Source organism: Methylosinus sp. is20ea (assembly GCF_059718135.1).
The window spans coordinates 1,746,625-1,861,967 of sequence record NZ_AP046088.1 but is presented as its reverse complement, the minus strand read 5'-3'; the positions used below and the strand labels follow the sequence as shown (position 1 = coordinate 1,861,967).

The 115,343-nt window shown below is 62.7% G+C and carries 95 protein-coding genes, 2 tRNA genes and 2 pseudogenes (1 of these 99 running past the window's edge); 41 read left to right on the top strand and 58 right to left on the bottom strand.

The window, feature by feature from the left end; genetic code table 11:
- Window positions 1-233, top strand: partial view of a GlcG/HbpS family heme-binding protein gene (locus tag AC6IY7_RS08485; RefSeq protein ID WP_497782612.1) — the final stretch only. It extends 262 nt beyond the left edge of the window; the window shows 233 of its 495 coding nt (coding positions 263-495); its start codon lies off the left edge, out of view; its stop codon occupies window positions 231-233.
- Window positions 234-321: 88 nt separating this feature from the next.
- Here AC6IY7_RS08485 and AC6IY7_RS08480 read toward each other — a convergent pair whose 3' ends face one another.
- On the bottom strand, window positions 322-1,302 hold the full coding sequence (locus tag AC6IY7_RS08480; protein ID WP_497782611.1) for an LLM class flavin-dependent oxidoreductase: 981 nt from the start codon (window positions 1,300-1,302) through the stop codon (window positions 322-324).
- A gap of 308 nt (window positions 1,303-1,610) precedes the next feature.
- Between AC6IY7_RS08480 and AC6IY7_RS08475 the strand changes: the two genes are divergently transcribed.
- From AC6IY7_RS08475 to AC6IY7_RS08450, 6 genes are all read left to right on the top strand, one after another.
- A complete protein-coding gene (locus AC6IY7_RS08475; protein ID WP_497782610.1) occupies window positions 1,611-3,086 on the top strand; it encodes an amino acid permease in 1,476 nt (491 codons plus the stop codon).
- 4 nt (window positions 3,087-3,090) lie between these two features.
- On the top strand, window positions 3,091-4,539 hold the full coding sequence (locus AC6IY7_RS08470) for a cryptochrome/photolyase family protein (protein ID WP_497782609.1): 1,449 nt from the start codon (window positions 3,091-3,093) through the stop codon (window positions 4,537-4,539).
- Window positions 4,540-4,638: 99 nt separating this feature from the next.
- Window positions 4,639-5,745, top strand: coding sequence for a c-type cytochrome biogenesis protein CcmI (gene ccmI / locus AC6IY7_RS08465; RefSeq protein WP_497782608.1), 1,107 nt, complete (start codon window positions 4,639-4,641; stop codon window positions 5,743-5,745).
- A gap of 4 nt (window positions 5,746-5,749) precedes the next feature.
- Window positions 5,750-6,202, top strand: coding sequence for a cytochrome c maturation protein CcmE (ccmE, locus tag AC6IY7_RS08460; RefSeq protein WP_497782607.1), 453 nt, complete (start codon window positions 5,750-5,752; stop codon window positions 6,200-6,202).
- A gap of 118 nt (window positions 6,203-6,320) precedes the next feature.
- On the top strand, window positions 6,321-8,282 hold the full coding sequence (locus AC6IY7_RS08455) for a heme lyase CcmF/NrfE family subunit (protein ID WP_497782606.1): 1,962 nt from the start codon (window positions 6,321-6,323) through the stop codon (window positions 8,280-8,282).
- 260 nt (window positions 8,283-8,542) lie between these two features.
- A complete protein-coding gene (locus AC6IY7_RS08450; protein WP_497782605.1) occupies window positions 8,543-8,941 on the top strand; it encodes a cytochrome c-type biogenesis protein in 399 nt (132 codons plus the stop codon).
- 62 nt (window positions 8,942-9,003) lie between these two features.
- Here the strand turns inward: AC6IY7_RS08450 and AC6IY7_RS08445 are convergent, their stop codons facing one another.
- From AC6IY7_RS08445 to AC6IY7_RS08435, 3 genes are all read right to left on the bottom strand, one after another.
- A complete protein-coding gene (locus AC6IY7_RS08445; RefSeq protein ID WP_497782604.1) occupies window positions 9,004-10,785 on the bottom strand; it encodes an ABC transporter ATP-binding protein in 1,782 nt (593 codons plus the stop codon).
- Window positions 10,786-11,147: 362 nt separating this feature from the next.
- Window positions 11,148-11,999 carry a DUF6456 domain-containing protein gene (locus AC6IY7_RS08440; protein ID WP_497782603.1) on the bottom strand — a complete coding sequence of 284 codons (852 nt, stop codon included), beginning with the start codon at window positions 11,997-11,999 and terminating at the stop codon, window positions 11,148-11,150.
- Window positions 11,996-12,367, bottom strand: a complete 372-nt coding sequence (locus AC6IY7_RS08435; RefSeq protein ID WP_497782602.1) for a helix-turn-helix domain-containing protein — start codon at window positions 12,365-12,367, stop codon at window positions 11,996-11,998. Before AC6IY7_RS08435 ends, AC6IY7_RS08440 begins: the two co-directional genes overlap by 4 nt.
- Window positions 12,368-12,507: 140 nt before the next feature.
- Here AC6IY7_RS08435 and AC6IY7_RS08430 point away from each other — a divergent pair, with 140 nt between their 5' ends.
- Both AC6IY7_RS08430 and AC6IY7_RS08425 read left to right on the top strand, forming a co-directional pair.
- Window positions 12,508-12,879, top strand: coding sequence for a hypothetical protein (locus tag AC6IY7_RS08430; protein ID WP_497782601.1), 372 nt, complete (start codon window positions 12,508-12,510; stop codon window positions 12,877-12,879).
- Window positions 12,880-12,984: 105 nt separating this feature from the next.
- Window positions 12,985-13,821 (top strand): hypothetical protein, encoded by an 837-nt coding sequence (locus tag AC6IY7_RS08425; protein WP_497782600.1) that lies wholly within the window; start codon window positions 12,985-12,987, stop codon window positions 13,819-13,821.
- Here AC6IY7_RS08425 and yidD read toward each other — a convergent pair.
- The gene (gene yidD / locus AC6IY7_RS08420; RefSeq protein WP_497782599.1) at window positions 13,785-14,135 is read right to left on the bottom strand and encodes a membrane protein insertion efficiency factor YidD; all 351 of its coding nucleotides are present in this window, start codon (window positions 14,133-14,135) and stop codon (window positions 13,785-13,787) included. The two genes, AC6IY7_RS08425 and yidD, sit on opposite strands and share 37 nt — an antisense overlap.
- Before the next feature lie 404 nt (window positions 14,136-14,539).
- Here yidD and AC6IY7_RS08415 point away from each other — a divergent pair.
- A tRNA-Met gene (locus AC6IY7_RS08415) sits at window positions 14,540-14,616 on the top strand.
- On the opposite strand, the gene AC6IY7_RS08410 is transcribed toward AC6IY7_RS08415, so the two are convergent.
- Complete coding sequence (locus AC6IY7_RS08410) at window positions 14,611-16,041, bottom strand: recombinase family protein (RefSeq protein ID WP_497782598.1); 1,431 nt, start codon at window positions 16,039-16,041, stop codon at window positions 14,611-14,613. The genes AC6IY7_RS08415 and AC6IY7_RS08410 overlap by 6 nt on opposite strands.
- Window positions 16,042-16,115: 74 nt before the next feature.
- Here AC6IY7_RS08410 and AC6IY7_RS08405 point away from each other — a divergent pair.
- Together AC6IY7_RS08405 and AC6IY7_RS08400 are read left to right on the top strand one after the other, a co-directional pair.
- A protein-coding gene (locus AC6IY7_RS08405; protein ID WP_497781456.1) for an IS3 family transposase occupies window positions 16,116-17,301 on the top strand; the annotation gives its coding sequence in 2 pieces (ribosomal slippage) (window positions 16,116-16,378 and window positions 16,377-17,301; 1,188 coding nt in all).
- The gene (locus AC6IY7_RS08400) at window positions 17,243-17,482 is read left to right on the top strand and encodes a serine hydrolase (RefSeq protein ID WP_497782597.1); all 240 of its coding nucleotides are present in this window, start codon (window positions 17,243-17,245) and stop codon (window positions 17,480-17,482) included. Before AC6IY7_RS08405 ends, AC6IY7_RS08400 begins: the two co-directional genes overlap by 59 nt.
- Window positions 17,483-17,846: 364 nt before the next feature.
- On the opposite strand, the gene AC6IY7_RS08395 is transcribed toward AC6IY7_RS08400, so the two are convergent.
- The gene (locus AC6IY7_RS08395; protein WP_497782811.1) at window positions 17,847-20,144 is read right to left on the bottom strand and encodes a TonB-dependent receptor; all 2,298 of its coding nucleotides are present in this window, start codon (window positions 20,142-20,144) and stop codon (window positions 17,847-17,849) included.
- A 364-nt stretch (window positions 20,145-20,508) separates the two neighbouring features.
- Between AC6IY7_RS08395 and AC6IY7_RS08390 the strand changes: the two genes are divergently transcribed.
- Complete coding sequence (locus AC6IY7_RS08390) at window positions 20,509-21,174, top strand: response regulator transcription factor (protein ID WP_497782596.1); 666 nt, start codon at window positions 20,509-20,511, stop codon at window positions 21,172-21,174.
- Entirely contained in the window at window positions 21,171-22,463 is a 1,293-nt protein-coding gene (locus AC6IY7_RS08385) for an ATP-binding protein (protein WP_497782595.1), read from the top strand. The genes AC6IY7_RS08390 and AC6IY7_RS08385 overlap by 4 nt, the downstream gene beginning before the upstream one ends.
- 135 nt (window positions 22,464-22,598) lie before the next feature.
- Here AC6IY7_RS08385 and AC6IY7_RS08380 read toward each other — a convergent pair whose 3' ends face one another.
- The 12 genes from AC6IY7_RS08380 to AC6IY7_RS08325 form a co-directional block, all read right to left on the bottom strand.
- The gene (locus tag AC6IY7_RS08380) at window positions 22,599-24,665 is read right to left on the bottom strand and encodes an efflux RND transporter permease subunit (RefSeq protein WP_497782810.1); all 2,067 of its coding nucleotides are present in this window, start codon (window positions 24,663-24,665) and stop codon (window positions 22,599-22,601) included.
- A gap of 14 nt (window positions 24,666-24,679) precedes the next feature.
- Window positions 24,680-24,877 carry a hypothetical protein gene (locus AC6IY7_RS08375; protein ID WP_497782893.1) on the bottom strand — a complete coding sequence of 66 codons (198 nt, stop codon included), beginning with the start codon at window positions 24,875-24,877 and terminating at the stop codon, window positions 24,680-24,682.
- A gap of 247 nt (window positions 24,878-25,124) precedes the next feature.
- Window positions 25,125-26,144 (bottom strand): radical SAM family protein, encoded by a 1,020-nt coding sequence (locus AC6IY7_RS08370; protein ID WP_497782594.1) that lies wholly within the window; start codon window positions 26,142-26,144, stop codon window positions 25,125-25,127.
- Between the two features lie 3 nt (window positions 26,145-26,147).
- Window positions 26,148-26,375 carry a hypothetical protein gene (locus AC6IY7_RS08365; protein ID WP_497782593.1) on the bottom strand — a complete coding sequence of 76 codons (228 nt, stop codon included), beginning with the start codon at window positions 26,373-26,375 and terminating at the stop codon, window positions 26,148-26,150.
- Window positions 26,376-26,540: 165 nt separating this feature from the next.
- Entirely contained in the window at window positions 26,541-28,718 is a 2,178-nt protein-coding gene (locus AC6IY7_RS08360) for a TonB-dependent receptor (RefSeq protein ID WP_497782592.1), read from the bottom strand.
- A 207-nt stretch (window positions 28,719-28,925) separates the two neighbouring features.
- Complete coding sequence (locus tag AC6IY7_RS08355) at window positions 28,926-30,116, bottom strand: nitrogenase component 1 (RefSeq protein ID WP_497782591.1); 1,191 nt, start codon at window positions 30,114-30,116, stop codon at window positions 28,926-28,928.
- 629 nt (window positions 30,117-30,745) lie between these two features.
- The gene (locus tag AC6IY7_RS08350) at window positions 30,746-30,928 is read right to left on the bottom strand and encodes a hypothetical protein (protein ID WP_497782590.1); all 183 of its coding nucleotides are present in this window, start codon (window positions 30,926-30,928) and stop codon (window positions 30,746-30,748) included.
- A 492-nt stretch (window positions 30,929-31,420) separates the two neighbouring features.
- Window positions 31,421-32,512: a FecCD family ABC transporter permease gene (locus AC6IY7_RS08345; RefSeq protein ID WP_497782589.1), complete on the bottom strand. Its 1,092-nt coding sequence runs from the start codon at window positions 32,510-32,512 to the stop codon at window positions 31,421-31,423.
- Window positions 32,513-32,531: 19 nt separating this feature from the next.
- Entirely contained in the window at window positions 32,532-33,563 is a 1,032-nt protein-coding gene (locus tag AC6IY7_RS08340; protein ID WP_497782588.1) for an ABC transporter substrate-binding protein, read from the bottom strand.
- A gap of 14 nt (window positions 33,564-33,577) precedes the next feature.
- A complete protein-coding gene (locus AC6IY7_RS08335; protein WP_497782587.1) occupies window positions 33,578-35,647 on the bottom strand; it encodes a TonB-dependent receptor in 2,070 nt (689 codons plus the stop codon).
- A 213-nt stretch (window positions 35,648-35,860) separates the two neighbouring features.
- Window positions 35,861-36,922 carry a hypothetical protein gene (locus AC6IY7_RS08330; RefSeq protein ID WP_497782586.1) on the bottom strand — a complete coding sequence of 354 codons (1,062 nt, stop codon included), beginning with the start codon at window positions 36,920-36,922 and terminating at the stop codon, window positions 35,861-35,863.
- A 98-nt stretch (window positions 36,923-37,020) separates the two neighbouring features.
- On the bottom strand, window positions 37,021-37,359 hold the full coding sequence (locus tag AC6IY7_RS08325; protein ID WP_497782585.1) for a hypothetical protein: 339 nt from the start codon (window positions 37,357-37,359) through the stop codon (window positions 37,021-37,023).
- Between the two features lie 256 nt (window positions 37,360-37,615).
- On the opposite strand from AC6IY7_RS08325, the gene AC6IY7_RS08320 reads away from it, so the two are divergent.
- Window positions 37,616-38,182, top strand: coding sequence for a recombinase family protein (locus tag AC6IY7_RS08320; RefSeq protein WP_497782584.1), 567 nt, complete (start codon window positions 37,616-37,618; stop codon window positions 38,180-38,182).
- Window positions 38,183-38,354: 172 nt separating this feature from the next.
- Window positions 38,355-38,645 (top strand): hypothetical protein, encoded by a 291-nt coding sequence (locus AC6IY7_RS08315; protein WP_497782583.1) that lies wholly within the window; start codon window positions 38,355-38,357, stop codon window positions 38,643-38,645.
- 108 nt (window positions 38,646-38,753) lie between these two features.
- Here the strand turns inward: AC6IY7_RS08315 and AC6IY7_RS08310 are convergent.
- Window positions 38,754-39,939 (bottom strand): IS3 family transposase gene (locus AC6IY7_RS08310; protein ID WP_497782582.1). Its coding sequence is split into 2 segments (ribosomal slippage): window positions 38,754-39,675 and window positions 39,674-39,939, totalling 1,188 coding nucleotides; the frame shifts between segments, so codons are not numbered across the junction.
- A 548-nt stretch (window positions 39,940-40,487) separates the two neighbouring features.
- Between AC6IY7_RS08310 and AC6IY7_RS08305 the strand changes: the two genes are divergently transcribed.
- From AC6IY7_RS08305 to AC6IY7_RS08295, 3 genes are all read left to right on the top strand, one after another.
- Window positions 40,488-41,171: a nucleotide-binding protein gene (locus AC6IY7_RS08305; protein ID WP_497782581.1), complete on the top strand. Its 684-nt coding sequence runs from the start codon at window positions 40,488-40,490 to the stop codon at window positions 41,169-41,171.
- Window positions 41,172-41,229: 58 nt separating this feature from the next.
- Window positions 41,230-41,508, top strand: coding sequence for a hypothetical protein (locus AC6IY7_RS08300; protein ID WP_497782580.1), 279 nt, complete (start codon window positions 41,230-41,232; stop codon window positions 41,506-41,508).
- Between the two features lie 357 nt (window positions 41,509-41,865).
- Window positions 41,866-42,975: a class I SAM-dependent methyltransferase gene (locus AC6IY7_RS08295; protein ID WP_497782579.1), complete on the top strand. Its 1,110-nt coding sequence runs from the start codon at window positions 41,866-41,868 to the stop codon at window positions 42,973-42,975.
- Window positions 42,976-42,998: 23 nt separating this feature from the next.
- On the opposite strand, the gene AC6IY7_RS08290 is transcribed toward AC6IY7_RS08295, so the two are convergent.
- Window positions 42,999-44,936: a DNA phosphorothioation-associated putative methyltransferase gene (locus AC6IY7_RS08290; protein ID WP_497782578.1), complete on the bottom strand. Its 1,938-nt coding sequence runs from the start codon at window positions 44,934-44,936 to the stop codon at window positions 42,999-43,001.
- Window positions 44,937-45,242: 306 nt separating this feature from the next.
- On the opposite strand from AC6IY7_RS08290, the gene AC6IY7_RS08285 reads away from it, so the two are divergent.
- From AC6IY7_RS08285 to AC6IY7_RS08275, 3 genes are read left to right on the top strand one after another with little or no spacing between them, the layout of a single operon-like run.
- Window positions 45,243-46,877: a DEAD/DEAH box helicase gene (locus AC6IY7_RS08285; RefSeq protein ID WP_497782577.1), complete on the top strand. Its 1,635-nt coding sequence runs from the start codon at window positions 45,243-45,245 to the stop codon at window positions 46,875-46,877.
- Window positions 46,861-48,675, top strand: a complete 1,815-nt coding sequence (locus AC6IY7_RS08280; RefSeq protein ID WP_497782576.1) for an ATP-binding protein — start codon at window positions 46,861-46,863, stop codon at window positions 48,673-48,675. The genes AC6IY7_RS08285 and AC6IY7_RS08280 overlap by 17 nt, the downstream gene beginning before the upstream one ends.
- On the top strand, window positions 48,672-49,598 hold the full coding sequence (locus AC6IY7_RS08275; protein WP_497782575.1) for a phospholipase D family protein: 927 nt from the start codon (window positions 48,672-48,674) through the stop codon (window positions 49,596-49,598). The genes AC6IY7_RS08280 and AC6IY7_RS08275 overlap by 4 nt, the downstream gene beginning before the upstream one ends.
- 49 nt (window positions 49,599-49,647) lie before the next feature.
- Here AC6IY7_RS08275 and AC6IY7_RS08270 read toward each other — a convergent pair whose 3' ends face one another.
- The 3 genes from AC6IY7_RS08270 to AC6IY7_RS08260 are packed head-to-tail and all read right to left on the bottom strand — an operon-like array spanning window position 49,648 to window position 54,847.
- On the bottom strand, window positions 49,648-50,478 hold the full coding sequence (locus AC6IY7_RS08270; protein WP_497782574.1) for a phosphoadenosine phosphosulfate reductase domain-containing protein: 831 nt from the start codon (window positions 50,476-50,478) through the stop codon (window positions 49,648-49,650).
- Window positions 50,475-53,858: an ATP-binding protein gene (locus tag AC6IY7_RS08265; RefSeq protein WP_497782573.1), complete on the bottom strand. Its 3,384-nt coding sequence runs from the start codon at window positions 53,856-53,858 to the stop codon at window positions 50,475-50,477. The genes AC6IY7_RS08270 and AC6IY7_RS08265 overlap by 4 nt, the downstream gene beginning before the upstream one ends.
- On the bottom strand, window positions 53,858-54,847 hold the full coding sequence (locus AC6IY7_RS08260; RefSeq protein WP_497782572.1) for a DUF4007 family protein: 990 nt from the start codon (window positions 54,845-54,847) through the stop codon (window positions 53,858-53,860). Before AC6IY7_RS08260 ends, AC6IY7_RS08265 begins: the two co-directional genes overlap by 1 nt.
- A gap of 123 nt (window positions 54,848-54,970) precedes the next feature.
- Here AC6IY7_RS08260 and AC6IY7_RS08255 point away from each other — a divergent pair, with 123 nt between their 5' ends.
- Window positions 54,971-56,140, top strand: coding sequence for a cysteine desulfurase family protein (locus tag AC6IY7_RS08255; protein WP_497782571.1), 1,170 nt, complete (start codon window positions 54,971-54,973; stop codon window positions 56,138-56,140).
- Window positions 56,141-56,617: 477 nt separating this feature from the next.
- On the opposite strand, the gene AC6IY7_RS08250 is transcribed toward AC6IY7_RS08255, so the two are convergent.
- The gene (locus AC6IY7_RS08250) at window positions 56,618-57,829 is read right to left on the bottom strand and encodes an IS256 family transposase (RefSeq protein ID WP_497782809.1); all 1,212 of its coding nucleotides are present in this window, start codon (window positions 57,827-57,829) and stop codon (window positions 56,618-56,620) included.
- 777 nt (window positions 57,830-58,606) lie between these two features.
- On the opposite strand from AC6IY7_RS08250, the gene AC6IY7_RS08245 reads away from it, so the two are divergent.
- A complete protein-coding gene (locus AC6IY7_RS08245; protein WP_497782570.1) occupies window positions 58,607-59,635 on the top strand; it encodes an IS110 family RNA-guided transposase in 1,029 nt (342 codons plus the stop codon).
- Between the two features lie 302 nt (window positions 59,636-59,937).
- Here the strand turns inward: AC6IY7_RS08245 and AC6IY7_RS08240 are convergent.
- A pseudogene (locus tag AC6IY7_RS08240) lies at window positions 59,938-60,213 on the bottom strand (ATP-binding protein); the annotation flags it as partial.
- Between the two features lie 20 nt (window positions 60,214-60,233).
- Here AC6IY7_RS08240 and AC6IY7_RS08235 point away from each other — a divergent pair.
- Window positions 60,234-60,521, top strand: a pseudogene (locus AC6IY7_RS08235) (ATP-binding protein); the annotation flags it as partial.
- A gap of 279 nt (window positions 60,522-60,800) precedes the next feature.
- Here AC6IY7_RS08235 and AC6IY7_RS08230 read toward each other — a convergent pair.
- Together AC6IY7_RS08230 and AC6IY7_RS08225 are read right to left on the bottom strand one after the other, a co-directional pair.
- Entirely contained in the window at window positions 60,801-61,721 is a 921-nt protein-coding gene (locus tag AC6IY7_RS08230) for a plasmid recombination protein (RefSeq protein WP_497782569.1), read from the bottom strand.
- A gap of 324 nt (window positions 61,722-62,045) precedes the next feature.
- Window positions 62,046-63,107, bottom strand: coding sequence for a DUF4357 domain-containing protein (locus AC6IY7_RS08225; protein WP_497782568.1), 1,062 nt, complete (start codon window positions 63,105-63,107; stop codon window positions 62,046-62,048).
- 41 nt (window positions 63,108-63,148) lie between these two features.
- On the opposite strand from AC6IY7_RS08225, the gene AC6IY7_RS08220 reads away from it, so the two are divergent.
- On the top strand, window positions 63,149-63,409 hold the full coding sequence (locus tag AC6IY7_RS08220; RefSeq protein WP_497782567.1) for a helix-turn-helix domain-containing protein: 261 nt from the start codon (window positions 63,149-63,151) through the stop codon (window positions 63,407-63,409).
- 888 nt (window positions 63,410-64,297) lie between these two features.
- Here AC6IY7_RS08220 and AC6IY7_RS08215 read toward each other — a convergent pair.
- Window positions 64,298-66,010: a site-specific integrase gene (locus AC6IY7_RS08215; RefSeq protein WP_497782566.1), complete on the bottom strand. Its 1,713-nt coding sequence runs from the start codon at window positions 66,008-66,010 to the stop codon at window positions 64,298-64,300.
- A gap of 70 nt (window positions 66,011-66,080) precedes the next feature.
- A tRNA-Ser gene (locus AC6IY7_RS08210) sits at window positions 66,081-66,170 on the bottom strand.
- A gap of 188 nt (window positions 66,171-66,358) precedes the next feature.
- Here AC6IY7_RS08210 and AC6IY7_RS08205 point away from each other — a divergent pair.
- A complete protein-coding gene (locus AC6IY7_RS08205; RefSeq protein WP_497782565.1) occupies window positions 66,359-66,676 on the top strand; it encodes a hypothetical protein in 318 nt (105 codons plus the stop codon).
- A 200-nt stretch (window positions 66,677-66,876) separates the two neighbouring features.
- On the top strand, window positions 66,877-67,470 hold the full coding sequence (gene msrA, locus AC6IY7_RS08200; protein ID WP_497782564.1) for a peptide-methionine (S)-S-oxide reductase MsrA: 594 nt from the start codon (window positions 66,877-66,879) through the stop codon (window positions 67,468-67,470).
- 11 nt (window positions 67,471-67,481) lie between these two features.
- On the opposite strand, the gene mepA is transcribed toward msrA, so the two are convergent.
- Window positions 67,482-68,396, bottom strand: a complete 915-nt coding sequence (gene mepA / locus AC6IY7_RS08195) for a penicillin-insensitive murein endopeptidase (protein WP_497782563.1) — start codon at window positions 68,394-68,396, stop codon at window positions 67,482-67,484.
- A gap of 239 nt (window positions 68,397-68,635) precedes the next feature.
- Here mepA and AC6IY7_RS08190 point away from each other — a divergent pair, with 239 nt between their 5' ends.
- Window positions 68,636-69,217: a L,D-transpeptidase gene (locus AC6IY7_RS08190; protein ID WP_497782562.1), complete on the top strand. Its 582-nt coding sequence runs from the start codon at window positions 68,636-68,638 to the stop codon at window positions 69,215-69,217.
- Window positions 69,218-69,278: 61 nt separating this feature from the next.
- On the opposite strand, the gene AC6IY7_RS08185 is transcribed toward AC6IY7_RS08190, so the two are convergent.
- The 4 genes from AC6IY7_RS08185 to AC6IY7_RS08170 form a co-directional block, all read right to left on the bottom strand.
- Entirely contained in the window at window positions 69,279-70,193 is a 915-nt protein-coding gene (locus AC6IY7_RS08185) for a LysR substrate-binding domain-containing protein (RefSeq protein WP_497782561.1), read from the bottom strand.
- Window positions 70,194-70,489: 296 nt separating this feature from the next.
- Window positions 70,490-73,219, bottom strand: coding sequence for an aconitate hydratase AcnA (gene acnA / locus AC6IY7_RS08180; protein ID WP_497782560.1), 2,730 nt, complete (start codon window positions 73,217-73,219; stop codon window positions 70,490-70,492).
- Window positions 73,220-73,453: 234 nt separating this feature from the next.
- Window positions 73,454-75,022: a 2-isopropylmalate synthase gene (locus AC6IY7_RS08175; protein WP_497782559.1), complete on the bottom strand. Its 1,569-nt coding sequence runs from the start codon at window positions 75,020-75,022 to the stop codon at window positions 73,454-73,456.
- A gap of 304 nt (window positions 75,023-75,326) precedes the next feature.
- Window positions 75,327-75,644 (bottom strand): hypothetical protein, encoded by a 318-nt coding sequence (locus AC6IY7_RS08170; RefSeq protein WP_497782558.1) that lies wholly within the window; start codon window positions 75,642-75,644, stop codon window positions 75,327-75,329.
- Window positions 75,645-75,870: 226 nt separating this feature from the next.
- On the opposite strand from AC6IY7_RS08170, the gene AC6IY7_RS08165 reads away from it, so the two are divergent.
- Together AC6IY7_RS08165 and AC6IY7_RS08160 are read left to right on the top strand one after the other, a co-directional pair.
- Window positions 75,871-77,481: a SagB/ThcOx family dehydrogenase gene (locus tag AC6IY7_RS08165; RefSeq protein ID WP_497782557.1), complete on the top strand. Its 1,611-nt coding sequence runs from the start codon at window positions 75,871-75,873 to the stop codon at window positions 77,479-77,481.
- Window positions 77,478-79,196, top strand: coding sequence for an AAA family ATPase (locus AC6IY7_RS08160; RefSeq protein ID WP_497782556.1), 1,719 nt, complete (start codon window positions 77,478-77,480; stop codon window positions 79,194-79,196). The genes AC6IY7_RS08165 and AC6IY7_RS08160 overlap by 4 nt, the downstream gene beginning before the upstream one ends.
- A 318-nt stretch (window positions 79,197-79,514) precedes the next feature.
- Here the strand turns inward: AC6IY7_RS08160 and rpsA are convergent, their stop codons facing one another.
- Window positions 79,515-81,242, bottom strand: a complete 1,728-nt coding sequence (gene rpsA, locus AC6IY7_RS08155; protein WP_497782555.1) for a 30S ribosomal protein S1 — start codon at window positions 81,240-81,242, stop codon at window positions 79,515-79,517.
- 253 nt (window positions 81,243-81,495) lie between these two features.
- A complete protein-coding gene (locus AC6IY7_RS08150) occupies window positions 81,496-82,149 on the bottom strand; it encodes an outer membrane protein (protein ID WP_497782554.1) in 654 nt (217 codons plus the stop codon).
- A gap of 208 nt (window positions 82,150-82,357) precedes the next feature.
- Here AC6IY7_RS08150 and AC6IY7_RS08145 point away from each other — a divergent pair, with 208 nt between their 5' ends.
- Complete coding sequence (locus AC6IY7_RS08145) at window positions 82,358-82,792, top strand: hypothetical protein (RefSeq protein WP_497782553.1); 435 nt, start codon at window positions 82,358-82,360, stop codon at window positions 82,790-82,792.
- A 13-nt stretch (window positions 82,793-82,805) separates the two neighbouring features.
- Here the strand turns inward: AC6IY7_RS08145 and AC6IY7_RS08140 are convergent, their stop codons facing one another.
- Window positions 82,806-83,603: a DUF1217 domain-containing protein gene (locus AC6IY7_RS08140; protein WP_497782552.1), complete on the bottom strand. Its 798-nt coding sequence runs from the start codon at window positions 83,601-83,603 to the stop codon at window positions 82,806-82,808.
- 62 nt (window positions 83,604-83,665) lie between these two features.
- Window positions 83,666-84,973 carry a TIGR03808 family TAT-translocated repetitive protein gene (locus AC6IY7_RS08135; protein ID WP_497782551.1) on the bottom strand — a complete coding sequence of 436 codons (1,308 nt, stop codon included), beginning with the start codon at window positions 84,971-84,973 and terminating at the stop codon, window positions 83,666-83,668.
- 451 nt (window positions 84,974-85,424) lie between these two features.
- Here AC6IY7_RS08135 and AC6IY7_RS08130 point away from each other — a divergent pair, with 451 nt between their 5' ends.
- Genes AC6IY7_RS08130 through hisS form a run of 3 tightly spaced genes read left to right on the top strand, consistent with a single transcriptional unit; the run spans window position 85,425 to window position 87,961 of the window.
- Window positions 85,425-85,973 (top strand): DUF4274 domain-containing protein, encoded by a 549-nt coding sequence (locus tag AC6IY7_RS08130; RefSeq protein WP_497782550.1) that lies wholly within the window; start codon window positions 85,425-85,427, stop codon window positions 85,971-85,973.
- 4 nt (window positions 85,974-85,977) lie between these two features.
- Window positions 85,978-86,430 carry a GIY-YIG nuclease family protein gene (locus tag AC6IY7_RS08125; protein WP_497782549.1) on the top strand — a complete coding sequence of 151 codons (453 nt, stop codon included), beginning with the start codon at window positions 85,978-85,980 and terminating at the stop codon, window positions 86,428-86,430.
- 40 nt (window positions 86,431-86,470) lie between these two features.
- Window positions 86,471-87,961, top strand: coding sequence for a histidine--tRNA ligase (gene hisS, locus AC6IY7_RS08120; RefSeq protein ID WP_497782548.1), 1,491 nt, complete (start codon window positions 86,471-86,473; stop codon window positions 87,959-87,961).
- 191 nt (window positions 87,962-88,152) lie between these two features.
- Here the strand turns inward: hisS and AC6IY7_RS08115 are convergent, their stop codons facing one another.
- The 18 genes from AC6IY7_RS08115 to msrB form a co-directional block, all read right to left on the bottom strand.
- Window positions 88,153-89,265, bottom strand: coding sequence for a CobW family GTP-binding protein (locus AC6IY7_RS08115; RefSeq protein ID WP_497782547.1), 1,113 nt, complete (start codon window positions 89,263-89,265; stop codon window positions 88,153-88,155).
- 10 nt (window positions 89,266-89,275) lie between these two features.
- Complete coding sequence (locus AC6IY7_RS08110) at window positions 89,276-89,827, bottom strand: DUF3617 domain-containing protein (RefSeq protein ID WP_497782546.1); 552 nt, start codon at window positions 89,825-89,827, stop codon at window positions 89,276-89,278.
- An 86-nt stretch (window positions 89,828-89,913) separates the two neighbouring features.
- Complete coding sequence (locus tag AC6IY7_RS08105; protein WP_497782545.1) at window positions 89,914-90,834, bottom strand: metal ABC transporter substrate-binding protein; 921 nt, start codon at window positions 90,832-90,834, stop codon at window positions 89,914-89,916.
- 3 nt (window positions 90,835-90,837) lie between these two features.
- Window positions 90,838-91,707 (bottom strand): metal ABC transporter permease, encoded by an 870-nt coding sequence (locus AC6IY7_RS08100; RefSeq protein WP_497782544.1) that lies wholly within the window; start codon window positions 91,705-91,707, stop codon window positions 90,838-90,840.
- A complete protein-coding gene (locus tag AC6IY7_RS08095; protein WP_497782543.1) occupies window positions 91,697-92,455 on the bottom strand; it encodes a metal ABC transporter ATP-binding protein in 759 nt (252 codons plus the stop codon). The genes AC6IY7_RS08100 and AC6IY7_RS08095 overlap by 11 nt, the downstream gene beginning before the upstream one ends.
- 10 nt (window positions 92,456-92,465) lie before the next feature.
- On the bottom strand, window positions 92,466-92,639 hold the full coding sequence (locus AC6IY7_RS08090) for a hypothetical protein (RefSeq protein ID WP_497782542.1): 174 nt from the start codon (window positions 92,637-92,639) through the stop codon (window positions 92,466-92,468).
- 49 nt (window positions 92,640-92,688) lie between these two features.
- On the bottom strand, window positions 92,689-93,966 hold the full coding sequence (locus AC6IY7_RS08085; protein ID WP_497782541.1) for a glycerate kinase type-2 family protein: 1,278 nt from the start codon (window positions 93,964-93,966) through the stop codon (window positions 92,689-92,691).
- 147 nt (window positions 93,967-94,113) lie between these two features.
- Window positions 94,114-94,560 carry an endonuclease domain-containing protein gene (locus AC6IY7_RS08080; protein WP_497782808.1) on the bottom strand — a complete coding sequence of 149 codons (447 nt, stop codon included), beginning with the start codon at window positions 94,558-94,560 and terminating at the stop codon, window positions 94,114-94,116.
- A gap of 239 nt (window positions 94,561-94,799) precedes the next feature.
- Window positions 94,800-95,774: an HpcH/HpaI aldolase/citrate lyase family protein gene (locus AC6IY7_RS08075; RefSeq protein WP_497782540.1), complete on the bottom strand. Its 975-nt coding sequence runs from the start codon at window positions 95,772-95,774 to the stop codon at window positions 94,800-94,802.
- A 29-nt stretch (window positions 95,775-95,803) separates the two neighbouring features.
- Window positions 95,804-98,554 carry a phosphoenolpyruvate carboxylase gene (locus AC6IY7_RS08070; RefSeq protein WP_497782539.1) on the bottom strand — a complete coding sequence of 917 codons (2,751 nt, stop codon included), beginning with the start codon at window positions 98,552-98,554 and terminating at the stop codon, window positions 95,804-95,806.
- A gap of 188 nt (window positions 98,555-98,742) precedes the next feature.
- Window positions 98,743-99,630, bottom strand: coding sequence for a succinate--CoA ligase subunit alpha (sucD, locus tag AC6IY7_RS08065; protein WP_497782538.1), 888 nt, complete (start codon window positions 99,628-99,630; stop codon window positions 98,743-98,745).
- 22 nt (window positions 99,631-99,652) lie between these two features.
- The gene (locus AC6IY7_RS08060; RefSeq protein ID WP_497782537.1) at window positions 99,653-100,822 is read right to left on the bottom strand and encodes a malate--CoA ligase subunit beta; all 1,170 of its coding nucleotides are present in this window, start codon (window positions 100,820-100,822) and stop codon (window positions 99,653-99,655) included.
- Between the two features lie 49 nt (window positions 100,823-100,871).
- Window positions 100,872-101,501 carry a methenyltetrahydrofolate cyclohydrolase gene (gene fchA, locus AC6IY7_RS08055; RefSeq protein WP_497782536.1) on the bottom strand — a complete coding sequence of 210 codons (630 nt, stop codon included), beginning with the start codon at window positions 101,499-101,501 and terminating at the stop codon, window positions 100,872-100,874.
- Window positions 101,502-101,522: 21 nt separating this feature from the next.
- The gene (locus tag AC6IY7_RS08050) at window positions 101,523-102,383 is read right to left on the bottom strand and encodes an NADP-dependent methylenetetrahydromethanopterin/methylenetetrahydrofolate dehydrogenase (protein WP_331936352.1); all 861 of its coding nucleotides are present in this window, start codon (window positions 102,381-102,383) and stop codon (window positions 101,523-101,525) included.
- A gap of 103 nt (window positions 102,384-102,486) precedes the next feature.
- Window positions 102,487-103,428 (bottom strand): D-2-hydroxyacid dehydrogenase, encoded by a 942-nt coding sequence (locus AC6IY7_RS08045; RefSeq protein ID WP_497782535.1) that lies wholly within the window; start codon window positions 103,426-103,428, stop codon window positions 102,487-102,489.
- Window positions 103,429-103,528: 100 nt separating this feature from the next.
- Complete coding sequence (locus tag AC6IY7_RS08040) at window positions 103,529-104,722, bottom strand: aminotransferase class V-fold PLP-dependent enzyme (RefSeq protein WP_497782534.1); 1,194 nt, start codon at window positions 104,720-104,722, stop codon at window positions 103,529-103,531.
- Between the two features lie 188 nt (window positions 104,723-104,910).
- Window positions 104,911-106,635: a formate--tetrahydrofolate ligase gene (locus AC6IY7_RS08035; protein ID WP_497782533.1), complete on the bottom strand. Its 1,725-nt coding sequence runs from the start codon at window positions 106,633-106,635 to the stop codon at window positions 104,911-104,913.
- Between the two features lie 679 nt (window positions 106,636-107,314).
- Window positions 107,315-107,731, bottom strand: a complete 417-nt coding sequence (gene msrB / locus AC6IY7_RS08030) for a peptide-methionine (R)-S-oxide reductase MsrB (RefSeq protein WP_497782532.1) — start codon at window positions 107,729-107,731, stop codon at window positions 107,315-107,317.
- 243 nt (window positions 107,732-107,974) lie between these two features.
- On the opposite strand from msrB, the gene AC6IY7_RS08025 reads away from it, so the two are divergent.
- The 6 genes from AC6IY7_RS08025 (at window position 107,975) to AC6IY7_RS08000 (ending at window position 114,829) form a co-directional block, all read left to right on the top strand.
- Window positions 107,975-108,673, top strand: a complete 699-nt coding sequence (locus tag AC6IY7_RS08025; protein ID WP_497782531.1) for a PI-PLC domain-containing protein — start codon at window positions 107,975-107,977, stop codon at window positions 108,671-108,673.
- Between the two features lie 45 nt (window positions 108,674-108,718).
- Window positions 108,719-109,363, top strand: a complete 645-nt coding sequence (locus tag AC6IY7_RS08020; RefSeq protein WP_497782530.1) for an HAD family hydrolase — start codon at window positions 108,719-108,721, stop codon at window positions 109,361-109,363.
- Between the two features lie 46 nt (window positions 109,364-109,409).
- Window positions 109,410-110,906: a glycosyltransferase family 2 protein gene (locus tag AC6IY7_RS08015; protein ID WP_497782529.1), complete on the top strand. Its 1,497-nt coding sequence runs from the start codon at window positions 109,410-109,412 to the stop codon at window positions 110,904-110,906.
- On the top strand, window positions 110,906-111,619 hold the full coding sequence (locus AC6IY7_RS08010; RefSeq protein ID WP_497782528.1) for a glycosyltransferase family protein: 714 nt from the start codon (window positions 110,906-110,908) through the stop codon (window positions 111,617-111,619). Before AC6IY7_RS08015 ends, AC6IY7_RS08010 begins: the two co-directional genes overlap by 1 nt.
- 139 nt (window positions 111,620-111,758) lie before the next feature.
- Window positions 111,759-113,180, top strand: a complete 1,422-nt coding sequence (locus tag AC6IY7_RS08005) for a hypothetical protein (protein ID WP_497782527.1) — start codon at window positions 111,759-111,761, stop codon at window positions 113,178-113,180.
- Window positions 113,181-113,260: 80 nt separating this feature from the next.
- Window positions 113,261-114,829 (top strand): phytoene desaturase family protein, encoded by a 1,569-nt coding sequence (locus AC6IY7_RS08000; RefSeq protein WP_497782526.1) that lies wholly within the window; start codon window positions 113,261-113,263, stop codon window positions 114,827-114,829.
- On the opposite strand, the gene AC6IY7_RS07995 is transcribed toward AC6IY7_RS08000, so the two are convergent.
- Window positions 114,823-115,131, bottom strand: coding sequence for a YdhR family protein (locus AC6IY7_RS07995; protein WP_497782525.1), 309 nt, complete (start codon window positions 115,129-115,131; stop codon window positions 114,823-114,825). The two genes, AC6IY7_RS08000 and AC6IY7_RS07995, sit on opposite strands and share 7 nt — an antisense overlap.
- Window positions 115,132-115,343: the final 212 nt, after the last annotated feature.

Genomic DNA, 115,343 nt, shown 5'->3' with positions numbered 1-115,343 from the left:
ACACCTCGCGCACCTTCCGCACGCCGTCGGGCGAATTCGCGCAGCGCGTGAAGGACAATCCGACGCTCAGCGCCGTGCATCTCGCCAATGTGATCGCGGCGCAGGGCGCTCTGCCGATCAAGGTCGGCGATGTGGTCGTCGGCGGCGTCGGCGTCTCCGGCGCGCCGGGCGGCGACAAGGACGAAGCCTGCGCCAAGGCCGGCATCGAAAAGGTCGCCGACCAACTCAAATAATACGACAGACCGGAGAGCCGCTCGTCCGAGCGGCTCGTCGTCCTCAGTGAGACGAAAAGAGAGCCGCTCGGACGAGCGGCTCTCCTGCTCAATCCACGGGCAGGCGCAGCCTTATCTCGTCGACGAAAGCCGCGAGGCAGCGCTTCACCGTGTCGAATTGCGCGGTGGTGGGAGCCATCGCTATGCCATGCACGCCGAACTCCTCGTTCAGGCTGTTCACCCGGTCCGCGACCTCCTTGAAGCTGCCGATCAGCGACATGGACAAAAGCGCCTGCGGATCGAGCGTTTCGCCTGCGCCGCCGCTTTCTGCATTGTTGGCGTTGGCCTTGGCGCAATAGTCCTCGAGATAGGGCGTCGCGATCGCCACGGCCTCGTCGCGTTCCTGTGTCGCAAAACCAAATCGCGCCAGCACCAGACGCGGATCGGCGCCCGGAACCTCATCGCGATAAATGCCGAGGATGCGATGCAGCTCGTCATTCGTGCAGGTCGCCGACGCCATGAGCCCATAGCCCTTGCGTGCGGCGAGGCGGATCGTGCTCTCTTCCGTCGTCGCGATCCAGGTCGGAATTTTCTGCTCCGGCCGTGGCGAGAGGGTCAGCTTCTCGACCTGGAAATATTTGCCCTTATGCGTGACCTCGCTCTCCAGCAGCAGGCGCTCGATGAGCTCCAGCGCCTCCAGGCCACGCTCGTTGGCGTCTTCCGGGGCGACGCCGAAATTGACCGTCTGCTTGGGAAAATCGGCGCCGCTGGCGACGCCGAAGCTGAACCGGCCCTTGGTCAACAAATCGATGCTGGCGACATCTTCGGCGAGCTGGATCGGATCGCGCAGCGCCGGCAGAAAGGACGCCGAGCCGATGCGCGCCCGCATGGTGACGCCGGCCGCATAGCCGAGCATGACAGAGTTGGCGCCGCGCGGAAAATGATCGTCGAAATGACGTTCGGCGAACCAGATGTCTTCGAAGCGCATGCGCTCGGCTTCGCGCACCAATATGAGCTGGCGCGTCAATGCGCGACCCGCCTCCGAGGTCGGATTGTCGAACAGGCACAGGTAACCAAAACGCGGATTCATTGCGCCGCTCCAGCTGGCCCGGCCAGACGCCGGGGAGATCGAGCGAAGACGTGCAACAACCGAGCCGCCCGTGCGAGAACCCCGATTTTTCTGCGCTGAACGGCGGGATTCCGCCTTTGAGGCGGTTTTGCCCGCGCTTTCGACGCGAGGTCCGCGTCGGAAATGCGACAACGCCGGGACGACGCCCACGATGACGCCCGCTCGAGGTCGCGCCTCTTGTATCCTATTCGCGGCGCAACCATAATCGCGCCCCGATCAGGGGCTGCGCGCTTTCGCGCGAAGGCCGTTCGCTGAGAAGGGGTCTCCTCGTGGTGCAAGACACGACGACCGGCGCATCCGCGCCGACGCGCAATTTTTTCGCCCGCAAGAGCGTAGACGAAATTCTCGCCGAAAATCATCTCGGGGAAGGCGGCAATTTCGCGCGCGCACTCGGGCCCGTCTCGCTCACCGCGCTCGGCATAGGCGGCATCATCGGCGCCGGCATTTTCGTGCTCACCGGCACGGTGGCGGCGAAATTCGCCGGGCCGGGCGTCGTCATCTCCTTCGCGCTCGCCGGACTCGCCTGCGCCTTCGTCGCGCTCTGCTATTCCGAACTCGCGGCGCTCATCCCCGTGTCGGGCAGCGCCTACACCTACACCTACGCCACGCTCGGCGAGATTTTCGCCTGGATCATCGGCTGGGATCTGGTGCTGGAATATGGCCTCGGCGCCGCCACTGTGGCGGTCGGCTGGGCGGGCTATTTCAACCGCGTTCTGCATGGAATAGGGCTCGATCTGCCGCCACAATGGACGACGGCCTATTTCGCCGATCCGAGCCATGCGGGCGCGGCGGCCGGCCACGGCTTCTTCAACGTGCCGGCGGCGCTGGTGATATTGGCGCTCTCGTTTCTGCTCGCGCGCGGCACGCGCGAATCCTCGCTGTTCAATAATGTCATCGTTTTCGTGAAGCTCGGCGTCGTGCTGATCGTGATCGTCTTCGGCGTCTCCTATATCGACACCGCGCATTGGACGCCCTTCGTGCCCGAGAACACAGGCGAGTTCGGCCATTTCGGCTGGAGCGGCGTGCTGCGCGGCGCCTCTGTCGTGTTCTTCTCCTATATCGGCTTCGACGCCGTCTCGACGGCGGCGCAGGAGGCCAAGCTGCCGCAGCGCGATGTGCCGATCGGCATTATCGCCTCGCTGGCCATCTGCACGATTTTGTTCATCGGCGTCGCCGGCGTGGCGACGGGCGTCGTCTCCTACACGGCGCTGAATGTGCCGGACCCGATCGCCGTGGCGATGGACGCGACCGGCGCCGGCTGGATGGCCTGGGTGGTCAAGTTCGGCGCGCTGGCCGGCCTCACCACCGTCATTCTGGCGCTGCTGTTCGGCCAGACGCGCGTCTTCTACTCCATGGCGCATGACGGAATGCTGCCGTCCGTCTTCGCGCGGCTGCACCCGGTCTGGAAGACGCCGGCGATCAGCCAGATGGTCGTCGGCGTGCTGGTGGCGATCACCGCCGGCCTCTTCCCCATCGAGATCCTCGACGAGATGGTGTCGATCGGCACGCTCTCGGCCTTCGCGCTGGTCTGCGGCGCGGTTCTCTATCTGCGCCGCCACAATCCCGAGCTGCATCGGCCGTTCCGCGCGCCGGGCATTCCATGGGTGCCGATCTGCGGCATTTTCTCCTGTCTCGCGCTGATGGCGGCGCTGCCGATCGAGACCTGGATCCGGCTTTTCGTCTGGATGGCGGCCGGCCTGGCGCTCTATTATTTCTACGGCAGCCTGCGCACGCGCCGCAGGTGATCGCGTGATCGCGCCGGCCATACTCTGGTTTCGGCGCGATCTGCGGCTCGCCGACAATCCCGCCCTGAGCGCGGCCGTCGCCTCCGGCGCGCCGCTGATCCCCTTGTTCATTCTCGATACGGCCGAGGGCGGCGATTGGCGGCTCGGCGGCGCCTCGCGCTGGTGGCTGCGCGAGAGCCTCGCCGCGCTCTCGGGCGAGCTGAAGCGCCTCGGCGCGCCGCTGACGCTGCGGCGCGGGGAGGCCGCATCCGAACTCCTGCGCCTCATCGAGGAAACGGGCGCCTCCGCGGTCTATTGGAGCCGCGTCTACGAGCCCTGGGCCATGGCGCGCGACGCGCGGATCGAGACGGCGCTGCGCGAACGGGGCGTCTCGGCGCAGAGCGGCGCCGGCGCATTACTCGCCGAGCCGGGTTCGGTCCGCAACGCCGAGGGGCGACCCTTCCGCGTCTTCACGCCCTTCTGGCGCGCGCTCACGGAAAGGCTGCAGCCTGCCCCGGCCCTGCCCGCGCCCAAACGCCTGCCCGCGCCCAAACGCCTGCGCGCCGGCTCCGCTCCGGCGAGCGAGCGGCTCGAGGATTGGCGCCTCCAGCCGAAGAGGCCCGATTGGGCCGCGGGTCTGCGCGAGAGCTGGCGACCGGGCGAAGCGGCGGCGCAGCGGCGGCTCGACGATTTCCTGGCGGATGGGATCGACGCCTACGCCCGCCTGCGGGATTTTCCCGCCGAGGACGGCGCCTCACGCCTGTCGCCATATCTCCACTGGGGCGAGATTTCGCCACTGCAAATCTGGCGCGCGGCCGCCGCCGCGCCCGAGGAGGGGCGCCGGGCCTTTCTACGCGAGCTCGGCTGGCGGGAATTCTGCCACCATTTGCTCGCCGCCAATCCCGAAATGCCGGACGCGCCGCTCGATCCCGCCTTCGCGCGCTTTCCCTGGGCGAGCGACGCGCGCGCTCTCGCCGCCTGGCAAAAGGGCGAGACGGGCTATCCGCTGGTCGACGCCGCCATGCGGCAGCTCTGGCGCACGGGCTTCATGCATAATCGCCTGCGCATGGTCGCGGCCTCTTTTCTGGTGAAGCATCTTCTGCTCCCCTGGCGGGAGGGCGAGCGCTGGTTCTGGGACACGCTCGTCGACGCCGATCTCGCGAATAATTCCGGCAATTGGCAGTGGGTCGCCGGCTGCGGCGCCGACGCCGCGCCTTATTTCCGCATTTTCAATCCTGTGCTGCAGGGCGAGAAATTCGACGCCGAGGGGGCCTTCGTGCGCCGCTTCGTCCCGGCGCTCGCGCGCCTCGACGCCAAATATATTCACAAGCCCTGGGCCGCGCCTGAACGCGCGCTCCGCGACGCGGGCGTCGTGCTCGGCGAGACCTATCCGCGCCCGATCGTCGATCACGCGGCGGCGCGCCAGCGCGCGCTCGCGGCTTACGCGACGATCCGCGTCCGCCCCCCGCTCTAGGACCGTCGCATTCAGAGAAGAAGCGACGCGCCCTCTCGCGCAGCCGGGAATTTCTATCTCCCTTCCCTCTTGGTCGGATTCCCTCTAAACAGCCGGGCCATGATCTGGCTCCTCTTCGCTCTCCTGACCGGCGCCGCAGTGATGAGCGTGTTGTGGCCGCTCGCGCGCAAAAGCGACGCCGCCGACGCCGCGGCCTCCGACATCGCCTTTTTCGAGCAGCAGATCGCCGAGATCGACCGCGAGAGCGCCGAGGGGCGCCTCGCCGCCGCCGACGCCGAAACCGCGCGGACCGAGGCCGCCCGCCGCTTATTGCGCGCCCGCGGCATGGGCGTCGGCGCGGCCTCTTCCTCCCGCCGCAATGCGCTGGTCGCGGCGGCCGGCGCGATCCTGCTGATCCCCGCCTTCGCGCTGCTGCTCTATGGCAAGCTCGGCCATCCGAACCTGCCGGACGCCGCGCTCGAGGCGCGGCTCGAGGCCAAGCCCGGCCATAGCGACATAGCGAGCGCAGTGGCGCGCATAGAGGCGCATCTCGCCGAGCATCCGGAGGATGGGCGCGGCTATGAGGTGATCGCGCCCTTCTATCTGCGCAACGGCCGCGCCGCCGAGGCCGCCGCCGCCTATGAGAAGGCGCTGCGCCTGCTGGGGCCGACGCCGCATCGCTACAATGCGCTGGGCGAAGCGCGCGTGCTCGCCTCCGAAGGCCGCGTGACGCCGGAAGCCATACAGGCATTCGAGGCGGCGCTGGCGCTCGACCCGAAATCCGCCATGGCCCGCTTCTATATCGGACTCGAGGCGGCGCAGAACGGCGAGCGCGAGAAGGCCGAGAATGTCTGGTCCGAGTTGCTCGCCGACGGGCCGGCCGACGCCCCCTGGCGTCCGCGCGTCGAGGCGCTGCTCGCGCAATTGCGCGGCGCGCCGGCGGCCGAGGCGCCGCAGGCGAGCGAGGAAGGCGCGAAGATCGCCGCAATGCCCGAGGGCCAGCGGCTGGACGCCATTCGCTCCATGGTCGAGCGGCTGCGCGGCAAGCTCGAGCAGGATGGCGCGGATGTCGACGGCTGGCTGCGGCTCATCCGCGCCTATAGCGTGCTGGCCGAGACCGAAAAAGCGAAGACCGCGCTGGGCGGCGCCCGCAAGGCGCTGGAGCAGGACAAGGACGGGCTCGCCCGCGTCGACGCTCTGGCGCGCGAATTGGGCGTGGGAGGATGACGGAATGACTCGCAAGGGCAAGAGGCTCGCGCTCATCTCCGGCGCGCTCGCGGTTCTGGCGGCGGCCGTCGGCCTCGTACTGTTCGCGCTGCGCGACAATATCGTGTTTTTCTATTCGCCCGCCGAGCTCGCGCAAAAGCATGTCTCGCCGGGAACGCGGCTGCGCATCGGCGGCCTGGTGAAAGAAGGCACGGTCGCGCGCAGCGAGGATCGCAATGTCGCCTTCACCGTCACCGACAAAACCGCCGATTTGCGCGTGAGCTATAAGGGCCTGCTGCCCGATCTCTTCCGCGAGGGTCAGGGCGTCGTCGTCGACGGAACGCTCGGCGCCGACGGCGGCTTCCGCGCCGACAGCGTGCTGGCCAAGCACGATGAACGCTACATGCCGCGCGAGGTCGCCGATGCGCTGAAGAAGCAAGGCGTGTGGCAGGGCGCGGGAGGAGAGGCCAAGAAATGATACGGCTTCCGGGCGATCGCCGCCGATGCGGGCCTGAAGGCTCGCGGTCCAGAGACCGCGGATCGCGAGCCTTCAGGTTCGCTCTCATTCACCTGCGAACCGATCGCGCGGAGGCGAAATGATCGTCGAGACCGGCCATTTCGCGCTCGTCCTGGCTCTGGCCCTGGCGCTCGCGCAGGCGATTCTTCCCTTCGCCGGCGCGCGTCTGCGCGATGTTTCGCTGATGCGCGTCGCCCGCCCCGTGGCGGTGGCGCAATTCCTTCTCGTCGCCTTCGCCTATGGCGCGCTCACTTACGCGCATGTCGTCTCGGATTTCTCGCTCGTCAATGTGATCGAGAATTCGCATTCGCTGAAGCCGATGATCTACAAAATCTCCGGCGTCTGGGGCAATCACGAAGGCTCCATGCTGCTGTGGGTGCTGGTGCTCGCCGCCTGCGGCGCGGCCATCGCCCTGCTCTCGCGCGCCATGCCGGATTTGCTGCGCGCCGACACGCTGGCCGTGCAGGGGCTGATCGGCGCGGCCTTTCTCGCCTTCATCCTGCTGACGTCGAATCCCTTCGCGCGCGTCGCCGATCCGCCGTGGCAGGGCCGCGACCTCAATCCCATCCTTCAGGACCCCGGCCTCGCCATTCATCCGCCGCTGCTCTATCTCGGCTATGTCGGCTTCTCCATCGTCTTCTCCTTCGCCGCCGCGGCGCTGATCGGCGGACGCATAGACGCGGCCTGGGCGCGCTTCGTGCGACCCTGGACACTCGCCGCCTGGATCTTCCTCACGCTCGGCATCGCAATGGGCTCCTACTGGGCCTATTACACGCTCGGCTGGGGCGGCTTCTGGTTCTGGGACCCGGTCGAGAACGCCTCGCTCATGCCCTGGCTCGCCGGCACGGCGCTGCTGCATTGCGCCGCCGTGATGGAGAAGCGCGAGGCGCTGAAGGTCTGGACGATCTTCCTGTCCATTCTCGCCTTCTCGCTATCGCTGCTCGGCACTTTCCTCGTGCGCTCGGGCGTGCTCACGTCGGTTCACGCCTTCGCCAGCGATCCCGAGCGCGGCGTGTTCATCCTCGCCATTCTCGTGCTCTTCATCGGCGGCGCGCTGGCGCTCTTCGCCTTGCGCGCGAGCGCATTGCCGACAGGCGGCCTCTTCGCGCCGATCTCGCGCGAGGGCGCGCTGGTCGTCAATAATCTGCTGCTGACCACTGCCTGCGCGACCGTCGTCATCGGCACGCTCTATCCGCTCGCGCTGGAGGCGCTGACCGGCGACAAAATCTCGGTCGGCGCGCCTTTCTTCGATACGGTGATGATCCCGATCGCTTTGCCGCTCATTCTGCTGATGCCGATCGGACAAATGCTCGCCTGGAAGCGCGGCGATCTGAAAGCGGCGCTGCAGCGCCTGCGCGCGGCTTTCGCGGCCGGCGTCGTCGCGCTGGCGGCTTTCGGCGCGCTCTATGGCGCGCCCGTCCTCTCGGTGGTCTCGGCCGGTCTCGCCGTCTATCTCATCGTCGGCGCCTTTACCGATATCGCGCAGCGCGCGACGCTCGGCAATGCGCTCGCGCGTTTGCGCGGCCTGCCGCTTTCGGCCTGGGGAACCGCCGTCGCCCATGCCGGCATGGGGCTCACCCTGCTCGGCCTCGCCGCGACGGGCTGGGGCGTCGAGCAGATCGTCGCCATGAAGCCCGGCGTCGCCTATGAGGTCGGGCCTTACCAGATCGCGATCGAGGACATCGCCTCGCGCGCCGGCCCCAATTACGCGGAGACCTATGCGGTGATGGCGCTGCGCAAGGGCTCGGAGACGATCGCGCGCCTGGAGCCGGCGAAGCGCTTCTATCAGGCGCGGCGCATGGCGCGCACGGAAGCGGGCATTGTCACGCTCGGCTTCGGACAGGTCTATGCGGCGCTCGGCGAGCAGCATGAGGACGGAACGCTGGATGCGCGGATCTATTACAAGCCGCTGGTGCTGTTGATCTGGCTCGGCGCCGTGGTGATGGCGCTCGGCGGCGGGCTCTCGCTGGCGGATCGGCGTCTGCGCATCGGCGTCGCCTCCCGCGTCCGCACGGCCGCGCAACCGCAGGCGGCGGAATGATGGCGATGTTGCGGAAACTTTCGGCTCTCCCTTCTCCCGCGCACGGGAGAAGGTGGTCCCGCCATAGGGCGTCCGAAAGGACGCCCGTCGCGAGCGCCGGGCTAATGGCGGGGTCGGATGAGGGTCCCGCAGGCCCTCACCCGACTCGACTTCGTCGAGCCACCCTCTCCCGCAGGCGGGAGAGGGGCGCGCCCTTTCTTTTTTCGCTCGCGCTCGGCGTCGCGCTGCTATCTCCCGCCTTCGCCGTCGAGCCCTCCGAAATGCTCGCCGACCCCAAGCTCGAAGCGCGCGCGCGCGCCATCGCCAGCGAATTGCGCTGTCTCGTTTGCCAAAATCAATCGATCGACGATTCCGACGCGCCGCTCGCCAAGGATTTGCGCGTCATCGTGCGCGAGAGGCTGAAAGACGGCGCCAGCGACGCGCAGGTGCGCGACTATGTCGTCGCGCGCTATGGCGATTTCGTGCTGCTGCGCCCGCCCGTCAAGCCGGAGACGCTGCTGCTCTGGGCCGCGCCCGGACTGGCGCTGCTCGGCGGCGTCTGGGCGATCTACGCCGCCGTGCGGCGCGGACGGCGGCGCAGCGACGCCGCCGGCCTGACGCAGGAAGAGCGCGCGCAATTGCAGGCGCTCGGCGTCTCCACAGAGCGCAAAGAGCCGTAAGCCCTTCGTCGAACGCCGCGATCAGTTATCGAAAGCATATGCTGCCCGAAGGGGCGGGGCTCTCACCCCGCCCGCTCGATCGCCTCTTCCAGCGTGTCGCCCGCGCCGACCTGCGTCTCGAACAGCCGCCGATAGACGCCGCCGGGCAGGCGCAGCAACTCGTCATGCGCGCCGTCCTCGACGATGCGGCCATGGTCGAACACCAATATGCGGTCGAGCCGCCGCACCGTCGACAGACGATGCGCGACGACGATCGTCGTGCGTCCCGCCGATAATTGCTCGATCGCCGCCCGAATATGAAATTCGGACACGGAATCGAGCGAGGAGGTCGCCTCGTCCAGCACCAATATCGGCGTCGCCGCGAGGATCGCCCGCGCGATCGCCACACGCTGGCGCTCGCCGCCCGAGAGCTTCACGCCGCGCTCGCCCACCAAAGTCCCATAGGCGTCGGGCAGGCCCTCGATGAAGATATCGGCATGGGCGAGGCGCGCGGCTTCCGCGATCTCGTAGCTCGCCGCCCCGGGCCGGCCATAGGCGATATTCTCGCCGAGCGGTCGGTGGAACAGGATCGGCTCCTGCGCGACAATGCCGATCGCCTGGCGCAGCGAGGCCTGCGTCGCCGTGGCGATGTCGCGCCCGTCGATGAGAATGCGGCCCGCATCGAGATCGAACTGGCGCTGCAAAAGCTTGACGAAGGTCGTCTTGCCGGCGCCCGAGGCGCCGACGAGGCCGACGCGCTCGCCGGGCGGGATCGTCAGAGAGAAATTCTGATAGAGCGGCTTGCGCGCGTTCGGATAGCCGAAGGTCACATTCTCGAAGACGATCTCGCCGCGCGACACGACGAGCGGCGTCGCGTCCGGCGCGTCTACGACATCGGGCTCCTGCGCGGCGAATTCGACGACATCCTCCATCTCGTTGACGGCGCGCTGCAGATTGCGCACATGCTCGCCAATGTCGCGCAAATAGCCGTTGATGAGCCCCTGTATGCCGATGAGGCTCACCACATCGCCCGTCGTCATGCCGCCCTGCGACCACAGCATCAGCCCGCAGCCGAGCAGCGTCGCCTGCATGGCGATCATCACGATCGCCTGCAGCAGCCCGACCGTGGAGCCGCGATACCAGGAGACGAGCGTGCGTCTGCGCCATTCGGCGACGAGCGCGCCGAAGCTCTCGTCCTCGCGCGCTTCGGCGGCGAAGCCTTTGACGATCTGATTGCCGGTGATCGAATCGGCGAGCCGCGCGCTCATCGTGGAGTCGAGCGCCTGCGAGATCTGCGCGGCGGGACTGATCCAGCCGAGCGACAGGCCGACTCCCAGCGCCAGAAACAGCGCTATGCCGATCGCCACGACGAGGCCGAGCAGCGGCCAGCGCCAGGACAAGAGGCAGGTGATCGCGACGATGACCGTGGCCGCCGGCAACATGCCGAAGATGAGCGTGTCGCTCAGCGAGTCGAAAGCCCAGACGCCGCGGGTGATCTTGCGCACCGTCGCGCCGGCGAAGGCGTTGGCGTGCCAATCGGCGGAGAAGCGCTGCACGCGCGCAAAAGCGTCGCGCACCAGCGCCGCCATCGCATGCGCCGCGACATGGCACACGGAGAAGGCGACGAAATTGCGCAGGCAATGAAACAGCAGCACCGTGCCGAGAAACACGGCGAGCGCGGCGAGCGCGGGAGCGAGCTCGCGGCTCTCGCCGGCGACGACATCGGCGAGATGGCCGGAGGCCACCGGAACGAAGACGTCGACGACATTGGAGACGAGGCGGGCGACGAGCATCGCCGCGAGTAGTCGCGGCGAGAGTAGCCAATAGCGGAGCGCGAAGCGCAGCGTGGTCAAATAGGCGGACATGGATCGCACGGGACGCGGAAACGTCCCGATCCCTCAATTGCGTGAATGGACGGAATGCGACGCGGGCTGGCGGCCCCGTCGCGGCTCGTTCCGGAAAGTCTTTCGTGAGAAAACCGTCAGGGCCGACAGGATCGGCCGTAAGACGCGCGCGAGAGAACAGCCCGGAAGTGTAGAACCGGGCTCACTGCCTGAACTCTCTAGGCGCGGCCCGGGGAACGACGAGACATGATGAATGTCATCATAGCGACTCCCCGATAGAGTGACGACCGCATCGCCTGTGCGATGCGACATATTGCAATGCAATATATCGCGATTCATGCGCCGAAAGCGCGGCTCTGTCAACCGCGCCGCCGGAGCTGGTCCTAGGACAAATTAGGACGATAATCCTCTGTTCCCCAATGCAGCAGATGGCCCGCGCGCGCGGGCCCCTGCGCCTCGCTCGCCAGCCCATAGTGCAGAGCGAGGCGCTCCAGCGCGATTTTGAGCACCACTTTGGCGGAGCGCTGCGGCCAGCCGCGCTCGCTCTCGACGAGCTCGAGACCCTTCAGATAGCCGCAGACGTCGGTGAGCAATCCGCCGAGCTCCGGACCCACGGCGTCGAAGGCGCGGGCGAGGCGCCGGCGCGCGTCGATCGCCACATCGGCGATATTGGCGCCGGCGCCGCCGCCACGCGCGGAGCCGAGCGCGGCCTCCCAATCGGCGGTGACGCGCTGGAGAATAGCGGCCTGCGTCACATCGCGACGAAAGCGCTCGCCGGCTTCGATCTGCTCCGGCGCGAGGAAAGGGCGACCATCGCGATTCTTGCGCCGGGCGAGCCAGGCGAGCGGACTCTCCCCTTCATTGACCAGCGTCGGGCTCGCGCCTTCGTCCATGACGCGCGGCGCGAGGACGCTATGCTGGGCGCGAAACGGATCGACCTGCGCGGGCGCGGCGAGACGCCTCAGATGAGCGCGGCCCTCATCGGTCAGGCGCAGACGGCGCGCCTCGCCGGCGCCCTCCCATCGCGCCAGCCCCTGCGCGGCCGCCGCATCGGCGATGGTCTCCGAAATGCGGGCGCGCGCGACAGTGACGCCCTTGCGCGGCGCGGCGACGACGATCGCGCGCGCGCCGAGCGGGTCCGGCATGGCCTCGGCGCCCGGCTCGCTCATCGCCTCCAGCAGGCGTCGAAGCGCGCGCGCATTATTCTCGTCCCTTTGCCGCTGGCTCATGCTCATGAATCGTCTCCGGTCGGATGCTGGGTGAAGGATAGAGCGAGGGCTTCGAGCAGCCGCTTCTGCGCGCCGAGCGCATGTTCCAGCGCGGCGACGGCGCGATCGAAATCGCCGTCGTCACGGCGATCCTCCATGCGCGCGCAGGCGTGGCGAACGCTGGCCCGGTCCCGCGCGATGGCGCGGCCGCAGGCCGAGAGGCTCGCGCCGAAAGCGACATGATCGAGATAGAGGGCGAGATGCCGCGCATCGGCGACAGGGGCGCGGCCGCGGCGCGGCGCGCGCAGCTCGCCGGGGTCGACGCCGCAGGCCGCCGCGGCGGCGGCGGCGCAGAGCGCGAAAGAGCGCAAGGGGGCGGTTGGCGGTCGGCGCATCCTCTCTCGCCTCTACGTGCATCGCGTCTCGCAGCCGAGACCCTCGCCGAGGCTAACATGAATTTAATCCTATACAACGGATAAAAAACTTATCCTCGGCTCTCCCTCCTCGCCGATGCTCGGGCTCTGGAGGACCCGCCATGCCGAGCCAGACATCATCCGATCGCGACCGTCTCACAGCCCCCGCCCATTTGCGTTCCGCCGCGCGAGACAGCTTGCAGATCGCGCTACGCCAGAAGGCGAGCGCCTATCGCCGCGAGGAGTTCCTGCGCTCGTTTCATCGCCTGTCGCTCGGCGCCATCGCCGCCGAGACGGCAGAGGCCGCCGCCGCCGTGCTGAAGGAGCTCGAGCGCGCCCTGCGGGCCGAGCGCGCCCGCGCCGGCCATTGGACCTATGATCTCTCGCGCCACATCGCCCTTCTCGTGGCCCATCGCGCCGAGCAGGAGCGCGCGGCGCGTCTCGCCCGCGCGGCGCGGCGCGGGCGTGTGGAGGACGCCCGCCTGCGCGAGTGAAGCGGCCTTTGTCGGCCGGCGGGATTGCGCTAAAAAAGCCGTTCCATTCGTAGATGCGTTCGAAGGCTCCATTCCTCGTCCGGCGGGCATATCGAGAGACCGACCATGTTTTTGGAAAGGCTGCTCGCTCTGGCGACCGGCGCGATTGTCGCGATTTGTCTGGGCCTCGGACTGGTGATGATGGCGCTCGGGCCGGGCAGGAAGACCACCGAGTCTGCGCATGAGGCGCCGCGCATCGAAGCGGCGACGGCGCCCGAGCCCGCGGATCCGCAGACGTCGGCGCGCGCCCGCATCGAGCAGGCGATCGCGGCGACGGAAGAATATCGGGCGTTCTTTCAGCGCCTGCGTCAGGCGTTTCCGGCCGATTACGCCGCCGCCATCGACGCTTTCGCGGAGGAGCGCCCGGCCGGCGGCATGGAGGCGACGAGCGTCGACTTCTACCTCGCCGAGTCGGTGCGCCGGCTGCGTCAGGCGCGCGGCGTGCTGGCGGCCAAAGCGGAGCCCGTCGTCCTGGCCCGCGTCTTCGATCTGCAGCTCGATGTGCTGCGCGCCATCTCGGCCGAGAACAAGAAGCTCTGCGCGGCGTTTCTCTATGGCGGCGTCGATCAGGATTTTCACAGTTTCGCGGCGCGGCGGCGCGCTCTGGTCGCGGAGATGGCGGTGGTCGGCCTCGAGGCGATCGCCAGCGGCCAGGCCCGACAGCTCGAGCGCTCGGCGCCGAGCGAGGAGGATTTTCGCGCATTGGAGAAGGCGCTGGCCTCGCGCGGCCTGCGCAAGCCGGAGATCGCCTCGCTTCTCGACGGCAAGACGCCCGATCCGCCCTTCGACGACAAGAAGACCTGCACGCTGGGCCAGACCTATCTCGAGGCGCTGCGCGCGCTGCCCGAGCCGATCCGCCTGCGCATCTACGGCCTCGCCGTGGAGCTGATGGCGCGGTCCTGATCATCGCGCTCGACGGGCTCGCAGACGAGCGGCCGCCGCCACGCGCCATATCGCCAGGGCGCGCGCGGATGGGCCGCCACCGGCGTCGTTTGCGGAACCGGATCATATCCGTCGCCGCCGCCCGGCCGGCAGCGGCACAGGCGCGCGAATCCCATCCAGCCGCCGGCCCAGAGGCCATGACGACGGATCGCCTCATCGGCATATTCGGAGCAGCTCGGCAAATAGCGGCAATCGCGGCCGATCAGCGCCGAAAGGCTGAGGCGATAGAGGAGGATGAGCGCGCGGGCGGCGCGGGCGGGGATGGACGGGAGCATAGCCTTCGGCTTCTCATCTCGCTTTCGACGATCGGTCCACACAGGCTGAGCGTCGAAAGGAGGTTCTGTCAACAGCGGCGGCTCGTTTCCGCGGGACCGCGGGCGGAGCGGCGAGCGAGCGATTTCCATCCGCGCCGAGGGGCGTCATGGGAGGGATTTTTCGTCTCGAAGAGCCGCGAGGCGGGCGGTCGAGGTCGAGCTAGCGCTCGTCGGTCGTCGGCGGGCGAGGACATCCCAGTCTCGGTCTCGGGTCCCATGTCGCTCCCGACACGGCCACGAAATTCCTCACGAATCGCGCCATTGCTCGGGATTGTCCGAGAGGCCCAGGAATCCCGAGACGGCGGCTTGACACTTCTGATCGGGGTTGACTATATCCGCCGACGCGCGACCAGACGTGTCGTCGTGGCGGAGTAGCTCAGTCGGCTAGAGCAGAGGAATCATAATCCTTGTGTCGGGGGTTCGAGTCCCTCCTCCGCTACCACCGATCCCCCCGACGCCGCGATCCGCATGTTGGGGTAGACGTTGGGCGCGCCATCAGCAAAGCTAGGCGACCCTGAAGCTCTATCTTGAGCCCCTCTTCGGACGGCCTGACGATCACCTTCGCCACCAGTTCGCGGATTTTTTCTGCCGCCTCCTCGTTGTCCGGGGTCACGCCACGGCCGAAAACGTCGCCCAGCTGCCCGACCAGCTCCTCGTAATGCCGTAGCGCGGCCGGGTGCAGGCCGACGATCTTTTCCGGCTCCGGCTGGGTCTCGAGCTCGGCGATCAGCGACAGCTTTTGCGCCTGGGCCTCCTTCATCCTGGGCCCGAGGACATCGACCGGCACGCGCTCGGTCTCATAGTCCGACCACATCCTGTCGAGAGAGCGCTGAACCTCGGCCAGTCTGCTCTCCAACTTGCCGCGCTGCCGGACTTTGTCCGCCGCCAGCCGCTCCCGCTCTTCCTGGTAGGTGCGCACGAACTCCTTCAAGAGCTTCGGCGCCTTGAGATGCTGTTGAAGACCGGCAAGAACGGCCTTCTCGATTTCGTCGAGATAGAAAATCTTTCGGTTCGTGCAGGTTCCGGCCTCTCGCATCGTCGAACAATGGACCCGGACCCAACCATGATCGCGATCCTTCATCGATAGGCCGCCGCCACAGAACCCGCACTTCAGAAGACCGGATAGCAGAAACTTCGCCTTTCGCTGCTTTTGAGGCGCCTCGAAGGTCCGCTCGGCCTTTCGCTGCTGCGCCGCCTCGAACACGTCCTTGGCGATGATCGCCAAGTGCGGCGCATCCGACCGCTTCCATTCGTCCGGCGGATTCGAGCGTGAAACGCGTCGACCCGTATCCGGATCCTTGATCATTCGGACGCGGTTCCACACGACGACGCCGGCATAGAGCTCGTTGAGGATGATGCCGTGATGTCGCTTCTTGTTCCCGTTGATCGTCGACGGCGTCCAATTGACCCCGCGAGGCGGTTTCGTGCCTTCCTTGTTCAGCGCGTGAGCGATTTCCCGCGGCGTCTTACCGCGCACATAATCCTGGAAAATACCACGAATGACCGCGGCTTCGGATTCGATGATCTCCAATTCGCCCGGCTTGCCGGCCACAGGCCGATAGCCGTAGGCTCGACCGCCGGCGTGGCGCCCGTCTCTCACGACGCCCTGCATTCCGCGTCGAACCTTATGAGCCAAGTCTGTCAGAAAGAGCGACCCGAGAAGTCCGCGCACGCCGATCTGAATCTGATCCGCGACTCCTTCATGAACCGCGCGCAGCTCGACTCCCAGGAAATTGAGCCGTTTCCAAATTCCTGCAAGATCTTCCTGGTCTCGCGAAATACGATCCAGCGCTTCGATCAGTATGACATCGAACGCGCCGTCGCGGGCCGTATCGAGAAGACGCATCAATCCATCGCGGCCATACATCGAAGCGCCGTGACGTGCCCCTGAAAAATCCCACCAGCATCGATTAGAGTCCGACCGATTGCAGGACGGACACGATGAAGAAGAAACGGTTCACGGAAGAGCAGATCATCGGGATTTTGCGGGAGCAGGAAGCCGGCGCGAAGGCGGCGGACCTCGCTCGCAAATACGCGGTTTCGGAGACGACGCTCTACAATTGGAAGGCCAAATTCGGCGGGATGGACGTTTCCGAGGCCAAGCGGCTGAAGGCGCTGGAGGAGGAAAATGCCCGTCTGAAGAAACTCTTGGCCGATCAGATGCTCGACGCGGCGGCGCTTCGGGAGCTCTTGTCAAAAAAATGGTAGGGCCCGGCTCGAGCGCGAAGCCGTCGCGCACCTTCGGGCCGTCATGGGCCTGTCGGAACGTCGGGCCTGCCGGATTGTCGCCATCGATCGCAAGACGGCGCGCTACACGTCGACGCGCCCGGCCGACGCCGAGCTTCGAGCCGAGCTGCGCGATCTCGCCAACGCGCGTCGGCGCTTCGGCTACCGGCGACTGTTCGTCTTGCTCCGGCAGCAGGGCGAGCGTTCGGGCAAGAACCGCATCTATCGGCTCTACCGCGAGGAAGGGCTGACGGTGAGGAAGCGCCGCGCGCGCCGCCGCGCCGTGGGAACACGGGCGCCGATTCTCGTCGAGGCGAAGCCGAATGCCCGATGGTCTCTCGACTTCGTGCACGACCAGTTCGCCAGCGGCCGACGATTCCGCATCCTCAACATCGTCGACGATGTGACGCGCGAATGCCTGGCGGCGATCCCGGACACGTCGATCTCCGGCAAGCGGGTGGCGCGTGAGCTGTCCGCGCTGATCGAAAGGCGCGGCAAACCCGGCATGATCGTTTCCGACAATGGGACGGAGTTCACCTCGAACGCCGTCCTGTCCTGGTCGGAGGAGAACAAGGTGGAGTGGCATTTCATCATGCCGGGCAAGCCGATGCAGAACGGCTTCTGTGAGAGCTTCAACGGCCGCATGCGGGACGAGCTGCTCAACGAGACGCTGTTCTTCGGGCTCGACCACGCGAGAGAGAAGATCCGCTCTTGGATTCACGATTATAACCACCGGCGCCCGCACTCTTCCCTCGGCTATGCGACGCCGGCGGACTATGCGGCCGCGCTCACCGCAACAGGCGATCGGCTGCGCAACCCGGACCAGCTCCGCCGATCGCCTGTTGCTCACCCTACGCCCGCGGGCGTATCTACCGCCGGGACTCAACTCGCCGCTGGATGAAACTTCGGGGGCACGTCACCAGCAGGGCTCCTTCGGACACCCCGGAGCCGGCGGCTCCTTTGGTTTCGCCGATCCGCGAGCCGGAATTGGATACGCCTATGTCACCAATCGCATGGGCGTGTCCTTGCCGTTCGATCCACGAGATGCGGCGCTTAGAACGGCGTTGCCCTCACTCGGCTGAAATTAATCGCGACTCCGCGCTAGCATGCGGAGTTTTCGTTCCAACCGCTCGACGTCGCGGCGATGTGAGATTCCCCGATGAAGTCGGAGCCGAGGTCCTGCCGCGCCGTGTCGGAGTCGAGAGCGTTATCTCGGGGGGGGGGGGCTGTCGGGCGCCGTCGGGTGAAGAGCCTGCAGCGGCAACCGCTCGACGCGGGCGGGCCTCTACCGTCAGAGCGGCGCGATTCCCCGACGATCGCTCCGCGTTTGCCGTTTACATAGCGATCTACCCGATCGGCGTCTGGCGCTGAATCGATTCGAAATTCTGCGCGCCGCAAAGCCAACGAGAATGGATCGGGCGGCGTTTGACAACCGCCCGACCGGGATCAGAAGTTTGCTGTCACGGAAAAACGGAAGGTTCGCGGAGCTCCGGGTGTAATATTATTGTTGCCGTCCGCAGTGGCGATATAACGGTGATCGAGCAGGTTTTCGACGTTGAGCTGCGCCCTCCACTGCTCGTTCAGCTTGAAGTAGACTGCGGCGTCGACCCGCGCGAACCCTGGAATGTTCACCATGTCGTCAGACGACGCAAAATAATCAGTATAGTGGATCACTCCGACGCCAGCCCCCCACATTGGGGTGAACTGGTAGCGGTTCCACAGCGAGAATGTGTTGTAAGGGACGAGCCCCACGCGGTTACCCGCGACAATCGACGCCGACGTATTGCTCTTGATCTTGGCCTCGGTGTGCGCATAGCCGCCCGAGATCTGCCAATCGTCGGTGACGTATCCGGTAAGGCCGACCTCGACCCCCCGCGTTTTCGTCGCGCCGCTGAGAATGAAAAATCCCGCATTGTTGGGGTCGGGCAAACGCTGGTTCGTGCGGTCCAGATCGTAGAACGCCGTCGTGAACTGCAGCTTCGGCAGTATGTCCCACTTCAGGCCGACTTCCTTATTTTCAAATTTCTCGGGCGCGGCGACCACGAGACCCGGGGTCAGCGTGCTGAACTGGTCGCCCGCGCTGGGCAGGTAGGACACGCTATAGCTTCCGTAAATCGATAGGTTCTCTACTGGCTTCACGACGATTCCCCCGCGCGGCGAGACGAGATCGTCCACTCTCGCCTGCATGACCCCCGTGCGCCGATCACGGGATTGCAGATCGAAATGATCAAATCGGACGCCGCCGATCAATTGGAGAAACGGGGTGAGCTCCACCTGATCTTGCAGGTAGACGGCCCCGAGGTCGAGCCCATACGTATTATTGGCGCCAGATGCGATATTGCGGAATGTCACAGGCGTGTAGCTCACGGGGCCGAGCGGATATACCGCGAGCGTCGTCTGCGCCGGATTGTAATTGAAGTAGCCATCCTGCCGATAGCTCAAACCATTTTGATGGCCGACTTCGCCGCCCAAAACCATGGTATGCCGCGCTGGGCCGGTCTCGAACTTGTAGGTCAGATCCGTTTGATTGAAGATGTTTTGGCGATCCGTCTCATTATTATAGGCGGTCAGGTTCACTGACGTTCCGGCCACATTCACGGCGCCGCCAGGATAGATGTTCTGATAAAACTTGTCGTAGCTCGCGCACTGCAACGAATTCTTGATCGATAGACCGCCGCCGAAATCGTGCTCGACGACGCCTGTGGCCATATGAACGTCGGCCACCGCATAGTTGAGATCCGGATTACCAAAATAGGTCGATTTCGAAGTCAGATAGGGATACTGCGGAAGCATCCCCCCAGGTCGCTGTTGAGCCGGGATGCCTCGGTCGGTCACTCTCCAGTCGTGAAGGTACTCGTAGCTCAACTTGATCGTCGTGCTATCCGTCGGCGCGAAGGTGACTGTCGGGTTGAAGGCATAGCGTTCCAGACGCACGAAGTCGCGGTAGCTTTCGGTATTCTCATAGAACGCGTTGAATCTCACGGCTACATTTTCATTCACGGCCTGTCCGACATCGACCGATGTCCTGAAACCGGGAAAAGAATTTCCGCCGACTGTCACTTCCCTGACGGTGACGCCATCTGCTTCCTTCAGAGCGCGATTGACGACGCCGCCGCCGCCACCGCGTCCGAAAATCATCGCATTAGGCCCTTTGAGGACCTCCAATCGTTGAAGATTGTAGAAATCACGGAAATATTGCACGTCGTCGCGTATGCCGTTCACATAAAAATCGGCGTTGCTTCGCTGCCCTCTGATAATGAGGTCGTCCCGATGGGACTCGCCCTGATGCGGAACGAGCCCCGGGACGTAGCGAGCCGCTTCCCCGATCGATGTGAAAGCTTGATCCTTGATGAATTGCTTCGTGATCACTGACACCGATTGGGGAACGTCGATGAGGGGCGTGATTGTCTTTGTCGCGGTCGACACGCTTTGTGTGACGTAGCCCTGCTGGCCCGAGCGCGCATCCTGATTGTTCACGACGGGCGGCAGTCGAGCTGGTTCCGAGACTCGTGCTGGCTCCGAGACGCGCGGCGACCGAGAAGAAGTCGCTAGCCGTGGCGATGCGACGCGCTGGGCTCGGCTCACGTGCTTGGCCGGCCTGCCTACCGTGACCGGCGGAGCAACGGTGACTGGCGGCAAGGCGGTCGAGCCATGTCGACTCTCTTGCGCAGCAGCCGAACCGAGGCCATCCGATGTCGACAGGCAGAGGATCGCACTCGAGGAAATCAGAAGCGCTGACCGCATTCGTCGGCTATTGCTCTGGGCCATTTGCGTTGAAGACATCCTGCACCCCATTTTGTTCCGTGCATTGAACACGGCGGCTTCGCGCGCTTTTTGTTACGGAACGCTACGGTGCAGATGGCGGTAGGAAAATTAGGACACAGTTAGGATCAAGTTACAATCATTCTAAATGCTTGCCGGCACGGGCTGATATAACATTCCCATCCGGCGGCGCACACAGCAGTTCGCGCCGCGCATCCGGTCAGCGAACCAGCGCCGACTTATCGAGCTCGGAAGATTGTTTCGGCTTGCTACTCATAGATCGACGGAATGCGAGAGTTACGGCTCCAAGCGGATTCGGCATTCTCGAGAGAACAAAGACGGCGACATGCGCGCGCTCTTGATCGAAGATGATGAAATGTTTGGAAAGGCGTTGGTCCGAGGGCTGCGCGATAACGCCATGACTGTCGATTGGGTACGAAACGGGCGTGATGGATATGCTGCGGTCGAACAGGCCGAACACACGATCGTGCTGCTCGACATCGGACTGCCGGACATTTCGGGATTCGATGTTCTCAGGGCCGCGCGTAAAGCCGGTGGATCCGTGCCCATATTGATCATCACCGCCCGCGACGGAGTGGAGAGCATGGTCGACGGCCTCGATCTCGGAGCGGATGATTATATCGTCAAGCCCTTTTCGTTGTGCGCGTTGCTGGCGAGAATCAGAGCCGTTCTCCGCCGCGTGAATGGGCAAGCGCATTCCTTGCTGGTGAGCAATGAGATCATTCTCGATCCGTCCATGCGCGTTGCGACGTTTCGCGGCGTCAAGAACGTTCTTTCAGCGCGTGAATACTCACTTCTGTATGCGTTGATGACACGGCCGGGCGCCATTTTGTCGCGCAGTCAGATCGAGGAGCGAATCTACGGATGGGGAGAAGAAGTTCAGAGCAACGCCGTCGACGTGCTCATCCATGGCCTTCGTAAGAAATTCGGCAAAGACGTCATACGAAATGTCTACGGCGCAGGATGGATGGTGACGAAGGACGGCCCATGAGCTCTGTTCGTCGAACCCTGATCGTCAGGATGACGTTGCTTCTCACGATCGTCAGTCTCGCCACGGCGTCGACCTCCTATGTTCTGGCCAAGGGCGAGGCGAACAAGTTTTTGGACGTTCAGCTGGCCGAGGTCGCCATGAATGCCGGCCAGGGACTAAAAGAAGAAGTGAGGCGCAGACATGATCACGAACTGGAGGACAGGCTCGTCGTTCAGATATGGGAACGCTCAGGGACGCTGATTTATGCGTCCGGGCCGGACAACGGTATTCCGCGTCAGCCGAGCGAAGGCTACTTCGATGTGATGGCCGACAATGAAGCGTGGCGGACCTACAAAGCGAGCGACGACGAACTCGTCGTGCAGATCTCCCAACGATGGAGCGCACGGGACGAAATCGCCACTCGTGCGGCGATTGGCGCGACATTGCCTTTTGTGCTCGCTATCCCTTTAGCATGGCTTCTGATCGGCTGGTCGGTCAATCAGGTTCTGGAGGGCCTGGGCGGTCTTTCGGCGGAACTCGAAAAGAGAAGCATCGAAGCGAGAGACGTCCTCAGTCCAGATGGCGTTCCAACCGAAATTGCTCCACTGATCGGCGCGATGAACTCTCTGATCACCCGACAACAACACGCTATCGAAGCGCAGCGTCGTTTTATCGCGGACGCAGCTCACCAGCTCAGAACTCCTCTCGCCACGCTTCAGCTTCAGGTGGACAACCTGTTCGGGCATAATCTGGCTAGTCCCTTCGCGGACCTCGTGGCTGACCTACGAGACGGGATCGGGCGTGGAACCAGGCTCGTCGGTCAACTTCTTCGAATGGCCAGGGCGGAATCTCCTTCCACGAGCGAGCAACAATTGATGAGTGTCGGCGACATCGTACGTGCCGTTGTCGGCGATTGTTTCCCGATCCTGGAAGCCAACAATTTAACGATGGCGGTGAATTTGGATGAGGATATCAAAATCAAAGGAGATAGAGCCGATCTGGAGCTCCTTCTGAGAATTCTGATCGAGAACGCCATCTGTTATACTCCTCGAGGCGGGTCAGTCACCATCACGGCCGAGCGGAGCGCACAGCACGCTGTAATCGAGATTATCGATAGCGGCTGCGGAATTCCGGAGAGCGCACTGCCGTTCGTGTTCGACAGATTCTTCCGCGCCGCGCCGCCGGATGTCGAAGGCGCCGGTTTGGGGCTTGCGATTGCGAAAGCGATTGCAGATCGAAATCGATTTGGTCTCTCCATTCGAAATCGTCGAGATGCTGTCGGCGTGATCGCAGTGATCGAGTTTTCGTAGGTTCATGGCTTATGGGCCTGAAAGCCGCAGATGCCTCTCGATGCGCCGCCGCGACGCGATTGCATGTCGAACGACAGCGCCCGTCGTCGATCGGAGCAGGTTGTGCTCGACCACAGAGAGAATATGCTCCCGATGTCATGGAGATGGGACATCCTCGACTTTCGGTCTGGCGTAGCGCGCATACAGCGCCGGAACCAGGAAGAGATTGAGGATTGTCGAGGTGAACAGGCCGCCGAGGATCACCACGGCCATCGGATATTCGATCTCTTGACCCGGGACCAGGCCCTGGAAGACCAGTGGCAACAAGGCCAGAGCGGCGCAGCTCGCCGTCATCAGTATGGGGGCCAGCCGCTCCTCGGCGCCGCGCATCGCGAGCGCGGGTCCAAACGGCATGTTCTGCCGCGATTCGAGACGCCGATAATGGCTCAGCAACAGAATGCCGTTGCGGGCGGCGATCCCCAGCACGGTCACGAAGCCGACCAGCGACCCGAGCGACAGAACGCCGCCGCCGAGCCAGGCCCCGGCGACGCCGCCGATCAGAGCGAAGGGCAGCGTGAGCGCGGTGAGCGCCACCAGCCGAAGCGAACGGAAATCCACATAGAGCAGCAGCAAGACGCCGAGCAGCGAGCCGGCGACGAGCCACGCCAGCCGATCGCGTGCGGCCTGGCGCGCCGCATATTCGCCGATGACTTCGGCATGGTGGCCCGGCGGGAAGCGCAGCGCCCGGACCCGAGCCTCCACCTCCCGCGCGACGGCGCCGAGGTCGGCGCCTGCGGCCACGTCGAGCGTCACATCGAGTCGACGAGAGGCGTTCTCGCGCTTGATCTCGCTGGGCGCGGGGGCGATCTCGAAATCCGCGACGTCGCTCAGCGGCGCGCGCGCTCCCGACGGCGTGTCGATCACTGCCTCGCGCAGCGCTGCGAGGTCGTGACGCACGCGCTCGTCGCCCCAGACGGTCACTTCGACGATCTTCTGGTCCCGATAGATCTCGCCGACCTTGGCTCCCTGCGTCAGGGTCGCCGCCGCCCGCCGGATCTGCCCCGCCGTCAGGCCGAACAGAGCCGCCGCATCGGGCCGGATCCGTATCTGCGCCTGGGGCGTCAGGGACTGCGGCTCCACCTTCAGATTGGCGACGCCGCGCATACCGGCCAGATCGCGAGCGATCTCGTCGCCCTTCTCCCGGAGCGCCGGCAGATCGGGTCCGAAGAGCCTCACCACGATGGCGCCGCTGGCCCCCGTGAGCACTTCCTTGAGACGTTCCCGAAGATAGGTCAGCAGGTCGCGATAGAGGCCGGGATAGCCGTCGACCACCGTCTTGATGCGCGCGACAGTCGCGTCATAGTCCGCTTTCGCGTCGACGCTGATCCAGAGTTCCGTGAAGTTCGGCCCGACGACCTCATCGGCGGCTTGCGCGCGGCCGATATGGGCGCCAAAGCTCTGAACGCCGGGAATGGCCCGCAGCTCCCGGCTGACGCGCTCGGTAATCCGCCGCATGGCCTCGAGCGAGGTTCCGGGCTTCTCCACCCAGTGCATCAGAAAATCAGTCTCCTTGAAGTCCGGCAGGAAGGCCTGGTCGAGCCGAAGCAGCGCGAGCCCGGCGAGCGCGAAAGCGATCAGAAGCGTCCTCACCGCCACGGTGGGACGGTCGATGATCCAGGGCAGCATGGCGCGGTAGCGCCGCTTCAGGAATCGGGTGAGTGGGGCGTCGCCCTCCCGCCGCGGCGCGCCGGGCAGGAGCGTCAGGCATAGGGCGGGGGTGACGGTCAGAGCTACCGCCAGAGAGGCGAGGATCGCCAGAAGATAGGACCAGGCGAGCGGCCGGAAGAATGCGCCGGCGAGGCCGTCGAGGAAGAATACCGGCACGAACACCAGGGCGATGATCAGGCTGGCGAACACGACGGCGCTGCGCACTTCGAGGGAGGCCTGGAGCACCACCCGGAAGGGCGACAAGGGCCGCTCCGCCAGCTCATTCTGCCGCAGCCTGCGCAGCACATTCTCGACGTCGATGACGGCGTCGTCCACGACCTCCCCCACCGCGATGGCGAGCCCGGCCAGGACCATCGTGTCGAGCGCGCCGCCGCGCAGATGAAGCACCGCGGCCGCCGCCAGCAGAGACAAGGGGATGGCGGATATGCTGATGAGCGCGGCGCGCCATTCGAACAGAAAGGCGACCAGGACCATCGCCACCAAAGCGCAGCCAATCGCCAGCGTATGGGTCAGGCGATCGAGCGCTTCCGATAGCCATTCGTCCCGAGAACGATGTCGTGGCCGAAGCCGAATGTGTCGAAATGGCCAAGCGGACCGGCGCGCGGCCCCATGTGGTCGTCGAGACCGATTCCGCCTTCGCGCCCGCATAGCCGACCTTCGAGCTCGCCCGAAGCGGCGCCGGCGCCGGCCGTCGATCCAGTGGCCACCGCGCTTCTCGACCCGGCGCTGCGCGAATATCCGCAGGCTATGCCCCGTTGGTCTCCGCGGAAATCTTCGCTACAAGCACTTTCCCACGAGCGCCACCAAGTCGTCTCGACGAGCTCATCGGGCCGTCACGACCCATTCCATCACACGCTCATCCGCGAGGCGCGATCGACGTTGCAAGTTCCAGATGCTCTCAGCCTCGCATCGCCGCCTCCGCCCGGCGAATACGCGGCAATGGACCCGCCGAACTCACGAAAATTTGGTGGCGCCGATATCGAACCGACAGATGTTGTCCTTCTTGTAACGATCGAACCAAGCTTTTTCCATCTGCTGCACGTTGAAATACAGCCTATCATTGACGATATCGCCATAACCCTCGCATAGCTCCTGGCGAGACGGCGCGGCGAGATGGGCCGCACGCCAGCGAGCTTCGAGCTCCGTGATGATTTGATCGCAGGAACGGGCCTCCGCCCAGTCGAGACTCTGCTCGTCGAGCGAGAGGCCGATGGCCATGGCTTCCGCTTCGTCATTGGGCGACTGGCGGACAAGTTCGATCCACTTTTTTTCCGATCGCCAATTGGGCCTGTCGTCACGAAGACAGTCTTTCAGGCGCGCGGGAAGCGAATCGATCTCCTCCTCGGTGAGACGCTGCTCCTCGAGACCACGCGCCACGCCGGAATAGAAAAGCGGAATAGCCCAGCGCTCGCGGGACGCCGCTGGAATGCGGTCCAGATCGTCCAGCAGTTCGTCCAAGCTCGGAACACTGTCGCGTATCAGCAATATCCGCTGTTGCAGCTTCAGGCCGACCTCCGTCGCCAAATGCAGAGCATCGAGCTGGAATTGGTAATTGCCAGCCATATTGTTCCAATGATCGTGACGAGCGCCGTGGCCGCTGAAGGTCGCGACCACTGTGGCGATCCCGAGATCGCGCCGCTCCAGCAGCCATTGCTTCATCTCTCGTCGCGGTCGATGAGCGACGCCGCCGAGCAGAACGACGTGGTTTTTCCAGCCGAGCTTCTTCTCCAGCTCGCGAAGAGCTTTCGCCGTCGCCAATGAATAATCATGGCTGTTCCCGTACCAGGGCGCGATCTCGAAACCTTCGTGTCCGTGATTGCGCCATTCGATGAAGCGTTCGACCAGAGCAACAAAGCGTTCGACCGGCGCCGATCGCAGCTTATAGGTCTTGAGCTGGCAATAGCGGCAATGATGGAAGCATGGCGCGGCGTTGGCGTGAAGATGGAGGCCGGTGACGATGATTTCTCTCGGCATGGCTCAGCGTCGCTCCGCGTCATTCGAGGCGAGGAAGCGCGCGTGATCCGCCGCGCCCGCGTTCTCTTCGAAAGCCAGGGCTTCGTCGATCGCATCATCAGTGAGGCGAAAGCCATAGACATCCGCATAGGCCTGCCGCAGCTTCATACGAAATCGCCGCCCGGTCCGCTCCGGATAGATGACTTCCGACATCCATTGCAACATGCTCGGCTCCTCGACCAATCCTTCCATGCGCGTTCCCCCATGCGGCTCGCGCTAGACTCTTCGCGATCGAACGGCGGGCAGACACCGTAGCGCCGGATTGTCCAGCAAGCCACGAACCGCGTCGTCTTTCGGATAGCCGGAAATTATGATGACCTCCGGCTCGCGCGTGATCGGCTCGCAACCATCGTCCCTTTAGAATTTTGCGGTCGCCGAAAAAGCGACTGTGCGCGGCGCACCGAGCATTTCAGTCTGCTGCCAATAGGATGCATTGGCGATATTGGTCACATCGAGGCGCCAGATCGTCTCCGTATCGAAGATGCGCGTCTCATAGCGTAGACCGATGTCGCCGGTCACGTAAGAGGGTAGCCATTCGATCGCGCGCACATTCGTCGGCGCAAAAACATTGCCGACCTGCGGGCCGACATAGTTGAAGCCGCCGGTCAATGTCAGCCCCTGCACGAAGGGCAGCCGATATTCGACATAGAGCTTCCCCATGTTTTTCGCCGAGCCAGAGGGAGGCTGACCCAGCAGATAGAATGTGTTGGTCTGGGTGATCTTCGCATCGAGAAGCGTGAAGCCGCCGGTGACGGTCAGATCGTCCAATATCTTGCCCGTCGCCGTCATTTCGAGACCGCGATGAAGCTGCCGCCCGTCATTGGTGAAAGTGTAGCTGCCACCATTCGCTTTGTAATAAGTGTTGGTCTTGTCGATCTGGAACAAAGCGGCGGTGAGCAGAATTTGCGAGACATTGGCTTTCGCGCCGATCTCGGCTTGCTCGCTGGTCGTCGGGCTGAGCGCCTGGCTGGCGTTGGTCACCGGCAATGAGGAGAAGCCGGTCGAGGCCGTCCCGCCATTTTCGAGCGATTGAATATAGGTGCCATAACCGGTCAGCCAAGGCAGCGGCTTATAGATCAATGAGGCGGTCGGCGTGAGCCGGGTCTTGTCGAAATAGCTCGACACCGTTCCATTGGTATTGAAATTCGTCGCCTTGATGTTGGCGAGGCTCGCGCCTGCGAGCAGAGACCATTGCTCGTTGAAGGCTATGTCCTCGCCGATGATCCAATTCGTCTGGTCCAGCTGCTGCTGCCGGAAGTAGGGCTGCGCGCCATTGGTGAAAGTGGGACGCGCGACATAGACGGGATCGGCAGAAACAGGAAAGGAGCCGAGGCCTTTGAAGAGCGTGTTGTCTTGATGCTGGCGTCGTGAGTAGCTCGATCCATAAAGGCCGAATGTCGTCTTGGCTTTTATCGAGAGAAGATCGAGGTCATAATCAGTGAAGGCGTACCATGCCTGATTGCGCTGCACATGCGGCGCATTGTAGAGAGACGCGAGCGAATAGGAGTACGAGCCGTTGCTATAGGCGATATTGTCGCCAGCGTAGAGGTTCTCGCTCTCTATATCGACATATTGATAGGCGGCGCGGAATTTAATGTTACGCGTCACGTCATAGGTAACATTGGCCCCGAGCACGTCCATATCGTTCTTGTTGAACGTCCACGGCTGGCCGTAATTTTTCGCAGGGTCGAGAATGCTCGCGCTGAAATGCGGAAAAGTCCCGTTGAACGATCCCCAATCGGCGAGCGTGCCTTTCTCGTAAATATGCTGATGCGAATAATTGAGCTGAAACAGCAGCTGTTGCAGCGGTCGCCAATCGAGCGCGCCGCTGACGAGCCATCTGTCGACGAAATTATCGTCGACCACCGTTTCGCCACTGCTCTTCACCAAGTTGAGCCTATACCCGAAATCGCTTCCCTTCTCGAACGGGCCGCCGAGATCGACATGCACGAAAGGTTGCGAGCCGCCGTAATTGCCGAAAGTGACGCTCGAGAAAGGCGTCGGCGTCGGCCGCTTGGTGACGAAATTGACGAGTCCGCCGACATGCGCAGGCCCATAGAGGAAGCCGGAGAGGCCGGAGAGAACGTCGACGCGCTCCTTGTCCTCCAAAGGCATGACGAGATCGCTGACGCCCGACATGTTGAGGCCGTCGATCTGGCTGAAGCCGCCCTGCTGCTTGACGCCGCGAATAAAGATCGCCGAGCCATAGCCGCGCCCCTGCCCCATATTGAGCTGGGTGAGCGGATTGACGCGGAAGACTTCGTCCGTCGTCGAGAAGACGCGGTTTTCTATATAGGGAGCGCTCACCGAATAGACCGAATAAGGCGTATCCTGCATCGCCCTTTCGCCCCAAGGGCCAGTCGTCGACGTCGCGCCGAAGCGATAGCCGGCCGCGGCGCCGCCATCCGCGCCAGAGCGTTGGTGATCGTTGGGGGCGCGCGCGGCGGCGACATCGATCGGAGGAAGCGTCGTCGCCTCCTGCGCGTTCGCTCGGCCGAGCGAACCCGCCACGACGACGACCGAAGCGCCGCCCATTAACGCGCGAGCGATCAAGCCAATCGTAGATAGTGTCGTGGTCTTCATCCTTCAGCACCCCCGTGGTTGCCGCTCGGCGGCCAGACTGAGAATCGTGATCCGTGACACGGAACTCATGGACGGGAGCCGCACGGACGCGCGTACCCGCGCCGCGAACATGCGACTTTCGGAGTTCCGATCCCGGTTGAAAATATCGACGCAGAAACGTCACCAAGGCGGCTGGACAAGCCCCCGCCAAGTCGCATTCATCGCGCGGTCGAGAGCGGCCGCGAGACAAGCAAAGCCATCATATCCCCAGAAGGCGTTGCCCTTTCGGTCGAAGAAAGGCGAGAAGGGAAGCGCCACCTGACCACGCTTGCGCCATTCATATTCGCCTCGCGTTTCGCCATTGCCGAAATGAAGCACGAGATCGGGCTTCGCCTCAGATATGTACGAATCGATGGCTCTCTCATCGTGATTGTCGCCATCGCATTTCAGGCGCGGGGCGCGCTGCTTTCCGGTCTTGCCCGTCCAGCCGGATGCGTCACCGATGCGGAGCCCGAGAAGACGATAGGGCTCGAGTTGCGCCTCCGTCATCGGCCGAAAGAACAGGACCAGCTTCCCCTCGAGCCGAGGTCGGTAGCGCTCGATCGTCTGCTGGACGAGCGCCTCACCTTTCGCGATCACGGCATCGGCGCCACGCGCGACACGACGATCGAAGCGCTTCGCGATGGCGCGCAACGACTCCGTCGTCGTGGACGGACTTTCGAAGCAGGTCCAGACGATCGGCGTGGCGAACCATCTCTGCAGCAGATCCGCATAGCCGCCGCGCAACTGCTCGTCAACCACATCGACCTTGCTCGCGAAGCCGATCACCAATTTGCAATCGCTCACGCGGGCAAGATCGATCGCGGATGATTGCGTCATTTCATTAATGGGCTCGAGGCCGATCTCCATGAGCAGCTTGCCGACGATCCAGACGAGGGCCGTCGCCTCGCGGGAATAAGGAAGGACCACGCGCCTGCTGCTGCTCGTCGCGAGCGGATGCAGAAATTCGGCGGAGCGTAGCGCCGCCGCTGTCTCGACCGCCCAGGATCGATAGCCGCAGAGCGGCAGAAACAGTTTTCGCTGCTCCGCCATTTTGGCTTTCGCTATTCCAGCGATGTTGGCGCCCAGCGCCGGCATGGGCTCCTGGCTCGCGATGACGGCGCCGCGCGCCAGCGGAAACAATTCCGCGATTTCGTCGATCGCGCGCGCAAGGCGCCGGTCGCCGGCGTCGCCTATATCTTCGCTTCGAAGATCGGTGCAAGCGTGAAGCGCGCCGAAGCTCTCGACCCCTTGGAAATAGCCGGGCGCGGTCAAGCGCATGGTCTGCCCATAGGCGCCGCAGCCGACAGGACAGTGATCGAGCGGGACCATGTCCAGCGCAGACGCCCAACTCGCGACCGTGTGACCGAGCAGACCGCCCGAGCAGAAGTCGATTTTTCCAGCATTCGGATAGGACGGCGGCGTGCGCGTTTCGATGGTCTCGAAATGACCCGAATCTCGGCGAAGATCACGCGTCGGGCGAGCCTTCGCGGGCGGTTTTGGTTTCCGTCCCCGAGGATCTTTTTTGTAGAGGGCCTCACGGAGCTCTTCGACTTTCGCGAGGGGCGGCGCGGCGGCCATCGAGGGGACGCCTATCGTGCCTTTGAGAGTTCCGATGCGCCATCGGATCGGCTTTTTCTCTGGTTTCGGAAGCAGCGGGTTGCGAGGCACGGCACGCTCGATCGAAGGGACAACGCCATATAGCCAACAGAATAGTCGAAAGCAGTCAATTGCTTTTTATTTGTCTGTAAATAAATAGAAATTTTGTCCGTTATGTAACATAATATATGGACGATTCGACGTTTGAGGTTGGAGGGTTTGCCGCCCCGCCGGTGTGGCGTTCGAGATCGATGGACGTCTGCGATAATCATGAGCGAGTTTCCGCGCAATACGGACTAAATTCCTCTACATGAGCGCATTCCTTGTTCGCAAATCACTGTTAGACAACAATTTTGCCAGCGTCAGTCTCCGACCGCTTTCTCGGTCTCGTATTCGAACACGATCTCGATGGAGCCGTCTTCGGGCAGAACGGCGTTCCCTTCGCCCGAGACTACGTCCCCTTCGCCGAAGCCGATCCAGGTGAAGGCGACGGGTGTCGGACGGTATTCGATATCGACGCAGCGCCTGCATCGCGCCGAACGCAACCTGATCGCTCCCTGCCTCGATCTCCGAACCAGATCGCGGAATTGCAATCGCAGTGGCCCTACGATTCAGCTATTTGCCCGGGTTTCACGCGATTGCCCAAAGAGGCGCCGAAGCGAGGCGCAGGCCCGATATTGCGGCATATCGCAGGCCCCTGCGCTTAAAGAAGCGGCTTTTTCTCGCTAAATAATCAATATAGCGTAATTACATAAACACCGCATACCAAGCGGCCAGGCAGGATCTTATGATGAGGATCGGGTCGGCAATGCTTCGTAAGCCAAGCGCTGACTGCGTTCCCGTCCTTCTCTTGATAGCCATCGCTCTATTGATGCTGTTTTCACTGACGCTGGGGCGCAATCCGGTCCCCTTCGGTCGCCGCGCAAGTCTCCGTCTCCGGCGGCGTCGCCTGGGTCGGGCTCATCGCGCCGCATCGCGCGCGCATGCCGGTCGGGTCCGCGACCAGGAGCGCGGAATGGCGCTTTCCTTTTGGCGCACTAGCCGGAGCGCCATCCCTTGGCGCGATAGCGGCAAAACAAGATCGCGAAGACCGGCGTCCCGACAAAGGCGGTGAGAAGGCCAATGGGAATCTCCTGCGGCGTCAATGTGCGAGCTATGTCGTCCATCGCCAGGAGATAGATGCCGCCCAGCAGCGTGGAGGCGGGCAGCAGCGCCCGGTGGTCGGGCCCGCATATCATGCGAGCGAGATGGGGAATGACGAGCCCGACCCAGCCGACGCCGCCACTGACCGCGACCTGCGCGGCGATGATCATGGCGACAGTCCCGATGATGAGCCAACGCAAGAAGCCGACCTTCAGGCCGAGAGCCGAAGCGTCGTCGTCGCCGAGCGAGAGAAGATTGATTCGCCAGCGGAGGCAAAGAAGCAGCGTCCCGCCGAAAAAGCACGGAAGGACGAGAGTCGAGAACTTCCTCCAATCGGCGGAGGCGAAGCTTCCGAGCAGCCAAAACACGATCGTTGGCAATTGAACGTCGGGATCGGCGATGAATTCGCCGACGCCGACGGCGGCTCCGAAAAAGGCGCCGACGATCATTCCGGCAAGTATGAGCGAGCTCACATTCGCTCCGCCGTCGGCCAGTCGCGCGAGGCCGAAGCATGCCGCGAGCGCAGCGACGCCCCCTGCGAATGCGCCGATGACCACCCCGAAGCCGGAAAGGCCGAATAGGATGGCCATGACGCCGCCGAACGCCGCGCCGTGTGAGACGCCCGCGACCTCGGGGCCGACGAGCGGATTGCGAAACAGGCCTTGCAACGTCGCGCCGCAGAGCGCGAGGCCCATGCCGGAGATCGTTGCGACGAGAACGCGCGGAAGTCTCACATATTCGACGATGACCCATTGCGACTGCGTCCAGGCTCCGCCGCTTCCATCGGCGGTCGGCCGCAACAGAAGATATTCGAGAATGTCGACGACGGTTCCGATCGGAATGGCGAGCCGACCCATTCCGAGCGAGGCGACGACGAGCCCGGCGAGCACGAGGACGAGTCCTGCGTGAAGGGCGGCGATGCGAGCGCGCGCGGTCTCGCGGCGGCGGCTCAGAGCAGGAGGTCGATTGGGCGCGGTCGCTTCCACGGATGGCGATCGCATCGCGCTAATTGCCCAAGATCACGCGCGCATCATCGTCGCTGATGTCCGCGCCGAGAAACTGCCGGTAGAATGTCCGGGTCTCCGAGATCATGTTGACCTTGTAGCGATCCGGGTAGAGAAGAGACGCGATCCATTTGGCGCCGAGGATTCGCATGAAGGAGGGGGGCCGCGTCACCCAATTGAAGGGCGCGCTCGGGATGAGATAGACGCGTCGCTCGCGAACCGCTTTCAATTGCCGCCATTTCGGGCTCTCGGCGCTCTCGCGCAGGAAGACCGAGCTGATGGTGACGATGACGTCCGGGTCATAGGCGACGAGCTCCTCGAAGCTCAGCGTCGCATTCACATAGGCGCTCGCGGCTCGGCATTCGGGGACAACATGGGCGCCCGCGAGCTTCAGCATTTCGCCGTGAGTCGAGTTGTCGCAGCGGCTCGCGAGCCCGTCGTCGCTTTCGGCGAGATAGAGCTTCGGCCGATCTTTGGGAGCGACGCGCTCGACCATTGCGGCAATGTCGCGATAGGAACGGCGCGCATAATCGGCGAGCTCCCGCGCTCTCTCGTCATGGCCGGTCAAGGCTCCCAAGAACAACAGTCCCGCGACGATATCCTCATAGGTCCGGTGCTTGGTGAGCAGGACGGGGATATGAGCGGCGCTCAGCGCCTTGCGGAAATTCTCATTGCCCGAGGTCTCGTTCCAGAGCAGCGCCACATCGGGCTTCAAAGCCGTCACGGCTTCGATATTGACGGTCGAACCGCGGACGAATCCCGTGACGATCGGCAAATTCTGGAACGCCGGATCGAGATAGCGCAGTCCCTCCTGCCGGAAGGACGACGTCCGCGCCGAAATGAGCTTCGGATCGATCGCATAGATGAGCCACTGGTCCGGCGGTCCCGCGCCATAGATGCTCTTGATCTTTTCGGGAACCTCGACCCGATTGCCCTCCATGTCGACGATTTCGCGCGCATGGGCCGGGCGCGAGATCGAGGCCGAAACCGCGAGGAGCAGAAGGGCGATGACGAGACATCGAGGCGTTTTCATACGAGCGCGGTCCTTCAGAAATTGATCTGCATCGCAGCGGCGAATTCTCGCGGAGCGCCGAGAGTCAATTGATAGGAGCCGGAGGCGGCGCCGGTGATGTTCGCGGGGAGGACGGAGGTCCAATAGCGCTTGTCGGCGATATTGTTCACTCCGAAGCGGAAGGTCATTTTCACGCCATCGAGGCTCGCCGTGTAGCGCAGACCGATATCGACGGTCGCATATTCATTGATGAAAACGGTATTGGCGTCGTCCGCTGCGCGTCGGCCCGTGTAGTGAATATTGGTCCCGAGTGTGAGGCCGCGAATTTGCGGCAGATCATATTCGAGAAGCATATTGGCTTGGAGCCGCGGCACGCCGACGACGTCGCGGCCTTCCGTGGAGGGTTTCCCCGTGCTGGAGAGCTTCGGATCGATGAGAGTCACGCCGCCGAAGATCGAAAAATATTCGGCGAATCGTCCCGAGGACAAGAACTCGAATCCTTGGTTGGTTTGGTCGCCGATCACGCGGTAGAGGTTCGTCGCCGAATCGACATTCGCGAAAGGGCGTTTGATGTGGAAGTAGTCGGCGGACAGATCGAGTCCGAATATCGAAGCTTTCGCTCCGACTTCCCACTGGTGGCTCCGATAAGGCCGCAAAGCGGCGCCGGCGTTCGCAGCGGTTGCAGGGGCTGGGTCGCCTTGCTGGAGACTCTGCGCGTAAGTCGCGTAGGTGGTGACGAATTCGACCGGCTTGAAGATCAGGCCCGCGGTCGGGCTGATGCCCGAGTCTTCGTATTTCGCCGTTATCAGCCCCACATTGTTGTGGCTCGTGCTGCGGATCCAGTCATGGCTCGCCGTGAGCATGATCTGCAATTGGCGATTCAATGTGATCGTATCACCGAGGATCAGGCTCTGCTCGATGGGCGTCGACGAATTATAGATCGCTTTGTTGTACGAGATGTTCGGAAACGAATAGGCGATCGGCGCGGCGATGTTCGCCGACCCCAATGTTATGGAGGGCGGCGTGTAGGGCGAATAGAAGGCCGTTTTGAAACCATTCGTGCCGATCACGACGTCGTGCCCGACGCCGAATGTGTCGATATGGCCATTCAGATAAGCGATATTGCTGGTCGTCTTGAGCGTGGTGTTTTGCGGAACGGCCATCACGGTCGTATAGGCGCCGAGGTTGTTCGTCAACGTGTTGGTGATGGCGAGAGGCCATCGCGAAGACAGCTGATAGAGCCCGCCGACGACGAGAGACCAATCCTGATTGAACTTGTGCTTGAGGCGGATGCTGACCGTATCGGTTTCGACGTCGGCGACGGAAAAATTTTGTCCATAGCCGACCTTGGTCGGGTCGAGCGCGCCGGGAATTGTCACTTTCGATTGGCCGAGCGTGGTCTGGCCATAGGCGAAAACCCCGGGATATCCGCGCTGATTGGCGTCGGCATGGGTCAGATTGGCTTCGACCACAGTGTCGTCGAGACCGCTCCAATCGAGCGCGACGCTTTCGAAGTCGCGTCGAAATCGGCTGCCGCCGACATAACCCTCGCCGTTCTGATAGAGCGCCGTGACGCGATAGGCGAGGCCGGTGTCGGGCAGCGAATTGCTGACGTCCCAAATCCCATAGCCGATCCCGTTGCTGTGATAATTCCCGGTGAATTCATAGAGCGGCGCGGCGGTCGGACGCTTCTGGACGAAATTGAACGTTCCCGACGGATTGGCGGCGCCATAGAGCGACCCCGACAATCCGTTGAGCACCTCCATCCGTTCGAACTCCTCCATCGGAAGCGCGGAATTCGCCGCATTCATTCCATCGATGCGCAAATTCGCCGTGACGCTGCTTTGGAAGCCGCGCGTCTGCGGGCGGCCGGTTCCGACGCCGCCGCCGAACTCCATCATTTGCGCCGACGGCAGATATTTCACGATATTGGAAAAGCTCGTCACCTGGACGTTGCGGATGAGATCGGAAGAGACGACGCCGATCGAATAGGGCGTGTCCAACATCTGTTTTTGTCCGAGCGGGCCGAACTCGATTTGTCGGACCTTATAGCCGTCGGCGGCCGAGCCCTGCTGCGTCGGCGCTGCGTCTCGAGGGGGGACCATCGGCGCCGGCTGAGAGCCGACGTCGATTTCCGGAAGGCTCGTGGGCTCTTCGCCATGGCCCGGCCCCGTCGACGCCGACAGGGCGCCACAGACGATGAGAAACGAGATGGGGCGCCGTTTGGCGGCGGTAGGCGGCTTGTCGAACATCGGATTCTACTTTCTGGCGCGAAGGGGAGTGTCTGCCGAGGTCGTTCGGCCTCTGGCAGGGAGAATTCAATGCGCCATGCGCGCGGCCTCGGCGCAGAGCGTTTTCCAGGACGCGAGGTAGTCCGGTGGGCGCCATCGGGCGCCGTCCTGGTCGCCTTTGTGCGAGGCGAGAAGGATCAGATCGAAGCCGCGCTTGCCCGAGAGATAGCCGTCGTGCGGAAAGGCGGGCGTCGGAGCGATATAGCCTTGGCCCGGCTCGATGGTGAGCCGAACGACGGGATAGTCGGAATAGGCCTCCATGAAGGCGTTCGCGATCATTCCCTGGGCGCCTCGCTCCGTCATCGCGGCGGAAAGGGCGCCGTGAAATCGGGGAAGAGTCAGAAGCTCCGGACGCCGCTGGATCATCGTCGCGAGGCGGAGATTGATGAACACGATATGGCGTGTCTCATCGCCGAGATTGAGCACGATACGAGAACCATTATAGGTCTGCCGGAGCTGATCGCCGACGATCGGGCCATAAAGATCGATGTGCAGCCCGAGCCATCCGGATGCGAAGGTGCGACCGGGTAGTCCCGCGCGAATGTTGAACATCGCCCAGCCTTCGTGAGTCAGGATGTTTTCCGCCAACCAGCGGTCGAACATGGCGATCAAATCGCCGAGGCTCTCCGCGCCGATATCCATCAGCCCATCATCGAATTCGTATCGACCTTCGAGCAAATGCAGTTCGCTCAGTCGAGCCGCCAGATCGATGACGTCGGGCGGGGCTTGGAAGAGCTGGATCGTCGAATGCAGGTCCGTCTCACCCGTCACCCCCAAGAGGCGTCGCAGCTCACTTTCTTCGGGGGCTCGCCAATCGCCTTTCAGCGGATATCGACCGCCGACCGCCCGCGCTGCGGTCACGAAGCCGCGCGGACGTCGTCCCGCACGGCGCTCCTGCTCGACGAGTTCGTCCTTGCGGCGAAATGTATCGACGAGCGCACTCCACTTGGCTGGCTCCGCGATTTCGACGCCGGAATTGATCCGAAGCTGAGTCGAGGCGTTCCAATCGGGAATCGTCGAAACGATTTTCACATCGGCTTCCAATGCCGACTTGCCGGCGGCAAGATCATCGAAACGCGCTCGCTCCATCGCATGCCCCTTCGGGGAGAGAATGACATCCGCGCCGGGCGCGCTCAGACCGCCGAACGACGCTATATTGAGATATTACATATCGTTTGCACGGTCCTTCAAGCATCTTGTTTCGTCAATTTGTACATTTTAATCAAATGGTTTGCCCAATCTACGGGCGATTTTCTCTCTCGACGACCGCAATAGTACCCGAGCTCGATCGGATATCTAAAATAGACCGGGGCAGCGGAGCTAGATAACTGTATGGTTTTTCGATCGTTGGCCGAGATGTAACAGCCCGTTTCGAGTATGCAGCTTTCGAAATGGACTGACATTGGATCGTCCATGACCTGATTGACCAGGCGCCACCACGCGAGTTCCTTGTTATTCGGATCGTCCGCCGCTGTTGCCGCAGTGGCGGCAAGCACAGATAGAACTGCGATCGAAGCTCGGATCATGATATCTCCAATGTGAAACGTGCGGCTGTGAATTAGGCTCAGCACACTCGGAGGATGTAACTCAGAAAGCGAGCCCTGTCGCCACAGGGGCGAAAAAATCCTCGATTTCCCAGTCGCTTATGGACTGTTCACTTCGGGTATGCCCGGAGTAGACGTTCACTCGACCTCGAAAACTTGTTCGCTATGGGTTGACTCCGTATTTTATGAACACTATCGAAGGAGGGTCAAAACCCATGGTAAGCACTTCGAGGAACAAATGGCCGCCTACGGATACGCGCGTGTTTCGACCACGGATCAACGCCACGACACACAAATTGAGAAGCTGAGAGCCGCCGGATGCGACGTTGTCCGCGCCGAGAAGATTTCTGGGCGGTCGCGCGACGGTCGCGAGGAACTGGACACGTTGCTTGAGTTCCTCCGCCCCGGCGACTCTCTCGTCGTCGCCAAGTTGGACAGACTCGGCCGCTCGACGCGCGACGTTCTCAACATCGTGCATGAACTCGAGCAAAAGGGCGCGGCATTGCGAGTCCTCGAGCCTGCCATCGATACCGCGGGGCCAATGGGGAAAATGGTTCTCACCGTCCTCGGAATGGTGGCGGAAATGGAACTCGGATTCATCAAAGAGCGTCAGCGTGCAGGCATTGACGCTGCGAAGGCGGCGGGCGTTTACAAGGGCCGGCCCGTCACACTTGACCACGGGAAGATTTTGGAACTGAGAGCGGCCGGAAAGGGCGTGACCGAGATTGCTCGCGAACTTGGGTGCTCGCGCGGCGCCATTTACAAAGCTTTGGGCGCCGCTGAGCCGGAGAGCGTGGCGAACTGAAATGGCGGGGCGCGAGCCGCGCCAGCAAAGATCAGGTTGACGCGCGGCACAGATGCGCATAGCAATCGAGTGTCGCGCATCCAATGCGCACGCTCCCCCGCCTTCAACCACCAGCGGGCCAGCGGATCGATCAACGCAAAGTGGAACAACCCAAACAAGGGAACCCTTTGCCATGCGTGATAGCGACAACTCTCTCCTGCTTGAACACCTCTCCCGCCAAGTCGCGCCGAAAAAGCGCGTGCCGGTACCGCTCCGCGCGGCCCTCGCGCGCATCAATCGAAAGCTGAGACCGTATGCGCGCATGTCGGTTGTGCGCAATTACCGGGGAGATCAGCTAGGATGTTTCCTGCTAGTCGAATCGAATATCGTCAAGAATGGCTGGAAAGATATCGACGGACTCGAATGGTATGCCCACGAATTGGGCGTGCTGACGGAGCATGAGACCATTATCGACCCTGACTGAGGGAACGGGGCGCAATAGCTGATTGGCGCCGAACGCCGGACGTTCTGTTCCGAGCGTTCGCGCGGGAGTCCCATGAATCTTTGTGCGCCATGACGTGCCCCCGAAGTTTCATCCAGCGGCGAGTTGAGTCCCGGCGGTAGATACGCCCGCGGGCGTAGGGTGAGCAACAGGCGATCGGCGGAGCTGGTCCGGGTTGCGCAGCCGATCGCCTGTTGCGGTGAGCGCGGCCGCATAGTCCGCCGGTGTCGCATAGCCGAGGGAAGAGTGCGGGCGCCGGTGGTTATAATCGTGAATCCAAGAGCGGATCTTCTCTCTCGCGTGGTCGAGGCCGAAGAACAGCGTCTCGTTGAGCAGCTCGTCCCGCATGCGGCCGTTGAAGCTCTCACAGAAGCCGTTCTGCATCGGTTTACCCGGCATGATGAAATGCCACTCCACCTTGTTCTCCTCCGACCAGGACAGGACGGCGTTCGAGGTGAACTCCGTCCCATTGTCGGAAACGATCATGCCGGGCTTGCCGCGCCTTTCGATCAGCGCGGACAGCTCACGCGCCACCCGCTTGCCGGAGATCGACGTGTCCGGGATCGCCGCCAGGCATTCGCGCGTTACGTCGTCGACGATGTTGAGGATGCGGAATCGTCGGCCGCTGGCGAACTGGTCGTGCACGAAGTCGAGAGACCATCGGGCATTCGGCTTCGCCTCGACGAGAATCGGCGCCCGTGTTCCCACGGCGCGGCGGCGCGCGCGGCGCTTCCTCACCGTCAGCCCTTCCTCGCGGTAGAGCCGATAGATGCGGTTCTTGCCCGAACGCTCGCCCTGCTGCCGGAGCAAGACGAACAGTCGCCGGTAGCCGAAGCGCCGACGCGCGTTGGCGAGATCGCGCAGCTCGGCTCGAAGCTCGGCGTCGGCCGGGCGCGTCGACGTGTAGCGCGCCGTCTTGCGATCGATGGCGACAATCCGGCAGGCCCGACGTTCCGACAGGCCCATGACGGCCCGAAGGTGCGCGACGGCTTCGCGCTCGAGCCGGGCCCTACCATTTTTTTGACAAGAGCTCCCGAAGCGCCGCCGCGTCGAGCATCTGATCGGCCAAGAGTTTCTTCAGACGGGCATTTTCCTCCTCCAGCGCCTTCAGCCGCTTGGCCTCGGAAACGTCCATCCCGCCGAATTTGGCCTTCCAATTGTAGAGCGTCGTCTCCGAAACCGCGTATTTGCGAGCGAGGTCCGCCGCCTTCGCGCCGGCTTCCTGCTCCCGCAAAATCCCGATGATCTGCTCTTCCGTGAACCGTTTCTTCTTCATCGTGTCCGTCCTGCAATCGGTCGGACTCTAATCGATGCTGGTGGGATTTTTCAGGGGCACGTCACCCACCTTGCGCCGAAGCACATGGAAGAAGTGATGAAGGCATTGGAAAGCGGCGCGCCCGTTCAGGTGTCCTCAGAGACGGCCGAACAGGCGGAAAGAGACGCGGCCCCAGAATGAGCGGGCAACATACGCAACTTTCTGCGGAGCGCGGCAATAAGCGGCCCCAAGATCGTCCTCTGACTCGGCGCGGGCCATGTGGCGGCCATTTTGGGGTATAGCTCTGGGGGAGAGTTGGGGGATAGCGGCCTTAACGCCACCACCTAAACAATTGATTTTACAATGACTATCAGAGCGTGGTTTGACTGGCGGAGGGGGCGGGACACTCCGCCGATTTCGTCAAAATCCCCGGATTTGCGGGCTTCCAACCGGCGCGCGACCGGTGAGGCTGCGCGCAGGATTACATTTTTTCGCGGTCGCCATCAATGGCTCCGCGGACGAATCCCCCGATGCATGCCGACCGGCTTATCTCGAACCGGAGTCCGAGCATGCCGAAAAAACCCACGCTCTCTATTTCCCAAACCCCTACGCTGCCCTTCGTCGTTGCGTTCGCCAACATGAAGGGCGGCTGCGGAAAAACCACGACCGCCGTAAATTTCGCCGTCGCGGCCCAGCAATCTGGACAGAAAGTCATCATCTTCGACTGCGACGTCTCCCAGCGCTCCGCTGTTGCGTGGAGTGACCTACGAAATGGAGCGCCGCCCGTCGCAAGAACCGTGGAGGTGGGTATATTCGACCGAGCGTTCGACTGGGCGTCACGCAAAGGCTACTCGCTGATCGTCGTCGACCTGCCCGGCCGGGATGGAGCCGATGTCACGGACCTGTTGCGACGCGTCGATTTCGCCATTGTCCCAGCGCAACCGACTGTGCTCGACCTACGGGGGTCACTGTCGATACGGCGAGCCCTCAGGGATCTTCGTATTCCTCACAGCGTTCTTATGACCCGGCTGAATTCCGCGACGACTCAGCGCGCCGCCCACTATCGGGAAGCCTATGGCGCTTCCGGCGCTGTTCTCGATGCGGCCATCACCGATCGCGTCGCCCATCCAGACGCGATGGCGCGAGGTCTTTCGGTGTTAGAATATTCTGGGCAGGGCGCTCGGCTCGCCGCCGAGGAGGTGTGGTCCGCCTACGATGCGTTTCTTCAGCTGGCGGAGCGCGCCGATGGATGACCGTAAGTTCGTGTCCCTGGGGCACTCCCTCCCGCCATCCTCCTCGTTGGAGCGAATCTTGTCGAACGCCGACGCTGGCGGCGCCACGCCGCGTGATCAACTCCGACGTTGGACTGTTCGACTGCCGGAAGGCGTTGCTTCGGAACTCGAGGCTATCGCCGAAATCAAAGGGCTGTCGATCAACGCCTTGATAATGACGGCGCTCGATGAGTTGCTGGTGAGGCAGGGCAGACGCAAAATGGTTGAACTGGCGCCATGGTTTCCCGAATATCTCCAACGCGTCGGCGCGGGAAAGCGGAAACGGCGCCTACCCTCGACGGAGACCGACTTTGATTGAGCAACCCTTCGGCGCAATGCCTCGATGTCATGACGTCGCGACGACATGACATCAAAAATCTGTAGCGTCTCCGTTTTTGAACTTCGGCGGTAAACGTCCGCCGTGGGCTCCAGGCGGCGGAAGGCCCGTAAGCCGTTTTGGCTTCTGAACGCTGCTCTCGAAAAGCGCTAAGTGAAAGCGTTCCCGTCGAACGAACACTTGCTCAAACTCAAAGGTCCTGGCCTGATAGGGGCAGCCCGGTACCCGGCTTCACAAAACAGCAAGCGGGAAGCGTCCCGCCAAAATAAGCCGCCGGAATGAAATAGTCGCTTGCCGTGCGTCCAAACGCCCGGGAAGCTTGTGAACGGAGCGATTCTAATGGCTGACGAAGACAAGAGACTCACGTTCGATAAGGACAAGGCGGTTTTCGAGCAGAACTGCGCGCAACTGCGCACGCTTGTGCAGGAAATGCACAAGAAGCCGATCATGTCGGCTACCCTTACCGGCGCCCTGTTAACGGCACTTTCGGTATTCAAGATGGAGCAGCCCGAAACCGTCGGCCTCCTGGCTCTCATCGCGGTCTTGAACGCTTTCGTAGCAGTTACGTGCATTCGACTTCGCGACGTTATCGAATCCTACATCGAGAAGGCGGGACTTTTCAGCGCGGACTTCGGGATGAAGGGCGGTCGGCCTACGAGGTCGATGCTGCCATGGCTCGGCGGCTTCTCAATTGCTTTCGGCTACGCGTTCATGATGGGAACCATCGTTATCGCCGCATGGTCCGCGCCATTTTTCCTGTTCGGCTGGGCGTGGAGCAGCCTTTTCCCGCTGCTGCTCACGATCCTGGGCTTGGGGGCTTGGGCGGGGTTTAGCATCTGGCGCCGCAGGAAGGATGAACGCGACACGACACTCGCCTACTACGACGAGAAGTGGAGCGAGTACGTGGCCAAGACCGAAAATCTCGACATGACCGACGTGCTGGATCGTTTCGCAAACCGGCTGCCGGCCAATGCACGCGTCCTCGACGTTGGCGCCGGCTCTGGGCGCGACTCAAAGTCGTTCTTGTCGCGCGGATATTCCGTCGTAGCCCTCGAACCGTCCACGAAACTAGCCGCATATTTGCGCGGAATTTCGGGGCTCGAAGTTGTGCAGTGCGGTGCCGAGCAGGTCGAGGAGGCCGCCTGCTACGACGGCATCTGGGCCTGTGCGTCCCTCGTCCACCTCGACGAGAAACTTCTCGACGCCGCTATGGAGCGCCTGTCCCACGCCCTCAAGCGCGACGGCTATCTGTACATGAGCTTCAAGGATGGCGCCCGCGTCCGCAAGGCCGCCGATGGACTGCTATTCCATGATATGTCAGCCGATGCGCTCGGACGGCTCGCCAGGGACCACGGCCTCGTCGTGGAGGATGCCTGGCGGTCAAGATCGAAGCTGCAAGGCACCAACGAGGCCGAATGGAACAACGTCATCGTCCGGAAGACGGGGTAACGACGATGGCATCAAGCGAGGATTCACAGGCCTTCGACGATCCCAACCAACAGGGGCCTCACACTCGACCATTCCGGCTCACGGGCGTCGTCGCCGAAAAGTTTCGTCTCCGCCATCGCCGCCTCGACCCTCTTTTGCCTGTCCCGGCCTGGATGATCATAGGGGAGGTATCGCGACTTGAAATAGACCGGCGTCGTCTCTGGATCGCGTCGATCGACCGACACCTTCAACCGACCGAGATCGACCCTGACGCGCTCGGCGACGAAGGGCACGGGCCGCTCGATGTCGTCGCAGACGGTCATGGTGATACGCGGTACCTCAAGATCGACGTCAACGAAATCGCACGCGTCCAATCCGCCTTGGAGGACCTCAGCGCAGCCGACGAGCACCCTCAGCCGGGCCGGCAGGCGTGCAAGAGCGGACGCCAAGAAGCGAAAGTTTCGCTCGCGGCGTATCCCGCCTAAGCCGGCGGCTACCGCCGCTTCTACGTCCGAGCGCACTCCCGCCCGGTCGCCCGCCGCGAAGAGCAAACGGCGAGCCTCTTCCTGCGCGGCGGCGTTCGCTCCGAAGAAGGACTTGATGTCCACCTGGATTGATTGCGGCAGACTTCGGTATTTCGGCGAACCGGGGAACTGCATCAGGGCGAAGTGGACGAGCAGGTCTTCGCGGCGAATCCTGGCGGCGGCGACGAACTCCTCGTCCGCCTCCAAATCTTCGCGCAGGGCGTCCAATGCGTGCGGCCAAGAGACGCGGAGATCGGCCAAGTTGGCGTTCGCCTCGGGCGGCGCCTCATCCGGTTCCGGCAGGCGACCCAATGACACCGCCAGTTCCCGGAGGGATTCGAGCACCGGAGCCAGGCGCTCGCGCAGCCCGGCGCGGGCGACAAAAATCCGCTCGCGCCTCGGCGGACGCGGAATGGCGCGGGCGAGGAACGCGCGCGACCGATGCCGCAGCAGCACCTCCTGCTCCAAGTCCTTGTCCTTGAACACGGCGACGATGCCCTGAGCCACGCTGAGCGGTTGCTGGCCGATCGCCGACCCGACAAAGTCGCGAAGCTCCTGCTGGGTGAAGTACTTCTGGAACGTGCCACGGGAGGTGAGAAAGCCGTCCCGATGCGGCTTCTGCCCCGTCGTTACGGCCCGGCCCTGCACCATAACCGCGATGCATAGCGCCTTCTTCGCGAATCCCCACGCCGCCCTGAGCGTCTCGACCCGCTCTCTCTGGTCCTCGATCACATTGAGGACGAAGCCCAGATTCACGACATCCGCCGGACGGCGTTGCCCCTCGACGGCGTGGTGCGGATCCCAGCCGAACGCCTCATAACCCTTGGCAGTTAGCGCCGCGACGTCCTCGCCCTGGCCGCAGCCGTAATCGAAAACCGAGCGGTCCGTTGCGACCACCCCGAGCCGAAGCATGACCTGCATCGGCTGCGACAGATCGCCGCGCACGATCGCGGTCCGGTGGCGCGAGATGTCGATGTGCTCCTCGCCTGCGGCCAGAAGCCTATGGCCACGCAGGACGAGGCCCGCCTCGGCGATCCTGGCCTCCCAGGCCTTGCGGGTGCCGATCCTGTGCGCGTCGCGGAACAGCCCGTGCTCCTCGGCCGCGGCCGTCAGCGCGCGGAAACGGGGTAGATCTGGGTCGTCAGGCGGCAGCAGCAGTTCCTTGCGATGCAGGATCGGGGGATTGGCGCGCCCACTATAATCGGTTCGCGTTACGGCGCCTGAGCCGAGGTCGACCTTCACTGAAGCGATGAGCGCAGGGAACGCAATAGTGTCGAACGGCTCATAGAGCAGGAACGAGACCGCGTCATTGGCCACCTTGACTACGTTCCAGTCGGCGTCGCCTACAGATGCCTCGGCCTGCGCGAACCCATTCGCGTGTTTTCGCGACAGAAGCCCGACCGCGCTCCTGTGCACGTAGATGGACGCTCTGACGCGCTTGCCAACTCCGTCAGCCATCAGCTAACTCTCGCTTGCCCTCATGCGCCAGACCGAGGCGTGTCATCGCCCAGATTCCGCGCCAACGGTCGACGCCTTTGCTGGTCCTTGACAGAATCCAGTTTCCATGAGTCATTAAGGATAAGTTTATCCATTCTATCCCCTCTTCCATGGAACGGAGATCATTGTGCCTCGCTCGCATCAAGTCGAATGCGACGACCGCCAAGACATTTTCCTACGAGCACCTGACGCCGTCTACCAGTTCGAGGGATTTTCGAACCTGACTATACCCGATCCTAGGTCTACCACCGCGTCGGAGGCACGATAATGGCTCCGCCGATCGGGCCAGGCCTTTCATTCAAGCGCCACTTTTCGGCCATCCCCGACGAGAAGGTCAGATCGCTCTTCGACCCGCAGATTTTGGATCTACTAAAACTCGTCGATCCTCGCATGATGGAAGGCGGTCCCCTCAGGAATCTGGCCGGCCGTCTCCTCGATCCGATCGAGATATTGAAGGCGCCCGACAGCAGGGAAATACTGATCGAATTGCTGCCGGTTGCCAAGCGACAGGAAGTCGCCCGGAGAATGGACCTGCCCGAGAACTCCACTGCGCGAAGCCTTTCCGCGGGCATGCTGACTAAGCCACAAATGGAAGCTTTGCTGGAGTTCTTCGGAATAGAGCCGGAGATTCGGACGGCTCTCGTCGCGCCCCCCTCGGCGACGACAATTATTCCGCGATATGGCCTGTTCAATCACCAAACGCGCTTGGCGAACGAGGCTTGGAAGAAGCTGGAAGCCGCGCCGCACACGGTCGTCCTTCACATGCCGACAGGTGGCGGAAAGACGCGAACCGCGATGCACCTTATCGCGCAACACCTCCACGCCTATGCCCCTTCGGTTGTCGTATGGCTCGCTCAAAGCAGAGAGTTGCTCGAACAGGCGGCGACAGAATTCGAGAAATCATGGTCTCTGCTCGGGAACCGTCCCGCCGGTCTGGCCCGATTTTGGGGCGATTACGACGCGGATCCCCTGAACGTCAAAGACGGGCTCATCGTTGCCGGCCTCCAGAAGCTGCACTTTTTCAAGCAAGCCAGATTCAACGACTTTCTCCGACTTGCCGACCGAGCGCACCTCACCATTATCGACGAAGCGCATGTCGCGACAGCCCCGACGTATCACGATCTTATTTCCAGCCTGTGGTCCAAGAGGCGCGACAATCGTCTGCTCGGATTGACAGCTACGCCGGGGAGAACATGGGCCGACGTCGCTGTTGACCGGGAATTATCCGAGGTTTTCCACGGGCAAAAAGTATCGTTGGAAATCGAGGGATACGCGAACCCCGTGTCGTATCTCATCGACGAGGGGTATCTTGCGCGGCCGATGTTCAAGCTCTTGAACGCCGAGCCCGGACTCACGCTATCGGCGGAAGAACAGAGGGCGCTCGCCGATCGTTTCGAGGTGCCTGAGGCCGTGCTTGATCGTCTGGGCAACGCTCCGGTCAGAAATCTGAAGATCGTCGAGTGCGTCAACGAACTCATTTCGCGACACAAGCGAGTGATTGTATTCGCGCCGTCGGTGGGTTCCGCCAAAGCGATCAGCGCGGTTCTGAACGTCCAGAACCATGTTAGCCTGTGCGTCTCGGCGGAAACCGAATCTTCCGAACGACAACGAGCGATCAACCTGTATAAAAGCGACAGTACAGAGCCAGTGATTCTTTGCAATTATGGCGTCCTCACCGCCGGGTTTGACGCGCCGAGAACAAGCGCCGCAGTGATCGCTCGACCAACCCTCTCGCTCGTGCTTTACAGCCAGATGGTGGGACGGGCGCTTCGGGGACTGAGGGCCGGCGGAAACGCCGAAGCCGAGATCGTTACGGTCGTGGATACTGAGCTGCCCGGCTTCGGCATGATCGAAGAGGCATTTCGAAACTGGGAGGATGTTTGGGATGGGTCGTCCAATTGACAGGGGTGGTCGGATCTTCTCGGAGGATCTTCTGGCCAAGGCGATGCGCGACAGCGGCTACAAGAACACCGCGTACGCGCTTGCAGAGCTCATCGACAACTCCATACAAGCAGAAGCCTCTGAAATAGAGGTGATCGGCATCGAAGAAAGGCAGTTGGTCGAGCAGCGCATTCGGAAGCGCCTTTCCCAAGTCGCCGTGTTCGACAACGGCTGGGGGATGGACGGCGAAGTTCTTCGCGCGGCGCTGATGTTTGGCAACGGAACCCATCTCGACGATCGGTCCGGGATCGGGCGGTTCGGCATGGGTTTGCCCAACGCGTCGTTCTCACAGGCAAGACGTGTCGAAGTGTGGAGCTGGAAGGACGGGGTGACAAATGCCCTGTGGACCTATCTGGATTTGGAGGAGATCGTCGCCGGTACACAAGCAGTCGTCCCGGAACCGATACCGAAACGGATCCCGGTCGAATGGCGGAATCGCGTGAAACATGCACCAGGGGATAGCGGCACTCTCGTCCTATGGTCGTCCCTCGACGACTCTCGTCTGTCTTGGAAACAGGCAAAAGCGACTCTGGCGCATACCGAAGAAGTGGTTGGTCGAATCTATCGGCGCTACATCGCTAGCGGGAAAGCTCAGATCCGAATGCTCGTTTATGAGGACGACGCGTGCGTTTTCGACGAGTACGCGAAGGTCAATGATCCGATGTACCTGCTGGCGCCATCGTCGACACCCGCACCGTTCGACCGCGAACCAATGTTCGAGAAATGGGGCAGCGAGGACGAAGAGTTCACGGTCACATTGAACGAAAACGAAACTCATCCCATTTTTGTGCGCTTTTCCTTCGCGAGACAGGAAACTGTAACCAAGGAAGGTCAGGAGAGAGGAAACACACCCTACGGTCGACATGCGGGAAAGAACATCGGTGTATCCCTGATGCGCGCCGACCGCGAACTTGAGCTGGATAAGAATTGGGCGATCGGATACGATCCGCGCGAGCGCTGGTGGGGCTGCGAAGTCGAATTCTCACCCGAATTGGACGAGTTCTTCGGCGTCACGATCAACAAGCAGGCTGCAACACTGTGGTCTCAGTTCGCCCAACTGCAATGGGTTGCTCTTGCCGATGAAGGCGAGACGACCAGCAGCCAAGTAATCGACCGGCTCCGGTCCGAGCACGATCCTCGCGGCATACTTCTTGACGTCGCCGAATACATTGGGCGTCAACTAAGAAAACTTCGGGAGGCGGTTCAAAACCAGAACAAAGGTCGGCGAGAGAGAGAAAAGCGGCACGAGGCACCGACCGTAGAGGAAGTCGCGACCGAGAAGATAAACGAGCGGGCGAAGGACCACCCGACCCCTCACGATGAGCAAAGTTTCGGGACACCTGAAGCCAAGGAGTTGGAGTTCGATCTCGTAGGCAAGAAAATGTACTCGGAACAGGTCGCAAAAGACATTGTAAAGGCCGTTTGGGAAAGGAAATTGCGGCTCATTTTCCTGACGGCCGATCTGGACGGCCATGCGTTCTTCAAGGTGGAGGAGAAGCCGGGTGGAATCGCAGAGGTCATCATCAACCGAGATCATCCGTTTTATGAAAAGTTGTACGAGACGCTGAACCCCGACGAGATCATTCCTGAAACTACCCCTGAAGAGAGATTGGACATCGCTCTTTCAACGCTTCGCCTGATGTTCGCCGCTTGGGCGAGGTTCGAACAGGAAAGCAACGACAAGGAAAGACGGCGTCTCGACGACGTCCGACAAGACTGGGGTCGCATGGCCCGTTTCTTCCTGTCAGACGAGGATTGATCGCCGTGCGCTTTGGCGAAGAATTGATTACCCTCTGCAAAGGTGCCCAAACGGACGTTATTCTTGTGGCGCCGTTCATCAAAATCGGTGCGCTTAGGCGTCTAGTGGAAGCGATCCCACCGGGCGTGCCGCTCACCGTAGTCGTGCGATTTTTGCCCGTCGATCTGGCTGCCGGGGTGACTGATTTTGAGATAGTCGAGTATGTTTTGGCGCGAGACGGCGCCAAACTGCTGGCACAGCCCGTGTTGCACGCGAAACTGTATCGCGTCGATCAGAGAGCGATGATCGGGTCGGCGAACATTTCCGGTCGTGCACTGGGGTGGAGTTCCAAGCCCAATCTTGAGTTGCTCCTCGAAATGCCGGTCGCACACGAGCGCGTCCATGAGGTCGAATCCGCGATCATGGTAACGTCTTATCCATTGACGATGGAAATCGCGGAAAGCGTCCGGTCAGCGGCAGAATCAATCGCACCTGCGGAACAGGCAACGCAACTTCTTGACGCCGAAACGCAGTCCGCATCCGATCCTTGGATACCGGCATGTTTTCGCCCTGAAATCCTTTGGGACGTACAAGCGAGCGGAGATGTTGCTAGTGTGACGCGAAGCGTAGTCAATGACGCAAGACGCGACCTCGAAATTCTGGCTGTGCCCCGAGGGCTTCCTAGGGACCTGTTCCACAAAATGGTGAAGGGGATATTCATGTCCTCTCCATTCTACGAAAGGCTTGTTGAAGCGCTTCCGGACGATGGCTTCGCCGATTCGGGAGCAGCGGCATGGTTGGCGCAGGAGTATGGCGACTCGCTGCCAAAATCCCCGACCGACACTTGGGCTACAATCAAGAATTGGATGCGATGCTACAACCCAACTGGCACGCACATAATGCCCGAAGCCGAACGAACCAAGCTCGTCCATGTCATCGGGTGAATGAGCGGCAGTCGGCGCTACAATCCAATAATCTCAAGACTCGCATTCGTCATTTGTGGCAGGCGATGCAGACCTTCGCCTGCCCGTAAAGCTCGTCCATGTCCAACATCTCGTTGTCCGACCGAAGCGGGTTTACCTTCCGTCGGTTACGCAACCGCTCCACGCGTTTGTCGTGATCCGCGTGTATCTCGGCGATCCGCTCCGGCGCCGAGAGTTCAATCAAGGATTCGCCCTGCGACCAAGTGAACGGTGAGCCATGCTCCAAGGCGTTCTTCTCGTATGCCTTGGCGTCTTCGAAGGCATCAGGATGCTCCTCCATCAGCCGCACCCATTCGATCTTCTGCTGGTAGAAACAGAAGGTACAGCCGCTACGCGAGCGCCAGCGGTAATAGTCTGGCAGCCCAACCCCTGACGCCTCAAGGATTTCAATGACGCCAGCCTTATCGATGCCGAACTCGCGGAACGGCAGCCGGACTTTCAGGTTAGCGTTCGTCGAGGTGTAGCCTTCGCGGTAATCCTCGTCCGACCGGATGGCGACGTAGCTAGTGATCACGTCGCCCTTGGCCAAGGCCGGACGCACCCATTCTTCGAAGGGCCGAATCTTCAATTGCCGGGTGCACCAGCGCGTCTTCGGCGACGGCAGGAAGCTCTTGTACTGAGTCAGCCAGAAGTCGAAATCGCGATCCGGATTCAGGCGGAGGATCGGCTTGCCGAGAAACCCTTCGAGACGGCCGAGGAAGGTGTATACCTCCGGCAATTCCTTGCCGGTGTCGGTGAAGAAATACTCCGCGTCGATCTCCGGGTGGTTCTGCCGCATGTACACCGCCAGAGCGGCGCTGTCGCGACCGCCCGACAGGCCGAGAACGTGCCGCTCTGTCATACGATCTTCCTTTTCGTCGTCTTCGGCGTCGTCTCCGGTTCGCGGGCCACTACGGCGCCAAGTTCGGCGATGACTGCAAGCGCGACATCCCGTTCGACATTCTCGCGGCGAAACAGGGCCTCGACCTGTTCGACGAGCGCGGCGATCTTGCCGTCGTCCGACGAAGTGACGTCGAACTCCGCTTTCACCGGCGCGTCCTTGCGCCAGTCCGAGGTATAGATAGCCAGATTTACCCGATGGTCTTCCCGTCCCTTGACGTGAGCGAACCCCTCGGCCTTGACGAACTCCTGAGCCAGTGCGGCCAATTCGATCCGCGCATGGTCGACATCCCGGTCCACCCAGTCGCGCGACGGCTTGCCGGCGGCGAGCGAAGCGATTCCCTCAATCCCCTCGATCCGCTCGCGAGCGAATTCATAAGTCGCGAGGCGCGTCGCGAAGGCGTCCAGCCGGTAGTTGCCTGTCAGCCCCTTGATGACACCTGCGCGTTCCCGGAGGTCGTCCAAAGCTTCCTGCGACCGGCCCCTGACCCGAAGCTCCTGAAGCATCACGGTCTCAAGGCCATCCAGCAAAGCCGGATAGGCGGCAAGTAGGGATTCCAGGCCCTCGTTAACGAGCCCAGCGAGCCGCGTGCCGTCGTCGTCCTTCGCGTCACCCATGACGGACGGGAGATCATCGAGCAGGAACTTGTCCGGATCGTTCGCCGTCTTGGCGAGATTGCGAACCTGTGTCGCAGTCACCGCCAGGCTGGTCGTCCGAATTACCCACGTCGGAAGCTCGTTGACTAGCCTTACGAGACCCTTGGCGGTGTCGAGCGCCGTCGGACACGTGACTTCTGGGCCGAAGCCGCCATGCTTCGCGACGATCTCGGTGAGTCTGATGAGCGCCATTCTTTGAACATCCGACAGGTCGTTCCTGCGCAGCCGGACCGACCCGAAGTCCTGCGCCAGCCTATCAATCAGCATCGTCGACAACTTCACCTGGTAGATCCCGTCGAGATAGATCGACAGCTTGCTGAGGTGAGAGAGAATGAACGCCATGCCGAGGACGGGCAGAAGTCCGTCGCGAACTCCATAAGGAGCGGCGCGCCAAGCGTCGAACACGTCGGCCATCGACACCTGCGTCGAACCAGCATTCGCGAAGAGTTCCTCCGCCGATGCCCAAAGTCCATGCAGCCGACTCGGATTAGCTGGATCCGGCGAAACGAAGTGGAATACGCCGGGGCGGCCTGGATCAGGAACATGCAGCCCCGTACGCTCGATTAGAGCCGCATACAGACCGCCCTCAGCCGGGAACCCGACGATCCCGAGCCTAGGCTCCGAGGGACGCTCGACCATGGATCGCAAAAGCAGCTTCTGCGCGGCGTTCGCGTTGCTTGACGGCTTGATTCTGTTGAGAAGTTCGTTCTGGATGTGGGGAATCTTGTGAAAGAAGGCGTCGGCCAATTTGGTGGCCAGCAGATTTAGGGTGACCGATCCGTTCTCGCTAGCGGCGCGGATGGGCTTGTCGTCAGCGTCCTTGACGTTGGCGACCCACGAAGCGTCGGCGAACGCCTCGCGAAGCTTGTCCTCAAGGTCGGCAGCCGACCTCGCAATACGGGCATCGACTTCCCGGCGTGCGACGGCGTCGCCGTTCAGTTCGGACCGACCAGCCCGAACGGCTTCGAGCGCGAGCAACTCGGTTGCCGCCTCGCGGATTGAATAGTTGTCGTGCGATCGTCCCACGGCCGCCGGAAAGTCCTTCGCCGCTTCGGCGGCCATCCCGGCAATCCTACGCGCCGTCTTGTCGTTCTCCCCCTCGGTTCCGACCAACAGGAGGAAAAGGCCCGCCGACCCATTCGCCGGCCTGTAGCCGCGCATCATCTCCACCCCGCTCGAAAGCGGTGCGACGTCGACGTCAAACCAGATGAGGGCGCCGGTCTTGTGATAGAATCTCTTTGCGAGTATGGGCTGCAACATCGCGACCGACTTGAGCCGCGCGAAATCGAGGCCCGTCATTTTCTGGCGGGCTTCGAGTACAGCCGATTCAATATCGAAATCGCTGCCAGCATAGATGGCGAAGGCGCCCAGATGCCTCTTATGGATCACCACTGACCATTCAACTAAGTGCGCAAGCACCTCCTTCATCCGAGCGGGCTTGATCGACGGCAGGCAGACCTTCAGCACATCCTGCGATGCGGACAGGCCAGAGCGCTCCTTGAACAGGTCCATCAGGGCAACTACTTTGACGACGTCGATGTGTTCGGCGTCGCCACCTCGCGCCTCGCACCGTTCCAGCGCGTCCACGGCGAGCGCCCATCGGTGCCCGTCCGGCGATGCGAGGATCGAAGGTTCGAGGTTGGCCCGCAGATAGTCCCAAAGCCTGGGAAGTCCGTAGACGGCGTCGTCACCGATTTTGGCTTCGGCCAGAAACGACTGGAACCCCATCGGTTCAGCCGAGTTGAGGAAGCCGAAGATGCTGCGCTGGCTCTGGCCGAAACGACGGCGGGACAGCGGGCCTAGCAAGCATGCTACGGCAGGATCGAGCGGCCAGCAGTCGCTCAGTTTCAGGGCAAAGGCCTCCGCGTCGGCCCGGTTCATCGCCGTAGCCAACTCTTTGGCTGCGCGCGAGTCAGGCTTGTCACACTTCGCCTCGATCGCTCGCGAGATCAGTTCGATCTGCTCCTCCGCGGCGATGTTCAGCGGGATGTCCGCGAATCGTCCCTGAACCTTCAGCCATTCGTTCCGCGCTTCGCGAGAGAGCCGATGGGCATAGTCATCAAAGGCCTGATGGAGGATGCCTACGACGAGGAGCTTGCCATTCGAACGCGAAGCCTCCTCCGCAAGTTGCTGGAAGAAGTAGACATCGCCGCCGCCATTGGCGACGTTCTCCAAGAACTTGCCCATCTCGTCGATGATGATGAGAAGACCGTCCGGGGAACCATCAGCGATGGCGCCAAGTATTGAAAGCGCAGACCCGTCGCCACGCCGGCGCTTTGCTTTCGCAGGGAGCGCCTCTACGGCTTCGAGGATCACCGCCTCCGGATCGGCGCGACGCCCGATCACAGGGAGGACCAACCGACCGGAACCAAGATGCTTCTGGATGTAATCCGCGTTCTTCGCCCCGACCACCGTGCGGGCGATGCTCCGTCGACGGTCGTCGCTGCCGATCAGCGAGGCAATCACCAGCGCAAGCGACGACTTACCACCGCCGTAGGGGCCGGTCCACGTGAATGCGCCTTGGCCGGTCCCGGAGACCTGCGCGGCCATCTGCCTCAGGATGTGCGTCGCCGACGGAGGACAGACATAGCCTTCCAAGGCACCGATGTCAGACATATCGGCATCGACGCGGATCGCCTTCTGGAAGCGACGGGCAACACGAACCTTGCTGGATAGCGACGTCATTAGGCGGCTCTCTTGTGCAACGCTGCCTTGAACAGATTGCGGACGTGTTGAATCAGATCGATCGACGTCAAATCGTGCGCGTAAATCTGCCGCAGGCCGGTGCTTTCGTCCCATCGGATTGCGCCTTTGGTCAGGTCCGCCATGTTGGCGAGACGTTCGGCGACAGACTCCTCGTCAAGGAGGAAAACCCTGCCGGGCGAGCCGGGATCGTGGGTCAGCGACTCGACGGAGAACTCGCGCCGTGTCGGGTAGAGTTCGCGCCAGAACCCGACGAGCCCGCACAGGAACACCTCGTCCGGCAACGTCGGCTTGGGGCCACGTCGGAACTGGAACCCGCCGCCAATCCCCATCGGCTTGATGAGCGACAATTCGGAGATCGGAGACTCAAGGTTCTCTTCGTGTAGCCCCTTGCCGGTGAGCGACCTGACAAGATAAGTCCTGACGAAGCACTCCACGTCGCGGCGGACCGTCGTCTCGGAAAGCCGAGACTCCTTTAAACGTCCGGATTCGCGGAGCGACACGATGCGCTGCATGAGTCTAGAAACAAGCAGATCGCGGTCAAAGCTCGGCTCGTTCAATTCGTTGAACGCCCAATACCATGTCGTGGCGCGCCCCGGCATCGCCGCGAGATGCCAATGGAGAAGCCAAAGCGACCCGGGATGTTCGAGATAGGGGTCGCCCTGCTCCCCGAAAATGAGTCGTCCCAGCGGGGTGACATCCAAGCGCTGACCACCTGCCGGCAATGGTTCGTAACGAAGAACTCCAGTCGCCAAACCCCAATGGCGAATAGATTGAACCATGTTCTTGCCAACGCCAAACTCTGCGATTGATTTGTCGTCGTAAAAAACAGAATTAGCATCATAGTTCTGAATATAATTTGCTTCGATGACAGCATCAGCTCCCTTCTTTAGCCAACCATAACGCAAAGTAAACGTTTCATGGCCTGCAAATTGAAGTCTTAATTCTTTGATCTCGATGAGGCTTTTCAAATTCCGAATTCCCACTGGCCGGTTTCTCCAGCTCAGGGTAAAGTGCGAATAGGAAAAAATCAACGGGACTGGCGGATATCGCCAGTCTCCAAATTCTCATTTTCTGAATTGGCGGAACCACCGATGACGACCAATTCCATCTATCTCGATCATCAGGCATCAACCCCTACGGACCCGGAAGTCATAGAGGCGATGGCGCGCTATTGGACCGAAGAGTTCGGAAATCCGCATTCTTCGAAACACGCCTATGGTTGGCGGGCCGACGACGCGGTGACGGTGGCACGTCAAAGCCTTGCTGACCTGATCGGCGCGACCGCCGAGGAGATCGTCTTCACGTCGGGGGCAACGGAGGCGAACAATCTCGCGATTCTCGGACTGCTTCAACATGCCGCAGGTGCGAGACGGAACATCGTGGTGAGCGCCATCGAGCACAAATGTGTCCTTGAATCGGCCCGGCAGTTGGAGAGGAACGGATACGAGGTCCGCAAGGCACCCGTACTCCCGTCGGGACACGTCGACCTCGAGGCCATCGCCACGCTCATCGACGGCGAAACCGCACTCGTCTCCGTGATGTTGGTCAACAACGAAATCGGAACCGTTCAGCCCGTGGCGAAAGTCGGCGATCTGTGCAGAGCTGTCGGAGCGGCGCTCCACTGCGACGCCGCGCAGGCTCCGACGGGCGTCCCAATAAACGTCGAGGCGCTTGGCGTCGACATGCTGAGCCTGTCCTCCCACAAAATGTATGGGCCGAAGGGTATCGGAGCCCTGTTCGTCTCCCATTCGATCAGACGCCGACTTCGTCCGATCATCCATGGTGGCGGCCAAGAAGGCGGACTCCGGTCAGGGACCTTACCAACCCCTCTCTGCGTCGGCTTCGGCGAAGCTGCGCGCATCATGCAAAAACGCTTCGATAAGGATGGAGTGCGACTAGCCGAGTGCAGGCTCGCATTCATCGAAGCCATGCGTACAAAGATCGCTGATATCGCGATCAATGGCGAGGAACCGCGTCACCCCGGACACCTCAATATTCGCATCTCGGGTATCGACGCCGATCATCTCACCACCAACATGCAACCGATGCTCGCTATCTCTACCGGAGCGGCATGCTCGTCAGGAATTCCAGAGCCGTCACATGTGCTGAGCGCGCTTGGGTTGAGCGCCAAAGAGTCGTCGGAATGCGTGCGGATCGGATTTGGTCGTTTCAACGATGTGGGCCATGCACGAATTGCTGCGGACATTCTTATAAAAGAGATCATCGGCAACGAATTCACCGGAGAAGACATTTATATATGACGATGGGGGAATATAACGCGATCGTAGATGTTGAACGCGAACTTCTCGGTTCTCGGTCGTCGACCTTGTCGAAGCGGGCGATACGCGGGCGAACCCGCGTCGAAAACACGCCGGTCGAACCAGAGACCTGGACAGCTCTCGCTCAACTATGCGAGGAGATACTCGAACCAGTCAGGGCAGGCTTCGAGGATCCCGTCATCATCTCTACCGGGTCGCGTCCACGGCGTTGATGCGTAAGATACCTCGTTGGATCGACCTCATCATCGACCAAGCTACCGCCCATGAGCGAAGGGCTGACGGCGATCTGCTCGCGGTTGGGACGAGCCAACACCCAGCTCGACAACAGGATGACCATACCGGCGGGCCCTTACCCGAAATAGCGTCAAGCCGAGAGCCTAGCAAGATTTGCCGAGCGGTGCCGTCGTGGATTGTGTTGAAATTGGCTGACGCAGCTCCGAGGCAAACGAGGATATCCGATCAAGCGGCAAGATCAATGGGCTGATCGGAGGGCCGCTCGGTGAGGCTCTGCCAACCGGCGACCTTTCGCATGGTGATCTGACCTGACGCCAGCAGCGCCCAGAACAACATGGCGGCGGTGTCCGCGCTCGGCAGCACGGTCTGCGTCTTGATCCGTCGCTTGAACTCCTCGTGCAATCGCTCGATCGCATTCGAGGTGCGGATCGACTTCCATTGGCTCGGCGGAAAGCGCGTGAAGGTGAGGAGCTTGTCGCCCGCCTCCTCCAGGCTGTCGGCGACGGGCTTGTGCTTCAACCGCCATTTACGAATGAACGCCTTACGCCTCGCTTCGACGTCCTGCTTGCTGTCGGCGTAGATCATATCTTTGTAGTCGTTCGATATTTCCTCATGTAGCCGCTCCGGCGCGTGAGCGAGAAGATTTCGATGCTTGTGCACCGTGCAGCGCCGAACCGCTATATCGGACCACAAGGCCGCCAGCGCCTTCTCGAGGCCGGGCGCGCCGTCGACGATGACCAGCTCCGGCGTCTGCATGCCGCGTTTCACGAGATCGTCGAGCAGCGCCCGCCAAGCGGCCTCGCTCTCCCCGCCCATGTTCTTGATCGCGAGCAACACCTTCTGCCCGTCCTGCCGCACGCCGAGCGCGACCAGAAGCGAGATCGACGTCGCCTTCTTGTCGAGGCGGACGCGCACGACCGTGCCGTCGAGAATGAGCCGGACGATCGGCTCTTCGCCGAGCAAACGCTGGTTCCAGGCCTCCCAATCGCCCTTCACTTTGCGCCAGGCGCGGCTGACCACATCCTTTCCGACCGCCCCGGCGAAAACAGCATTCAACGCGCGGCGCACGCGGCGCGTGTTGGTCCCGGCGAGATAGGCGCCGGCTATCAAGGCGTCGGCGGCTTTGGTGCGGCGGTGATAGGCCCGTAGCGATGCGCTCTTCCACTCGCTGGTCTTGCCGTTCTCGTCCTGGATGCGGGCTCGCGGCACGGCGATCTCCGTCTTTCCGAACGTGCCCGTCAGCGCGCGGTTGCGATGGCCATGCCGGCAGCCGACGATCGGCGTGGAGGCCTCTTCGTCCGGGCTCGCTTTGCGGCGTGCGTAGCGTGGCCGCGACAGCGCGCTCTCCAATTCCTCTTCCAGCATCGTCTCGATGAAGCCGCGCACGCGCTCCCGAACGCCGTCCTCGATCGGGTCGAACCAATTGTCGAAAAGCATGATGTCGGCGGCGACAGCCGCCGTCTTCGTGGTATCCTTCGTCATGGCGTGGTCTCCTTTCCAGCGCTCCAACGCTGGAATCAGTCGGGTTCGGCACCCCGGAGACTACGCCACCCCAATTCCAACCACTCCCGCGACGGCACCTGCCGAGCTGATGAAGCTTTCATCCCTGAAAGGGGAGGGACGTGGGAACAGTGTGACCCTGCCGAAAGCGCCATCTACGGCACGCAGCCGGCGGTTTCGAGCTTCACGTGCGCAGCGACGATTAAGTTGGCCGGTTCTGCGACAATTATCTTGGCCGGTTAGGGCGTCCGCGAGCGCCGCTTGAAAGGAGGGGCGAAGCCCCGACTGCGTGTGCCTGGCATGGGCACTGGATTGGAGGTGAAAGTCCTTTGCGGGGCGAGATGGTAGCAACCGCGAGTCGGAGGCAACTGCATGCAGCATTCTTGTCGCGAGGCGGGGTGCTGGCGCCGTGAGGCCGTGTGGGGAAGAAGCCCGAGGCGAACCGCAGCACCGAACGGAAGTGAACCCCTGTGCAAGCCGAACCGGCCGGGTCAGCGTGTTTGGAAACGCGACGCCCGAAATCCATTCGAGGCCGAGGCGGTATTGGGGGCGGGCGCGGCGGGACATCCAGTGACCTTACCCAGGGTGTCGATTTCCGTCGAGATTTGACCCAGGATTTCCGTTGAGAACTGATGGAGTGGATGCCCCCTCCGACGGCATTGTGATGTGCCAATGTGATGTTTGTTCAAACGTCACAGTAAGGAGATTGCATCCATGACTGAGATTAGCATCATCGGACTTGATCTGGCAAAGCGGGTTTTCCAGCTCCACGGAGCGCGGGCCGACGGCAGTATCGGCTTTCGGAGGAAGGTGACGCGAGGCCAGCTTCTGGCATTTCTGGGCACTGTGCCGCGTTGTATCGTGGCGATGGAAGCCTGTGCGACGGCGCACTATTGGGCGCGCGAGATCGATGCGCTGGGGCACTCGGTTCGACTGATTCCTCCGATCTACGTCAAGCCGTTCGTCAAGCGCCAGAAGAACGACGCTGCCGACGCGGAGGCGATCGCGGAGGCGGCGGTGCGACCGACCATGCGGTTCGTCGCCGCCAAGACCATCCGGCAGCAGGCCGGAGCGATGGTCTTTCGAACGCGCGACCTGTTCGTGCGTCAGCGTACGCAGCTGATCAACGCCCTACGGGCTCATCTGGCCGAGCATGGCGTTATCGCGGCGCAGGGCGTCGCCAACGTCACGGCGCTTGCCGACGTCGTCGAAGACGAGGCGAACGGTCTCGATGTTGTGGTGGTCGAGACGGCGCGGCTTTACCTCGAACAGATAGATCTCCTGTCGGCCAGGATCGGGACCCTGGAAAAGACGTTGAAAAGCGAAGCCGCTCATGCAGCCACGACATCGCGGCTGATGACCATGCCTGGGATCGGGCCGGTGTCTGCGATGGCGATCGAAACCTTCGCTCCGGCGATGACGGCCTTTAAGAGAGGAAGGGACTTTGCCGCCTGGGTGGGCCTCGTGCCGAGGCAGCACTCCAGCGGCGGCAAGCCGGTTCTCGGCGGCATCTCCAAAATGGGCCAGCGCGACATAAGGCGGCTTCTGATCACCGGCGCCATGGCCGTGGTGCGTTGGGCCTGCCGCAAGGGGGGCGCCGAGGGAAGCTGGCTGGCCCGCATGCTGGCGCGCAAGCCACGCAAACTGGTGGCGATCGCGTTGGCCAACAAGATGGCGCGGGCGGTCTGGGCCATGCTGACCAGGAATGAGGATTACAGACAAGCAGACCCCGTTCCGGCCTGATCGGCAACGATCCGGTCCGGGCGCGTCGGCGTGCGAGGAGGTCAGTGAACGGTAAGGGCAAAGCGATCGGTCAGGGCGGGCCTGGAAAAGCATGCGAGTCATCGAGCTTCAAAGCTCGCAGAACTGATCTGCACTAGGTCCGCGCATCTCCATACCGGCCAGCGGTCCGCATCCGGCCGCAAGCAAAGGCCTGATACATGACCGCACCCGATCGCACGCCGGCGCCGATCAAAGACCACTTGCGCGAACGGGGGCATCCATACATGACCCGGGTTGAAGATGGCTTGCGGGTCAGTCGGTCGTCAAGTTTTGGTCTTCTCCTTTGCTGGTTTGTCCGCCTTCGCCGAGCTGTCCTTGAATCGGAAGCTGTCGTTCCCGGTTTCGAGGATATGGCAGCGGTGAGTGAGACGATCGAGCAGAGCCGTCGTCATCTTGGCGTCCCCGAAGACGGCGGCCCATTCGCCGAAGCTGAGATTCGTCGTGATGATGACGCTGGTTCGCTCGTAGAGCTTGCTCGGCAGATGGAACAGCAGCGCCCCGCCGGAGCCGCTGAACGGCAGGTAGCCGAGCTCATCGAGTTATGTTTAGCACCACATAACTCGATGAGCTCGGCTACCTGCCCTTCGCGCAGTCCGGCGGACAATTGCTCTTCCATCTGATCAGCCGGCTCTACGAACGAACCTCGATCATCGTCACCACCAATCTCGCTTTTGGCGAATGGCCCAGCGTGTTCGGCGATGCGAAAATGACCAGCGCTCTGCTCGATCGCCTCACTCACCATTGCGACATCGTCGAGACCGGCAACGAAAGCTGGCGTTTCAAGAACCGCGCCGGCCGCTCCCGAGCCCGCAGAGCTGAAAGCGAGGAACCGCCGCCATCGGCCTGAGCTTGCCATAGAAACACATCACCTCACTCCCGGTAATCGCCGCCCATCGAACCGCCAACGGCAATTACCCTCACCAAAGCCATAAACAGCCAGCGTCAATTAACGTAATTGTCGCTACAATACCCTCTTGCAAAACGACAACTATACAGATAGCGATCCTGATCTCTACTTGACGCAGGGCAGAGATGGTTAGTCTAATTGTCGGTAAGCGGTCTCCATAATTGTCGCTCTGCATTCACGGCCCGCGTCGCGCTGCGCTAAGTTCATTCCCTATTGTCGTCACATCGAAAGATCGAAGCCTCCGATCTCCCCAAGCATCGAGCGCAGGCGCTCATTCTCGTCTTCAGCTCGCTCGGCACGCGCGCGCTCGTGTTCGAGGTCGCGGCGCACCTGATCAAGCGCATTCTGCATCGCCCTCATCTCCTCCCGAACTCTTTCGCGTCCCTGGTAAACGGCGTTCAGCAAGGCCTCGTGTTCCGCGGTCTGGACTTCGTGCAGCATGAGCGCGCGCTCGGCTTCCAACTCGATCTGCGCATGTCTCTCCATTCGAGACACACGGGCGCGCTGGGGGCCAAAACGCTCATGCCCGAAGAAGTCACTGACAGCATTGTAATACGCGTCCTGGAACTGACGCATCGCCTCGCGATAGGCTTGCTCTTGCAATTTCTTGTCCTTGTCCGCCTGCGCAGCGCTCCGCTTGGCGGCGAGGCCAGGATGGGCGCCAGACCAATTCAAAGTGTTGTTTGGAGCGAGCAAGGGCAAGATAATGAAGTGGAGATGCGGCCGAGCCTCGTCCTCGTGTTCGACGACGGAACGCAACGATACGCCGAATGTCGATTTCAGCCACTTTATGGTTTCGGAGCGCCACAGATAATAGGCATCTTTCGCGACAGGATCGATGTGCAGTTCCTCGACGCTCGCCGGATAACTGGCGACGCCGGCGATAAGGACCGCGCCGTCGCATCGAAGCCTCCGTCCCTTCGCGTCGACCGCTGTGCGAGCGAGCCGTTCGGCTTCATCAAGGAGGGATTCCGGCGCGACGCCGTACAGAATCGTCGGCGGCACGGGCGTCGCGATGTGCCCCACCGCGCCCGCCACTCGACCGGCCTCCGACAGGATGCCGCTTATAGTAGCCCATTTGGGCGCATCGACCCGCGGCGATCTTCCATAGGTCTCGATGTGAATGAATTGTCCGGCCATTGCGTTGCTCCTCCGTGTCGACAGGAGCATCGAGCTGAACGTAGAAAGTTTCAAACGGGAGCGCCATACAGCTAAGGCCATGGTCAGCGCCATTGATATGCTACTGACCGACTAGGATGTCCATTGCCCCTCGTCTCGCCGTCGCCGGATTTAGCGGCGGCCGCCTCGCGAATGTAACGAATAAATCCGCTTGTGAAACGGATTTGTCTGCGGACAAAAACGTTTCAGAGAAGGACAAATCCGTTACATCGTGTTCCGTTCACTGGCATAGGACTGGGGCTCGATGGTCTGCCATGGCGCGTAAATGACGAAGCGCGACTTCATTCATTGATGAGAGACGACTGCGCGCGCAGAGATGCTGGCCTCGATGTGGCGCATGATCGTGGAAGGCTCGGACGGCCGCCAAACCCGGCTCGCGGATTTCGTGGAGCCGGTGACGATGCGCGCCGCCTCGGTGAGAGAATTCGCTACACACGGCCGTGCGACGCGCCAACGATCGCGACGATCGGTGGCAGTCGTGAGGACCCCCTGTCGGACCAGCTCCGCGCGCTGCTTCCGAGCCGACAACGCCAGGCAGGGCGCCTCGGAAGGCGAGACCTCCGTTCCCTGTTCGATCAGGAACCCGTCGTCCGTTCGACGCAGGCGCCCGGCAAGCCCCTCGTAATGCAGAGTGAATTGCTCCCCCGCACGACAGAGCGACCCTGCGTCGTCCTGATCGTCATCGTGACGATGATGTTCTCTGTGAGATGACACGTCGAAGTCCGGCGTGGCCTCTACGTCGCTTCGCGACTGCTCCGGAAAAAGAGGAGACACCTTGGACGAGCCTCGGACGGATTCGGCGTCGTTGGTCAACAAATCGATCCCACGCTGCGCGAGCTCCTGTCGAACGACGCCGATCAGAAAATCCATCGCCGCGTCTCTCGCGGAGTCGAGGCGCCGCAATTTCGGCGCGGCGTCTCGATCGACAGTCGCGGATCGATTTCCCTCGATGATCGCGGTGAGCCTATGTTCCAGCACCTCAGCGCAGGTCTTGTCGAATTGTCCATGCTCGCATGTGACGAGAATTGCGAGATCGTAGGTGTCGAGCCAGGACTCTCGCTTTCCGTCCAGGCGACGTGCGACGTTGAGACCCTCGCCAATCCTGACCGTCGGACGCTCCCCGCCTAAGTTCGAAGGACGATTGAAGAACACGTAGGAGCCGGGCCGCTGCAAGAAATCGGCTACGAGCAATGCGTCGATCTGTGAAGGGGCCCCGATCGTGATCGTTGGCACGAAGATCAGCGGACGTACGATCTGCGTCGAAGACAGAAACCCGCCGATCGAGTGCGATTCTGCGGTGTGGAGCACGGTGTTCTTTTGAAGCGGACGCTGCGGATTGTCGAGCAAGTGGGACATTCTGTATTATTGTATGGTAAATAAAAGGGAGCGTGCCTGTGCCCGAACGGCAAATCTCACCGCAACAACTACGTGCAGCCAGGGCCTGGCTAGAAATTTCGCAAGACGACTTGGCGAAATCGGCCGGCGTCGGCCGTCGAGCGATCGCGGACTATGAACGTGGGGCGCGGCTGCCTCACGATCGAACGCTGGCCCAGCTTCGCCAAACGCTCGAAGAGCACGGTGTGAGGTTTTTGTTCGAAAACTCCCGGGCGATCGGCATTGTCGACAGTCGTGGGCTCGAGAACTCATGAGAACTCGTGACGCGCCGATATCGGCGTGCCGCTTTGCCTTGCCTATCCGCGTTGTCGACACGCGCTCGCCGTTTGATAGCCGGTCCAGTGTCGGGCCATCGTCGACGTCACGACATCACGACGTCTCAACAATAAGACGCATGATAGCCGTCCGAGGAACTTAACCGTTCGAGCAGGGGGAAGGCGCAAAGCACACACCGATCTGGCGAGCTATCCGTCCGGGACCTCGACCGCGCCGCCTGTGGTCAACATCGATTGAAGTTTTCTCTCGCAACCACAATAATCGCGCCGGATGATGCGAACTATGTGGATCGACTTGCGCGGCAGGCGTAGGGTCATATGCGATGCGGGGAGCAATTCGTCGAAACGAAAGTTAACGCTAGCTTCGCTTTTTTCGGCGACGCCGAAGCCGCAGCTCAGCACGCAGCAACCGCCCGAAAATGCTTGAGTTGCGCATGTCGAAGACTGCTTTGTCGGAATCGATGTCGTGGCCAGGGGCGGTACACAAACGAGGCCTTTCCGCCACTCGTAATGTCGAGCCGCCTCGCTTCGGTACGTAATGACGTCGTGACATCACGGTGCCATTTCGTCTCTCGCTCGCGCTCTTTGACCCAATGAGAGGGTTCCGCGAAGGGCGGCTTTTCGCGAACGTGGAAGTGAGACGAAGCTTCACAGCCAAGTCGGCGTTATGACCGAGGCAAAGCTGGACGGCTCGGGTCGGACAAAGATCGTCGCGGCGGTGAGCGGCGCCGCCGGAACCACGAAGTTAAGACGAGGACAGAGGCTGTGATCGCGGAGACGCACATGGCTGACGTTGATGCGGCCAAGTCGCGAATTTCATGCATTGCGATGTCATGACATCACGACACCGTCGAACAGCGGGACCGATCATCGCTTCTTGGGCCGTCGCCCAGGTTTGACGCGGTGCTTCCACAGGGCTTCGAAGTCCAAGTCTCTATAGATCGACCAGTCGATGGATTTCGACAGGGGCGCCGACGAGAGGGTGACCAATTCTCGAGGACGCAGTCCTTTCGAGCCGTAATTGTCATGGATATCGAGCAGTTCGTGGCCGACTTGTATGCGAATCGTACGCGCCGGGATTTGCAAGTCCCGGCACTCGTCGATCCGAAGATCGCGCAACGCATGGAATGTCTTGACTCTTTTCCTGTCGATCTCGCCGCGGTCGAACAGAGCCGTCGTCCTCTTTTGAGCGGCGTCGCCGGGGTCCTTGATCCTGCCGCTGTGCAGCTCCTCGAAGATATACCCTTCACCTTTCTGCTTGAGAAAATCGATCAGACCGATTTCCTCCACGAAATTATGCAGCACAAAGTAACTCAAGGACTCGTCGGTTTTCAGCGGCGCATGTTTCCATTCACCATCTTCGAACACGACAGGGCGCGGAATTGCGATCCAGACCCCATAGTATTTCCAGATATCTTCACGCCGGAGATAGGCGAGCAGGGAGAGCCGACGCCCGGTGAGATAACCGAGCAGAGGTAGGAAAGCCCCGACAAAATTTCCCGTTTCGATTCCTGCGCGGAAAAGGCGGTTGAGCATGAGGTCGTCAGGCAGCAGCTTCACCTTCGGGGGCGGCACGTATTTGGGGACCTTGATGCGCGCATCCGAGAGCTCGTATCGAGCTTTGACGCTCACGCAACCCGCTCGAATTATCGTCTTAACCCGGCCGAGATAGTTGTTGACGAGGGTATTGCGTGCGATGCCGACCCCGCCGGTCTCCTTGGCCGCGGCGATATAATCCAAGACCTTGCTGACGTCGTAATCAGCGTCGGTTTTCGAGAAATTGGGCGGCAGTCTGCTGACCTCGTTCACGAAAAACTGAAGGTCGTCTTGCGTGTACTCGGTGACCGGCCTATCGCCACAAAGCCTTATGAATATCTCCGTGCGGTGACGAAGGTATTGAATTTCTTTATCCCCTTCGCCCTTGGCTGCGGCAATGCCAGCGCAATAGGCTTTCGACGCTTCGCTGAACAAAGGGCCGACCTTCGGCGCGATGGATTTCGCGAGATTCTCGAGCAGCGACCTGCTGGCCTGCTGTTCCACGCGCATCTCGGCGAGCTGAGCCTCCAGGGTGCGGTCCGAAGACGGCGGCGGCAGCCCGAGATGGGCGCGGCCGGTCGCCTCGTCGGCGATGACCCGCTGATAATAATTTTCGAGCCGGTCCCCGTCCGCGGCGACCAGAGCGCTGCCGGCGTCCCGGTCGACGCCGAGCGCGAGAAGTCCGCCGAGTCCCGCCTCGACCATCGCCCGCGCGACGTCGAGATCGGCCGTCTCGTTGCAGGCGACTGCGTCCAGGCCGCGCAGCAGAGACGCCATGATGTCGCGCGGAACGAGGCCGTTGGGGGAGACGATCGAATCGAAAAAATCCATTTTACGGCCACGCGAGAGGGCGAACAGAAACTCGGCCGCGCCGGCGAGGCGCCGCGCCCTGCGGCGCGCCTCGCGAATCGGCACGTCCCCGAGTGTGACGCGAATCGGAGCAAGGGACGAATCCGGATAGAGGTCGCGGGGCAGTCGGATCTGGAAGACGAATGATTCGCCGCGCCGGGTGAGACCGCGGTCGCGAATGGGGCGCTGGCGCATGATTACAAACCCGATTACAATCGGGTCGCGCGCCGCGGCGGGATTCCAGCTTTTCCGGGGGATCAGAAACTGGCGGAGGGGGCGGGATTCGAACCCGCGATACGGTTTCCCGTATACACACTTTCCAGGCGTGCGCCTTCAACCACTCGGCCACCCCTCCGCAAACCCTGGCCGGCTCAGATTCGGCGCTGGATCGGCGCGCACTATATTCACAAGCCGCCAGAGTGCAAATCATTCCGTAACGCGTCCACACTCTAGGCGCCGCTCGACGCCCCGTAGCGCCCCGCCGTGGACAGACGGCCCCGCTCATTCTATTCATGAGCCCCCGCATCGGGCTCGAAAACCGTCATGCTGAGATTGCTCATCCGTTTTCTCGGTCTCATCCTCCTGGCCGGTGGATTCGCGGCCCTGATCGTCGATGGCACGCGCTCGCTCGCCGGCGACGGGCTCCATGTCACGCCGCTGAGCGAGGGCGCCGCCGATCTTCTGCCGGCTCAGATGAAGGCCTTTCGTATCGCCATCGAGCAGAAAGCCCCGCAAATCTGGGGCTCGGTTATCTTCACTTTGCTGCTCGCGCCGCTGAGCCTCACGCTCACCGGCCTCGGCGGCCTGCTCATTGCATTGAGCCGCAAGCGCCGCCGGCCGATCGACTATCCCTTGCGCTGACCGCCCCCTTTCGCCGCCGGCGCCCTGGGGCCATATCGGGGGTCTCGGCGCTCGGACCCGTTTGCGATCCAATGAGATCCGAAGCGAGTCCGGCTTTCCATTCGGAGCGAATTCGGATCGCTCCAGAGCGTTTCCGGCCGAAGTGGACACAGGTTCGGCGTTGGAAACGTGTCAAAGACTCTCGCGAAAGGTCGACCGATATGAGCGATCACTTCGTCAATCACCATCCGATCCACGGCCCCTTCCCGCCGGGGCTGGAACAGGCCGTCTTCGGGCTCGGATGTTTCTGGGGCGCGGAGCGGCGCTTCTGGAAGCTCGGCGAGAGCGTCTATACGACCGCTGTCGGCTATGCCGGCGGGACCACGGAAAACCCCACTTACAAGGACGTCTGCACCGGCCGCACCTTCCATGCGGAAGTGGTGCTCGTCGTCTTCGATCCGGCGAAAATCTCCTTCGAGGAGCTGCTTCGCGTCTTCTGGGAGAGCCACGACCCGACCCAGGGCAACCGGCAGGGCAATGATATCGGCACACAATATCGCTCGGCGATCTTCTGCTATTCCGACGAACAGCTGCGGCTCGCCGAGGCTTCCAAGCGCGCCTATGGCGAGGCGCTCGCGGCGCGGGGCTTCGGGCCGATCACGACGCAGATCGCGCCGGCCCCGCACTTCTATTACGCCGAGGACTACCACCAGCAATATCTGGCCAAGAATCCGGACGGCTATTGCGGGCTCGGCGGCACCGGCGTCGCCTGCCCCGTCGGGCTCGGCGTCGATCCGGGCGCGAATCCAGGCTGAATTCAATTCATCTATTTCGCCTTCAACACTTCGCGGCACTCGGCGGGGAGCTTGGACATGGTCATGGGCGGCCAGGTCTTGGTCGATTTCTTCGGATGCAGCGCCTCGTCGGTGAACCACCAGGCCAGGGATGAATCGCAGCCGTCGCCCGGCGGCACGGGGTCCTGATCCTTGCATCCCTCCGCGCCGCGCGGGCAGTAGAGCCTGATGTGAAAATGATAATTGTGCCCGAACATGGGGCGCACCTTGGCGAGCCAGGAGCGGTCGCCCGTCGCCTGCCGGCACAGCGCCCTTTTGATGGCGGCGTTGACGAAGATGCGCTGCACCTCCGGCGCCCGCGCCGCCGTGCGCAGAACCGCGAGATGGCCCTCGGTCCACACGCTCGGATCGATATCGAGCCGATCCTCGCGCACCATATCGGTGGCCGACATCTCCTCCCGCTCGGCGCGGGACAATTCCCGCTGCGGCATCGGCGTGAGCCATATGTCGGCGTCCAGGCCGATCTGATGCGAGGCGTGGCCGGTGAGCATGGGGCCGCCGCGCGGCTGTGAAATATCGCCGATGAGCAGGCCCGGCCAGCCGGAGGCCTGCGACGCCGCAGGCGCGAGGCGCTTTAAAAAGGCGATGAGCGACGGATAGCCCCAGAAGCGATTGCGCGACAACCGCATGATCTGCCAATTCGGCCCGTCGACCGGCAGCGGCTCGGCGCCAGCGAGACAGCCGTGCGAGTAGAAGCCGATCGGATCGGGATCGAGCGGGGCGGGGCTGGTCGCGCGGCCGAAAAGCTCCTTGGCCGGCGTCGACGGATCATCGGGATGGGTGAGCGGCGGCAAGGGCCTGGGGTCCAGCGTCCCCTTGTCCTGCGCGAAAGCCGGGGCGATCGCGGCGAGCCAGAGCGCGAATGCGGCCGATCTCAAAGGGATCATGTCTGCGGCCTTCGTGGCGTTGCGAGTGACGGCGAGCGAGAATCGGACAGATTCTGGTCGCTTTTCGGTCTTTTCGCCAGTCCGCGCGGCAAGGAGAAGAAGAGGTGATTCGATTCGCCTCGTTTTTCCGCTTTCATGTCAACCTTACCGTCGGATATAGATTGCCCCTACGTAGGAGACAGGATTTATGTCGCTCTAACTGTGCGGCGTGTGTCTCGTGTTCGCGGGGAGTGTTTGTGATGCGTTGTTTCAAAGCCCTCGTGCTCGTTCTCGCTGCGATGATCGCATCGATCGGAGCGGCGCAGGCGACCGTGCAAATCCATATCGATCTCTCGACCCAGAGAATGCAGGTCGAGTCCTCCAAGGGCTCCTATAGCTGGCCGGTCTCGACGGCCCGCGCGGGCTATGTGACGCCGCGCGGCACATATTCGCCCACCGGCCTGCAGAAAATGCACTATTCGCGCAAATATCACATGTCGCCCATGCCGCATTCGATCTTCTTCAACGGCGGCTATGCGATCCATGGCACTTATGCGACTGGCGCGCTGGGCCGTCCGGCCTCGCATGGCTGCGTGCGCATCTCGCCGGCCAATGCGGCGACGCTCTACAAGCTGGTGCAGGAAGAGGGCGCGCATATCTCGATCACCGGCTCGTCGCCCACGCGCTATGCGGCGCATAAGTCGCATCGGCCCAATGTCGCCAGCCTGCATGGGTCGCATCGCGCCCATGCGCTCGCCTATGCGCCGGGCCACCGCTATCGCTCCGTCACCAGCGTGAAGAGCTGGCAATCGGCGCCGATGACGAGCCCCTTCGGCAATTGACCGAAGCCGGAACGCACGGCGCGTCTCCGGAGAGTCAATGTCAAGGCGTCCCGCGCTCGCTTCAGCCGGCGGAGACGCTGGACGGCTGGGTCGCGAATTCGGCGATGACCCAGTCCTTCAGCGCGGCGACCGCCGGTCGGTCGTCCGCGCCGAGCGGATGGACGAAGTCATATTGCAACCCGTCGAGCACGGGGCCGAAGGGCTGCACCAGCGCCCCGGCGTCGAGCTCCGCGGCGACGAGCGTCAGGCTCGCCAGCGCCACGCCCTGTCCGGCGATGGCGGCGCGGATGGCGCTCTCCTCATCCGCGGCGATGACGCCGGCCTCCGGGTCGAAGCTCTTGGCGCCGCGCTCATCCGCCCAGCGGCGCCAGCTCGGCAGGCGCGGCCCATTGGCGTGCGGGCCCCATTCGCGATGGATGAGCACCGTTCCGGCGAGATGCTTGGGACGGCGTATGTCGAGGCGCGGGCTGCAGACCGGCGCGTAACGATCGGTGAAGAGCGGCGTCGCCACCTGGCCGGAATAATGGCCGGCGCCGCAACGGATCGCGGCGTCCGCCTCGCCGGCGCGCAGATCGGCGGGGCGGTCGGAGGCGTGCAGCCGCAAGTCCCAGCCGGGATTGCGGCCCCGGAAGGATTCGGCGCGCGGGGCCAGCGCGCGTGAGGTGAAGGCGACCGTGGCGGAGAGCGTCGCAGCCTGCTTGCGATTTGGCGTCCGGCGCAGGCGAGCGATGGACTCCGCCATGGAATCGAATGCGACGCGCAGATCGAGATAGAGCGCCAGCCCGTCCGGCGTCAGCGCGATCTCACGCGCCTTGCGCGTGAACAGCCGCATGCCGACCTCCGTCTCGAGGCTCTTGATCTGATGGCTGATCGCCGTCGGCGTCACGCCGAGCTCGGCCGCTGCGAGCTTGAAGCTCTCCCGCCGTGCGGCCGCCTCGAACGCGCGCAAGGACACAAGCGAGGGCAGAGCCCGCATCGCCGCCTCCTATGGATGAGAATTATTCATCTCATGGAGCCGATCGGGCGGTATGTCAAAAGCTTTGCCGTAAGATGATGAATGAATTCAGCTCATCTATCGGGAAGGGCGCTCCCTTCTCCCGCTCGGCGGGAGAAGGTGGCCCGGCGCAGCCGGGTCGGATGAGGGCCCGTCGCAGCCTTCGCGCCATTCCGGATCGCGCAGCAGTCCTTCGAGCCCTCATCCGACCCTCGCTGACGCGAGGGCTGCCTTCTCCCACGAGTGGGAGAAGGAGAGAACGTCGAGATGCCGCCTTTTCAGCCGGCGAGCTGGCGCAGCACGTAAGGCAAGATGCCGCCATTCTTGAAATATTCGAGCTCGTCGAGCGTGTCGATGCGCGCCAGCAGCGGGACGCTCGTCACCTTGCCGTCCGCATAGACGATCTCGGCGTGCAGCGTCTGGCGCGGCGTCAGCGTGTCGCCGGCGAGGCCGCGAATCGTCACCTTCTCCGCTCCGGTGAGGCCGAGCGAGGCCCAGCTCGTCCCCGCCTCGAAGGTCAAAGGCAGAATGCCCATGCCGACGAGATTGGAGCGGTGGATGCGCTCGAAGCTCTGCGCGATGACGGCGCGCACGCCGAGCAGCATCGTGCCCTTGGCCGCCCAGTCGCGCGAGGAGCCATTGCCATATTCCGCCCCGGCGAAAACGACCAGCGGCGCGCTCTCCTCGGCATATTTGGCGGCGGCGTCATAGATGGAGAGCGTCTCGCCATCGGGGAAATGCTTGGTGGCGCCCCCCTCCGGCGTATTGCCCGCCTCATCACGCAGAATATGGTTCTTGATGCGGATATTGGCGAATGTGCCGCGCATCATCACCTCGTGATTGCCGCGGCGCGTGCCATATTGGTTGAAATCCGCCGGCGCGACCTGACGCTCGGTGAGCCAGCGTCCCGCGGGCGAGGCGGCTTTGATCGAGCCCGCCGGCGAGATGTGGTCGGTGGTGATCTTGTCGCCGAACAGCGCCAGAATGCGCGCGTCGACAATGTCCTGAATGGGCTTGGGCTCTTTGGTCAGCCCCTCGAAATAGGGCGGATTGCGCACATAGGTGGAGCCGCCCGACCATTTGTAGGTCTCGCCCGAGGGGGCGTCGACCTTGCGCCAATGCTTGTCGCCCTCGAACACATCCTCGTAAGTGTCGCGGAACAGCGAGCGCGTGACATTCTTGCGGATATATTTCTGAATGTCGGCGTTGCTCGGCCAGATGTCGCGCAGGAAGACCGGCTCGCCCTTCTTGTCATGGCCGAGCGGCTCCTTGGTCAGATCCTTGGCGACCGAGCCGGCGAGGGCAAAAGCAACGACGAGCGGCGGCGAGGCGAGATAATTCGCCTGCACGTCGGGATTGACGCGGCCCTCGAAATTGCGATTGCCGGACAGCACCGCCGCCGCGACAATGTCATGGTCGTTGATCGCCTTGGAGACGGCGGGCGGCAGCGGGCCGGAATTGCCGATGCAGGTCGTGCAGCCGAAGCCCACGAGATTGAAGCCGAGCTTGTCCAAGTCCTTCTGCAAGCCGGCCTTGTCGAGATATTCGGCGACGACGCGGCTTCCCGGCGCGAGCGAGGTCTTCACCCAGGGCTTCACCTTGAGGCCGCGATCGACGGCGTTGGCGGCGAGCAGGCCGGCACCGATCAGCACGCTGGGGTTAGAGGTGTTGGTGCATGACGTGATGGCGGCGATGACGACGTCGCCATGGCCGAGATCGTAATTCGCGTCCTCCACCGAGAAGCGCTGCGTCACATCGCCCGGCTTCTTATATTCGCTCGCGAGCGCGGCGGCGAAAGCCGTTCCCACATCCTCGAGCGCGACGCGGCCCTCTGGGCGCTTCGGTCCGGCGAGGGACGGAACGACGGTCGACAGATCGAGCGAGATGGTGTCGGTGAATTCGGGATCCGGCGTGTCGGCCTCGCGGAAGAGGCCCTGCGCCTTGGCGTAGGCCTCGACGAGATCGATGCGCGAATTGGAGCGGCCGGACATTTTCAAATAGTCGAGCGTCTCGGCGTCGACGGGGAAGAAGCCGCAGGTCGCGCCATATTCCGGCGCCATATTGGCGATGGTCGCGCGATCGGCGAGCGAGAGATGCTCGAGCCCCTTGCCGTAGAATTCGACGAATTTGCCGACGACGCCCTTTTTGCGCAGCATTTGCGTGACGGTGAGCACGATATCGGTGGCGGTGACGCCCTCTTTCGGCTCGGCCGTCAGCTCGAAGCCGACGACCTCGGGAATGAGCATGGATAGTGGCTGGCCGAGCATGGCGGCCTCCGCTTCGATACCGCCGACGCCCCAGCCGAGCACGGCGAGGCCGTTCACCATGGTCGTATGCGAATCGGTGCCGACCAGAGTGTCGGGATAGGCGTATTCGATCGTCTCCTTCTTACCGTCGGCGTTGCGGGTCTTCTCCTTTTTCGTCCAGACGGTCTGGGCGAGATATTCGAGATTGACCTGATGGCAAATGCCAGTGCCGGGCGGCACGACGCGGAAATTGTCGAAGGAGGATTGACCCCATTTCAGGAAGCGATAGCGCTCGCCATTGCGCTCATATTCGAGCTCGACATTGGCGTCGAGCGCTTTCTTCGTGCCGAATTCGTCGACGATGACGGAATGATCGATGACGAGATCGACGGGGACCAGAGGATTGATCTTCTGCGGATCGCCGCCGAGCGCGACAAAAGCGTCGCGCATCGCCGCGAGATCGACGACGGCCGGCACGCCGGTGAAGTCCTGCATCAGCACGCGCGCGGGGCGGAAGGCGATCTCACGCTCGGCCTTGCCCTTCTCGGTCAGCCATTTGGCGAAGCCTTCGATATGCTCCTTGGTGACGGAGCGGCCGTCCTCGTGGCGCAGCAGATTCTCCAGCAGCACGCGAAGGGAATAGGGCAGGCGCGACACGCCCTCGAGGCCATTGGCCTCCGCCGCCTTCAGCGAGAAGAAATGATAGGAATCGTCTCCGACCTCGAGCGTCTCGAGGGCTTTGAAACTGTCGAGCGATGGCATTGTCGCGCTTCCTTCGCTGGTGGGGTCAGATAAAGAATATGGACGCCGGTCGTTGCATCATTGCGAACGAGGCGAAGCAATCCAGAGCCATGGGGAAGGCTCTGGATTGCTTCGTCGCTCCGCTCCTCGCAATGACCGCGTCGCGCCCGCGGCAAATCCTTCTAGAGAATTTCAGGCCGGCGAGCAAAGACGAAGCGGGGACGCGACGTCGCGCCCCCGCCGAAAATGCGGGGCTCAGCCCGCCTTCATCGCCTCGGGCTTGGTCTTGCCGCGCTTGACCATCAATTTGTTGAGCGCCGCCACATAGGCGCGCGCCGAAGCGACCAGCGTGTCCGGATCGGCGCCGCGGCCCGTAACGGATTTGCCATTCTCCGAGAGGCGCACGGAGACTTCCGCTTGAGCATCCGTGCCTTCCGTTACGGCATGGACCTGGAACAATTCGAGCGCCGCCTCATGCGGGGCGAGCGCCTTTATGGCGTTGAAGATCGCGTCGACGGGACCATTGCCGGTCGCCTGATGCGTCTTCTTCTCGCCATCTATGTCCAGCGTCAGCGCCGCCGTCTGCGGTCCGCCCGTGCCGGCGATGACGGTGAGCGCCGCGACCTTTATATGGTCGTTGGCGGTCACGATCTCGTCGTCGACCAGAGCGACGATGTCCTCGTCATAGACGAGCTTCTTGCGATCGGCCAAATCCTTGAAGCGCTTGAAGGCGTCCTCCAGCGCATTCTCGCCCAGCTCATAGCCCAGCTCTTTGAGCTTCTCCTTGAAAGCGTGGCGGCCGGAATGCTTGCCCATGACCAGCGAGGTCTTGGACACGCCGACGCTCTCCGGCGTCATGATTTCGTACGTATGCGCGTTCTTGAGCATGCCGTCCTGATGGATGCCGCTCTCATGCGCGAAGGCGTTCCGGCCGACGATGGCCTTATTATATTGCACCGGGAAGGAGGTCACGGCGGACACGAGCTTCGACGCGCGCGTCAGCAGCTTGGCGTCTATATTGGTGTGATAGGGCAGCGCGTCGGGACGCGTGCGCATCGCCATCACTACCTCTTCCAGCGCGGCGTTGCCGGCGCGCTCGCCTATGCCGTTGATGGTGCATTCGATCTGCCGCGCGCCGCCGCGCACGCCGGCCAGCGAATTGGCGACGGCGAGGCCGAGATCGTCATGGCAATGGACCGAGAAGATCGCCTTGTCGGCGTTCGGCACGCGCTCGCGCACCATGCGGAACAGCGCCTCATATTCCTGCGGCGTGGAATAGCCGACCGTATCGGGGATGTTGATCGTCGTCGCGCCGGCGTCGATCGCCGTCTCCACGCAGCGGCACAGGAAATCATGCTCGGTGCGCGTGCCGTCCTCGGCCGACCATTCGACGTCCGCGACATGATTTCGCGCGCGAGACACGGAGGAGGCGATCATCTCCAATACTTTTTCCGGCTCCATCTGGAGCTTGTATCTCATATGGACCGGAGAGGTCGAGATGAAGGTATGGATGCGCGGATTGCGGGCGTGGCGCAGCGCCTCGGCGCAGCGGTCGATATCCTTGGCGGCGGCGCGGGCGAGGCCGGCGATGGTCGCGTTCTTCACGCGCTTGGCGATCTCCAGCACCGAGTCGAAATCGCCCTGGCTGGCGACGGGAAAGCCGGCCTCGATAATGTCGACGCCCAGTTCGTCCAATATGTCGGCGACCTCGAGCTTCTCCTCGAAGTTCATGGAGGCGCCGGGCGATTGTTCGCCGTCGCGCAGAGTGGTGTCGAAAATGACGACGCGATCGGCGTTGGATGCGTCAGAGGTCTTGTCGGTCATGATGTTTCGTCCTGAACTGCTGGGCCCGTCGCGCGGGCGCTCTCGTTTCGTCTCTCGTCGCAGTCCCCTGAATGCCTGGGCCGGATGGCCCTGGGGGCGTTCAGGGGCGACTAAGAAGCAGCAGGCTCGAAAGCAGACGCGCGGCCTCATGCGCCGAGGAGCGCGCCGCGTCATTCGTGATGGAGGCCCTTGCCGCCAAATCCAACATCCTCGGTCTCATCGGCGCTTTGCCGATCCGCCCGCGAAAATACGCGCCTTCGCCTCTGGTTGCAAGCATGAGGACGCATGAAGGCCCGTCGGACCGTCAGCCCGCCAGCCGCGCCAGCGCCTCGGCGAGAGCGCGAGTCTGCGTCCAATCCAGAAATATATCCGGGCAGCCGGGAGCCTTCACGGCGACGCCATCGTCCTGGGCGAAGGCCTCGAACTCGTGATCGCTGGCGATCGGGCTCATGAAAATCTGCTTTTCGGCGCTCGCGCCATTGGCGACGGCCGCCAGCGCGCGGGAGAGAATGCCGGCCTCGTTCGGGGTCAGCCGGCGCGCCGGCTGCTCGCCCACCCGAATCGTCACCAATGCGCCAAAATGCCTATGCTCGACGGCGGCGACTTCGACGATTTGCGACATTGCGAGGCTCCTTTGCCCGAGCCGTTCCCTGTCCGATACGGCTATATTTTTTCAACGTGTTGATTTTGCTAGAGTCGATCATTTTTTTGCGGCGCAGCGAACAAGGCACGATCCTTGAATCCTATAGGCCGCGGGGCGAGCTCCGCCGAGTTGGTCTCGTGAGGGGACCGACAATCAAAATCCATACCTTCCCCGCTGTTTGAAGAGCGGCGGAGCGGGAGACGAGATGAGTTCCGACGACCGCGACACGATGCCGACGGATATTCGCGGCTATCATCGGCGCACTAAACATGCGCCGAACCGCTATGCGATGGGTCCGGGCTTTCTCGATTGGACGTCGCAGCCCGCGCCCTTTCGCCTGTTCGAGGGCGTGACGCAGACGCCGTTGCCGCTCATCGACGAAACCCCGGCCTTCCCCGGGCCGGCGGCGCAGCCGGCCGCGCTCGATCTTCGGGCGCTGGGGCTGTTCCTGGAGCTCGCCTTCGGCATCAGCGCCTGGAAGAGCTATGAGGGCTCGACCTGGGCGCTGCGCAACAATCCCTCCTCCGGCAATCTGCATCCGACCGAATCCTATGTGCTGCTCGACGCGGTCGCGGGCCTCGCGGGCGCCGCCGCTCTCTATCATTATGCGCCGCTGCTGCATGCGCTCGAGGAGCGGGCGGTCTATACGGCCGAGCGCGTGCTGCCCAAGGGCGGCTTTCTGCTGGCGCTTTCCTCGGTTCCCTGGCGCGAGGCCTGGAAATATGGCGAGCGCGCCTATCGCTATTGCCAGCTCGACGCCGGCCATGCAATCGGCGCCGTCGCCCAGGCTGCGGCCGCGCTCGGCTGGCGCGCGCAGGCGCTGGCCGAGCCCTCCGACGGCGAGATCGCCGCGCTCGTCGGCCTCGATCGCGAGGACGCCTGGCACAGGCGCGAGCCCGAGCACCCCGATCTGCTAATGTGGATCGCGACCGAGCCGGGGCCGGCGACGCCGCTCGACCTTTTCGCGCTGATCGACGCGCCGCGGGAGTTCCACGGGCAAGCCAATCGGCTGAGCGAGGATCACGACGGCTGGCCGATCATCGATCTCGCCGGGCAATTCTGCCGCAAGCCGCGCCAGCCGAGGCCCCAGGCGCCGACGCGCGCGCAATGGCCGGCGCCGGCGATAGACGGCGTCTCGATCGGCGCCGCCGTGCGCAAGCGCCGCAGCGCGCAGAAGATGGACGGAACCACCTCCATCTCGCGCCAGGCCTTCGCCGCGCTCATCGCCTCGACTCTGCCGAGCGAATCCACGCTGCTCTCCGCCTTCCCCTGGGGCGCGGCGATCACGCTCATTCTCTTCGTGCATCGCGTCGATGGCCTGGAGCCCGGCCTCTATGCGCTGCAACGCGACAGCGATGTCGCCGCGCGGCTGCGCGAAGCCGCGCGCAAGGATTTCGAATGGGCGCTCGTCGATCTCGATGGGCTGCCGCTCTATCGGCTCTATGCGGGCTCCGTCGAAAAAGAGGCGACGAAGCTCGCCTGTCTGCAGCCCATTTCCGGCAAGGGCTGCTTCAGCGTCGCGATGATCGCCGATTTCGATCGCGGGCTCGTGGTGGACGGCGCCTTCGCCTATCGCCGCCTGCATTTCGAGGCCGGGCTCATCGGCCAGGCGCTCTATCTCTGGGCGACCGCGGTCGGCGTCGCCGGGACCGGCATAGGCTGCTTCTTCGACGACACGGTCCATGAGCTCCTGGGCCTGCCGCTGGGCGACACGCAATTCCAGGACGTCTACCACTTCACCGTCGGTGCGCCTGTCGAGGACACGCGCATTCTGACGCTTCCCCCCTATCCCGATGACAGGCGAGAGCGGCGATGAATATTCAAATCGAACGCCAATATGTCGAAGCGCTGATGGAGCGTTTTCCGGCCCGCGCCGGACTCGCCGAGCAATTGCGCTTCGGCGACAGGGTCGAAATCGACTTCGTCCATCTCTCCGACGACGAATTGACCTTCCTCGAGGACGCCTATCGCGCGGCGGGTCCGGACATGCGGGCGCGGGCCGCGCAGCTCGCGACGCTGCGCGACGCGCTGAAGGCGGGCGGCAAGCGCTTCGAGCCCAATGAGCTCGAGCAAGTGCTCCCGGCGATGGTGCGCTATTTGACCGCCAACGCCATTCGCGGCTGGCTGTTCACGGCGAGCGTCGCCTCCAAGCCGCTGCCCTATGTCATCACGCGCTTCGACTATGTGCCGGCGTCGAACGACGAAGCCGGCAAGGTGATGATCGAATTGAAATCCAACGCCAAGGGCGTGCTGACCACCACCGCCATTCGCATCATGGCGGCGGAGGTCGCCGGGCGCACCATCAACGAGATCCTCGCCGCCAAAGGCTTTTTGCGCGAGACGCCGGAGCTGATCGAGGCTTTCGACGCGGCGACCGATACCTATTTCGACTGGCGCGGCCGCTATGGTCAGCAGTTCACGGGCCGCGGCACGGGCTTTCACGCGGAGGACCCCAACGCCTCGCATCGCGACATGGACTGGTCGCGCAAGGATGTCGTCGTGCTGTCGACGAGCGGCGGCGACGCCCGCCTCGTCAATGACGAAGCCATATTGGCGGCCCGCAGCCTGACGCTGGAATCACCCGGCGACGTGCTCGGCCATTTCATCCGCAAAGCGTCCAAGAGCAATCGCTTCAATGTCGAGGACGAGCTCGCGGAATTGCAGCAGCACATCCCCGAGGGGCTGTTCAAGCGCGTTCCCGTGCATCCTTACATTCTGATGTTCCATCTCGATCTGCATCACCATGTGTGGGTGCATGTCGACGAGATGGCGCTCTATCAATACAAGCCGGCGCTGAAGCAGAAGCTCGTGCTGCCGCCCGAGCAGACCGACCTCATCGACATTCTGACCGCCGAGATGGACATGCTGATGGACGATATCGTCGCCGGCAAGTCGGGCGGCACCACAGTGCTCTGCGCCGGCCCGCCCGGCGTCGGCAAGACGCTGACGGCCGAGGTCTATTCGGAGATCATCCAGCGCCCGCTCTATCGCGTGCATTCCGGCCAGCTCGGCCTCAATGTCGCGACGATGGAGACGGCGCTGAAGGAAATCCTCACCCGCGCGCAACGCTGGGGCGCGGTGATGCTGATCGACGAGGCCGACGTCTATATCAAGCGGCGCGACGACAATATCGCCATGAACGCCGTCGTCGGCGTGTTCCTGCGCGTGCTCGAATATTTCAACGGCCTGCTGTTCCTGACGACCAATCGCGTCGACGACATAGACGAGGCGATCGTGTCGCGCTGCATCGCGCTCATCAAATATAATCCGCCGGACGATGACGCGAAGCGGCGCATCTGGCGGGTGATGGCGGATCAGTTCGAGCTGAAGCTCGCCGACGCGCTGATCGACGATCTCGTCTCCGTATTCCCTCGCGCCACCGGCCGCGACATCAAGGGCCTCGCCAAGCTGACGGCGAAATTCTGCCATCAGAAGAAGGTGCCGCCCGATCTCGGCGTGTTCCAGCGCTGCGCGATCTTCCGCGGGCTGGATGTCGTGCGCGTGGAGGAGTTGAAGACCGCGGCGGAGTGAAGCGCTCCGATCGGCGGCGCGTGAAGCCTCCCTCGTGCTTCGAGACGCCCCGCTCTGCGGGGCTCCTCAGCATGAGGGAGGCTTCAGCCGTTTTTATCGGCGGCGACGCATTCGTGCAGCGCTCTCCGGGCGCACGCCAATCGAACAGCACAAATCCCCCTCATGCTGAGGAGGTCGCGAAGCGACCGTCTCGAAGCACGAGGGCTCCAGAACGCGGCGCATGATGGCCCCTTACGCTTCAAAAAAGAAAACGCCCGCTCTCGATGAAGAGAGCGGGCGCTGAATTTCGAACGAGGGGGAACAGCGTCCCTCGTCGTCTTACTTCTTCGGCGCTTCCTCGCGGGCCTTGAGGGCCGCGCCGAGAATGTCGCCGAGCGAGGCGCCCGAATCGGCGGAGCCGTATTGGGCGATCGCCTCCTTCTCCTCGGCCATTTCCAGCGCCTTGATCGAAACGGCGACCTTGCGCGCCTTGCGGTCGAAGAGGGTGATGCGAACGTCCACCTTCTCGCCGACGGCGAAACGCTCCGGACGCTGGTCGGCGCGATCGCGCGCCAGCTCGTTGCGCTTGATGAAGGTGGTGAGGTCGGTCCCCAGGATCTTCACCTCGAGGCCGGCTTCCTTCACCTCGAGCACCTCGGTCGTCACGACAGCGCCCTTCTTCACCTCGCCCCCCGCGCCTTCTTCGGCGACCGAGGCGAAAGGATCATTGGCGAGCTGCTTCACCCCAAGCGAGATGCGCTCCTTCTCTATGTCGACGTCGAGCACCTGAGCGGTGATGACGTCGCCCTTCTTATACTCTTCGATGACCTGCTCGCCGGGGCGGTTCCAGTCGAGATCGGAGAGATGGACCATGCCGTCCACATCGCCGTCGAGACCGATGAACAAGCCGAACTCGGTCTTGTTCTTGACCTCGCCGCTGACGGTCGAGCCCTGCGGATGCTTCTCGGCGAAGGCCTCCCACGGATTCTGCAGCGTCTGCTTGAGGCCGAGCGAGATGCGGCGCTTGACCGGATCGACCTCGAGCACCTGAACGTCGACTTCCTGGCTCGTCGAGACGATCTTGCCGGGATGCACGTTCTTCTTCGTCCAGGACATTTCCGAGACGTGGACGAGGCCCTCGATCCCGGGCTCCAGCTCCACGAAGGCGCCGTAGTCGGTGATGTTGGTCACGCGGCCATGGAACTTCGCGCCGATCGGATATTTGGCTTCGATGCCCTGCCACGGATCCTCGAGCAGCTGCTTCATGCCCAGCGAGATGCGATGCGTCTCGTGATTGATCTTGATGATCTTCACGCGCACGGTCTGGCCGATGGACAGAACCTCGCTCGGATGATTGACGCGGCGCCAGGCCACATCGGTGACATGCAGCAGCCCGTCTATGCCGCCGAGATCGACGAAGGCGCCGTAATCGGTGATGTTCTTGACGACGCCCTCGATGACCTGACCCTCTTCGAGGTTGGCCACGATCTCGTGACGCTGCTCGGCGCGGCTCTCCTCGAGCACGGTGCGGCGCGACACGACGATATTGCCGCGGCGGCGATCCATCTTCAGAATATGGAACGGCTGCGGAACATTGAGCAGCGGGCCGACGTCGCGGATCGGACGAATGTCCACCTGCGAACGCGGCAGGAAGGCCACGGCGCCGTCGAGATCGACGGTGAAGCCGCCCTTGACCTGATTGAAGATGACGCCTTCGACCTTCTCATTGTTCTCGAAGGCCTTCTCGAGCTTGACCCAGCTCTCCTCGCGGCGCGCCTTGTCGCGCGAGATGACGGCTTCGCCGAGCGCATTCTCGATGCGCTCGAGATAGACCTCGACCTCTTCGCCCACTTTCGGGGCCGGGTCGCGGCCGAAGCCGGTGAATTCCTTGAGGGCGACGCGCCCTTCGGTCTTGAGGCCCACATCGATGACGGCGACGTCCTTCTCGATGGCGACCACGCGGCCCTTGATGACGGAACCCTCGAAAGCTTCGTTCTCTCCGTAGCTTTCTTCGAGCAGGGCGGCAAAATCCTCGCGCGACGGGGTGCGCTCAGTAGCAGCTGACATGAGTTCTCCTGGAATGCCCTCTTCGGGCGTGGCGCCGGCTTGAGGTTTGCGTTACGGATCGGGCGTCTTCGATCGGAGGTCTCCTCCCGCCGCGCGAGCGTGGCTATGGAGGAAACGAGCGTTCTGTCGAGAGAACTGGCCGGCGCGGCCCGATCGAAAATGCCCGGGTTTTCAAAACGGGAAGGCTGGAAGGGAAACCCCGCCAGCCATCCACCGATTTATTTAGCAAGTCGAACCGTTCGGAGCAAGCGCTTCAGCGTGCGCCGCCCGGCAGCTTCGACAAATCGAAATGATAGTTCACGCCAACGCGGACCGTGTGGAAATCCGAGCCGCCACGCGCGGCCCCGGGGTCGCGACCGCCGCCTTTTCCGAGATCGGTGAAGAGATATTCCGTCTTGACCGACCAGCGCGGCGCAAAGGCCCATTCCACGCCGCCGCCCGCGGTCCAGCCTTCGCGGACGTCTCCGCTCGTCTCGCCATAGGCGAAGCCGCCGGTTCCATAGAAGAGAACGCGGGAATCGAAGCCGGTGACGCCGGCGCGCCCGCGGACGGTCCCGAACCAGGGGAGCGTCCGCGCGCCTCCCGGCGGGCGCAGGCCGAGAGGGTCCGCGCCGCCGCGGCCGCTGAGGCTCGTTCCCTGGATGTCGGTCTCGAGGCCGACGACGAAGAGCGGGCCGATGCGATGATTATAGCCGACGAGGCCGCCGCCGGAGACGCCGATGTCCGACTTGCCGGAGGCGAGCGAGCCGGCGCCGATGTCGAGACCCGCATAGACGCCGCTCCAGGCGAAGGCCGGCGGCGTCGGGGGCAGATCGAAGGCGGTTTTGCGAGACGGCAGATCCGCCGCCAAGGCCGCGCCGGAGGAGAAAACTGCGGCCAGAGCCAGAGCCCTATTGTCATGCTTCATGAAAAAATCCTCGTTTCGACGCCCCCGCTTTGGCTTCGTCGATCAGGATTTCTTTCGTTTGTCCGGCAGGTTGGAAATATTTCCGGCTCGCGGCGAAGTCGCGCCGAATTTCCGACGGATCGGCGACGGTCGAACTCGAACGCGGCTATTGTGGACAAAATGCGCTCGCGCTAGAAAAGCGTCGTCGCTCCCCAATGGATTTCCGGCAATGTCCTTTCCTCGCATCGCTCTATTAGCGGCCGCGCTCGGCCTCTCCGCCTGCAACGCCGGCCCGCGCGCCTATATCTACGCTGGCGGCAGCCAAGCCTCGGTGCAACGGACGATCTCCGTTCCGCGCGGCTCCACCGCCTCGCTCGGCTTTGCGGCCAAGATCAATCCCGATTGCACGCGCGCCGACAGCCCCGATCGCGTCACCCTCACCCAGGCGCCGTCACAGGGGCGGGTCGATATCCGGCACGAGGCCGGCTACGCCTATTTCCGTCCCGCCAATCCGCGGTCGCGTTGCAACACCCAGCGCGTGCCCGGGACGAAGCTTTTCTACCACGCCAATCCCAACGCCTCCGGGACCGACACCTTCTCTTATGACTGGTACACGGGCTCGGGCGGCGTCGCGCATTTCAACGTCACGGTGAATATTCTGTAGCGCTCGCGCGCGATCAGAAATAGCCGAACTTCGTCCCCTGCACGCTCAGCAGCAGGCTCGAGTCGAGTCCAAAGCTCGACCCGGAGCTCGACGTGTCGAACAGCGTCGAGAGCAGCGAGCTCTGTGAATTGGCGGCGCCGCCATTGTTATAGTCATATTGGGCGGAGAAGCGGGAGATGAACTGCTGCAGCTTCGTCGGATCCTTGAAATCGGCGAGATTCACCTTCGATGACAGCAGCCGATATTGCGTGTCGATCGATTGCGACGAGGTGCTCGACGAAATGCCGAGCGCCGTCTGCACGACCGTCAAAATATTGCTGTCCGCGAGAATGCCATAGACGCTGGTCAGGCTCGGCGCGCGCTGCTGGAAATAGAGCGCGAGCTGCACGCCGGGATTCTGCTGGCCCTGGCTCGTCTCCAGCGCTTGCTCCGTATAGCGGCTCACCACATTGTCGACGAGCGTCGAGGAAGATGTGGTCGTCTCGCCATTGTCGGCGAAGTCGAAGGCCGTCACAAAGGCCTTTATGTTGGCGTTGTTGAGCGTGTTGGCGAGCGCCGAGCTGCTGGAGACGCCGCCGTCCAACGCTTTCTGCATCAAGCCCTTGGCGTATGTCATGCTGCCGAGGCCAAAGGCGGTCATCGCATAATTGAACAGCCGCGTGTCCTTCATGAAGGCGTCGGCCGACGTCACCTTGCCGATATTGTCCTTGAAATATTGCGTCTGCGTCGCGACGTCCGGCGATTTGGCGGTGATCGCCTGCCATTTGGACTGATTATTGGCGATCTGCAGATAGGTGGAGAGCGTCGTCATGGAGACATTCCAGAAAGCGGCTGTCGATCATGCCCCGGAAGTCGTTGACGCATGGTTAAGTTTCAGCCGAGCTCATTGGCCTCGACGATGAGCCGGGGATATTTCGCCGCGGCGCCCGGCCGCGCGACGTCTCCCGGCAGAATATCCTGGCCGGCGATTGCCGCGATCGCCGCCTTTTTCGCGCCGATGAGCGTGTTGCGCGCGATGACGGCGGGCCCGACGCCCTCGCCGATCTGGAAGGTCACGCCATAATCATTGTCGACGAGGCGATTGCCCTCGACGCGGATGTTCTGCCGATAGCCGCCGCAGCGCACGCCCATCCAGCCGCCGACCACCGTATTGCCGGCGATCTCGACATTGCTCTCCGCCTCTATTCCGGTGAGCCAGCTCATCGCGGGTCCGAATTCATCGTCCGGATGCGTCGCGTGCAGGCCGGTGATTTGATTGCCGATCACGAGGCCGATGTCGGTGCCGCGCTCGGCGTTGGCCAGCGCTATGCCGGCGCCGGCGTCGTCGATTTTATTGTCGCGGAATGTCGCGCGCTTGGCGCCGAATTCCGCATACATCGCGCGCTCGCCGAAGCCGGAGCAGTCGTTGCCGGCGACCTCGACGTCATGGCCGGCGTTATTGCGAACGGCCGTATAGGCGCAGCGGCGGATGACATTCTTCTCCACCCGCACGAAGCCGGAGCCCCAAATGCTCACGCCATTGCCAAAGGCGCCATCGCCGCCGGAGAGATTGCGAATATCGCTGATCTCATTATTGCGGATGCGCGAGCCCTCATAGCATCCGGCCGCGGTGGTCCACACCTGCACGCCATTGTCGCCGCAGCGGCGCACCTTGTTATTGTCTATGTCGACGCCGAGTCCGTCGAGCGAGAAATAGCCGGCGTCGCGCACATCCTCGACAATATTCTGCGCGAAACGGCCGCCGCAGCGCAGGAGATTGATCCCCCGTCCGCCAGAGCGGCGGATCGCGCAACCATGGATCGCGAGCCTGGGAATATCTGCGAGATCGAGGAGACCCTGTTTCGGATCGGCGAAGCGCGCGCCGGCGCCCTCGAAACGCAAATTCTCGAGCGTCAGCGCCGCGACATTGGCGGCGCGCAGCAAAGGGCCGGGCTCGATCGCCTGCAACACGGTCCCGCCGGCGGCGCCGAGGATCGTGACCTCGTCCTCGATCATGATCGGGCGAATGCGCAAGACGCCGGCCGGCAGGCGCAGCGCGCCGCCCGCGCGGGCCGTCTCGCTCAGGCGCCGGCGCAGCCATTGGGTCGCATCGGGCGCGGCGGCGTGGGAGCGCGCGGACGCCGCGAGGGCGGCGATGCCCGCCGCTCCATAGGCGAAAATTTCTCGTCGGGTCTGCCGCACCAGCGCCCGATTAGCTCGAGAGACGCATCGCGTCGAGCCCGAATTGCCGGTTGTTTCGGCGCCGGCTGCACGCCAAATTGGGCAGGCTGCCTTGTTTATGTAGTTGCGTTACATAACGAGACGAGGCATAAAGAGAGCGCCCAAACGGGTAATCGTCTTGCAAAGAACAAGTTAAGGTCCCGCCTCGAAGGCTCTGCGACTTGCGACATCGCTCTGTCCGGAGAGGCGGTTCTCCCTTCGATCTCGCTCTTCCCTCCGGAGCGCGGCCTCATCCGTCGAGGTCGGTCTCTTTGCGGTTCAGGTTCTCACGGTGTTGTCCAAACTCCCCGTCTCGCGCACGCGCGGGGCGGGGAGCCCCTTTTCTATCCCGAAAATGCGTCATGCGGGAAGAATCATTCGGCGGGTCGCGCGCCGCAGCTTCCTCGTTTCGCCGATCAGGAGTCCTTCCCCGATGCCGCTCGCAGTCGACGATCTATTGCGTCGCTGGGTCGAGGAGCGCGCCGCGAGTCGCGAGCCGGGCGACGGCGAATATGCGCAATTCATCGCCGATTGGCTGCCGCTCGCCTCGACCGACGATTGGCACAGAATGATTCTCGGCCATAATCGCGATCTCGGCGACGCGCCCTTGTTCTGGATCATGCGGCAGGCGCGCTGCGAGAAAGCCACCGCGCTCGGAATTTTCTATCTCGCCCGCCCCGGCCTGCTGCTCGACTATGGACGCGATCGCGACAGCGTTCCGGATCGGATGAAGCGCGCCTTCGATTTGATCGGCGAGATCAGAATGCGTTATGTCAACGGCTTCTATCGGACGGCGACGATCGGCTTCGACGCGGTCGAAGCTCTGCGCCGGGAAGCCCGTCTGCCGGCCGGTTTCGACCGGAAGGCGCTCGACCTCGTCATTCCGCCGGAAATGCGAATTTCGATCGCCGGAAGAAGGCTCGGCCTGAAATATGGCGTCAGAAACGGCTTCTTCGAGGATTTGCCGCACGGCGCACGCTGATGGCGTGACCGCCGACGCTCCCGAACGACTTCCCGCGCTCTCTTTCATTCGCTCCGCGCGCGAGGCCCCGGCCGCGCCGGGCGCCTATGTGCTGCTCGTCGAGCTGTCGCGCCCGCTCGCGGCCAAGGCGGGCCGCAGCGGAGCGACGCTCGCGCCGGGGCGCTATCTCTATTGCGGCTCGGCCAAAGGGCCGGGTGGCCTGCGCGCCCGCCTCGCCCGCCATATGCGGCAGGGCAAGCGGCGCCGCTGGCATATCGACCAGCTGACCGAGGCCGGCGAATCGCTCGGCGCCTGGATCACGCGGGATATGGGCGAATGCGACCTCGTCGCCGCGCTCGCTGCGCTGCCGGTCCCGCTCGCGGGATTCGGCTCCTCGGACTGCCCGCGCTGCCGCAGCCATCTGCTGTTCTGGCCCATGGGCGAAGGCCCGGCTTTCCTCGCCGCGCAAAAATGCTAGGAAGAGCGCCGAAAAGGCGCACCCCATGTCAGACGAAAAAATGTCAGACGAAAAAAAATCCAAGATCGAGGCGCGTTCCCCGCGCGGCCTCGCCGACCGCGACGCCGCCGAGCTCTCGGCGACGGGCAGAATGCTCGACGTCATCCGCTCCGTCTATGAGCTCTACGGCTTCGAGGCGCTGGAGACGCCGGCGATCGAATATACCGATGCGCTCGGCAAATTCCTGCCCGACCAGGACCGCCCCAATGAGGGCGTGTTCTCCTTCCAGGACGATGACGAGCAATGGCTGTCGCTGCGCTATGATTTGACGGCGCCGCTCGCCCGCTATGTCGCGCAGAATTTCGACCGGCTGCCAAAGCCCTTCCGGTCCTATCGCTTCGGCAATGTCTATCGAAACGAGAAGCCGGGGCCGGGGCGCTTCCGCCAATTCATGCAATTCGACGCCGACACCGTCGGCGCGGCCTCGCCGGCCGCCGACGCGGAAATCTGCATGATGGCCGCCGACACGCTGGAGCGGCTCGGCATCCCGCGCGGCGATTACGTCATCAAGATCAACAGCCGCAAAGTGCTGGACGGGGTGATGAAGGCGATCGGCCTCGAGGGCGAGGAGAACGCCGGCCGCCGCCTCATCGTGCTGCGCGCCATCGACAAGATGGACCGGCTCGGCCCCGAGGGCGTGAAGCTGCTGCTCGGCCCCGGCCGCAAGGACGAGAGCGGCGATTTCACCAAAGGCGCCGGCCTTCCCGACGACGCCGTGGCGACGATCCTCTCCTTCACGCTGGGCGGGCAATATAAGGACGGCGAGCCGCGCTTCGGCCTGTTCGAGCTGCTCGGCCGCAGCAATGTCGGGGCGGAGGGCGCCGAGGAATTGCTCGAGATCGAGGATCTGGTGCGCGACGCCGGCTTCGGCCCGGACCGCATCCGCATCGACCCCTCCATCGTGCGCGGACTCGAATATTATACGGGGCCGGTGTTCGAGGCCGACCTGACCTTCGAGACCAAGGACGAGAAGGGCCATCCAGTGCGCTTCGGCTCGGTCGGCGGCGGCGGGCGCTATGACGGGCTCATCGGCCGCTTCCGCTCCGAGAACACCCCGGCGACGGGCTTTTCGATCGGCGTCTCGCGCCTCTATGCGGCGTTGAAGCTGGTTGGAAGCCCGGTCGTCTCGGCGACGACGCGACTCGGCCCGGTGGTGGTGCTCGCGCTCGACCGCGACCATATCGCCGATTATCAGCGCATGGTCGCCGCGCTGCGCAATGCCGGAATTGCGGCGGAACTCTATCTCGGCTCCTCGGGCATGAAGGCGCAGATGAAATACGCCGACAAGCGCAACAGCCCGGCCGTGGTGATCCAGGGCTCGGACGAGCGCGCCAAGGGCGAGGTGCAGATCAAGGATCTGATCGCCGGCGCCCGCGCCAGCGCCGCCATCGCCACCAATGAGGAATGGAAATCGGCGCGTCCGGCGCAATTCTCCGCACCGGAGAGCGAGCTGGTGGAGCAGATCAAAGCGCTGCTGACGCGCCAGGGATAACAGCGGCGTCGCGCATTCGCGCCCCTTCTCCCCTCGCGGGAGAAGGTGTCGCGCGAATGCGCGACGGATGAGGGACCACCGCACGTTCTTTGTGGTCTCCTGCTCACGAAGAGCCCTCATCCGACCCGGCTTCGCCGGGCCACCTTCTCCCACGAGGGGAGAAGGAGTCGCGCACGACGATTATCGACGAACTACATCCGCCGCAGCACGTCCTTCTCGAAGGCCGCGCGGATCGCTTCTTCCTTCAGCTTGCGGCCGATGAAGACGAGGCGCGCGCTGCGCTTCTCGTCGGGGCGCCAGTCGCGCTGGAGATCGCCGTCCAGAATCATATGCACGCCTTGGAAGACGAAGCGCTTCGGCTCGTCGGTGAAAGCGACGATGCCCTTGCAGCGCAGAATATCCGCCCCTTCGCGCTGCACGAATTCATTGAGCCAGGGCACGAAGATGTTGGGATCGACCTCGCCCTCGTGGAGAATCGAAACCGAGCCCATCTCCTCGTCGTGATAATGCTTCAGCCCGTGGCCATGATCATCGTGATGATCTGCGTGGCCATGCTCGTGATGATCGTGATGATCGTGGCCGCAGTCCGGCCCGCATTCATGATCGTGAGCGTGATCGTGATGATGATCATGCTCATGGTCGTGGTGATCGTGATCCTCGGACTCGAGGAAATGCGGCTCGAATTCGAGGATGCGATCGAGATCGAAGGCGTTGCGCTCCAGCACCGCCTCTATCGGCACCTGCGCATTCACCGCATGATGCAGCGTGGCGTAGGGATTGATCGCGCGAATGCGTCCCTCGACCTCGGCGAGCTCGTCGCGCGTCACGAGATCGGTCTTGTTCAGCACGATGACATCGGCGAAGGCGATCTGATTCTTCGCCTCCGGCGCATCGGCGAGCCGTTGCAGCAGAAACTTCGCATCGGCGAGCGTCACCACGGCGTCGAGCCGCGCCGCCTCTTTCACATCGGCGTCGACAAAGAAGGTCTGCGCGACCGGCGCCGGATCGGCGACGCCTGTCGTCTCGACGATAATGGCGTCGAACTTCCCGCGGCGCTTCAGCAGTCCTTCGATGATGCGGATGAGATCGCCGCGCACGGTGCAGCAGATGCAGCCATTGTTCATCTCGAAGATTTCTTCGTCGGCGCCGACGACGAGGTCATTGTCTATGCCGATCTCGCCGAATTCATTGACGATGACGGCGTAGCGCCGCCCGTGCTGCTCGGTGAGGATGCGGTTCAGCAGAGTCGTCTTGCCGGCGCCGAGATAGCCGGTCAGGACGGTGACGGGAATCTTGTCGGTCAAGGCGTATCTCCTATTGCGCGCCTTTGCGGAGCTGATCGCGCATCTTCATGAGCTCCTGAACATTCATCTGGCCGCCCGGGCCGCCGAGGGCTTTGAGCCCCGGCGCGTCTATGTCGCCCGGCTTTTGCCCGGGCTTGCAGGGACCGAGCCATTTCGCCTCCATGACGATATCGGAAGCGGCCCGCGTATGGAGCGGCGGGTCGAAGGTGACATGAAGCTCGGCGCGATAGGCGGAGTCGAAGCTCCCGGTGAAGGTCCCTTCCGTCGTCGCCACCGTCTGCTCGATTTTGCAGATGGAGCTGACGCGATATTTGTCGCCGTCGCGCCTGAAGCTGATCTTCTCGCATTTCTGCTCTTGATCGCCCATGCGCTGGCGCATGATGTCGTCGGTCTTCTCGTCGATGCACATTTCCATCGGGCCGAACCGCGACGGCGCGCCTTGCGTCATCCGCTCGATACGCCACAGCCCGGCCTTGCGATGCGGAATTTCATCCGCCGCGGCCATGAGGACAGGGAGACCGAGAACGCAAAAAGCTGCGCCGAGAGGGACATGAAATCGCATGGGATAGGGCTCCGCGGCGCGCGATCGTCGGCGCGCCTTTGCCGAGTATAGACGAAAATCGGGCCGAAAGGGGCCGGCCCGAGGCCTCACGGCGCGAGCGCGTCGGTCAATTCCTTCACATTGTGGCGCATCAGCCGGAGATAGGTCGGGGCCGGCCCATCGGGCGCGGAAAGCGCGTCCGAATAGAGCGTGCCGCCGATCTTGGCCCCCGTCTCCGCGGCAATGCGCCGGGCGAAGCGGGGATCGACGATATTCTCGAGGAACACGGCCGCGACCTTATGCGTCTTCACCGCATCGATGATGCGGGCGAGGTCGCGCGCGCTCGCCTCGGCGTCGGTAGAGACGCCCTGCGGCGCGATGAACTCGACGCCATAGCGCGCCGCGAAATAGCCGAAAGCGTCATGGGTGGAGACGACGCGGCGACGCCTCTGCGGAATGGCGCCGATCGCCGCGACGATCTCGGCGTCCAGCACGCCCAGCGCGGTGAGATAATGGCCGGCGTTGGCCTTATAGAGCTCCGCGCCCTCTGGATCGGCGTCGATGAGCGCGTCGCGAATATTGGCGACATAGATTTTGACATTGGCGACATCTTGCCAGGCGTGCGGATCGATCCCCTCCCCGTCCTTGCGGGGCGTCACGGCGCGGCTCGTGGTTACGACTCGGGCCTTGGTCTTGGAGGCGGCGACGAGCCGATCGATCCAGCCTTCGAAACCGAGGCCGTTGACGAAGACGAGCCGCGCCGCGGCGAGACGACGGCCGTCCTGCGGGCTCGGCTGATAGACATGAGCGTCGCCATCCGGCCCGACAATGGTCGTGACATCGACGCGGGCGCCGCCGACGGAGCGGACGAGATCGCCGAGAATGGAAAAGCTCGCGACGACGGGAAGCCGCGGCGGCGGCGATGGCTGGGCGCGAAGCGGCGCGGCGAATAGGGCGAGCGCCCCGAGGAGCGCGCGGCGGGACAGAGTGCGGGACAGGGCGGCGGGCGTCTCGAGAAACGGGTCCATGCGTCACCCCTCCAAATGTCGGCTCGGCCTCCGCAGGCGAATGATTCCGCCCGTCCGTCCAAAAATCAGCGAGAGGAAATAGGCGCCCCCGGCCACGAGAATGATGACCGGGCCAGCGGCGAGGCCGGAGCGGAAGGACAGGACCAGGCCGAAATAGGAGGAGACCACGCCGATCGCCGCCGCCAGCGGGAGCGTCATCGTGAGATCGCGCGTCCACAGCCGCGCCGAGGCGGCCGGCAGCATGATGATTCCCACCGCCATCAGCGTGCCCAGCGCATGGAATCCGGCCACCAGATTGAGCACCACCAGCGCCAGAAAAGCGAAGGGAATCCATTCCCCGAGCGGACCGATGCGCCGGGCGAACAAGGGATCGAAAGTGTCCAGCGCCAGCGCCCGATAGGCGAGCGCGAGCGCCGACAAAGTGAAGCTGGCGATCGCGGCGAGAAAGATCAGCGTGGCGTCGTCGAGCGCCAGCACCGAGCCGAAGAGCACATGCAGAAGATCGACATTGGAGCCCTTGAGCGAGACGAGCGCGACGCCGAGCGCGAGCGACACCAGATAGAAAGCGGCGAGCGAGGCGTCCTCGCGCAAAGCCGTCCAGCGCGCCGCCGCGCTCGACGCCACGGCGACGGCGAGGCCGGCGACGAGCCCGCCGAAGGTCATGGCCGGCAGCGACAGGCCACAGGTCAGGTAGCCGATCGCCGCGCCCGGCAATATCGCATGGGAGAGCGCGTCGCCGGCGAGCGACATGCGCCGCAGAATCAAGAACACGCCGAGCGGGCAGCCGGAAATGGAGAGCGCCACCGCGCCGATGAGCGCGCGGCGCATGAACTCATAATCGGCGAAAGGCGCGACGAAGAGATCATGCAGCATGGGGGGTCTCGTCGCGCCGGCATTCTTCCGCGTCGCGATCGAAAGCCTCGACCATGCGGCTGGCCTCGGCGAGGCGCGCGTCGGACAGCGCCTCGCGCGTCGGGCCCCAGAAGATCGGCTCACGCGCCAGGAGCAGCGTCCGCGGAAAGGCGCGGCGGGCGAGATCCAGATCGTGCAGAATGGCGATCACCGTGCGGCGCTCCTCGCGCCAGCGCGCGATGATCTTCACCAGATCGTCGATCGTCTTGGCGTCGATCGCGCCGAAGGGCTCGTCGAGCAGAATGACCGGACTGTCCTCGACGAGAAGCCGCGCGAACAGCGCCCGCTGCATCTGGCCGCCGGAGAGCGTCCCGATCTGGCGATCTTCGAATCCCTCGAGCCCGACCGCGGCGAGCGCCGCCGCGACGCGCGCGCGCTCCTCCCGGCCGATGCTGCCGAAGAGGCCGATGCGGCGCATCGCGCCCATCGAGACGAAATCCAGCACGTCGATCGGAAAAGCGTGGTCGATCTCGGCGGATTGCGGCAGATAGGCGATATCGTGGGGGGACAGCCCGTCCCAGACGATGCGGCCGCCGATCGGCGCGAGCAGGCCGGCGAGGCCTTTCAACAGTGTGGATTTGCCCGCGCCATTGGGCCCGCAAACGGCGAGCGCCGCGCCGGCCTCGACGACGCCGGAAAGATGATGCACGGCCGGCCAGCGCTCATAGCCGAGCGTCACATTGTCCAGCCGAATCGCGCCAGCGCTCATGAGTCGCGCCTCAGTTCAGCGCCCAATAGACGCCCGCCCACAGCAGCGCCAGCACGGCGGCGGCGGCCAGGAGCCGCTCGGCCGCCGACAGCCGCAGCAGCGAGATGCGATCGCGGGCGCGCTCGCCGTGCGAATGAGCGGCGGGCGCGGCCTTTTGGAAGATCGCCGATTGCGGACGGTTCATTCCCGAATGTTATATTATTACACCAGTCGTCGGCAAGCTCGGAATGCCCTCAGCTCGCCCGGCCGGGCACGAGAATGACGCGGAAGTCGTTCACATTGGTGCGCGTCGGGCCGGTGACGAGGAGGTCGCCGAGCTTCTCGAAGGCGGTGTAGGCGTCATTATTGGCGAAGAGCGCCTTGAGGTCGACGCCCTGCGCCGCCGCCCGCGCGAAAGAATCGGCGGTCATGATCGCGCCGGCGTTGTCCTCGCTGCCGTCGATCCCGTCCGTGTCGCAGGCGATGGCGGAAATTCCGCCGAAGCCCTCGAGCGCCAGCGTCAGCGCCAGCAGGAACTCCGCGTCGCGACCGCCCTTGCCATTGCCGCGCACGGTGACGGTGGTCTCGCCGCCGGAGATGATGGCGACCGGCGGCGCGATCGGCTGCGCATGGCGGGCGATCTGACGCGCTATGCCGGCATGGACCAGCGCCACATCGCGCGATTCGCCCTCGAGATCGCCGAGGATGAGCGGCGTGAAGCCGGCCTTGCGCGCCACTTCGGCGGCGGCGTCCAGCGAGCCTTGCGGCGTCGCGATGAGGATATTCTCCACCCGGTCGAAAATCTTGTCGCCGGGCTTGGGCGTCTCGCAATCTTGCTTGGCCAGATGCGCGAGCACGGCGGCGGGGGCGTCGATTTTATATTTGGCGAGGACGGCGAGCGCCTCCTCACGCGTCGTCGGGTCCGGCACGGTGGGGCCGGAGGCGATGACGGAGAGATCGTCATTGGGGACGTCTGAGATCAGCAGCGCGACCACCTTGGCCGGCGCCGCGGCGCGTGCGAGGCGGCCGCCCTTGATCGCGGAAAGGTGCTTGCGCACGCAATTCATCTCGGAAATGGTCGCGCCGCTCTTCAAGAGCGCTTTGTTGACGGCCTGCTTCTCCTCGAGGCTGACGCCGTCCGCCGGCAGCGCCATCAGCGCCGAGCCGCCGCCGGAAATGAGCGCGAGCACGAGATCGTCTTCCGTGAGGCCCTGAACCTTCGCGAGGATGCGGCCCGCGGCGGCGCGCCCAGCGGCGTCCGGCACCGGATGGGAGGCCTCGATCACCTCGATCTTGGAAGTAGGGGCGCCATGCTCATAGCGGGTAACGACGAGGCCCTCGATCGGATGCGGCCAATGCTTTTCGACCGCCGCGGCCATGGAGGCGGCAGCCTTGCCCGCGCCGACGACGATGGTGCGGCCTTTGGGCGGCTCGATCTTCTCGAGAAAGGCCGGCAGGCAGACGGACGGATGCGCCGCGCCGACGGCGGCGTCGAACATGGCGCGGAGAAGACCACGATAATCGTCAGACATTCCTAAGCCTCGGTGTTCTCCCTTCTCCCACTCGTGGGAGAAGGTGGCCCGGCGAAGCCGGGTCGGATGAGGGCTCGCGCCGCTCCGCGATCGTTCTATCCGCCTCACGAAGAGTTTCCAACGGAATCCGATTCTCTTCCCCGGCCCTCATCCGACCCTCGCTGACGCGAGGGCCACCTTCTCCCGCCCTGCGGGAGAAGGAAGAGGCGCCCTAGGATCTTCGTGTTCTCCCTTCTCCCACTCGCGGGAGAAGGTGGCCCGACGAAGTCGGGTCGGATGAGGGCTCGGGACGATTGGCGATCGTCTTGATCGCCTCCCGAATCCACTCCAACGGAATATTCCCTCCGCCGATGACGAGGTCATTGTCGAGGCGGAGCACTTGGTAGCCTTGATCCCGCAGCCAGCGGTCGCGAACGCGTCATGGCGGCGTTGGTCTTCGTTCTCGTGGGGCCGGCCGTCTAGCTCGACGATCTGCCGGTGTTCGATGCAGAGAAAATCCGCGACATAATTCCCGATCGGGACCTGCCGCCGGAATTTCAAGCCGTCGAGCCCAGAGCCGCGCAACGAACGCCAGAGGATGTCCTCCGCATTCATCATCTCGCGCCGCAAACGCCGAGCGAAAGCTGTCTTGGACTTCGAGACTCGCGCAGACATGCGAGGACCTTCATCCGACTCGGCTTCGCCGGGCCACCTTCTCCCACGAATGGGAGAAGGAGCGCGCCCGACGATTCTCGTAATATACCCACCCTCGCCGTTCTCCCTTCTCCCGCAAGGCGGGAGAAGGTGGCCCCGCGAAAGCGGGGTCGGATGAGGGCCAGGCCGATTGCCCCGCCTTACGACGCGGCGATCTGGTCCGCCTTGTCGATCAGCGCCTGCGCCATGCGGATGCTGGCGATGTCGATCAGGCGGCCGTCGAGCGAGACGGCGCCCTTGCCTTCCTTGGCGGCCTGGTCCATCGCCTCGAGAATGCGGCGGGCCTTCTTCACTTCCGCCTCGGACGGCGTGAAGACCTGATTGGCCAGCTCGATCTGCGACGGATGAATCGCCCACTTGCCCTCGAAGCCGAGAACCGCAGCGCGCTTGGCGGCCGCGATATAGCCGTCCGTATCGCCGAAGTCGCCGAAGGGCCCGTCGATCGGACGCAGGCCATAGGCGCGCGCCGCGACGAGGAAGCGCGTCTGCGCCGCATGCCACTGGTCGGCCCAGAAATACTGGCGATTGCCCTCGGCGTCCTTGTCCGAGAGAACGCCGTAATCCGGGTTCACGCCGCCGATGACGGTGGTGCGGGCGCGGGTCGAGGCGGCGTAATCGGCGACGCCGAAGGAGAGCGCCTCATTGCGCTTGGACGCCTGAGCGATCGCCTCGACATTGGCCATGCCGAGCGCGGTCTCGATCAGCAGCTCGAAGCCGATGCGCTTGGTGCGCTTCTTATACTGCTCGATCTGCGTGACCAGCATGTCGATGGCGTAGACGTCCTGCGAAACGCCGACCTTCGGAATGAGGATCACGTCGAGACGCGGGCAGTTCTCGACCACGTCCACCACATCGCGATAGGCGAAATGCGTGTCGAGGCCGTTTATGCGCAAGGTCATGGTCTTGGAGCCCCAATCGATCTCGTTGAGGCCCTGGATGATGTTCTTGCGCGCCTGCTCCTTGTCGTCCGGAGCGACCGCGTCCTCGAGGTCGAGGAAGACCTGGTCGGACTTGGAGGCCGCGGCCTTCTCGAACATGCCGGGGGCGGAGCCCGGAACGGCCAGCTCGGAGCGATGGAGACGCGGCGTCGCCTGCTCGATCAAAGTGAAGCTCATGGGTATTCTTCCTTTCCCTCGTTGTGACTTTATCCGGTGGCGCCGAGGCCGGCGGCGATGCAGCTGATCGACAGCAGCAGAGCCGACTTGTATTCCTCCTTCAGCGCTTCCTCTTCGGTGGTGCGGAACAGGCGCAGCAATTCCACCTGCTCGCGGTTGACCTCATTGATGGTGACGAGGCGATGCGCGAGCCGCGCCTGATAGTCGGTGAAGCGCGCGCCGATCTCGCCGCCACCGGTGATGCGCAGCACGCTCTCGCAAGTGAGATGATATTCGGCCTCGATCGCCGAGAAGATATTCTTGCGCACGACCTCGTCGGCGACGAGCGAGGCGTATTGCCGGGCAATGCCGAGATCGACCATCGCCAGCGTCTTCTCCACCTCGTCGAGAATGAGACGGAAGAGCCGCGAATCCTCGAACATGCGATGCAGCAGCTGCAGGCCGCGCTCGCCGCGCACTTCGATGAAGCTGGTGAGGCCGGAGCCGACGCCATACCAGCCGGTGATGGCGTGACGATTCTGCGCCCAGGCGAAGACCCACGGAATGGCGCGCAGATCGGCGAGGCTGCGCGCGCCGAAACGCCGCGCCGGCCGCGAGCCGATATTGAGCAGCGAGATTTCCTCGAGCGGGCTCGCCGCCTGGAAATAAGCGACGAGATCGGGATCGGCGATGAATTTGCCATAGGCCGCGAGCGAGGCGCCGGACAGCGCCTCCAGCGCATCGTCGAACTCGGCGCGGGGAACGAGCGCATCCTCGCGCTCGGACTTCAGCGCATGGGCGAAGACGCTGCTCGCCAGCAGCTCCATCTGATAGGAGGCCGTGCCGCGATTGGCGTATTTGAACGAGACGACCTCGCCCTGCTCGGTCACGCGGAAACGGCCGCGAATGGAGCCGGCCGGCTGCGCGGCGATGGCGTGGCCGGTCGGCGCGCCGCCGCGGCTCACCGAGCCGCCGCGGCCGTGGAAGAAGGCGATGGCGACGCCCAATTCCTCGCCGAGGCGCGTGAGCTTCGATTGCGCTTTCGCCAGCTCCCAGTTCGACGCCATGAAGCCGCCGTCCTTGTTGGAGTCGGAATAGCCGATCATCACCTCTTGCACATTGCCCTGCCAGCGCGTGCTGCGACGCACGACCGGCACGCGCAGCAGCTCGCGCATGATGACCGGCGCGGCGCGCAGATCGGGGATCGTCTCGAATAGCGGAACGATGGGCAGAGTGCAGAGCTCGAGGCCGGCGTCGTCGAGATAGAGCCCGCCCTCCTTCGCCAGCACATAGGCCCCGAGAACATCGGCGACCGTATGCGTCATGGAGAGAATGAAGCTGCCGAAGGCCTCGCGATCGAGCCGCGAACGCATATCCGCGACGAGCGCGAACATGTCCAGCGTGTCCTGCGACTCGGGCGCGAGCCCGGCGAGCGCGACGCCGGTGCGCGGCTGCGCCAGCTCGGCGATGAGCCAGGCCTGCCACTCGGGCGAATCGCATTCCGGCGCGTCCTTGCCGGTCTTGACGCGATAGATGTCGCACAAGGCGTTATTGGTGCGCGTCGTATTCTCGCGCAGATCGAGACGCACGGTGCTGAAGCGGAAAATCTCCACCGCGCGCCGCACTGGCCGCACCATGTCATTGGCCAGCGAGGGACTGCGGCTCTCGGTCAGAGCCTGCTCGAGAATGCGCAGATCATGGATCAGCTCGTCGGCGTTGGCGTAGCGCGGCTTTCCGCGTCCCTCGCCCTTCGTCGTGAGGATCGTCTCGTCGAGCTTGCGCAGCACGCAGGTGAGATATTGGCGGAAGGCCTCGCCCTGATTGCGCGTGCGAATTCTGTCGCCGTCCTCGACCTGCGCCAGCTCCGCCTCCAGCGCCTCGCGGAACGGCGCCGGAATGGTGACGGAGCGCTCGCTGATCGACAGCACGCGGGCGAGATCGAGAATGCGCTGGCGATAATATTCGAGGCTGGCGAGCGCGTTGACGACCATCGTCTCGCGCGTCACCGAATTGGTGACGAAAGGATTGCCGTCGCGGTCGCCGCCGATCCATGAGCCGAATTGGAAGAACGGCGTCACGTCGAAACGCTCGTTGGGATAATGGCTCTGCAGAGCGCTCTCGAAGGAGGCGAGCATCTCCGGCGCGAGATCGAAGATATTCTCGGCGAAGAAATGCAGGCCCCAGGCGACCTCGTGCTCGACGGTCGGCTTCTCGAGATGCAATTCGCCGGTGAGCCACAGAAGCTCGATCTGATCGCCGACGGCGCCGATGCGGCTGGCGCGCTCGCGATCGGTCCAGCGCGAGGATTCGAGATCCTTCAGCAGCAGATAGATCTTGCGATTCTTCTCGAGGACGGTGACGCGCTTGGCCTCGGTCGGATGGGCGGTGATGACCGGCCTTATGCGCAGCGATTTGAGCTGCGCGCGAATCTCATCGGCGGTGACGCCGGATTTGGCGGCGTCAGCCAGCACATGCGCGAAGGAGCCGAGCAATTCGTCGCGGCCCTTGGCGCGCTCGATGGTGCGGCGGCGGCGCATGGCCGACGCCTGCTCGGCGATCGACAGCAGCTGGAACCAGATGCCCTGCGCCTGCAGCGCGCGCGCCATCAGCGTCGGCGGCAGCCCGGCGGAGGAGCCGAAACCGCGCAGCACCGGCGCGATCTCCGGCTGATGGCGATTCACCACGCCGACGAGCTGATCGAACAGGAAGGCCGCCGCCTCTTTGACCGACCGCGTCGCCAGCGCCGAAGGGGCTGCGGGCGAAGTCGATTCGGACAATGAGACCTTCGGGTCGGCGGTCATGCAGTCTTCCTGGCGGTTTGCTCCTCTCCCCGCTTTGCGGGGAGAGGCCGGGTGAGGGGCCGGGGCTTTATCCAGAACTCGGATGACAGGAGGAATGCGCCGGCGTCATCTGCATGGCGCGCGACGCCTCGAGCCTTTCACCCTCGCTTCGCTCGACCTCTCCCCGCTTGCGGGGAGAGGCGTCTTCGTCAAGCGCGCTTCAGCACGGAGGCGACGGCCGAGCCGAACTCCGCCGGGCTCGGCGCGACGGTGAGGCCGTAGGACTTCATGATCTCGGTCTTCTCGGCGGCGCTGTCGCCGGTCGCCGAGATGATCGCGCCGGCATGGCCCATGCGACGACCCTTGGGCGCCGTGAGGCCGGCGACGAAGCCGACCACGGGCTTGGAGAAATTCTCCTTGATCCAGGCCGCGGCCTCGGCCTCCTGCGGCCCGCCGATCTCGCCGATGATAAGGACAGCTTCCGTCTCCGGGTCCTGATCGAACAGCACGAGATGATCCAGGAACGACGAGCCATTGATCGGGTCGCCGCCTATGCCGACGGAGGTCGAGATGCCGATCCCGAGATCCTTCAATTGCGAGGCCGCCTCATAGCCGAGCGTGCCCGAGCGCGAGATGAGGCCGACATTGCCCTGCTTGTAGATATGGCCGGGCATGATGCCGAGCATGGCTTTGCCGGGGCTGATGATGCCGGCGCAGTTCGGCCCCACCATCATCGGCCGGCGCTCACGCGGATAGCGCAGGAAATAGCGCTTCACGCGCATCATGTCCTGCGCCGGAATGCCGTCGGTGATCGAGCAGATGAGGCGGATGCCCGCGTCCGCGGCTTCCATGATCGCGTCGGCCGCGAAGGGCGGCGCCACGAAGGTGATGCTGGTCGTCGCGCCGGTCTGCTTCACCGCCTCGCGCACCGTGTCGAAGATCGGCACGCCATGAACGGTCTTCCCGCCTTTGCCCGGAGTGACGCCGGCGACGACATTGGTGCCGTAGTCGATCATCTCCTTGGCATGGAAGCTGCCCTTGTCGCCGGTGATGCCCTGGACGAGGATCGGAGTCTTTTCGTCGATCAGAATGCTCATTGTTTCCTCCCGGCCACGCCGCTCACTTCACGGAGCGGTAAGCGGCGACGGCCTTTTGGGCGGCGTCGGCCAGCGAATCGGCGGTGATGACATTGATGCCGCTTTCATCGAGCAGCTTGCGGCCGGCCTCGACATTGGTGCCGGCGAGACGCACGACGAGCGGCGCGGTGATATTCGTCGCCTTCACCGCGTCGATGACGCCCTGAGCGACCCAGTCGCAGCGATTGATGCCGGCGAAAATGTTGACCAGCACCACCTTCACATTGGCGTCGGAGAGCACGAGACGGAAGGCCGTCGCGACGCGCTCGGCCGAGGCGCCGCCGCCGACATCGAGGAAGTTCGCCGGATTGCCGCCGGCGTGCTTGATCATGTCCATCGTCGCCATGGCGAGTCCAGCGCCATTGACGATGCAGCCGATCTCGCCATCGAGGCCGATGTAGTTCAGCGCATGCTCGAGCGCCTGCGCCTCGCGCGGGTCGGACTGCGACGGATCGTTCATGTCGACGATGTTGCGGCGGCGGAACAGAGCATTGTCGTCGAAGGACATTTTCGCGTCGAGCGCGAGCACCTTGTCGTCCTTGGTGACGACCAGCGGATTGATCTCCAGCATGGTCGCGTCATTGTCGCGGAAGGCGCGATAGGCGCCGAGGATCGACTGCACCGCGCGCGACACTTGCTTCAGGTTCAAGCCGAGCTGAAAGGCCAGCTCGCGCGCCTGGAAGGGCAGCAGGCCGACGGCCGGCTCGACGATGACCTGCAGAATAGCGTCGGGATCGGTCTTGGCGATCTCCTCGATCTCCATTCCGCCATGTTTGGAAGCGATGACGCGCACGCGCTCGAGCTTACGGTCGAGAACGAAACCGAGATAGAGCTCGCGCTCATAGGGATCGGCGAGCTCGACATAGACGCGCTGCACCGGCTTGCCTTCCGGCCCGGTCTGCTTGGTGACGAGACGCTTGCCGAGCAATTCGCGCGCGGCCTGCTGAACCTCGTGATAGGTGCGGCACAGCTTGATGCCGCCCGCCTTTCCGCGCGCGCCGGCGTGGATTTGCGCCTTCACCACCCAATGCGAGCCGCCGAGCTCGGTGGCGGCGTAAACGGCCTGGTCGGGGCTGAAGGCGACGGTGCCGGGGGGCACGGCGACGCCGCAGCTCGCCAATAATTCCTTGGCTTGATACTCATGGACGTCCATGTTCCCTCTCCCGCTTTCCGTTATTGTCGCCGCGCGAGCGGCGAAATCGTCACGAGCCGATCTTGTTGCGCACGGTCGTATAGACGGCCTCGGTCTTCTCGGCCGCCGCCACGAGCAGAGCCTCGACCTCGGCGATCTGCGTCTCGGCGAAATCGCGATCCTTGATCGCCTTTGCGTTGATGTAGACGTTGAGCGCGGCGCTCCGCAATCCGGCATTGGCCGCGAGAACGGCGACGCCGGCGTCGCTGATGACGTTGAGATTGCCCTTGTCGGCGGCGACCTCCGAGAGACGGATCACCTCGAAGCAGGCCTTCACCGCGCGCAAGGGCGCGAGCGTCGCATCCTTCAGTGCGGCCTGGATCGCGGCGCTGCGCGCGGCCTTCTCCTCGTCGGTGGCGCGCGGCAGGCCATAGGCCCCCATCACGCTATTGAAGGCGACGACGTCTTCCTCGATCGCCGCGGTCAGCTCGGCGCGCAGGCGCTCGGCCTCGGCGCGCGCGGCTTTCAGATCGGCCTCGACGGCTTCGTAATTCTTCTTGCCGATGGTCAGATTGGCGACCATCGACACCAGCGCCGCGCCGATTGCGCCCGACACCGCCGCCGCGCCGCCGCCGCCGGGCGTCGGGCGCTCGCTGGCGAGATCGTCGAGAAATTTGCCGATCGTCTCGTTCTTGGTCATCTCGTCGATCCCTTAAAAAAATCAGGCGTTCGCCTTGGCCTGCGCGTAGATTTCCTCGGCGTCGAGCACTTTGTCGGCGCTCTCGAACAGCTGCGCGATGCAGGCGCGATGCAGCTTCAGCTTCAAGCCGCCGACGCCGAGCGCGCCGATGACGATCTTGCCGTGACGCTCCTTGGCCTTGTCGATCGCCTCGACGCCGCCGACGCCGAGCGGGGGCTGCGCATTCACATCGGCGATGAGCTCGATCGTCGGATCGTTCTGCCAATCCTTCTCGTCGAGCAGCGGCACGCCGATGGCGCCGGCCGCGAAGACGATATGCGAGCCTTTGACGGCGGAAGCGCGCGCATCATTGTCGAAGGCTTCGATCGCCGTCGGCGTGAAGCCGAAGCGTTCCTGGAGCGCCGCCGCCGCGGCGTCGGCCCGCGCCTTGACGCGCGAGGTGATGGCGACTTCCGCGCCCTCCGAATGCAGGAAGGCGGCGGCGCGCAGTCCGACGGGGCCGGTGCCGGCGAGCACGATGGCCTTCTTGCCGGCGAGCGGCTTGGCCTTGGCGAGCAGCGCCACACCCGCGGCGGCGGTCGTGTTGGAGCCATTGGAGTCGAGCATCACGGAGACGCGGAAATTGCTGAAGAAGCGCTTGCGCACCGCTTTGAACAGCGCCTCGCCGGCGACCATGTCGCCGCCGCCGACGAACAGCGCCGTGAACTGCTTCTCCTTCGGGCCGCGCGTATAGATGGCGCCGTCGACGAGCGCGCCGACATTCGCAGGCGTCACATTGGCGTAGCCGATGACGTGATCCGCGCCGCCGTCATAGGCGACCACAGTGTCGAACACGCTCGGAACGGCGTCGGTGTCGAGAAGGAAGAGAAGCTTCTGAGTCATAGCAGTTCCTGCAAAAGGCTGGCCGTTATGGCCGGGCTCGTCATTGCCGGGCTCGTCCCGGCCATGACGCGCGGGTCGGGCGCGAGACGTTCTGCAACTTCGTTTACGCCGTCACCATATTGCGCGGCGCGCCGGCGACGAAAGCGTCGATATTGTCCACGAGCTGATCGGCGAGCACCTGCATCGCCTCTTTGGAGGCCCAGGCGACATGCGGCGTGACGATGAGATTGGGAATCGTCGGATCGAGCAGAATATTGCCCTGCTTGGGCGGCTCGACTGTCAGCACGTCGAAGCCCGCGCCGGCGATGACGCCGCCCCGCAGCGCATCGGCGAGCGCCTGCTCGTCGACGATGCCGCCGCGCGCGGTGTTGATGATGATCGCCGTCTTCTTCATCGAGGCGAGCTCTTTGGCGCCGATGAGATGTTTCGTCTGCGGCGTCAGCGGCAGATTGAGCGTGACGACATCGGCCTCGCGCAGAATCGTCGGAATGTCGACGATGCCCGGACCCGGAACGACGTCATTGATCAGTAGCTTCATGCCCAGCGCCTCGGCGCGCGTCGCGATCGACTTGCCGAGCGCGCCATAGCCGATGATGCCGAGCGTCGAGCCGGCGATGTCATAGATCGGATAGTCGAAATAGCAGAACTGATTGGATTCCTGCCAACGGCCGCGGCGCACGGAGTCCACATAGTTCACGAGATTGCGGCGCAGCGCGAAAATCAGCGCGATCACATGCTCGGGAAGCGTGTTGAAGGCGTAATTCCGAATGTTGGAGACGGTGATTCCATTGGCCGTCGTATAGGCCTTGTCGATCACGTCGGTTCCGGTGGCGGCGACGGCGATCAGCTTCAGATCGGGAAGCTGCTTCAGCGTCTCCTCGCGCAGCGGCACCTTATTGGTGATGGCGATGGTCGCGCCCTTCAGGCGCAGGGCGACGTCTGCCGGGGAGCTCTGGGCGTATTCCGTATAGTCGTGCGGGAAATTCGGCTTGCGCAAATTGGCGTCGAGCGTCTCACGATCGAGAAAGACGATTTTGTGCGACATGCTTGTTTTTCCCCCAAAGTCGCCGCCAATTTCGGCTTGCGCGGATAGTTTCGAAAACCGGGTGGCGGCCTCGCCCGTCGCGGGGCGAGGCCGCGTTTTTTCAGGCCTGCAGGATCGGATTGGCGCGATAGACGGCCTGGGCCGCGGCGACGCCGCTGCCAGCCGTGACCGGAATGCCGACGTCGAGCATCGCCATCTCCGCGCCGGCGATGGCGCCGAGCAGCATCAGCTCATTGAGGTCGCCGAGATGGCCGATGCGGAACACCTTGCCCGCGACCTTGGAGAGGCCGGCGCCGAGCGCGAGATTGTAGCGCTTATAGGCGATCTCGATCACCTTGGCGGCGTCGAAGCCTTCCGGCACAACGATGGCGGTCACCGTGTCGGAGTTCCACTTGGCTTCCTTGGCGCAGGGCTTCAGGCCCCAGGCCGCGACCGCGGCGCGCACGCCCTCGGCGAGATGGTGATGGCGCGCATAGACCTGATCGAGGCCTTCCTCGAACAGCACATTGAGCGACTCGCGCAGGCCGTAGAGCAGCGGCAGCGCCGGCGTATAGGGGAAGTAGCCGGTGGCGTTCGCCTTCACATGATCCTGGAAGTCGAAATAGGCGCGATGCAGCTTGGCCGTCTCGCCGGCCTTCAGCGCCTTCTGGCTGACGCTGAGGAGGGCGAGGCCCGCCGGCAGCATGAAGCCCTTCTGCGAGCCGGAGACCGCGACGTCGACGCCCCACTCGTCCTGTTTGAAGTCGAGCGAGCCGACCGAGCTCACGCCGTCGACGAACAGCAGCGCCGGATGCTTGGCGTTGTCGATCGCCTTGCGCACCGCGCCGATGTCCGAGGTCACGCCCGTGGCGGTCTCGTTATGCGTGGCGAAGACCGCCTTGATCTCGTGATTCTTGTCGGCCTTCAGCGTCTCTTCGATGCGGTCGGGATTGTTGCCGACGCCCCACTCCTCGTCCTGCTCGATCACATCGAGGCCGATGCGCTTGGCGAGATCGATCCAAAGATGGGTGAACTGGCCGAAACGCTGCGCGATGACCTTGTCGCCGGGCGACAGAGTATTGGTGATCGCCGCTTCCCAGCCGCCGGTGCCCGAAGCCGGGAAGATGAAGGCCTGGCCGGTCTCGGTCTTGAACACCTTCTTGAGCTGCGTGAACAGCGGCAGCGTCAGCTCGGGGAACTTCGGAGAACGATGATCCTCGGAGACGACATTCATCGCGCGCAGGATACGGTCCGGAATATTGGTCGGGCCGGGGACGAACAGAAAATTGCGGCCCGGAATTCTGGAATTCGACATGTCTTGGGCTCCCTTCGAGCTCATCGGTTCGAGTTTGTTTTCGCCGGACGCGACGACGCGCGCGCCCCTTGCTTCTTCCCGCTGCGGCCGCGAGTGGTTTTTGCTCCGATTGGATCAAAAACCGCTCTCGCTTTTCGCTTGGAGCGAATTCCGATCGCTCGAACGATTCCGTTCGAGCGGAACGCGCTCTAGAACAGGCCGGCGATCCGCCCGTCCGCGCCGACCTCGATGTTGTTGGCGGCGGGGACCTTCGGCAGGCCCGGCATGGTCATGATGTCGCCGCAGATGACGACGACGAATTCGGCGCCGGCCGAGAGCCGAAGCTCGCGCACCGGGATCACATGACCCGAGGGCGCCCCCTTGGCGTTGGCGTCGGTCGAGAAGCTGTATTGCGTCTTGGCGATGCAGACCGGCAGATGGCCGAAGCCCTCTTTCTCCAGCTCGGCGAAGCGCGTCTTCACCGACGGATCGAGCGCGATGTCGGAGGCGCCATAGAGCTCGCGCGCGATGGTGCGCACTTTCTCGACGAGCGGCAGTTCATCGGCGTAGAGCGGCTTGAACTGTGACGGCTTGGCCTCGATCGTCGAGACGACCTTATGGGCGAGCTCCGCCGCGCCTTCGCCGCCCGAACCCCAATGATCCGCGAGCACGCAATCGACGCCCTCGGCCTCGGAGAGCTTTTGCAGCAGCGCGATCTCCGCCTGCGTGTCGGTGCTGAAGCGGTTGACGGAAACAATCACCGGCACGCCGAATTTCTGCACATTGGCGATATGGCGCTTCAGATTGGCGAAGCCCTTCTCCAGCGCCGCGACATTCTCGACCTTCAGATCGTCCTTGGCGACGCCGCCATGCATCTTCAGCGCGCGAATTGTCGCGACGATGACAGTGACGTCGGGCTTCAGCCCCGCCTTGCGGCATTTGATGTCGAAGAATTTCTCCGCGCCGAGATCGGCGCCGAAGCCCGCTTCCGTCACCACATAATCGGCGAGCTTCAAAGCCGCCTTGGTGGCGATCACCGAATTGCAGCCATGGGCGATATTGGCGAAGGGGCCGCCATGGATGAAGGCCGGATTATTCTCGAGCGTCTGCACCAGATTGGGCGCGATGGCGTCCTTCAGCAGCGCGGCCATCGAGCCCTGCGCCTTCAGCTCGGAAGCGCGAATGCTCTTCTTGTCACGCGTCTGGGCGACGATGATGTCACCGAGCCGGCGCTGCAAATCCTCGAGGCTGGTGGCGAGGCAGAAGATCGCCATCACCTCCGAGGCGACGGTGATGTCGAACCCATCCTCGCGCGGAAACCCATTGGCGACGCCGCCGAGCGAGGAGACGATCGAGCGCAGCGAACGGTCGTTCATGTCGACGGCGCGGCGCCAGGAGATGCGGCGCGGATCGATGCCGAGCGAATTGCCCCAATAGACATGATTGTCGATGAGCGCGGAGAGCAGATTATTGGCCGCGCCGATGGCGTGGAAGTCGCCGGTGAAATGGAGGTTGATGTCCTCCATCGGCACGACTTGTGCATAGCCGCCACCGGCGGCGCCGCCCTTCACGCCGAAGCAGGGGCCGAGGCTCGGCTCGCGAAGGCACATGATGGCCTTCTTGCCGATGTGGTTGAGCGCGTCGCCGAGGCCGACGGTCGTCGTCGTCTTGCCTTCGCCGGCGGGCGTCGGCGAGATGGCGGTGACGAGGACGAGCTTGCCGTCCGGACGGTCTTGCAGGGAGCTCAGATAGTCGAGGGAGATTTTCGCCTTGTAATGTCCGTAAGGCAACACATGTTCGGCGGGGATGCCGAGCTTCTCGCGAGCGACGTCGACGATCGGACGCATGGACGCCGCTTGGGAGATCTCGATATCGGATTTGGGAGAAAGATGCTGGTTGCCTTTCCCGCTGGCCGGGATGGTCGTATAGGACATTACAATTTCTCTCCCCTCGCAGAAAGCGTTTCGCCCGCCCTCGAAGATTTATCCGGGCCGAATGGCATCGCCCCGCGCAGTGGAATCTCTACGCGCGCAGCCGACGACCGTCGGGCCAAGACCGAGAACGCCCCGAGGAACGCCCAGTCTTCGCCGTCATTGTCTCGCGAAACTAGAACCTTCCGATAGTTTCATCAAGAACCACGGCTAGCGGACATCCGGCCCCGCGCGACGTCGTCTCCTCGCCTCGCAAAAGGCCGATCTGAAATCCGCGGCCCCGTGGCTATGGAGAGATCGAATTTCCCCGTCAAGCGAAATTATCGAGCGATATCGGCCGCAGTTTCCGCAGAAATCGGGCGATTGCGACGCTCTCCTCTTCGTTCGGAGACGTCTCTAGTCTTGTCTGCATATTCGAACAGCCGGGGTCTTTCGCCTACCCTTGGCCTATCTGCTCCGATAGGGCCAAGTCACATGCCGAAAACCGCAAAGGACGCCATACGAGCGAAATTTATTGAATTAAATCAATACAATGATGCGACTGTGCTTTTGAATTAGGAATTCGAGGCCGCCTGAAAGGCGTGATCGATCTAGCGGCGTGCGCCGTCCTCTCCCTACCCGTACCCCTTCGAGCGGGGGAGGGAAGGGTCGCTCGACGTATGGGCCGGCACCCACCCTTTCGTCACTCCGGAAAAAAAGTCAGCGCCACGCCATTGATGCAATAGCGAAGGCCGGTGGGCGGCGGTCCATCGGGAAACACATGGCCGAGATGCGAGCCGCAGCGGCTGCAATGCACCTCGGTGCGAGTCATGCCATAGGCATGGTCGACCGAGACGGCGATAGCGCCGTCGAGGGGATCGAAGAAGCTCGGCCAGCCCGTGCCGCTGGAGAATTTCTGGCGCGTCGCGAACAGCGGCTGATCGCATCCCGCGCAGACGAAGACGCCAGGGCGCTTCTCATTGTCGAGCGCGCAACTCCCGGGACGCTCGGTGCCATGCTCCCGCATGACGGCATATTGCTCCGGGGTGAGGCGCGCGCGCCATTCGTCCTCGCTGTGGGTGATGGGAAAATGCTGGGCCTTGGGTTCCGGTTCGCCCATGGCGGTCCTCCTCGACAACTTGCATCGGCCGAACCGGAAATAGCACAAAATTGGCCCGCGACGTAGAGCCGCAAGGGATGGAGCCCCCCAAAGCCGCTCTATAGACTCGTTCGAACCTTCGAACAGTTCGAGAGGCCCCCGCCCCCCCGTTCGAACGTCAAAATCGTTATACCCTCCCGCGCATCCAGAAGCGACGCTCGAAAGGCCATCAGCCCCTTGCCATTGCCGGCGGAATCGAGATAAATGTTTGAAATGCATATTTTGGCACATCGTGGCTGGTGGTGCTCACCGGAAGAAAAAAATTCGGCCGTTGCGATGCAGCGCGCCTTCGCGGCTGGATTCGGCGTCGAGACAGACGTTCGCGATTGTGACGGAGCGCTCGTCATTAGTCATGACATGCCGCGGACGGGGCAGGGGAAGCCACTTTTCGCGTTTGACGACTTCCTCGCGCTCTACTCAAGCTTCGGTACGCCATCGACACTGGCGCTCAACATAAAATCGGACGGCTTGGTCGGTCCGCTGCAGGCGGCTCTGGCGGCGCATGGCGTCACCCGATATTTTGTTTTCGACATGTCCATTCCAGACACACGATCGTATCTGTCTCACGGTGTGACTGTTTTTACACGGCGGAGCGAGTACGAGCCAGGTTCACGCCTCGATGAAGCGGCCTCCGGCTTTTGGCTCGACGTTTTCGAGGGGGCGTTTGTCGAGCCGGAGACGATTCTATCCGGCGTTGGCGGTGGAAAAAAGGTCGCAATTGTGTCCCCGGAGTTGCATCGCAAGCCGCATCTCGACGCATGGCGGGCATGGCGCCGCACGTTCGAAACGATGAGCCCTACCGCCCAGGAACTCATATTGCTTTGCACCGATCTTCCAGGCGACGCCAATGATTTCTTTAAAGCCGTCGCGTTGCCGTCATCGAGCGCATATCAGGCTCAATAATGGGCGCCGACGTCCCCATCGGCGAACGGGAGAGGGTTCTAGTAGATGATCAAAGCCATTCTATTCGACATGGACGGCGTTCTGATCGAGGCGAAGGACTGGCACTATGATGCTTTGAACGATGTGCTCGGCATTTTCGGGATGGCGATCGACTATGACGCTCATCTCGCCACGTTCGATGGCCTGCCTACGCGCCGCAAGCTCGATATCCTTAGCAAAAGTCGCGGCTTTCCGCGTGGTCTCCATGATTTCGTGAATAAGCTGAAGCAGGATCGGACAGTCGAGATCACGACGGCAAAATGCCGCCCGCTTTTTCAGCATCGTTTCGCGCTGTCGCGTCTCAAGCGAGACAATCTGAAGCTCGCCGTGTGTTCAAATTCCGTGCGGCAGACTGTTGAGTTGATGATGCGGCTATCTAACTTGGCGCCTCTTCTCGACCTGATGATTTCTAATGAGGATGTCAAGAATGCAAAGCCTGATCCAGAGATGTATCAATACGCCATCGGAAGATTCGGCTTGCAACCGCATGAGGTGTTGATCCTCGAAGACAATGACCATGGCATCGCAGCCGCGCGCGCGTCTGGCGCGCATCTGATGATCATCGGTACGGTCGAGGACGTACGCTATGATAAGATTCGTGAGGCCATCGAAATAGCTGAGCGTCAACCGCTTCAAGCCAACACGGCATAACTCGCCAAGGCCTGACCTCCCCCGATATAATTGCGAGCAACGGATCATGCAGATCATAGTCCCCCTTGCCGGAAAGTCCCAATTTTTCCCGCCTGAGCACTATTTTTTCCCGAAGTGCTTGGTGGAAGTGCGCGGCAGGCCGATGATCGAATGGGTGGTCGAAAACCTGAAAAATTTGAAACTCGACGCTCGCTTCCTTTTTGTCATTCATCAGGAGGAGATCGCGCGCTTTTCGCTCGATCGTACTTTGCGGCTTTTGACCAACGGCCAATGCGAGATCGTCGCATTGCGGCAGCCGACACAGGGCGCGCTGTGTTCCGCGTTACTCACTATCGACCAACTCGACTTGGACAAACCGGTCGTGGTTGCGAATGGAGACCAAATTATCGACACTGATCTGCCCGCGGCTCTGACGAGCTTCCGCAACATCGGCGCGCAGGCAGGCGTGATCACCTTTGACAGTGTGCATCCCCGCTGGTCCTATGTCGCGATCGACGGTGTGGGGAGCGTCGTTCAGGCCGCGGAAAAAAACGTGATCAGCCGCAACGCCATCGCAGGCCTATATTACTTCGAAACAGCTCGCATATTTATCGAGGCGGCGATGCGCAGCATCGAAAACAAAGCGCAGGTCGACGGCCAATACTTTATCGCGCCATGCCTTAATGAAATTATATTAAGCGGCGGGAAAGTCGCTCATTTTCCTATTTCAGACCGAGAGTATTATAGCTTCTATTCACCAGACAGGATTAGCCACTTCGAGAACTCGGCGCCTATTCGAGATCACTTGGCGCGCGGCGACGCCATTATAGCGCAGACGCGAGTAGTGGTTCCGGCAGCGGGTCTCGGCAGTCGCTTCGCGAAAGTCGGCTACGCAAAGCCAAAACCATTCATCGATGTTCTCGGGATACCCATGATCGAACACGTCATCCGTAACGTAACGCCGGTAGGCGCCCAGGTTCATCTCCTATTGCGCAAAGAGCACATTCTCGCGGAATCCCGGCTCGTCGAAAGCTTTATCGGGCGGCGCTACCAACTGCATGAAGTCGAGAATACCACTGAGGGTACCGCCTGCACTTTGCTCCTGGCCCGAGGGCATTTCGACGATGACAAACCTATGTTGGTCGCGAATGCCGATCAGCTCGTCGATTTTTCCGTCGACGATTTCGTCCGCGACTGCGCTATGCGCGGCCTCGACGGATCGATTCTAGTGTTCCGCGATCCAGGTCGCAATCCAAAATGGTCCTTCGCACGGGTCGACGAAAATGGACTTGTCGTTGAAGTCGCGGAAAAGAAAGCGATTTCTGATCTCGCAACGGTCGGAATCTATCTGTTTCGACGCGGTGCGGATTTCGTCGCCGCGGCCATAGATATGATCGCGCGCAATGACCGTGTGAATGACGAATTCTACACGTGTCCCGTCTACAACTATATGATCGCAGCAGGCCTCAAAATCGGCGTATATGAGGTCGCTCAATCCGCGATGCACGGCCTCGGAACGCCTGAAGATCTGGATGCTTATCTCTCCAGCCATCGGCCACGCTGATGCACGTTGTGGTTCCTCTTGCCGGTCCGGATTTTGAGCGCGTTGACGGTTATGTAAAGGCTGAGCTCGATGTCGACGGCGCGCCATTGCTGCGGCGGACACTCGACACGCGTGCTTGGCTGTGTAACTGTCTGATGGGCGAATGCGACCTCACCTTCGTATTGCGCGACACGTCTGTCAGCCGCCGATTCGGGCACGGGCCGCTGAATGCATGGTATCCGAAAGCGAGAACGGTTTTCCTGTCTGGAGAGACACAGGGTGCCGCTTTGTCGGCATTAGCCGGGATCGCGCTGACGAGAAGCATGAATGAGCCGTTATGTATCGACCTCGTCGATATCGAATATGTATCGACTTTCAATCCTCGTCGGTTGTTCGCCGACCGAACGGATGTGGGCGCCGCCGCGCTCGTTTTTCCTTCCAGCAAGCCCTCCTATAGCTATCTGCGGACCGATGAGACGGGGGAGGTCGTCGAGGCTGCCGAGAAACGTGTAATTTCCCAGAATGCATCCGCAGGCACCTATTTTTTTGCCTCTCCAGCAGTTTACTTCTCCGCTCTGGCCCACAATCTCGCGAACGCAGACCGAGTCGTGTATAATGACTTGTTTTACGTATGTCCCCTGTTCAACGGTGTTCTCTCTAGCGGATTCAGAGTGGTTTTGGAGGGCGTGGAGAACGTGCGTGACATAAAATTCGACGCCGGTGGCGCGATGTAGATGTAGGCGCACCTGCGTTCGGTCGCGATAAAACGATTACGCCGTCTCTCCATAGCAACTTGAAACGCCGCGTTCTTGCGTCTTACCATCAAGCCCCGAGACGTCGACGCCCTTCCGCGGTAGAGGAAGCGAGAACTAGATGAAACTCTCTCTGCTAATCACCGGGCAAATTCGGGATCCCGGTCAATTTAGGTGGATTGCGGAAGGTGTCGTGGCGACAATGAGCCGTTTCGACAAAATCATATTTTCGTCTTGGAGCGATCAAATTTACCTCGCCGGGTCGGTATGGGCGTCCTTGGAGGCTGGTGGGCGGATCACCTACTGTGACTGCGGACAAATATTGCCAATAGAGCCGGTGATAAATCGGGACATAAAGAGCTTTATTGCGCAGCATCAACAACTGTCATTGGGACTTGCGCACATTGAAGAATCGCACGTCATCAGAATGAGGGCTGATGCAAAAATTAACTCTTCCGAGCACTTTGTTGAAATAATAGACTTGATAGAGACATGCTGGAAACGTGGCAATAATTCCGAAAAGTCCCTAGTTCTAGGGGCCTCTCTTAATATTCCGTTCTTTTTTGATGATAGAGTACTTATACTATCCCCTAGCGCGGCCGAATCTGTGAAGTCAATATCATTGAGCTGCCTATACGGGCTAGATCATCACAATCTATTTCCTGAGTACTTGATATATTCAAACATCTTGAGGAACGATATCCACGACGCGTTCGTCCGGCACGACCATCGATACAGATATAGGGCGCCCAATACCCGTGGTGGATTTCTAAATTACGACTTTGCGGCGTTTGGATCGACTTATCCATCTCTTGCAACCAATTATCTGAGCGCTTTTCAGTCGAAATTCGCATTCTTGCGAGAGATCGCGGTCGAGACCGGGCAGGCCGACGTCTTTGATAGATTATTTGCGGGCCTTTTTTTCGATGGCCTGGACTTCTTTAGCCTACAAGTAAAGTGGACATCGCACATCAACGATTATTTAGAACAATTTTCCATTTGGACACAGATCGCCGGTCGCGAGGAAATCATCTCGATTGAGCCTGCTAAGCAAACTTTTAATTTTGCTTACACTGAATATTTCAACAAAAGATATGAGAATGTTATCCGTCTATCACATATGTGCAAAAATACGTACTTCGATGAAAGCTATCTAGAACTTGAGGGATGTTCGCTGTTCTTGTTGGGACAAATAGATCAGGCACGAGAAATTTTGACCAATAGCTTTGCAAACGGACACAGAGGTTTTGAGCAGATGTTTTACCTGATCACAATCCTTTCAAGTGTACGAGATCTCGATAGGTTGAGTGCCGTTTCAAAAGAGTTCTTAGAATTGTATCCGGACGACGTCCGATCCATTCAGCATGTAATTGCCGCATACTCCTCACTGGGAATCGACTTGCCGAACGATGACAGCCAGAACTCCGATGGGTCGCCGAGCGCAATCAAGTTAGCGCTGGATTCACTCGGCAGCAACGCTGCCGGGAAGGTCGGCCCGCTTATCACAGCGCTAAAAGCCGCAGGAAAGCTGATTAGACATTAAAAGAGCTTTTGGCTGCTTGGAACTGTTGTAAAGTCACTAGATCATGACCTCATGTCATGGACGAAGGACGCGGAACGCGCATGTCCGACGCAAAGCATTACGACGCGGTGGTCATCGGCTCGGGACTCGGCGGCCTCACGGCCGGCGCTTTGCTCGCTAGCCGAGGCTATGGCGTGCTGCTGCTCGAGCGCAATTTCAGCCTCGGCGGCGCGGCCTCGGTCTATAAGGTCGGCGGGCTGACCGTCGAAGCCTCGCTCCACCAGACCTCCGACCCGCGCAATCCGCGCGATCCCAAGCGCCGCATCCTCGACGAGCTCGGCCTATTGGACCAGATCGAATGGATTTCGACCGGCCCGCTCTACACGGTCCGGGGCGGCCCGCTGGCCGAGCCCTTCGCGCTGCCCGCCGGTTTCGACGCCGCGGCGAGCGCGCTCGCCGAGCGCTTTCCCGCGCAGGGTAAAGCGATCGAGCGTTTCCTCGGATCGCTCGATTCGATCCAGGACGCGCTCTGGAACCTTTCCGGCGAGACTGCGCCGATCGGCAAATCGGCGAGCCGGCTCGCCTCTTGCGCGCCGGCGGCCGCCGATTGGACCGCCTCACTCGCCGATGTTTTCGCGCGCGAATTCGGCGCGGACGAGGCGATCAAATGCGCGCTCGGCGCGAACCTCTTTTATTACGGCGATGATCCGCGCCGCATGTGGTTCATCTATTATGCGCTCACCCAGGGCTCCAACATCGGCTGCGGCGGCGCCTATATAAAGGGCGGCTCGCGGCAATTGAGCCTCAAGCTCGCCAAGGCGATCACCAAGGCGGGCGGCTCGGTACGGCTCGGCCGCTCGGCGAGCGCGATCGAGACCGACGCCGACGGCAGGCCCGTCGCGGTGCGCCATGTGAGCCGCAAGACCGGCGAGGACGAGGAGCGCGTCGAAACGCGCATGGTTCTCGCCGGCTGCGGTCCAAATATCGTCGGCGAGCTTCTGCCCGGCCCGGCGCGCGCGGCCTTCGACGCCGCCTTCGGCGCGCGCGAGCTCTCGACCTCGCTGTTCTGCGCTCATTACGGATTGAGCGCGGCGCCGACCGCCGTCGGCCTCACCGATTATTCATCCATCCTGCTGCCGGATCGAATGACGGGTTTCGACCAATATGACGCCGCCGGCCTGCTCGCCGACGCGCCGAAGGGCGCGCTGCCGCCGCTCGGCGTCGCCAATTTCGGCGCGATCGATTCCGGATTATGGGAGACGGCGCCGGTGCTGCTCAGCGTTCTGGGCCTCGACCGCATCGGCAATTGGGAGGGCGTCGACCGCGACGCCGCGCGCGAGCGCCGCGAGCTCTGGCTCGATGCGCTGCTGGCGCGGCTCGAGCGCGATTATCCCGGCGTCTCGGCCTTGGTGCAGGAGCGCACGTTGCTCACCGCCAATTCCATGCGCGGCTATCTGAGCACGCCGGCGGGCGCCGTCTATGGTTACGCGGCGTTGCCGCCGACGACCCCCATCGAAGCAGGCTTCCCGCGCACCCCGCATACGCCGCTGCCGGGACTCTATCTCGCTTCCGCCTTCGGCGGCGAGCACGGCTTCAATGGCACCATGCTGTCGGGAGCCGAGGCCGCGAAACTCGCGGCCCTGGACCTCGCGACCACGAAATCTCAGTAGAAGGGCGAGTAGATCGCCTTGCTCGCTTCGGCGACGACATCGCCATTGTAGAGCCGCACCGTCAGCGAGCCGCCGAGCTGCCGCGCCGCCTCGGCGAGATAGCCGGTAGCGTAGGCTTTGGCGTTCTCCAGCGAGTCGAATTCGTAGAAGCCGCCGATCGTATTGGTGTTGATCCCGCTGAGCCAGGTCTTGCTCTTGATGCCGGGATTTTTCTTCATCGCGATATCGATCTCCCGCCAGGGGATTTGCTCGAAAGGAATCGACACTTGGATTTCCGCGTAGAGAAATATTTTCTCGCCCATTCCGGCCTCCGCGAGCCTGTCGCGCCTCATGCGCATTCCGACGCAATTAGAATCATAATTCTGCTAGACTAACAACGGTATATTTCGCCGTGGCGTCAGCGGAACAATATGACAGTTTTGTTTTATATATGATATTTCGTCTGCCCAATTTTTATATCTTGATCTTTTCGATGTGATTTAGCAGCCTCTGTCGACCCGATGTGGAGGCACGC

Coding starts and splice junctions, on each gene's coding strand:
- AC6IY7_RS08385 (WP_497782595.1), top strand. CDS start 21,171: ATGAGCTCTGTTCGTCGAACCCTGATCGTCAGGATGACGTTGCTTCTC.
- AC6IY7_RS08315 (WP_497782583.1), top strand. CDS start 38,355: ATGCGTGATAGCGACAACTCTCTCCTGCTTGAACACCTCTCCCGCCAA.
- AC6IY7_RS08320 (WP_497782584.1), top strand. CDS start 37,616: ATGGCCGCCTACGGATACGCGCGTGTTTCGACCACGGATCAACGCCAC.
- AC6IY7_RS08360 (WP_497782592.1), bottom strand. CDS start 28,718: ATGGGCGGCGCTTCGGTCGTCGTCGTGGCGGGTTCGCTCGGCCGAGCG.
- AC6IY7_RS08160 (WP_497782556.1), top strand. CDS start 77,478: ATGAATATTCAAATCGAACGCCAATATGTCGAAGCGCTGATGGAGCGT.
- AC6IY7_RS08330 (WP_497782586.1), bottom strand. CDS start 36,922: ATGGAGCGAGCGCGTTTCGATGATCTTGCCGCCGGCAAGTCGGCATTG.
- AC6IY7_RS08440 (WP_497782603.1), bottom strand. CDS start 11,999: ATGAGCATGAGCCAGCGGCAAAGGGACGAGAATAATGCGCGCGCGCTT.
- AC6IY7_RS08335 (WP_497782587.1), bottom strand. CDS start 35,647: ATGGTCCCCCCTCGAGACGCAGCGCCGACGCAGCAGGGCTCGGCCGCC.
- yidD (WP_497782599.1), bottom strand. CDS start 14,135: ATGCTCCCGTCCATCCCCGCCCGCGCCGCCCGCGCGCTCATCCTCCTC.
- msrA (WP_497782564.1), top strand. CDS start 66,877: ATGAGCGATCACTTCGTCAATCACCATCCGATCCACGGCCCCTTCCCG.
- AC6IY7_RS08355 (WP_497782591.1), bottom strand. CDS start 30,116: ATGGTCCCGCTCGATCACTGTCCTGTCGGCTGCGGCGCCTATGGGCAG.
- AC6IY7_RS08245 (WP_497782570.1), top strand. CDS start 58,607: ATGACTGAGATTAGCATCATCGGACTTGATCTGGCAAAGCGGGTTTTC.
- AC6IY7_RS08445 (WP_497782604.1), bottom strand. CDS start 10,785: ATGTCCGCCTATTTGACCACGCTGCGCTTCGCGCTCCGCTATTGGCTA.
- msrB (WP_497782532.1), bottom strand. CDS start 107,731: ATGGGCGAACCGGAACCCAAGGCCCAGCATTTTCCCATCACCCACAGC.
- AC6IY7_RS08295 (WP_497782579.1), top strand. CDS start 41,866: ATGGCTGACGAAGACAAGAGACTCACGTTCGATAAGGACAAGGCGGTT.
- AC6IY7_RS08080 (WP_497782808.1), bottom strand. CDS start 94,560: ATGAATGCGGAGGACATCCTCTGGCGTTCGTTGCGCGGCTCTGGGCTC.
- AC6IY7_RS08085 (WP_497782541.1), bottom strand. CDS start 93,966: ATGTCTGACGATTATCGTGGTCTTCTCCGCGCCATGTTCGACGCCGCC.
- AC6IY7_RS08100 (WP_497782544.1), bottom strand. CDS start 91,707: ATGCTGCATGATCTCTTCGTCGCGCCTTTCGCCGATTATGAGTTCATG.
- AC6IY7_RS08035 (WP_497782533.1), bottom strand. CDS start 106,635: ATGTCCTATACGACCATCCCGGCCAGCGGGAAAGGCAACCAGCATCTT.
- AC6IY7_RS08060 (WP_497782537.1), bottom strand. CDS start 100,822: ATGGACGTCCATGAGTATCAAGCCAAGGAATTATTGGCGAGCTGCGGC.
- AC6IY7_RS08170 (WP_497782558.1), bottom strand. CDS start 75,644: ATGTCGCAAATCGTCGAAGTCGCCGCCGTCGAGCATAGGCATTTTGGC.
- AC6IY7_RS08365 (WP_497782593.1), bottom strand. CDS start 26,375: ATGGAAGGATTGGTCGAGGAGCCGAGCATGTTGCAATGGATGTCGGAA.
- AC6IY7_RS08395 (WP_497782811.1), bottom strand. CDS start 20,144: ATGCGGTCAGCGCTTCTGATTTCCTCGAGTGCGATCCTCTGCCTGTCG.
- AC6IY7_RS08430 (WP_497782601.1), top strand. CDS start 12,508: ATGCCGAGCCAGACATCATCCGATCGCGACCGTCTCACAGCCCCCGCC.
- AC6IY7_RS08025 (WP_497782531.1), top strand. CDS start 107,975: ATGTTTGAAATGCATATTTTGGCACATCGTGGCTGGTGGTGCTCACCG.
- rpsA (WP_497782555.1), bottom strand. CDS start 81,242: ATGTCAGCTGCTACTGAGCGCACCCCGTCGCGCGAGGATTTTGCCGCC.
- AC6IY7_RS08265 (WP_497782573.1), bottom strand. CDS start 53,858: ATGACGTCGCTATCCAGCAAGGTTCGTGTTGCCCGTCGCTTCCAGAAG.
- AC6IY7_RS08045 (WP_497782535.1), bottom strand. CDS start 103,428: ATGTCGCACAAAATCGTCTTTCTCGATCGTGAGACGCTCGACGCCAAT.
- AC6IY7_RS08010 (WP_497782528.1), top strand. CDS start 110,906: ATGCACGTTGTGGTTCCTCTTGCCGGTCCGGATTTTGAGCGCGTTGAC.
- AC6IY7_RS08130 (WP_497782550.1), top strand. CDS start 85,425: ATGCCGCTCGCAGTCGACGATCTATTGCGTCGCTGGGTCGAGGAGCGC.
- AC6IY7_RS08250 (WP_497782809.1), bottom strand. CDS start 57,829: ATGCTTTTCGACAATTGGTTCGACCCGATCGAGGACGGCGTTCGGGAG.
- AC6IY7_RS08175 (WP_497782559.1), bottom strand. CDS start 75,022: ATGACCGACAAGACCTCTGACGCATCCAACGCCGATCGCGTCGTCATT.
- AC6IY7_RS08000 (WP_497782526.1), top strand. CDS start 113,261: ATGTCCGACGCAAAGCATTACGACGCGGTGGTCATCGGCTCGGGACTC.
- AC6IY7_RS08410 (WP_497782598.1), bottom strand. CDS start 16,041: ATGTATGGCCGCGATGGATTGATGCGTCTTCTCGATACGGCCCGCGAC.
- AC6IY7_RS08020 (WP_497782530.1), top strand. CDS start 108,719: ATGATCAAAGCCATTCTATTCGACATGGACGGCGTTCTGATCGAGGCG.
- AC6IY7_RS08150 (WP_497782554.1), bottom strand. CDS start 82,149: ATGAAGCATGACAATAGGGCTCTGGCTCTGGCCGCAGTTTTCTCCTCC.
- AC6IY7_RS08015 (WP_497782529.1), top strand. CDS start 109,410: ATGCAGATCATAGTCCCCCTTGCCGGAAAGTCCCAATTTTTCCCGCCT.
- AC6IY7_RS08185 (WP_497782561.1), bottom strand. CDS start 70,193: ATGCGGGCTCTGCCCTCGCTTGTGTCCTTGCGCGCGTTCGAGGCGGCC.
- AC6IY7_RS08165 (WP_497782557.1), top strand. CDS start 75,871: ATGAGTTCCGACGACCGCGACACGATGCCGACGGATATTCGCGGCTAT.
- mepA (WP_497782563.1), bottom strand. CDS start 68,396: ATGATCCCTTTGAGATCGGCCGCATTCGCGCTCTGGCTCGCCGCGATC.
- AC6IY7_RS08005 (WP_497782527.1), top strand. CDS start 111,759: ATGAAACTCTCTCTGCTAATCACCGGGCAAATTCGGGATCCCGGTCAA.
- AC6IY7_RS08255 (WP_497782571.1), top strand. CDS start 54,971: ATGACGACCAATTCCATCTATCTCGATCATCAGGCATCAACCCCTACG.
- AC6IY7_RS07995 (WP_497782525.1), bottom strand. CDS start 115,131: ATGGGCGAGAAAATATTTCTCTACGCGGAAATCCAAGTGTCGATTCCT.
- AC6IY7_RS08095 (WP_497782543.1), bottom strand. CDS start 92,455: ATGAGCGCTGGCGCGATTCGGCTGGACAATGTGACGCTCGGCTATGAG.
- AC6IY7_RS08050 (WP_331936352.1), bottom strand. CDS start 102,383: ATGACTCAGAAGCTTCTCTTCCTTCTCGACACCGACGCCGTTCCGAGC.
- AC6IY7_RS08340 (WP_497782588.1), bottom strand. CDS start 33,563: ATGAAAACGCCTCGATGTCTCGTCATCGCCCTTCTGCTCCTCGCGGTT.
- AC6IY7_RS08325 (WP_497782585.1), bottom strand. CDS start 37,359: ATGATCCGAGCTTCGATCGCAGTTCTATCTGTGCTTGCCGCCACTGCG.
- AC6IY7_RS08205 (WP_497782565.1), top strand. CDS start 66,359: ATGCTGAGATTGCTCATCCGTTTTCTCGGTCTCATCCTCCTGGCCGGT.
- AC6IY7_RS08435 (WP_497782602.1), bottom strand. CDS start 12,367: ATGCGCCGACCGCCAACCGCCCCCTTGCGCTCTTTCGCGCTCTGCGCC.
- AC6IY7_RS08480 (WP_497782611.1), bottom strand. CDS start 1,302: ATGAATCCGCGTTTTGGTTACCTGTGCCTGTTCGACAATCCGACCTCG.
- fchA (WP_497782536.1), bottom strand. CDS start 101,501: ATGACCAAGAACGAGACGATCGGCAAATTTCTCGACGATCTCGCCAGC.
- AC6IY7_RS08075 (WP_497782540.1), bottom strand. CDS start 95,774: ATGAGCTTCACTTTGATCGAGCAGGCGACGCCGCGTCTCCATCGCTCC.
- AC6IY7_RS08215 (WP_497782566.1), bottom strand. CDS start 66,010: ATGCGCCAGCGCCCCATTCGCGACCGCGGTCTCACCCGGCGCGGCGAA.
- sucD (WP_497782538.1), bottom strand. CDS start 99,630: ATGAGCATTCTGATCGACGAAAAGACTCCGATCCTCGTCCAGGGCATC.
- AC6IY7_RS08040 (WP_497782534.1), bottom strand. CDS start 104,722: ATGTCGAATTCCAGAATTCCGGGCCGCAATTTTCTGTTCGTCCCCGGC.
- AC6IY7_RS08425 (WP_497782600.1), top strand. CDS start 12,985: ATGTTTTTGGAAAGGCTGCTCGCTCTGGCGACCGGCGCGATTGTCGCG.
- AC6IY7_RS08110 (WP_497782546.1), bottom strand. CDS start 89,827: ATGCGATTTCATGTCCCTCTCGGCGCAGCTTTTTGCGTTCTCGGTCTC.
- hisS (WP_497782548.1), top strand. CDS start 86,471: ATGTCAGACGAAAAAAAATCCAAGATCGAGGCGCGTTCCCCGCGCGGC.
- AC6IY7_RS08090 (WP_497782542.1), bottom strand. CDS start 92,639: ATGAACCGTCCGCAATCGGCGATCTTCCAAAAGGCCGCGCCCGCCGCT.
- AC6IY7_RS08190 (WP_497782562.1), top strand. CDS start 68,636: ATGCGTTGTTTCAAAGCCCTCGTGCTCGTTCTCGCTGCGATGATCGCA.
- ccmI (WP_497782608.1), top strand. CDS start 4,639: ATGATCTGGCTCCTCTTCGCTCTCCTGACCGGCGCCGCAGTGATGAGC.
- ccmE (WP_497782607.1), top strand. CDS start 5,750: ATGACTCGCAAGGGCAAGAGGCTCGCGCTCATCTCCGGCGCGCTCGCG.
- AC6IY7_RS08270 (WP_497782574.1), bottom strand. CDS start 50,478: ATGACAGAGCGGCACGTTCTCGGCCTGTCGGGCGGTCGCGACAGCGCC.
- AC6IY7_RS08390 (WP_497782596.1), top strand. CDS start 20,509: ATGCGCGCGCTCTTGATCGAAGATGATGAAATGTTTGGAAAGGCGTTG.
- AC6IY7_RS08145 (WP_497782553.1), top strand. CDS start 82,358: ATGTCCTTTCCTCGCATCGCTCTATTAGCGGCCGCGCTCGGCCTCTCC.
- AC6IY7_RS08285 (WP_497782577.1), top strand. CDS start 45,243: ATGGCTCCGCCGATCGGGCCAGGCCTTTCATTCAAGCGCCACTTTTCG.
- AC6IY7_RS08280 (WP_497782576.1), top strand. CDS start 46,861: ATGGGTCGTCCAATTGACAGGGGTGGTCGGATCTTCTCGGAGGATCTT.
- AC6IY7_RS08140 (WP_497782552.1), bottom strand. CDS start 83,603: ATGACGACGCTCTCCACCTATCTGCAGATCGCCAATAATCAGTCCAAA.
- AC6IY7_RS08450 (WP_497782605.1), top strand. CDS start 8,543: ATGCTCGCCGACCCCAAGCTCGAAGCGCGCGCGCGCGCCATCGCCAGC.
- AC6IY7_RS08305 (WP_497782581.1), top strand. CDS start 40,488: ATGCCGAAAAAACCCACGCTCTCTATTTCCCAAACCCCTACGCTGCCC.
- acnA (WP_497782560.1), bottom strand. CDS start 73,219: ATGCCATCGCTCGACAGTTTCAAAGCCCTCGAGACGCTCGAGGTCGGA.
- AC6IY7_RS08370 (WP_497782594.1), bottom strand. CDS start 26,144: ATGCCGAGAGAAATCATCGTCACCGGCCTCCATCTTCACGCCAACGCC.
- AC6IY7_RS08290 (WP_497782578.1), bottom strand. CDS start 44,936: ATGGCTGACGGAGTTGGCAAGCGCGTCAGAGCGTCCATCTACGTGCAC.
- AC6IY7_RS08070 (WP_497782539.1), bottom strand. CDS start 98,554: ATGACCGCCGACCCGAAGGTCTCATTGTCCGAATCGACTTCGCCCGCA.
- AC6IY7_RS08455 (WP_497782606.1), top strand. CDS start 6,321: ATGATCGTCGAGACCGGCCATTTCGCGCTCGTCCTGGCTCTGGCCCTG.
- AC6IY7_RS08230 (WP_497782569.1), bottom strand. CDS start 61,721: ATGGCCGGACAATTCATTCACATCGAGACCTATGGAAGATCGCCGCGG.
- AC6IY7_RS08105 (WP_497782545.1), bottom strand. CDS start 90,834: ATGGACCCGTTTCTCGAGACGCCCGCCGCCCTGTCCCGCACTCTGTCC.